The sequence below is a fragment of the Gimesia fumaroli genome, from assembly GCF_007754425.1.
GTDB lineage: Bacteria > Planctomycetota > Planctomycetia > Planctomycetales > Planctomycetaceae > Gimesia > Gimesia fumaroli.
The window spans coordinates 1872664-1986225 of the sequence record NZ_CP037452.1 but is presented as its reverse complement, the minus strand read 5'-3'; the positions used below and the strand labels follow the sequence as shown (position 1 = coordinate 1986225).

Below are 113562 nucleotides of genomic sequence, written 5' to 3'. Positions count from 1 at the left end.
TCTACAAAGCAAAATTTCTGGTACAAAAAAAACTGAAGGAGGAAATCCAACGACTTTCTTTTGATAGCGTTGTATTTCAAAGATAGGTTTATCTTGAGTCATTCATGGAAAAATGCATCTCGGAAAGTCTGTTAGTCCAGTATCTCGTCAATGAACTTGACGAAGAAGTAGGCGACCTTGTCAGAGATCATCTGAATCAATGTTCCCTCTGCCAGACAAAAGCAGAAACACTCTCGGATGATATTGAACTCAAAGAATGGCACGAATGCCACCAGCGACAACAAGGGAAAGATGATTTACAAACTTATCCCTTTAGCGAAGATCGATTAGACCGACTCTTCAATTCTACCGTCTCCTCGATCCAACAATCGAAGCCATTCTCTCCCCAAAGCCCCGCGTCTCACAACCAGAAAAACAACTCGTCGATTAACCAGAGTAACAGCGCGTCGTTCAATAGAAAGCTGCATCAAGACACACTCAGAGTGATTGGCAGCTATCATTTAATTAAAAAAATCGGCCAGGGAGGCATGGGGGTTGTCTACCAGGCAATTCATGCCCATTTAAAAAAACAAGTCGTCCTCAAACTATTGCTCAACAATGACTGGGAAAACTCAAACCAGTCCCTGCGATTCTATCGCGAAATGGAACTGGTCGGACAACTGGACCATCCGAATATTGTGAAGGCCACAGATGCAGGTGAGACAGACGACACCTGTTTTCTGGTCATGGAATATTTAGAAGGCCATGACCTGAAAAAAATCCTGAAAACAGAGCGATCACTCTCAATCACAGCGGCATGTTCAATCTTGCGACAAGCTGCCAACGGTTTTCAGTATATTCACAACAATAATTTGATCCATAGAGATATCAAACCGTCAAATCTGTTTTTGACGACCGAGGGTAAAATTAAAATTCTTGACCTGGGCCTGGCAGGGCTCAGTCACTCCGAAACGTCATTCAGCGATCTGACTGATAGCAATTGTATCATGGGTAGCGCCTACTATATGGCCCCCGAACAGGCAATGAGTGTTAAAACAATTGATCAACGTTCGGATATATATAGCCTGGGCTGCACGTTCTACCAACTGCTCACGGGGCGACTTCCGTTCAAAAGAAATACTCCTGTCGAAACGATCATTGCACACCGAGAAGACATCGCGCCGCGATTATCCGATTACCTGTCGGACGTTCCCGAGACACTGGAAGAACTATTCCAGTCAATGATCCAAAAAGATCCGAACGACAGAATTCAAACGATGGCCGAAGTCGTCAAAAAAGTGGACGACTTCATGGAACAGGAACAGGACTCACTTTTACATGAAGCTTCAGACACCAGCCTGACACATAGCCAGGAACTGATCCGGCTGTGCCAGAATACCGATTTATCCCCTCCCGTTGAGGCTTTGAGCCAGTACTCTAGTACTCTGTTTCAACCAACACATCGGTTTTGGAACAAAAAAAACATACTCCTGTTGATTATGGGAATTGCATTGTTGAATGCAGGACTGTTTTATTTCATCCGATTCGATCAAATCCCACCTCCTGTATCTAACATCCCCAAAATTTCACCGGAAGAGGCTCAGAACCAACGAGCAGCAGCCCTTTGGGCTTTAGAACATGAATGTGAACTCACTCTGCTCCTGGCAAATGGTGTAAAAGTCCAGGTTAACAATACGTCAGAAGGTTTACCCAAGGATGATTTTCAAATCATTACGCTTAAGCTTTACCACAATCAGCCTTTGGACGAAAACGCTCTGTCTCTCTTAAAGAATATTAAGAGCCTGAATGAACTTCGGTTAGATGACTGCGTACTTGGTGATAATGCACTTGCCCCCATCAAAGGTCTCACTTCACTGACTGTATTGGATATTCATCATACCAAGCTGACAGACAAAGGCTTATCCCATATCAGCGAGTTAAAAAATCTAAAAACGCTTTCTATTAAATTAAATCCCGATCTGACTGATACAGGACTGCAAGTTCTGAATCAACTGCCCCGCTTAGAAGATGTTGATCTGGCCAGACTGAATATCACAGACAAAGGTATTACGTTTATCCAGAACAATTCAAATTTGACCAAGCTGAATATATCAGAAACAAACGTCAGTGATGCCTCTGTACCTTATCTCATCGCACTTGAAGAACTAGAGTCTCTACGCATCAAGAAAACTGCGATTTCAGAAAAAGGTATCGAACAGATCAGGAACGCCTTTAAAGATCATGACCCCGTCCGACTTGATTAAGATCAGTATTTCAGCTCTATCTTTTCACTAGTATCGCCTACTTTTTTCTCATCCCAACTGCAAATCGACTCATCACTTTTACAAACCTCTGATGATTCTTATCTTGACCCCTTCGTCCCCTCCAGGATACTTCAGTTAAGTATTATTTATAGAACCAGCTGACCATTAAAAAGGGCCCCCAAATGGTAGGTAATGCACTCTGGCCGAAATCGGACAGAATCAATCAACAGAATCAGTCTCATGCGCAACCGAAAGTTCGTGAAGACAAAATCAGTATTGTGATCACCGCCAGAAATAACGCCTTATTCCTGGCAGAGTCCATTGAATCGGCTTTGAATCAAAGCCTGCCTTGTGAAGTCATCTATTCGGATGATTGCAGCTTTGATGATTCAATCACGATTGCTAACCGCTATCACGACGAGGGAGTCGTCACTCTCGAAACACCTTACCACATCGGAGTCTGCGAAGCGCGAAACCGCGGTGCTGCACAAGCAACAGGAAACTACCTCTTATTTTTAGATGGAGATGATATCCTCCCACCAGATTATGTCAAAGAACACTGGGATGCCATGACACCAACAACTCCTTTTGTTTATGGAGGCGCTGAAGCATTTGGAGATTTTACAACCCTCTGGGATGCTCCCGAATGGAAACAAGGTCAGCTCTGGTTGAGAAATTTCATAAATACTTCCGCCTTATGGAACCGACAGGCTTTTGAGACGGCTGGTCGCTGGCAAAACAAAATCAATACCATGTGGGACTGGGACCTGGCATTGCGAGGTGCAAGACTGGGTGCTCCCGCATTGAGTAAGGCAATCCTGAAATACCGACAGCATACAAGTTCCTGGTCTGCGAATATTCAAACCAAGTATGAAAAACGACAGGAAATCCTGCTACCACAAATGCGCCGCGCGTGTGCCAGACTCAGCGTAGGATCCATCATCAGTGGCAGGCTTGCCAGCTTTTTTCCAGAGTGGATGTCGGCGGTTGCCCAATCCGTCAATCTGATCAATTCGCAGGAACCGGTCGAACTGGTCCTGTTGGATAATTCCAGGAATGAGAATACCCTTTCACTCATGAGAGCTGAAACGAACCGATATCGGAATACTTTCGAAACGATCAGAATTATCCCCCATCCTGTTTCTTTCTCTTTTTCAAATGAAAAAGAACGCAGGGATCAGGTAGCAAAGTTTATGGCCCACTCCTGTAACCGCCTGAGTGTGGAAATGAGAGGAGACGTGCACTGGCTGATCGAAGACGATATCCTGCTCCCACTGGAAGCGGGAGCAAATCTGATGAATCAGCTGACTGATGGCTGGGTCCCCCCCAATGCCGTTAGCGGCTGCTATCGAAGCCGACATACGGAATCACAATTTGTGGGCGGACATTTTGACGACTATCACCTGGTCAACGCGTTTACTGAAATTGGCACAGAGGCCACACCCGTGGATTATTGCGGAACGGGTTGCCTGATGTTCTGGAGAGACCGAACGCCCCGCTATTGGGACAGCCATTATCAGCACGCGCCAGCACACGACTGGGAATGGTGTGCCCGAGTCAAACAATCAGAGGGTGAGATCCTGATGCTGCCCTCAGTCCATTGTGGCCACGTCAAAACACCCGAAGACATTCTCTATTGAGATCTGGCGCTCTTGAGATCTGAAAATGAACGGGCATAAAAAAAGAAAAGCACAGGCTCACATACACAATGATAGGAAGCAGGCACTAGTCCCCTAACGTTGCGTGCTCATTAAAAGCAAGTGAGCCCATGCATTTCCATGATTAGTTCATTCATGCTTATCACAGGTATGAATGACACCCTCTATATGCATATAGTGATGTGAAATGGGTTTCTTCCTGATTATTTTTTGAAATTCGATTATTTCTAACAAATAACGAAAAAATGATACACCCGACCACACATACACAATCATAACTAATAAACATAAAGAACCTGCTATCGACTGGATATGTTTATCTTTCTCTTGATTTTATTTTCCCCTAAGCCTCTATTTTATTTGAAGTTTGAAATTTCATCTAATCTCAGGCACGCCTCCCCCTCTATTCAGACTACTCCCCATTCCTGAAATTGATTTGTCAAGTTATTCCCACAAGCCAAAAGTGGTCATAAGAACACTTCCCCAAAATCAGTTCTGGCAAACTTCATTTCAATCTTGTCATTTCGTTTGACATTTTATTGTTAACAATATACAAAGGACAAATTACAACCAATAAAACAATAGTCGCAAGTACACCTCATGTCGGCACACAATCTCGACTCCATTCCTATTGATAACTATTAAAAAGCCGTATTCACTTCTTGATCACGAACTGTTTTTAGGAGTAATGAAATGAGACCGACAAATACCTCGAAGGGATTTACACTGATTGAACTATTGGTTGTTATCGCAATCATTGCCATTCTAATCGCCCTTTTGCTCCCGGCAGTTCAACAGGCACGCGAAGCAGCACGCAGAAGTACATGTAAAAATAACTTGAAGCAGCTGGGACTCGCTTTTCATAATTATCTGGAAACACATAAGGTACTGCCTCCGGGTTATATCCAAACAAGCCTGGCAGCCCGTAACGAAGCCACTTGGGTCTCATTAATACTCCCCTTTATTGATCAAGCGAATCTCTACAATACAGCAGACTTCAACGCCTGCTTTGGATGTACGAGCGTCGGCGGCACGAATTATGAGTTGATTTCAAACACGATTCCCATGCTGCAGTGTCCTACTGATCTGCCGGTTCCCTCGCTCCCCTACAATGTCTTCGCAAGAGGGAATTATGCTGCCAGCAATGGTATCGGTCCGCTCATCTCAGGTTATGGGCTGGATCCCAGTCCTCCCGCACGAGGTGCTGTTGGAGCCTTTGATCAGAATTCTGCCAGAAAAATGCGTGACTTCCGTGATGGCAGCAGCAATACCATCGTTGTTTCGGAACTGCGAAAAGTGGAAAATAGAATCGACTTTCGCGGTGTCTTACATTATCCCGAGGGTCCCTTTATCCACCATAACTTCACTCCGAATTCCAATGTTCCGGATCAATTGCGCACCGCTTTTTGTGACAGCAATGCCAAGCCGGCATGCACCGGAACATATACCGCACACAATAACCGTAATCTGCTTTATACCGCGCGAAGCCTGCACACAGGAGGCGTACACACTCTTCTGGGAGATGGCGCAGTTCGTTTTATCAGTGAAAATATCGATTTAACCACCTGGCAAAATCTAGGCATGCTGAATGACGGTAATGCCATCAGCGAATTTTGATTTCTCATGCAATACATTGCGTTTAATTTATCAATTGCTATAAGGGCGATGAAATGAATCATGTTCATCTCGCACTGGAAAAGATTCCAGTGAATCGATGCTTGCCGTTAATTCCGCTGCCTTTCAAACGGACTTGCTTAAAATTATTTTATTGCACAATCACGGTCTCACTTTTTACAGTCTCTTCATCCGGTTGTTCCCAATCTGCATCTGAGGGGCCGGAACGCGCGGCTGTGAGCGGGCATGTCAAATTCAAGGGTGCGCCTGTGGAAGTTGGTACGATCACTTTTGTACCAATCTCACCAAATGTGGGTCCTTCTACCGGTGCCAAAATTAGCGCAGGAACATATTCAATCCCCCAGGATACCGGACCGGTCATCGGTACGAACCGTGTTGAAATCACCGCTTATCAGAAAACCGGAAACAAAATTGAAGCGGGAACGCCTAACCCGCCGGGAACAATGGTTGATGAATTAAAGTCGATTATCCCCAAAGAATACAATCAAAAGAGCAAACTGACTGCTCAGATTGACAATGGAGAGAATAAAAACATCGACTTTGATCTTGGTGAATAGCAGGAATGGTTTTGTTAACCTTCCCGTACTTGATTATCATGGAACATTGTGCAAAAGCGAACAGTATCTCCGGTTTTAAGGAAATCAAATGAATGAGTCTCAGTTGGTCCGAGGTTTGGGCGAACAGATCGTTGAGCGTCTGAGAGAAGACATTTTCTCAGGAAGGATCGCCGAAGGGGAACGCTTACGTGAGATCGATCTGGCCGAACGGTTTGCCGTCAGTCGCGGCCCCATTCGTGAGGCAATCCAGCAGCTTGCCTGGGAGGGAATTGTTGAAACCGATCGTAACAAAGGCGCACTCGTCTCCTCCTCAGCCCCCAATGAAATCACCGAACTGATCATCCCCCTGCGGTGCACGATCGAAAAATACGCCGTCCGTCTTTTTTTTGATCATTTAACAGAAGACGACTTTCTTGTCTGGGAAACGATACTGGAGAAAATGAAACGCGCGTGTGAAGCAAAAGACTTCACGCTGATTTCAGAACACGATATCGCCTTTCATCGTGCTTTAGTCACTCGTTCTCAATCCCCTGACCTGCTGGCGATCTGGTCCTCCATTGTTTCTCGTGTAAGACGGCATTTTCGCGAATCACACCTCAAATATGCAAACCCGATTCAGATCTACGAAGAACACCTTCCGATACTCGACGCATTCAAAAACAAAAGCCTCCAAAAGGCATTGAAAACGCTCGAAGATCATATTGAATAAATCAGCTGAAATTCTGTTATGCAAACTCAAATGAATCATCTCAGGAAATTGATACTCCAGGCGCTGATCGTTTTCGGTATTCTTGCGAGCAGCTTCCAGTTTGTCCGGGCTGAAGTGAAATCGTCTGAACAAGCAGAACAGGAACATTTTTTCGAACAGCACGTGCGCCCGCTCCTGATCAAGCACTGCATTGAATGCCATGGTCCGAAAAAACAGTTTGCTGAATTGCGGCTGGATTCCCGCGCGCACATGCTCAAAGGAGGCGAGTCTGGCCCTGCGGTCAATGTCAATCACCCGGAAGCAAGCCTCTTAATCAGTGCGGTCCGCCGTGAGTCACTCGAAATGCCTCCCGAGCAACCGCTGAAAAAAGACGAAATCGAAATCCTCACAACATGGATCACCCAGGGAGCCGTCTGGCCTGACAAAGCAGTAATCGGCAAAGAGACAAAAACCGACTATGCGGAACACTGGGCGTTTCAACCCATCCGAAATCCCGACCGCCCCAAAGTCAAAGACATAACCTGGCCGCAAAACGAAATCGATGATTTCATTCTTTCACAACTGGAAGCGCAGCAGCTCAAACCCTCTCCCCCTGCCAAACCAGCCACACTCCTGCGGAGAATCACCTGGGATCTCACCGGACTGACTCCCTCTGCCGAACAGTCCTCAAATTTCACCAACAGTCAAAGTCCGCATTCAATCGAATCGGTGATTGAACAACAACTCGCCTCTCCCCATTATGGAGAGCGCTGGGGACGATACTGGCTCGATCTCGCGCGCTATGCAGACACGAAAGGCTACGTCTTTTTTGAGAAGCCGACGTTTCACAACGCGTTCACCTACCGAGATTATGTCATCCAGAGTTTCAATCAGGACAAACCCTTTGACCAGTTTATTCTGGAACAACTGGCCGCCGATGTACTCAAAGACCAGATACCGCATCAGTCTCAAGCAGCGTTAGGCTTCATCACTCTGGGACCACGATTCAAAAATGATACGCATGATATCATCTCTGACCGCATTGACGTTGTTACCCGCGGTTTGTTGGGTTTGACCGTTGGTTGCGCCCGCTGTCACGATCATAAGTATGATCCTGTTTCCATTGAAGATTATTACTCTCTGTATGGCGTCTTTCGAAATTCGCTGGAACCGATTCATCTCCCCTTTCGAAATTTGGAAAACCTCCCAGCGCCGCTCAAGGCACAGGCACAAAACATCAAACAGGCCGCGGCGAATCTGGAACAACTTTATCAACAGCAGTATGAAAGTGTATTACAGGGGACTTACGAGCGTTTAGCAGAATATCTGAGCGCTGCCCAATCGCACCGGAGTGGCCCGGACACCGTGAAATTTGATGTCATCGTGGATGGCGACGATCTCAATCCGGAAGTCTTATTGAAGTGGCAGGAATTTCTGGATCTCACTGAAAAAAATAACTCCCCGGTATTCAGTCTCTGGCATCAACTGGCCAAAATCCCCGACGCGCAATTTGCCAGCCAGGCACCTCTCCAAATTCAACAGGCCCTGCGAAATCGGAATAGTGATCGCGTGATTTCTCTCATCGCCTCTCAACTGCTAAAGAACAAGCTCGAACGTTTCCCAGATGTCATCCGGGGCTACGAAACACTGTTCAAGCAAATCGATCAGGAATGGAACAACCGGATCGTCGAAGCTACTAAACCAGGTCACTCCGCAAATCAGAAACCGTTTGCCCCGGAAAAACAGACTTATCTGCAAGCCTTTTATAGCCCCGACTCACCATTAGTCACACCACGACATGGTTTCACGATCCTGAAACTGTTTCCGGATCGCAAATTACAGAAAAAAGTTCAGGAGCTGAATGCTGCTCTAGACAAAGCCCGGGCAGGTGCTCCCGTCGAACTGGCACAGATGTTGTCCTTACAGGATGCGGAACAAATTATCGAACCACGAGTTTTCCGACGCGGAAACCCGGGAATGCCAGCACAGTCGATTCCCAGACGCTATCTGAGTTTTTTCGACCAGATTTCGAATCAACCCTTCACACAAGGCAGCGGTAGACTGGAACTGGCGCAAGCCATCGCTTCGCCCCAAAACCCACTGACTGCCCGCGTCATCGTGAATCGGGTCTGGCAGCATCACTTTGGCCAGGGAATCGTTTCGACCCCCAGCGACTTTGGTATTCAAGGCGCGCGGCCTTCTCACCCCGAACTTCTGGACCACCTGGCAAGCTGGTTCATGCAGCATGGCTGGTCGATCAAAAAACTCCATCGCTATATCATGTCGTCTGCGACCTATCAGCAGCAAAGTATTTCACATGTGACAGGAGAGAAAATCGATCCTGCGAACAAACTGCTCTGGAGAATGAATCGCCGCCGTCAGGACTTCGAAACCATGCGGGATACGCTACTCCAGGTCAGTCATCAGTTGGATTTAAAAATCGGCGGCAAATCGGTCAATGGAATCACCGCGGATTCCAACAAACGTAGAACCTTATATACATCCATCAATCGGCAAAACGTGCCCGGCCTGTTACGTACCTTCGATTTCCCTTCTCCCGATGTCAGCAGCGGCAGCCGCAATTCAACCTCGGTTCCGGGGCAGTCACTGTTCCTGATGAATCATCCGCTCGTCCTCAAAGCGGCCCAGATCCTGGGAGAAGAAGCGGAACAGGCTGCCAATCCGACAGCAGGAATTGAACAACTCTATCAGAAGATCTTACAACGCGAACCAACACAGGAAGAATTGAACGACATGCGGGCGTTTCTGGAAACCGATCAGGTTCCCCCAAAGCAAGCCCCCTTAGCGTCTCAATGGGAATATGGTTATGGCGCATATGATTTGAAAACGAACACATTATCCCATTTCAAAACAATTCCCTATTGGAACGGCAAACAATATCAAGGCAGTGATCGCCTGCCCGACCCGAAAATTGGCTGGGTCTTTTTAGATAAAACTGGTGGCCATCCGGGGAATGACATGAATCATGTCGCCGTCATTCGCTGGCGTGCCCCCGAAACGATGACTGTTTCCATCAAAGGCAGTTTCAAACACGAACTGCCGCAGGGAAATGGGGTACGGGGACGAGTCATGATTGCCGATCAACAGGCTCTGGGGCCCTGGACCATTCATCAAAAGTCAGTAGAGACGAATCTCGATCAAGTCAAACTAAAGAAAGATCAAACCATCGATTTCATTGTCGATATCGCAGACAATCTGGGGTTCGACTCATTTATCTGGTCACCCGAAATCAGAGTACAACCGGTTCAAACAGCAGCCACTTCCAAAACACAGAACGATCAACCGCCCGTGCGGCACTGGAACTATTCCCAGGATTTCAGAGAACCAGACAAGATCCGGATTACCCCCTGGCAAAGCCTGGCGCAGATTTTATTGCTCTCCAATGAATTTCAGTTTATCGATTAAGTCAGCAGGAAAACCATGCAACCTTTGACACAAAATCTCCCCCCCTGTACCCGGCGCGAAATGCTGACGCGATCCGGCATGGGAATGGGCATGCTCGCCTTAGCCGGTCTGACTGCGAAAGAAAATGCGCAGGCAGCCGGAAGCAGTACTCCCATCACCCGACACCATCCGGCTCAAGCCAAACAGGTCGTGCACCTGTTCATGAACGGCGGCCCCTCACACGTCGACACCTTTGATCCCAAACCGTTACTCAAAAAGTTTCATGGGAAGCCGCTCCCGAATCCGAATTTGCCCACAGAACGAAAAACCGCCGGCGCTCTGGGTTCTCCCTTTCAGTTTCATAAATATGGCGAATCCGGCATTGAAGTCAGCGAGCTGTTTCAAAAAACAGCCGCCCACATCGATGACATGTGTATCATCCGCTCGATGCATTCTGACATTCCCAATCATGAACCATCATTACTATTGATGAACTGCGGCGACAACGCCTTGCCCCGTCCCAGCTTCGGTTCCTGGGTGAATTATGGCCTGGGTAGCCTCAATGAAAATCTGCCCGGTTTCGTCGTCCTCTGCCCGAATGGTTTTCCCGTCGTCGGTCCCAAAAACTGGCGTTCCGCTTTTCTGCCCGGCTCCTTTCAGGGAACCCACCTGGACACAAAAGAAACCGACGTCTCACGGTTAATCGAAAACATCAACAACCCGCAATCGCCCGAGCGTCAACGAAGACAGTTGGATCTGTTACAAAAGATCAATCAGCGTCATTTAGCACAACGGGGACACGATTCCCTGCTCGAAGCGCGAATCCAGTCTTTTGAACTCGCCTACCGCATGCAGTTTGAAGCCTCGAATGTGCTTGATCTTTCCAAAGAACCAAAGCACATCCACGAAATGTACGGTGATGGGCTGCAAGGCCGCCAGCTCTTAATGACCCGCCGACTACTCGAACAGGGCGTCCGCTTTATTCAGGTCTGGCACAGTGGCGGACAGGAATGGGACAACCATAGCGGCATCGAAAAGAGTCTGAAGCGCCTGTGCGGACAATGGGATCAACCGATCGCCGCCTTTCTGACAGACCTGAAACAACGCGGTATGTTGGACTCAACATTGACTCTCTGGGGTGGCGAATTCGGCAGGACCCCCGTTGCGGAACTTCCTTCCATGGATGGACGCGATCACAACCATTATGGCTTCAGCATGTGGATGGCCGGCGGTGGTGTCAAAGGGGGCTACGTCCACGGCGCTACCGATGAAACCGGTTTCGCCGCTTCTGAAAACAAAGTCCACGTGCATGATCTCCATGCCACCATGCTGCATCTACTGGGCATCGACCATGAACGACTCACTTATCGCTATGCAGGTCGAGATTTTCGTTTAACCGATGTGCACGGACACGTTGTGAAAGAAATCATTGCTTAGTCAATTCATCATCAGAAAACACTTTTCATTCAAGGCACTCAACGTTTATGAAAATCGAGCAAATCACTTGTCAAATTTTGAGATCCGGTTCCGTCACGAATAAAACAGCCAGCTGCCAGGATTCCGTTCTGGTCCGCATTAAAACCGACAATGGACTGGAAGGCATCGGCGAAGCAGATTCCTCTCCCGAAGTCGTCAAAGCAATCATCGACGCCCCTTACAGTCACAATGTCGCCTGTGGCTTACGCGAACTGCTCATCGGCGAAAATCCGCTGGAAACAGAACGACTCTGGCAGAAAATGTATCGGCACACCATGTACTTTGGCAGAACTGGCGTCACCATCACTGCGATGGCGGCCATTGACATGGCGCTCTGGGATTTGAAAGGCAAACACTTCGGCGAGCCGATTCACCGTCTGCTGGGAGGCCAGCACCACAACGAATTCCAAGCGTATGCCTCGATTCTGTTCGGCAAAGATGGCCAGGAAACCTGCGATATCGCCCAGCGCTGGATTGAAAACGGATACACAGCGGTCAAATTCGGTTGGGAACCGATGGGCCAGTCAGAACAACTCGACCTGGAACTTGTCGCCGGTGCCCGCGAAGGAATGGGAGATGGTATATTACTGATTGACGCAGGCTGCGTCTGGGATGCCCGAACCGCATTACAGCGTGCCCACGCGTTTTCTGATTACAACATCGGCTGGCTCGAAGAGCCGCTCTTCCCCCACGATGTCGCCGGCTATGCCTGGCTCAAAGATCGCTCTCCCGTGCCGATCGCCGCCGGTGAAGAAGAGTGCGGCCGCGAATCGTTCCGCCCCTACTTTGATCAGAGAGCCCTCGACGTTTATCAAATCGACCTGGCCCGCAATGGTTTCACCGAAGCCTCTTACTTGAAGCAACGCGTCGCGGAAATCGGCGCCCGTCCCTGTAATCACTGCTACACCAGCCCGATCACCGTCGCCGCCAGTCTGCACTGGCTAGCCACCTGCAAAGACGCCTTCATCTTTGAAGACTGTGTCGAAGACGAACCGCTCCGGCACGAATTGACCTACGAAAAAGTCCAGGCGGAAAATGGCGTGATCCAAGTTCCCAATCGCCCCGGACTCGGAATCACGCTGAATGAAGAATTCATCGCGGCCCACGTTGTTTCAGAATCCAAATAAAGTCAACATCCGATTTCCCCCTTTTGAAATAGAATCAGCACGATGTCACAAACTCCCATTCGCACGAAGATCGATTTCGAGAAACCCGGAATTCAGTGGGGCACGCTGAATATTCCGTTTTCCTATAATCTGAGTGGCTGGTCGCAACTCCAGATTCCCATTTCCACCATCGCAAACGGCGAAGGCCCCACCGTGCTGCTGATGGCGGGCAATCACGGCGATGAATATCCCGGTCAAATCGCCATCATGAAACTCATGAAATCGCTCAACCTGGATGAGATTTCAGGACGCATTATTTTCATCCCCGCCATTAACATTCCTGCCGCCAAAGCAGCCACCCGTCTTTCTCCTCTGGATGGTAAGAACCTGAATCGTTGTTTCCCCGGAAACGCCGACGGCACCGTCACCGACATTATGGCGCATTACCTGACGCACGAAATTTTTCCACGCGTCGATGTCGTCATCGACCTGCATACCGGCGGTCGCGGCGTCTATTTTTATCCGTGCGCCCATATGCATCTGGTAGACGATCTCGAACAACGCCGCCGGATGGCGCAGGCCACTCAGGCTTATAATACCGATTTCTCATTCCTGTACGCCGACATCGCCGGCAAAGGTCTCCTGCCGGTCGAAGCAGAAAATATGGGAAAAACTGTCGTCACCACGGAAATGGGAGGCGGCGAAGTTACAAACGCTGCCGTCCATCGTCTCTCACAGGAGGGACTGCACAACGTATTGGTTCATCTGAAGGTACTGCAAGGAGAAGAACAGAGCCGTTCGGATTTAGGGCTGCCTCCCACTCGCTGGATCCAGGCACTCGATGCAGAAGATTACATTTTCGCGCCGGAGTCCGGGCTCTTCGAAAGTTTTGTGGATGTGGGAGCCGACGTTGCTTCGGGACAACCATTGGGAGCTCTCTACTTCCTCGAACGTCCCGATCGCGAACCCACGATCATTCAGGCTAACTCCGCCGGCATCGCGATTGCTCATCGCGGCCCCACGTTGACCAGCCAGGGAGATATTCTGTTCTGCCTGGCCCATGACGTGGAATCAGATATTCTGAAAACGTTTGCATAACCATGATAGGGATCTCTTATGAGTTGGCTAGACTGGTTAATCGTTTTCGTCCTGAATGGATCTGTCATCGCGTTCGGATTTTATCTGGCCCGCAGCACCAAATCCAGTAGTGACTGGTTTCTGGGGGGCCGCTCTCTTCCCTGGTGGGGTCTGGGACTTTCGATTTTTGCCACCAGTGTCGACAATGCCGACGCGGTCTCGTTAACCGGCTACGCGTATAACCACGGCATGCATATCATCACAGCCTTTACCCTGGCCAGTGTCTGCGGGGCCATCTTGGCTTCATTCATCGTCGTACCTGTCTTATATCGAGGTGGCTTTTATACCAACGCCGAATACCTGGAAACCCGCTTCGGAAAATCGATTCGAACGATCAGCGCACTGATTCAAATTCAATACCGGACCAGTATGCTGGGGCTGATGATCTGGTCCATCTATCTGATGCTGCAAGGAATCCTCGAATTTACACCAGTCCAATGCTGGGCTTTGATCGTCTTACTCGTCATCTTCACAGCCGCCTACACAACCTGGGGCGGCTTGACCTCGGTGGTCTGGACCGACGCCTTACAGAGCCTGATCATGATCGCCGGCGGCATTGCCATTTTCTGTGCCGTCTGGTCTGCCAGCGGAGGCTGGTCGGAAACCGTTCAAAAATTATCGGAGTCGACCGATGAACAGGGACAGCCGCTGATTAACTGGTTACACATCGGTCAGTTCCAGGATGCGAACTCCACGTCTCCCTATCTGATTGTCATCGGCTGGACCATCGTGGGTCTGGGTTATTACACCGTGAATCACACGCAAACCATGAGACTGATGGGCGCACGGTCTCTCTGGGATATGAAAATGGCAACGCTGTTCGGCTGCCTGCTGATTATGCCCATCATGATCGGAACCACGTTGATGGGCGTCATGGGCCGTGTGATCGTTCCCGAATTTACCGATCATTCCGCCGCCGACCAGTTGTTTCCCTATTACGCAAATCAGTTTCTGGCCCCCGGTTTTAAAGGACTGGTCGTTGCCGGAATTTTATCCGCCGCCATCAGTACCTTCGATTCCATCGGCTCCGCATTGTCGGCTCTGTTTACTCGCGATATTTACGCACGCTGGATATGTACCGATCAGACCGAAAAACATTACCTGAAAGTCACGCGCTGGGCCACCATCGGCATCCTGCTGATGGGCTTTCTCTATATCCCGTTCATCGTCCGCTATGACAACATGATCCAGGCATTTCGCACCCTGATTCCCATTTTCGTCACCCCCCTGTTTACGATTTATCTGTTAGGCGTCCTGACCAGAGTCCCGCGTGAAAGCGGCCTCGTCGGACTGATCGCCGGCTCCCTGTTCGGCCTGCTGGGGTTCATCGACCGCGAACTCTTCGATCTTGAATGGCTCAGCCCCATGCTGACCGAAAAATGGTATGCCTTCCCCTGCTCCATGATCGTCACAGCCACCGCCATGTTTGCAGCAGCAATAAAATGGGGCTGGCTGAAAAAAGAAGCTCTACCGGAAAAGAAACAGCCTGAAGTTTCGCCAAAGCACGACTGGCTCTCCGAAAGTCGACAGGAACTGCTTGAGATCAAGCTCTCTCCCTTTTCAAAACCAGTCCCACAATATCTAAATCCGAACTGGTACGCCATTTTATTAATCGCACTTTCATTCTGGATTATCTTTGGCTTCTTCTGGTAACAGACTTTCAAACCCGCATAGAATAAAATAGATATGATGAAACGAAATCAAATCTTTACTATCGTCTGTACGTTGATGATCCTCATCGAATACGGAGGCTTCGCCGCCGAACCATCGCTGGAAAAGACAGCCCCCCAAGATATCGAATTCATCGCAAACTGCGATCAGACAAAGCAGCGTTATGTCATGCTTCTGCCTGAAGCGTTTTCGGATCAGAAACCACACTCACTTTTAATCGCCCTGCACGGTCATGGCTCGGATCGCTGGCAATTCATTAAAAATCAGCGTGGTGAATGCAAGGCAGCCCGCGATATCGCTCAGAAATATCAGATGATTTATGTCTCGCCCGATTATCGCGCACGGACCTCGTGGATGGGTCCCCAGGCTGAAGCCGATCTGGTTCAAATCATCCACGATCTGAAATCGAAATATCAAATTACCAACATATTTTTGTGCGGCGGATCGATGGGCGGATCGTCCAGCCTGACCTTTGCGACGATTCACCCGGAACTCATCAATGGCGTCGCCGCCATGAATCCCACGGCCAATCATCTGGAATACGATCAGTTCCAACCAGCCATCCAGGCCTCCTTCGGCGGGACGAAGCAGGAAATTCCTCATGAATATAAAAAACGGAGTGCCGAGTATTGGCCTGAGAAATTGACCATGCCTGTCAGCATTGCGGTCGGCGGGCAGGACCGACTGGTTCCCCCTGACAGCGCCCGCCGTTTAAGTAAAGTGCTCAAACAGATCAACGGAACCGTGCTGCTGATCGACCGCCCCCGGCAAGGTCATGCGACGTCTTATGAGGATAGTATTTCTATCTTGGAATTTGTGATCCAGCGCGCATCGCCGAAGAAGAAATAACAAGCAAAAGGCTATTGTCCGATTTGCGTTTCGCTGCGCAGTAAATTGCCGCGATTCAACAACTCTTCCGTCGGCACCACCACTTTGGGTTGTAACTGGTAGGTAAACTCATGCCGATTCGTCACCTCGAACGGCAATAGATTATCAGAGACAAGGTCCAGCGGCATCACTTGATACCAGGGCGTCTTCACCTTTTGCATTACCGTCTGCGTTTCATAACCATCTTTGGTGAGTGTGATTTCACGAGTGCCATAGTAAGTGAAGTCGACAGAGGCTGGCGTATATCCGATCTCTTCTCCATCAACCTTGACCAGAGCGCCCGACGGAATCGAACGTATGGTCATTCTCCGATGCACACAGCCAAATTGAGTGCTGGATACCAACAGCAATAGCGCAACCAGCAGCCAACGTCTCTTAGAAACGGAGACACGCTCTGGGGCGGACAGGGCTAAATCGGAATTGTCAGGGGAAACAGAATCGGACATGGATGATTTGACAGGGACTGACGACGACAAAAAATGAACGTTCAGGCGCGAAAGCCTGATTCTAGAGCGGGGATTCTACTGAGCTTCCCTATTTATGCCAAGAGAAGTTTCATTTCGCGAGCCTCTGAAATTAAACCGTAATTCATTTCTATATAATAACTTACGCACATACACCCAAACAGGATAAATAAACAGGAACCTGCGAACCTGATCCCCCTGAAATGTTTCCTACTATCACCCAGCCCCTGAAAAAAGCAGTTTTACTGATTTTCGCAGATTATTTTGAAGACATAAGCGGGTAAGTGACTCGGTTATCTTGAATTTCTGCCGCGGGCGTGCGATAAAGTGCTCATCAATAGTAAGTTACCCATTTCTGAACCAGCAAATTCAGAGCGGTAACAAAATCGGGACGTGGCGCAGCCTGGTAGCGCGCTACACTGGGGGTGTAGAGGTCGCAGGTTCAAATCCTGTCGTCCCGACTGTTACAAGCCGTTTGAAAAATAACTTTTGAACGCTTGAAGAAACTAAAGGTGCGAGGGCTGATTGAAATTCTGATCAGCTCTCGTCGCCTCTTTTTCATTGACGCCATTTTTACGCTAGCGTATAACGGAGGAATGATCATGTCAACTATTCAGGATTTTTCGGACCTGAAAACAGTCAAGGAAGCCGCAGAGGAATTTGGAATTACCACTGCGAGAGTTCGTCAGATTTGCATCGATAATAATATCGGTAGCAAACGAGGACGGGACAGATTTCTTACGCCTGACGATATGGACAAGCTTCAAGAAATTCGCACGCAGCCAAAGAAGCCTCAGAATACGTTCACAGTAAGTGAGGCGGCAGAGAGGCTTGGTGTGAGTGATAGTCGTATTCGCCAGCTCTGTCTTGAGAATGGGATCGGAGAAATCAAAGGGCGAGATCGCTTTATCTCTGATAAAGGGATGGAAAAGCTGAAATCCATTCCACGAAAGATTGGCAGACCGAAAAAAGAAATTTGAAATAATTTCCACTTTTATGCTAACTTTCCATTTACCTTAGCGTATATTTTGCGTTAATGTTCTACGCAGTCAATGTGGCTGCGTGTGATTAACGATTGAAACCTCACGCAGTCTTCGCGCCGTGTGAGGTTTTTTTACGTACATGGGGAAGTGAATCATGGAGCAAGTTCTTCTTAGCGATATCACAAACTGCGAGTATGAATCCCTGAAACGTTTTCGTGGGCAAGTCCTGCACGACGTTACTGAGCCAGATGCCAGCAGGCCAGGTGATAACCCTGCCATTATCGAATTTAAGGACCCAGAGATAATTCTCACTCGCGAAGAGCAGCAGGCTTTTCTCAAATCTGTTATTCAGCATCGCGTCAAGGGTGACAATTATCATTCGTATGATGCTGCCGCTGACATGGTTCTGGATCGGATCGTGGATGTGTTCTGTCAACACTGCGGGGTTCAGGACTCAGGTGAAGACGATGGAGAGTCGACGTCTCAAAAGTATGCTAGCATCGGTCGTGAGGCAGGTTTCACTTCAGATAAACCAGAAGGGGGCGACAATGCCTAGGCTTCTGAAGTACATGACAGAGCCAGAGCTGAATGAGCATCTGAATTATCAGCTCCGATTCATCGAGCAGTGCCAGACGAAAGACACGATCGGTTCAATGCTGATCATCTTTCAGGACGATGGCATCACTCAGTATGGTGCGACTGTCGATCCTGAAACAGCACCGCAAGCGTTGCGGGAACTGGCTGATCGACTCGAAAAACGCCAGACGGTAAAGAGGTGATTGGATGGCCCAACTGGATCTCACAAAAGAAGAGGCACTGTCAATGAATATCCTCACCTGGGACGATGCCTCAATCGGTCGAGCAGTCAAGAAACTCGGCTTGGATTTCTATCAAGAAACCAACGGCAGGTCGGCGCTGATGTATTCAACGTGCGCAATCATGCTGATAGCTGAGGCCGTGAAACAAGGAGCATTCGCATCTGTTATCGACGTTGACCATTCTAATCGGCCAGTGAATCCCGGTAAGTGGCGAATCACGCTGGAAAGGATTGGTGACTGATGCCTGAAGTCGAGCAGAAAGAACTGCACGAAGTCATCTTCCAAACGCCATGGGGCGATCAGGTTCCCGCGTATGTCGTCGGTTATGACAAGCTTGAAAGACGTTGGAATATTTTAGTCCCCTCTTTCGATGGCGCTCAATTCGCAGTGGATGCCGACAAAATTCTGTCAGTGAAAGGCGGTGAGTGATGATGCAGGACGAAGTCAGAAAAGCAGTTCGCGATCTGAGAAAGCGGTTTGGGTTCAAGCAATATGAATTTGCTGCTGCCCTTGGAGTCTCGAACGTGCATCTCTGCAATGTCGAAAGGGGCTATACCAAACCATCGCTCGACCTGCTTGCAAAGATGCGGGAAGAGTTCAACGGAATCGATGTCTACGTTTACGCGTGGTGCCAGTCCGGTGATGTTGCAAAGCTGCCGAGCGGTGTTCAGAAAGCCGCAAAGCTTCTCACCGAAGGCTGGCAGAAACGCATTGATCAAATCTTGGAGGATGTAGCATGAGATTCAGTAGCGACCGTAGCAGCCTCACAATCATGTATAAGGACTTTCAAGAGCGGGATGTGCTGTTCAAGTACCTCAAGAGTCAGATGAACGGTACGGAACACTGGTCTGAGAACATCCGGCTTAAAAGAGTCACGTTGTCCTACCCTCACAACTATTCGGTGCGCTCGATTCAGGACGGCATCGAGATCATGAAACTCCGAGAACGAGTCGATCAGCTGGAGTTCATCGTCTGCGATATCTGGACCACGTTTTATGGTGAAGGGCTGGAAGTGGCCAACTATCACTTGAACGGCGATCTGGAACCGATGGATGAGTTCTTTCATTCGAGTGACTGGTCGATTGATGGTTTACGAATTGAGTCAGAAGAGACAGCTGTTGCCTGTGCCGAGCAGGTAGCGGGTTGCTTAACCCGTGACGGTGACGGATAAGTTGCTCGGCGATATCTGAAGTCGGGGAGGAAATCTGCAGCCTCCAATCTCAACTGGTTTTAACAGGAGGAGCGGGTGAAAGCCCCGTGATTTTTAAGAAGTGAATTAAATGCAAAACACACTCGTCGCAATCCTGTTAGTCGCTTTGATCTGTCTCGGTTTTTACTGCGCCAGATTGAAGGGGGAATTAGACGAGCTAAGACTGGATTTGTATCTCAACGGCTACATGGAAATCAAGTCAGATGAAAACGGAGTTATTATCAGTACCCGACTGAGATCTCCACATGAGTTCAAAAGCCGGACGAATCCAGTCCCGGGAGACTATCGTAAGAGTTTTGATTTTTACACAAACGGAGAAAACGATGATCACAAAAATGGTGGAAGAAAAACAGGAACGACAGAAGCTGACCGATCGTCAAAAGGCGGTTTACGAATTCGTCCGAAAAGAGATCTCGGAAAACCGGTTAGCCCCGACAGTCCGTAATATCGGAGATGCTTTGGGCATCAAATCACCGAACGGTGTGATGTGTCATCTCAAGGCATTGGAGCGCAAAGGCTGGATTACCCGAGGCGAGAACGCAGCCCGGTCAATCAAGCTGGTGCCGGAGAAGCGAACAGAGATCGTGCAGCTCACGCCTGGTCAATCGCTGAATGTGGGCGGCGTGATGGTCGGTGTTGTCGGAGTTGGTGAGGGGGAAGTCAATCTGGAAGTGGTCTTCCAGGACAATCAGGATTTCTCGATCGATGGGTGACTTCAATTTCATTGCCGCTGTGACAGGCGGCATCTTTTTTGTTTTATGGAAATACGGATTACTTTGCGAAAGGAATCGCCATGCTGGTATTAACTCGACGGACCAACGAATCAGTGACCATCACCGACAGGGAGACAGGTAAGCAACTTACTCTCAAAATGCTTGAATGTAAGAATGGTAGGAGTCGCATCGGATTTGACGGCCCACGAGACTTCCAGATCTCACGTGATCAAGTCGAAAACACAGAATCATTGGCAGAAATGCCGACAGGAGGTTAGACTATGGCTGTTTCTTCAACCGCCAAAAAAAGAGCGAAATCAAAAATGGGACGTGCCCGAAAAGAAATTGATGATTCCACCTACCAGGGGCGCTGTGCTATTCGCCTGCGTGAACTGGCAGACCGTAAAGGAATCACAGCTGACGAACTACAGCAGCGGTTGAATCAGGCAGGGCACAATGTATCACGCAACGCCGTCTATTCTTACTTGAGCGGCGATCGTGCAATCCCCCTTGACCTGGTACCAACGCTCGCTTCTATCTTCGGAATCTCTGTCCGAACCTTCTTTCCTGAGAAATAGTTAATTTCACATTTTGTGGATTATTTTACAGAATAGCGATTTACTTTTATTTCACGATTTGTAAAATATAACACAACAAACGAGGGCTGGCACCTAACGCCAATCAGACTGCCAGCCCTCTAACTCAAAAACACCTTTTAGAAAAAGGAGCTTTCAGTGATCAGTTTACCTGTAGAGCAATCGACCAGCAACTCACAAACCCTGTCTGACCAATTCAAGACAATCATTGATGGTTATAAGGATTATACGGTTGGCGTTCACAAACGGGCAGTCGCCCACTGCGAAGGTCGCCTTGCTAAATGCGATCCTGCTATTAAAGGGGTTGTGAATAGCGAGCTGAAAGACGCCAAACGTCAGCTATCAGTTGCACAGACCTTCGAGGTTCTGAAAGGTCTGAAACCAAATATCGTTCTTGCTTGCGAACTAAAACAGGACGTTGACTTCGTATCCCGCGAATTGGAGACAGCCCTTGTTGAATCTTCGATTGCTTCCCCTGTTGATGCTCCCTGCGGTTCCGTCAACTTCGATAAACCGGAAGTCACTCTGCCGGATGAAATTTCAATCGAAGTGATGGGCGATGCTCTTCCTGTTTCAGTCGATCTGATCGGGGCAACCCTCACACTGAATCGAATTGAAGACGGCAACGCCATCTACACCGTATCTATCGCTTAACCCGCACGGATTGCGGACTCAGTGCGCCCACGGATGGGTGCCTTTCTTGGAGAGTTACAATGAACCACACAGCAACCTATTCCCCTGAAGACAACAAACTCAGAATCTATCCAGGGGACCGACTTGATGACGAACTCGGCGAAGAGTATGCCGAATTCAAAAAGGCTGGTTACAGATGGGCGGCGAAGCAGGAATGTTTTGTTTGCCCGAGATGGACACCGAAGGCCGAAGACTGGGCGCTTCGCCTCGCTGGTGAAATCGAAGACGAAGACTATTCGCCACTTGAACGTTCTGCCGACCGGGCTGAGCGATTCGGGTGTTATCGCGACAAGCGACGAACTGAGGCTCACGACCACGCTGACACGTTCGAAGCCGGTCCCTCTGCCTTCGGTCATCAGAATCAGCAGCGGGCCGAACGACAGGCAGCACGTCTTGATAAACAGCGCGTGAAGGCAGTCTCCCAGTGGTCGAAGGCTGAATACTGGCAACGGCGTACTGCCGGCGTGATTTCACACGCTCTTTATAAAGCACGTCCTGAAGTTCGTCGGGGCCGGATTAAGAAGTTGGAGGCTGATCAACGGAAGCATCTCAAGGTTATCGAACTGCTTTCCAAGTGTCGTGAAAACTGGCAGAAAGTAGCCGGATGTGATGACCCTGAGAAAGCGTTGAAGTGGGCGATTGCTCTGGCTGGTAACGCCTCTGGCTGGCAAGAATTCGCACACCCTGAGACAGGGCGCAAGGCAACACTCTATTCATTATTGCAACCATACGAAGGCATTGATGATCGTCCCATCACAGGCCACGAAGCTGCTGCACTTTATCTTTCACTACCAGACGTTAATGAACCAGGCAGCAGCTGGTCGCGTTGGACTGCTCACTACGAACTGCGTATGAGTTATGAGAACGCGATGCTGGCCAATGAAGGCGGTCAGGCTGGTGAAGTCGAAATGGAACCGGGCGGCTGGATCTTCCCGGATAAGCGTCAAGGGAGACGGCTTCGCTATACAGAGGGCAATGGAGATTGGTATCAGATCGTGAAAGTCAATCGAAGCCCCGTCACAAAGAGAGTCACCAGCGTCGTGGTGTCGGCACGGTCAGACAACAATTATGACAACGATGGCAAGCCATTCGGTGAAGACAATCCGCGACCTGTTGCTGAGCAGCGAATCGATGTAACGCGGCTTGGTAAAGATTCCTATCGGGCTCCCACTGATCAAGAGCGTGAGGTGTTCAAACAGCAGCAGGCAGAGCGGAAGGCTAAAGCGAAAGCCAGCAAGCCAAAATCAGTCAAGCTGCTCAATCCGACTGATGAAGATGCTGAGCGCCTGCAGGGCATCTTGAACGACAAAGCCCGGAAGAAGTACGACAAAGCGCATCCGGAAGGGTCATATCAGGCTGGTAAATTTGAACCGGCTGAAGTCTGTCGGATGACCCAGGCTAAATACAGTGCAAGATCGCGGGGTGATTACTCGACAGCCGAGACCAGAACATTCCACAACTTCGGCGGCATCATCGCTCGCAAGTCGAGCAACATGTGGTCACAGCACGGTCAGGAATATGACGCTGCTCTCGGGCCTGCAGTCTGCAAGTTGCGCACAGCCGATTCTGGTGGTTATGCTGCATACACACCGCAACGAATCGTGATCCTAACTGACAAACCGCAGAAGCCGTTGCCGCTCGACTGGGACAACCTGGGCTGTGAGAAACCGCAGAACAGCGAAGCGCTGTCTGAGGTGACCGCATGAGCCACTCACGCCAAACCGGAAATCTTCGACTGAAGAGACTGCAGGAGCACACTGAGTTCAAAGGAGAGCAGCTTGCCTCTGAGTGCAGCCGCTTCCATCGGCTGGCCCAGGAAGACCAGGCACCGCGTGCCATCTCTTCTTTCAACCTGTTCCAGACACCGGAAGAGATCGCCGACATCATGGTGCAGGAGTTGGGTATGCGTCGTAGAGTTCTGGAGCCGTCTGCAGGGCTGGGAAGGCTTTACGTTCCCTATCGCGAAGCCAATCCAGAAACAGAAATCACGCTTGTTGAAATCTCTCCGGGCTGCTGCCGTGAACTGTATCTGCTCACAGAGAACGACAACAGTATCACCATCTTGCAGAGAGACTTTCTCGGCACTGTCGGAATGGTCTGTTACTTCGACGGCATTCTGATGAACCCGCCTTTCAAGCATGGTGCAGACATCAGGCACATTGAGTATGCACTGACAATGCTGGCTCCCGGTGGTCGTCTGGTCTCACTCTGTTACTGGGGCGTGAAACAAAAGAAACGTTTTGCCAATTGCGATGTTCGTTTCCTGCCCCCTGGCTCCTTCAAGAGTGAGGGAACGAACGCTGACGTCGCGATGGTTGTGATTGATAACTGAAATCAGAAAGAAATTCGAATGAGAGGCAAAACCGTAGTTGTGAAGTGTGAGCGATGCAAACACGAGTTTGTTGCTCGTGTTGCTGACCGCAATCGCGGATGGGCTCGGTTTTGTTCGAAGCGATGTAAGGCGATCAAGCAGACCTACAGAAGCAACTCATTCGTACCTAGGGAACAGAAAGGAGACGAGTCGTGAGCAAGATGACCATTCGAAAGAAACGGATTCATGGAAATACAGAATACGAACTTATTGTAAATAGCACCGTTGTAGACGGCCTCCCGTGGGATGAAATGCTTGGCAGGGTCGCTAGATGTTTTATCCGGGATTGGTTTGTCGGGTTGTCTGAAGACCGCTGTGTAAAGCGATCAGGCAGGGTTCTCGAATACGAACTGCACATCGAAGAGGTTGATGGGCACTACCTGATTACAAGAGGCGACTGTTTCATAAGTCACCTGACCTTCGATGAAATGCTTGGCTTCATTGCCAAGTACACGTTGATTGGAACCCAGATGTTTAGCGGGCTGCGGACCTACGAGGAGTGGTCAAAGCTTCCATACCGCGACCGTGAAATTGCAGGGCTGTTACCTGCACCTTCCTGTGTCGGAAAACTGTGTTGACCGAAAACTCATATGCCCAGTGTGCGACTGGGATAAGGACGGGCTCGAATAACCCAAGCAGGCTAAACCACTAAAAACATACCTCAAGCAAAAGGAGAAAGTAATGCCACTAAATTGCGTAACTATCACAGGTGCGGATGACAGAACCAACGTCCAAGACCTGATCGAACTGTCGAAAGAATTCCCGTTTGTTGAATGGGGGATTTTGATCGGAACAAGTACCGGCCAGCGGTTCCCGTCGTACAACTGGATTCATGAACTAGCAGAAGCGAAGGTTGAATCTGGTCTCAATATCAATTTAAGCCTTCACCTTTGTGGTGGACATTTAAGAGAAGTGACCAGCGGACGTTCATATCTGCATGACCATCTTGGTAATTCGATGTTTGTGTTTCAGCGTGTTCAGCTGAACTTTCACGGCGAAAAGCAGGGGCCAGACTGTTCTGAAAAAATCCTGAACGCGTTTTGTAAAATTGAACGCAACTGTTTTGGATGGGACCCGACAATCATCTTCCAGCTGGATGGAGTGAATTACTGGTTATATGAAGCTGCGGAACGTCGTTTTGCCGTCTGCGGGTTGTTTGATCGCTCACATGGCGCTGGTGTAGTGCCCAATGAATGGCCTAAGGCCAGAACTGATATCCAAACAGGGTGGGCTGGCGGCCTGGGGCCTGACAATCTCGCTGAAGAACTTCCGAAGATCGACAGCCAAGCGTTGTCAGCCATGAACTACTGGATCGACATGGAAACTCAGGTCCGGACGGATGAAGTCTTGGACCTCGAAAAAGTTAGTCAGTGTCTGAAGATCGCTGGCGAGTTCATGGCATTTACAAAGTAAGGAAGCAGACCATGCAGCAGAAGTCACTCCCATTTGTTGAAACCAAACGACGCCAGCTTGTCGGCTTACCGCTGTCTACGGATGCCAAAGTGTTGATGGTCGTGTTGGATGAAATCGCCGGATCGGATGACTTCTGCTGCCCTTCCCTGCCTGACCTGTCGCGTTTGATGGGCTGCTCAGAACACAAGGCCCGCAAGGCAATTCGCGAAGCAGAGAGTGCAGGATTTTTAGAAGTCGAAAAACTACCAGGCAAAGCCACCGCCTATCGGATCGAGTGGCCTGCCATAACCAATACGGAATGCGAGGAGTTTAATAATGTCAACCGCTACTTATGAACCTATCAAGGTCGCAGATCCAGATACACCCGAATGGGAAGCCGCGCGCATGACCGGCATCGGTGCCAGTGAATCTGCGGATGCCCTTGAGCTGTCACAATATGGTGGGCGGTACAAGCTGTTTCACCGCAAGATCGGCACCCTGCAGGAAGACTTCGAAAACGATGACATGTGGTACGGCAAAGAGGTTGAATACCTCACTGCTAAATATTGGGAAAGGAAAAACAATCGGAAGATTCTGCAGCACCCCTGCCCGATGTATCGGCATCCCGATTATCCGTTCATTCTGGCAACGCCCGATGCAAAACTCAGCCCCAAGGAAGGACTGGAGCTGAAGTCGATGCACTGGCGTCTGGCAAAAGAGATGGGCGAAGAGGGGACCGACTTCATCCCTGACAGCTACGTCATCCAGGGGCAGCAGCAGATGTTCGTCATGGGGTGGGAAGTCGTCAACTTCGCCATCCTCGTAGACCGCCGACTGTATCAATACAAGGTCCATCGAAACGAAACGCTGATCGAAGGTCTGGTTGCTGGCCTGTCGGAAATGTGGGAACGAATTCAGAACTTCGATGAGCCGGAACCGAATTGGGAAAACCCTTCCGTTGCTGACACCGTCAAACGGTTGTATCGCGACGTTGAAAAAGATTCGGTCATCGAACTCAGCAAGGAAGCCTGCAAAGCCTGGAACCGCTACGAACTGCTGGGCGATGACGAAAAACAGATTCAGGAAGAACGCAAGGCCCTGAAGGCGTTCGTGCTGAAAGAACTCGGCAATCGTTCTGCTGGCATCCTGGCCGGTGGCAAGAAGATGGTTCGCCGTAAAGAGATTCAGGGCTGTTCTTACACCGTGGAACGCAAGCCCCGCATCGACGCGCGGGCGGTCAAGGTTCCTGAGTAACAAACAACGTTAATTATATTTCTGAACTCAATTAAAAAGGAGAAGCAATCAAATGAATCAACTCGTCGTTAGCAAAGAAAAACTAAACGATCTAAAGCGATCACTCACTGCCGGTGCAGATAGCATGGCATTGATTTTGCCGAAGTCGATCACCCCAGAAACCATGATCCGTTTTGCATTAAATGCCGCGCAGAACAATCCCAAGCTTTTGTTATGCAGCGTTCAATCCATCGGGTTGGCTCTGATGAATTCTTCAGCCATTGGACTGGAGCCGAATGGATACGATGGTCACCTGGTGCCCTATGAAGACAAGAACAACAGTTGCTTCACATGTCAGTTTATCCCCGACTACAAAGGGTACACGAAACTGATGCACCAAAACCCAAAGCTGCAGAGCGTGTCTGCTGGTGCCGTGCGTGAAGGCGATCTGTTTGAGTTTGAGTTCGGAACTGATGCCTATCTCAGACACATACCACCATTAAAGGATGATCGCGGTGACCTGATCGCTGCCTGGGCAATGTACAAACTACAAGACGGTAGCTCAGATTTTGTAGTGCTGACGCAGGGCGAGGTTCTGAAGCACAAAAGGGCCAGTCCATCCAGTGGCGGCTACAAGTCTCCATGGAAGCTCTGGGAAGATCCGATGTGGGCAAAGACTGCGATTCGCATTCTTCGCAAGTTTGCGCCAATGGGCCCAGGTGTAGAGAAAGCATCGGCTTATGAGGATGCCATCGAAACAGGAACTCTCCCGACCGATCATGTCTACGATGCAGATCCTGATGGCCCACGACTTACCTTCGATGTTGAACCGCAACATCACAATGAATTCAGTCAACCCCAATCCCGATCTCAGGAACTCGCTGACAAGATGGGAGCCCAGAACGCTGCCCCCACAACAACGGCACCGCCTGAACCGACGCAGAGCAAAAAGCGATCTCGAAAACCACTGACTGAAAAGCAGTTGCACGGTGCCATTCAGTCGGCGGTTAACTCAGGTGATAGACAGCAGCTGACGGACTTCATCACTCGTCTGGATGAATCGCTCGATGCAAATCAGATCAACGAGGACATGTACAACATGTGGAAGGAACAGGCCAGCATCGCAATCGAGCAGCTGGTAGCCCCATAACGGGCGGTCGGTGCTGCATAACGGGCTCATACCCCAACCTATGGAGCACCCAGCGGTTCACGGTGGGCAAGGATGGCCAAGCATTCTGCCGGGGGTTCGATTCCCCCACGCCGCCTTTATTGAGTTTACGGAAATTCAAAGACCTTAGCAGACGGAACGATGCAGGATGCCAAAGCACAAGCCATCAGCAAGACAGAAACATCTCGACTTTGAAAAGCTCGAAGTCAATCGGATTCTCAAGATCGAACTGCTCGAAAAGCTGCAGGCCGATTATCGGATTAAGAATCTGTTGTTCGCCATCGATCGACACTTGAGGAACAACCGTGACTGCTGGCCATCTTATGCGGGACTGGCAGAGCAGATCGGTGCTTCAGTTCGATCAGTCGGCAGGCACATTCAAATGGCTTGTGAACAGGGCTGGCTGCTTCGTGAGAGCGGTGGTAAAGGCAAAAACAATCATTATCGAATCAACTGGTCAATGGTCTTTGATGCCGTTCCAATCACGACTCAGGACATGGCAGCTGCTCGTCTGAAAGCTGAGTCTGGGGTTGATGCCGATAAAGAGTTGGATCGAAAGCAGGAGCAACGGCGAGCTGCGAATCTGGAACGTCGCCAGTCACAAACGGAACGACCAAAACGACGGCAGCCTGTTGATGGGTTCCCCCGTGGTTACTGTCCTTCAGGTCTACCATTGGAAAAGAAAAAACCAGCCAACAAAATCACGCAGGATTTCGGTATCGCGAAAACAACGAAGCGAAAAGGCAAGCGTTGGAACTGCCACGTAGATCCGGAGATGCTCAGAAATCCGGAAGAGATTGATAGCTTGTTCAAGCGGGCTGTTGATCTTGGGTTTGCGAAGAACACGGACCCCGCCCGATTGATCGTCTGGTCAATCGCTGTCCATTGTCGGAGTGCTGACAACCCCGGCGCTTTGTTCCGGCACAAAATCGAAACCGGAGACATTCAGGTATCAATGCCGGAAGAAGACAAAGCGCTGAAAGAAATGGAGGAGCATGATAAGCAGTCCAACGTTTTCAACAAAATTCTTGATGAAGCATTTGAGGGGGTGACATGAAACCATTCCAAAGAAGAAAGCCGCCTGCTGTACGCAAGTGTGATCCGGGTTGCATCTGTAAGGATGCGGGATTCGTAGACGTACTGAATGAAGGTCAATTCAGAACCGCAAACGGGAACGCGTTGAGTGACAAAGTGGTGACAGTCCTCTGCAACGGTTCAAAGGGCGAGTGGATCAGACTGCACAACAAACAGAAGCTACCAATTTTCAACCCGGAGACGATGACTCTTCCGGGCCAGTCAAAACAAAAATCACTTTTTTAATTTTCAAATCGGAGAACAAAATGAGTAAAGCAGCAGAAAAGCCAACCTTTGAAGACGTGATCAAGGACGGCACCGACTTTGGCCAGTGGCTATACGAAGAGGCAAAAGGCTATTGGGGCATTGAGATCTCTCTTGCAGATGCTAATGACCTGAGTGACGAAGAAAAAGCCCACGTCTTCACCTGGGTTCAGGAAGCGATCTATGCGGATGAGTGCTTCCTGGAAGAGTTCCCGGAATTCGATTCAGTGGTTGATAGCTTGATCACTCCTGAGACACCGTCCGACTGCCCAGACGATAAAGATATGGAAGAGGCAATGCAGCTCGGTGTCCAGGCAGCCAACACCAAAGGCATGCAGTTCCGCGACAATAACTTTCGCGAGATGTTTGCTCAGGAGCGATACGTCGCATGGCGAACTGCATTCGTCCAAACACGAGACAAAGCCGCTGAGGAATTCATCGAACAGGGTGACCAGCAGGATGCTGAACCTGCTACTGAGGAAGTGAAGCCCGCAGAACCAGCCGCACCAGTAGAGCCATGTCTCACGCTGCTTCAAAAGCGGATGCTGGAAATCGACGCTGAGTTGATTGACCTGAACCCGAGAGTCCGAGAAGCCCAGAACCTCGTTGACTCATTAAAGGACGATCTCAAAGAAGCGAAAAGCGACCTTGACGGATTGCTGGAAGAGCAGGCTGACCTCTGCAACAAGCTCTCCGTGATCAGCGAAGGGGGAGCATATCAACCGAAGCTGCCTTTTAACGATGAACCTCACCCCGACGTTGAGGACGGTAAGAACCGACCACACGGCACCCCTGCCCTGGCTACGGTGGCGAATGAACTCAAAAAGCAAAAGCAGGAAGATCCTGCAAAGAAAGCTGCCGTCCATGATCTCGGGTTGACAGAGACCATGACTGACAAGCTGGTGGATTCTGGAATTCACTTTATCGCAGACCTCGAAGAACGAATTCGAAATGCCAACATTGGAAAATTCAAATGGCATGACGGAATCACCGGAGTTGCAAAAGGTGGTGCAACAAAGATTGAGGATGCACTCGAAGCATGGCGCAGAGAGAACCCAGTTCCCTGCGAAGACGAAGATGACGACGACGAACCTGTCGAGGTCGAAGCCGAAGCCACTGAAGAAGAACCTGACACCATCAAGATGCCGAATCAGGACCTTGAATGGTGGTGCTGCGAGTGTGACCACAAGTGGCCGCAGGATGGCGACAACGATCAGTGCCTGGAATGTGAGAACGAAACCGGCAACGAACTGCTCGGCTACTTCGACTGCCCTGATTCGAATGAACTAGGCGTAGTCGTTCGCAACTTCGAAGAGGTCAAGATCATCGACCAGGAAAAGATCAAGTGCCTTGTTCGTGTCTATGCAGACATAGATAGTGGCTGGATCTCCAGCATTGATATTCAGGACGAAGAAACGCCTTACATGTACTCGAACACATTGAGTATTGAAGGCCACGCGAGTTCTTCGCGCGACGCAGCGATCTTCAACCAATTGTCACGATTCATCGAAACCTGTGACGTCGCGGACAGCCTTGCCGGAACAGAGATCGACGAACACCTGAAAGGTATGGACAAGAGTCTCGACTGCGACTTCTTCAAGTGTGTGAACTGCGATTTGATGTATGCATTCGACAAAGACAATCCAGAGAAACCACACTGCCCTCACTGCGGAGCAGCTGAGCACACGGCCATCGAGTAACCCACAGGAAGCATCAGAGGTGCTGGCATGAAAATGAATATCTTAGTTTTGGTCAAAGGGGCAGAGCGGTTCTGCTTCGCCTACGACAATGCCAGCACCTCCGAACTGCAGCGCATTCTCAGACAGTACGCTGCAGATGAGAGTATGAACTTCACCTGGTCTGATGCGGCAATGCTTTCGCAAAGGGCCAGAAATATGAGCAAGCAGGACGACTGATAAGGGAAAGACGGATGAAACATGTTGTAGGTTTTTCGGGCGGTGTGGACAGCCAAGCGTGCTTGTGGTGGGTCCGACAAAAATTCGGCGATGAGAACGTTATCGCTGTAAATTCTGACGTTGGCGGACACGAACATTGGATGACAACTGAGTTCATCAGTGAATTCAGCAAAACGGTCTTCCCGATTGTACAAGTTACACCATTGATTCGAGATCTTGAAAATCGGGGAACAAAGCCAGGCATTACCCGAGATCGACGGCAAGAGTTTAATGAAGATGACGTAATGACATTCGATCGACTGGCTTACATTAAGCAACGTTTCCCATCTCGCAAGGCCCAATTCTGCACAGAACACCTGAAGCTAATTCCGCAAAAAAGATGGATGCGTGAAAACCTAGTCGACAAAGGGATTGAATTTGAACGATATGTCGGTTTGAGATGCGATGAATCGGATGCCAGAAAGAAAACACCTGATCGAAAATGGGATGAATACTTTGACTGCTGGGTGAACTATCCGATCCGCTGCTGGACGAAACAAGAGTGCTTTTCTGTTCTCAAAAAGTCGGGAGAAAAAGTTAACCCGCTTTATTCAATGGGTTTCAATCGAGTCGGCTGCGCTCCCTGTATCAATTCCAATAAAGCCGATATTCGCGAGTGGGCTGCCCGCTTCCCCGAAATGATCGACAAGGTCAGGCAGTATGAAGAAAACGTCGGGCGAACGTTCTTTGCACCATGTGTTCCAGGGATGGAAATCAACTGGATCGACGACGTCGTGAAGTGGTCTAAAACAGCCTACGGTGGAAAACAACCAATGCTGCCATTGGTTGAAGTGGAAGCGGCGGCCGGAATGTGTAGCAGTAGCTATGGGCTCTGTGAATAAACAATGACTGGTTAACAGCAGTTACCCACCCAACATCGGAATAATTTTTGGAATATTTGACACCACTTTAGAACAGGAGAATCAGACCAGTGCAACGAATGGAGTCAGTCAAGTTTAGCGTGCCAGGTGCCCCGGTAGCACAGCCTCGTCAGAAGTTCAAAAGAATGGGGGGCTTCATCAGCAACTACACGCCAGAAAAACACCCGGTCACCGACTACAAGAAAGCCATTCGGTTGTCAGCATTGGAAGCGTATCAGGGTAAACCAGATGGAGGGCCAATCGCCCTTGAAGTGGTCTTCGTCTTTCCTCGACAAAGCAATAAACGCTGGAAGACGAAGCCGATGCCCCGGTATCTCCATGTTCAGCGAAACGACGTTGACAACCTCCTGAAGGCAGTCATGGATGCATTGAATGAAAAGATCTGGGTTGATGACAAACAGGTCTGCAAAGTCACTGCAACGAAATGGAGAGCAGCTGGCGACGAGGAACCACACACTGAAATTACAATCAAACCAATCAACGTAGGGTAAAGGAGAATCGATGCCACAAACAAATCTTAAATTGACCACACGATATGAAATCGATTGTGCCCAAGGGAAGGCGGCGTTGGTTCTTGACAACGATGCTGTCTGGGGTCTGAGGTGGGAGCCATACGACAAAAGAGACCCCTACTGGAATGATGCGTTTCATCCTTTCATGAAGGACCAAACACACCAGCAGCAACTCCAGATATTCTGTGATCAGAGGTGTGTATGGATAGATGCGTCAGAAGCTAAGCAGATCGTCGCGATCTTCACTGAAGTTGCCTCAAAACACTTACAGCAGAAAGGAGAAACCAGTGCCAATTAAGTGCATTAAATGCGGTCGTGTAAAAACCGTAAAACAAATCAGCCAGAGAGAGTACCGCTGCTCTCACTGCGGGACCATCTTCGACGATGATCCAGACGAAGGCGGCACGCATGGGCACACGCCGGATTACCGGATCATGAAACAAGAAGAACGACGACAGCGACGTTTGGGAAGGCGGTACTGATTATGGTGGCAATCATGACACGTTCCGCACTCGAATTCTGGGGGCACAATCCAGAGCCAGATGTTGCTTATGTAATTATCAACCAACGTGAAAGAAATGTGGTCACTTGGGATGAGGTCAACGAAGAGAAACGTGAAACACAACGGAAGCATCTGGATGAAATCAGACATGCACCAGTGATGAGAATCAGCCGACTATGGGTTGGTTACAACCCGCATTTCTTTTTCGGAGGATGGTTTGCAGTGATCGAGAACGTGCATCACAGCGAGTGTGTCTGGGGGCGTACTCCTATTCTGATGGAACGAGTGATGGAATTATTCCCGATCACGTTCCGTTATGGAAATCTAAATGAGGATTTTCAAATGTGGTGTGAGGCATTTTCAAAAACATATCCACGTGGCCGTTACGGTGGCAGGCAGCGTGGATTTGCAATCGTGCGATGGGATGGATTTAGAGAGTTAGCTCTTAGAAAGGCAGCATCAAGGTGATCACGAAAACCAAAAGCAAAAAAGTAAAAGCGCGGCAGAAGTTCATTTGGTTTGTCAATCCGTTCGACATTGAACTGCCAGATGATGGGATCTTTGTTGACGGCTTTGCCGGCGGCGGCGGGGCCAGCACTGGAATTGCCAAGGCCATCGGTCGCAGTCCACACATTGCCATCAACCATGACCGCGATTCAATATCGATGCACATTGAGAACCATCCTGATTCCCGGCACTACTGTGAAGACATCTATCGGGTGGACCCTGAAGAGGTTTGCGAAGGAAAGCCTGTGAAAGGTGCCTGGTTCAGTCCTGACTGCACTCATCATTCGAAAGCCAGGGGCAGCAAGCCGAAGGAAAAGAAGATCCGGGCGCTGTCATGGGTTGTCTTACACTGGATGGCTCGCGTCCGACCAGCAGTAGTTTTCATGGAGAATGTGGAAGAGATCACAAAGTGGGGGCCGCTTGCCGAGAATGATACTGCAATCAAGGAGCGTGAGGGCGAACACTTCAACGCGTTCGTCGGTGCCATGCAGGATGGGTGTGATCCGGCTGCTGAGATCATCGAAGAGATGCAGGAAAACCTGGGAGAAGAAGACACAGCCGCATGTCTGGCTGGCCTGGGCTATCAAGTCGAATGGCGAGAGTTGGTCGCATCAGACTACGGGGCCCCGACGACTCGCAAGCGGTTGTTCCTCGTGGCTCGCTGTGACGGGAAGCCAATTGTCTGGCCATCGATCACGCATGCATCTCCTAAAGTTATTCGGAATGAGTTGCGGGAGAATCGGGTCTGTAACCTGAAGAAGTGGATTCCAGTAGCTGATGTAATCGACTGGACTCAGCCATGGCCGTCAATCTTTGATACCAGGGAGCAGATCATGGAGAAATACAACCTACCAGCTGTTCGTCCACTGGCTGAAAACACACAAAAGAGAATTGCGGAAGGAATACGCCGGTTTGTGATTGAGACGGACGAGCCGTTTATCATCAATGTGAATCACACCTCAGACCAGTTTCGCGGTCAGTCAATTTACGAGCCACTACCAACGGTCACTGGTAAGAACGGGTTTGCTGTCGTGGCACCTTACCTAACCAGCTATTACGGGCCAAAGAGCATCAATGGCCACCGAGGTCGATCTATCCTTGAACCAATGGCAACGCAAACTTCTGAGAACCGTCATGCCCTGGTTGCTCCCTCTTTAGTTCAAGTCGGATATGGCGAACGATCCGGCCAGCGTCCGCGTTGCTTGGATATTCAAAAGCCGCTCGGAACTGTTGTTGGATCTGGCAAGCATGCAGTGGTAGGTGCTTTTATCTCCCGAATGTACGGACAGGGTGTTGGAACAGCATGCACGTCCCCGCTGGGAACCACTACATCAGAAAACAAATCTGCCCTGGTCGCGGCATTTATTACCAAGCACTTCGGTGGCATGGTGGGTGTGCCGGCATCCCATCCATTTCCGACTATCACGGCGCGTGGCACGCAAAATATGCTGACCGCCGTGACGATGATTAAGAACAATCACGGCGGCAAGCAGGCATTCGACGTCAACGAACCACTGCGAACTGTGATGGCTCAAGGGCAGCATCACGCTGCTGTTGGATGCCATCTCAAAGAAGTCAGGGCCTTCATGTTCAAATACTATGGCAGCGGTGGTCAATGGAACGACCTTCGTGATCCGGCTCCGACCATCACGGCCAAAGACCGGTTGGCACTGGGGTTGGTGTCGATCAATCGTAGCCTGTGGCAAATTGATGACATCCTGATGCGGATGTTGACACCTCGCGAATTATTCAAAGCCCAGGGATTTCCTCCGGATTACAAAATCGATTATGGCTACGACGGGCGAAAGCTTTCCAAAGCAGCAAAGGTAGCACGGTGCGGAAATTCTGTATCGCCTCATCCGGCTGAGGCACTGGTAAGGGCGAACTTAACTTAAAGGGGAAAGATAGCAGGATGTTGAATCTAATCGCAACGGATTGTCTGCCATGGATGCAGAAGCAGAAGGACAACGCAGTCAACCTGACGTTCTTCTCTCCACCGTATGAAGACGCGCGGACCTATGGACTTGGGTTCAAACTGAAAGGAGAGGCCTGGGTTCTGGGTGTCTTGAATCACTGCGAGTATTACGGCGTTCCCTTCTTCTTCAAACAGTGGGGCGGCGTGAACAAGAAAGAAGCGGGCCGTGAACTTTGCGGGCAGATCTACGATGAATTCCCGGAATTCTCACAGGCACCATTACCAGACCACAAAACCCGTAAGCAACTGATGGAGATGTATTCATGAAAGAGCGAGGACTCATCTGCCACGGCAGATCAATCAACAACATCATCGACGGTCTGAAAACGCACACGCGGCGAGTTGCCAAAGGCTTCGAGGCCTACGACGAGATCGAGCATCTAATCGATCGTGAGACCGGGGAATACTTCTGGCGCTGCTGGACTGATGCTGGGCCATACAGGAAATACAAAGACGTCACCTGCCCGCACGGTCAACCTGGTGATCGGCTCTGGATTAGGGAGACGTGGCTAGAACTCGACAGCGACCACTATGTTCTTCCAGGAAAGCCAAAGCTGCTGATGGTGGATTGCATGAAGTATCCGATGCGAAACGGGATTTCATACCGTGCAGGCGTTGATGCAGAAGGTGACGAAATTCGTGAAGAGTATGGCTACAAATGGAAATCGCCTCTGTTTATGCCGAAATCCTACTCTCGACTGACACTCGAAATTAAAGATGTCCGGCTCGAACGCGTCTGCAACATCAGGCCAGCAGACGCCCGCAAAGAAGGCTACGAAGACATCAATGCATTCTTCGAGGGCTGGGACGAGATCAATGCGAAACGCGGCTATTCTGCCGAATCAAACCCGTTTGTGTGGGTGATTGAATTTGAAAGAATAAAGGATTGAAAGTAGTCACTTAAACCTAAACCTTATCTGTTTTAAAAGACTAATCTTTGTCTCTGTAAACATACTAAACATTAGGAAATTCTTCTTCCAACTTTCTTTTTAATAGGGCGCTAAATATGGGTCCTCGACACTTTATCTTGTCCACTAGTTCCAGTGCAACATCTGAGAGCCCATAATGCATGAATATTCGCATTGCAATACATGCTGCTCTTTCAATGACGAAATCAAAAGGCTCATCGATTTTAGGTTTATTCACGAGGTCAGTAGTAGCATATTCGCAAATAATGAGTGCTTCACTCAGATGACCAGTTTCTAAATAAAACCATGCCAATTGTAATCGAGCCAATGCGGAAGCATCGCTATTTTTACCATATCTTGCATTGAAGTCCTTAATAATACTGAAGAGAACATGTTCCGCATCTGACTCTTGACCAATAGCATGAAAAAATTGTGCAATTTCAGTGCGCTGATCCCACCAGACTAAAGGTTCATAATCACTTCGGCTGCATATCTCAAACGCATTTTTCAAGAGTTCTATCACGTATTCAGTTCTTCCGAAATCGGCTGAAGTTTCTGCTGTTGCCAAAAGATATTTAACATAGAGGCTCAATTCTATATCGGTAGTATCCTGTGAATCTATTATATACTCAGCATGAGGCAGGATATGCCCTCTTTCATCTAACGACAAACGATCCGATTCATCCTTTTCTGGAGATAGTGCTTCGGATACTAGACTCATTGCACATTTACCGAGGAAACTGGCCGATTCTCTTGTGATATCCCGCATTACCTCTTGTACTAACCGATGAATACTATAGCTCTCATATTGCCCTTGTATCGTGATCAAGGAATATTTCTGTAGGGGTTGCAGCACGTCAAAAACAGCAATTCGATCTTCGGATGGAATTGTGGCTATCAATTCACTATAATATTTAGAATATTCTTTTTTTTGAAACGCTCTTATTCCGTTAGATATTAAAAAGATAGGAATCTTGTGACTGCAAAAGTACGCAGACAATTCGAGAAGCTTGAATGAAGAAATTGACTCCTCCTTAACTTGCGAAAAATTGATAATCCATGTTGTGGCGACAGATGCGTTATATGAGCCTTGGGTTGGTATACCTCTCTCTAAGAGTTCTAGTTTTCGTTCTTGATAGTGCTCCAAATACCATGAGAAAGTGACATCAGTCGAATAGACAAATGCCCCAACCTGTTCGAATGCAAGAGGAAACCCCTCAAGTTCTTGGAAAAGTAGAGAAACAGCTTTAGATTCGCTCGATTTTGTGATCTTGCTGTCAGTTCTTGATTCCAAAAAAGTAAATGAATCTTTTTTTGACCAACCAGTTATTGCTATGGTGTCATTTATTCCCATAGAATCTAAGAGGTGTCTGCGTGTTGTTATAATAATGTGTCCTCGTGGTTCGTCTTTCAAGAATTCTGATACTATTGAAGGGTCGTCCAAGCTATCGAGAATTAGTAGATAGTCTGTTTGTTTATAAAGCCATTTTTTTGCAGCCAAAGCTAGTTTGTTCTCGTCATATGAGTGGCCAATCCCTAATCCAAGTCTTTGCGCAATTTGAATAAGTCCACGCTGAAAAGCTTGTCGACTTGTTGCACTAATCCAAAATAACGCTCTATATTCTTCTCTATTCCGATAACAGAATTCGATAGCAACCTGAGTTTTACCCATTCCTCCTAATCCAGAAAGTGCAACTACTGAACCACCCTTACTATCCATTGATAATCGCTTATGTATTTCAACTATAGTATTTTCACGGCCTGTGAAACATTTGTTTTTCGACCATGGAATAGAGAAAAGTTGTGATAGGGAGTCATTCCCACTTCGACAAGAATCTAATAGTCTATTGTATTGATCTTGATTTTTTTCGCGCCAATCAACATAAGCAAACTGTTTAAGTACATCCGTAATTGTGCAGTCATCGAGTCGTAGTGGTATAAACCGTCTTTCTTGGTTGGTGGGGTCTCTGAAGAGCGAGGTATGTCGTTCGAGCGCGACCCATTCGGAGTCGAAGGCAGCTTTGCTCATAAAGAGAATTAACATCCGCGATCTTTCCAACCCCTGTTCAATGGCAAGTGAGATTGAATCACCGGGTTTGATCACCCACTCATCCAACCACACTCGTAGCCCATCTTTCCTTAAACGCTCTGCTAACTCCCGCACTACTAATTTATCAGCACTGGCGTGGCTAAGAAAAACATCGAATTCAAAATGTTGTTCTGACAAATTTTAAGCCCATTTCTATCAAAGTATGACCGCCACATAATCTATGTATCTTCTCAATAGAATGAGGTGCATCTACAGAAGTAAGTTTGGCAGTCTGGGAAAATGTCAAATAAAAAGCTACAAATCACTTAGATTGGGAAGGAAATCTATCTAACTCATGACAGACCGACGCAATGAATTTTGAATTTTTAGTTTGTAGGAGATTGTTTGTCGCTTTAATAGCAATAAGCAATTTCTTTCTTTTCTGTACGCTTTTACTGTCTTCTTTTTCAACAAGAGCAGTATAGTCGCTGAAATTTGAATAAATTCTGTCCCATAATGTCTTTTTCTTCTTCATTTCAGCCTTAATACCATCGCGAATAGATTCAATGCTCTTACTTGCCATGGCGAATTTTTTATTTTCGATATTAGTTTTAACTAACCTTAAACTCGTGTTTAGTAAATCAAAAGCCAAGTTATTTTGTGTTGAATCTGAACTATGTTTTAATCGCTCAATAAGGTCATTTATATTCAAACGGATCAACTCAAACTCAACAAATATCTGCGGATCATCTTCTGTCCCTTGTAAGTTATTGATTTTTTTCGACAGCTCACTTAGGCGATTTACTAACGTCTGTCCTTCAAGATGATAATCATTAACAATCATCTCATAATCTGAAATGCGTTCGATAGCAGCTTCCAAAGCTACTTGACTAACTTTCTCTTTCAGCTTAGGAAAACTATCCTCTTGCAACTTTGGAAGCCTATCAATTGTTCTGATAGAATTAAGAACTTCGCTAGGGTATGTACGTGTAAGAGCTAATAAAAGATGCTCCTCACGGTTTTTAGTTAGAGCAGAAATTGCTAGTAGACGACTTTGACTATCTTCGATTCCAGCATAGAACATGGCAAGTCGGTCTTTATCTTGCTGGATCTTAAGTACTTCTCGCTGTTCATTGGTTTGATACCAGTCATATCCCACAACAACTATTGCAACAATTACCCCGATGAACAATTTGTCTACAATCAGAAGGATCAACTTTCCCTTAACACTGTCCCCATCGGTTTCTATCAGTTTATTCAAATCACCCATGTCATTCCTCTGCAAATCTAGTAGAAAAACCTTCAGAACAAGTGTATTTTTGACTATTAGCATAATTACAGCAATTGAATGAGTGTATTTTTAATCACTTTCTGTAAAAATTGGTGCCATGGCGTCTATTTCACTTTATCACATTCAAGGAGATGCTGAGATGCAATTGTCGAGAATGCTATTGATATTTGGCTGTTTACTTTTTGTATCCACTGCTCACTCAGAAGAAATTCGAGTGCTTGCCTGGAATGTTGAAAGCGGCGGAAATGACTCCGATGTTATCGCACAACAACTGGCTGATTTTGACGGATACGACCTGATTGGACTGTCAGAAGTTAGGAAAAAGAATGCAATCAAATATGTGGTCGGAGCAGCAGCGGGAGAGAATGCATTCTTCAAATACAAACGCGGAAAGACTGGTGGGGCTGATAGACTTCTACTCATTTGGAATTCGCATAAGTTCGAGAAAACCGCTGAACTCGAAATGCACGATTTGAAAATGGAAAATGGACGCGCCCCGTTAGCTGTCAGGTTAAAAAGTAAAGCAGATGGTAAGCAGTTTTGGTTTATGGTGAATCATCTTTACCGTGGAAATTCTGGAGATAATTACGGAAAAAGAAAGCGACAAGCAATAGGCCTCAGAAAGTGGATGAAGGAACAGAACGTTCCTACCATTGTCGTCGGTGATTTTAATTTTGACTACGATATTCCCAATGGACCTGGTAACCCTGCGTTCAAGGAAATGGTGAAAGGAAATAGCGTCAAATGGGTTCGACCTCGTACGCTTATCAAAACCAATGCAAACACGAATTATAATTCAGTATTAGATTTTGTGTTCGTAAACGGAAAAGCCAATGCGTGGAATCCGAAGTCTACGATCATTGTCCGAGAAGGTGACTTTGATGAACCCAAAAGTCCAACCTTAAGTGATCACAGGCCGGTCGATGCTGTTTTCGATACAGGTACCTCTTCGCCATTAGAGGCTATTGTAGAAACGCTTCCAAGATCTAGACTGACTGACTCAGTCCCATCATCAGAAAGCTCAGCTCAAACAGAAATACTTCAGCGAATTCGACGTCTAAAGAAAGAACTCCAAGAGTTAGAGCAGTTGGTTGAAAGTATGGGCAGGAATTGAAATTGGGCGGCTAGTAATTCCACGATAGATACGTTTAAAATTTTCTATGAGGGTAAAATGAGCGAAGATATTAAGCTACCGATGAGAATACCATGTATTGCGAATTTCACCGAAGATCAGGGAGGTGACCTAATTCCTCGTTATTACAAGGCTACTATAGTTTCATTTACGACTATAGAGAAAAAAATCGGGTTTGATGAAGACGACCCAAGAACTGAAACTGTTCCGGCTGCAATAACCATCTCTGAAACAGGGGGTATTGAAGTGCATGGTTTCGGAGATTTGTCAGCATTCCTTACGGTTGAGGCCATGGAAGAGAGAGCAGCAGAATTAAATTGCTGAGGAGTAATCAGATGAAACGTAACATGAATTTAATACGAGAAATATTAATTAACTTAGAAGCAGATAGTCTACCAGACGAAGATGAACCAATAGGCGAGTGGGACGGTGAAACAGCAGAGTATCACAAATACCTTGTTCTAGATGCAGAGCTGGCTGAAGGCTTTGAGACAAAGACAAGGGCAGGAAACTCAGTCCATTTGTCACGACTCACTAACAAAGGGCACGACTTCCTGGAAGCAGCACAGTCACCTACGATCTGGGGTAAAGCAATAGAGAAAACAAAGGAGATTGGTGGGGCAATTTCCGTTGATCTAATGGGAGATTTGCTGAAGAACATAACTAAAAATCAGCTGGGGATTTAAGCTTCCTCAGACAAGTGTTGTGGTTTCAGTGGTTGCATATCAGTTTTTTTGTTGTCAAGATTCGGCAGATAGTAAGAATTTAATAAAAGAGTGGATGCTACAGTCAAAGAAAAATCATGCGTCTTTATTCAACACCTCAATCTGCCAATAATTTAGAAGTCAGTTTGCTAGCGATCATAGAAACAATCGCTGCTGTCTCATTTTCACTTTGGCTTGCCATCAGTTATTTAGGAACATGGGATTACGTTCTAGTTGGTGCTTGCGTAGCACCGTTGCTTTTACTGAGAACTGAATCTTCTTGTAATCTTGCGTTACATACTTTCCTGAAATACGAAAGTTTGGCTATACTCAACTATTCTCAGAGTGTAGGGACCAAAAAAATACTTGCCTTTTTTTTGTATTTCTGCACACTTCTATTTGTTCCTCTTCTATGTCGCCTTTTCGCAATGATCATGGGAATTATTAAGCGCCCCATCGAAACAATTACTCGAATACCATGCAACTGGATACAAATTTGTGTGTGCACTGATCTATTTCACCCTCCAGAGTTAGTTCCTGGTATTCAACTCAATAAAAATAAAATATCCTTTGATATCTTAGATTTTGTAACGTATTGTAAATTCGTATTTGACATTTCTTTTAGAAGAGTAAAATATAATTTCGACCTTATTATTGATCCGAAAACTTCATTAATAAGAAGACTAATTTCATTGGTCATTATATTTCTTGAGCCATATTCTTTTTTTTGTTGGTTCCTCGTTACTCTTTTATTATTTTATTCTGGACCTATCATTTATCGCTTTTCCTTAAAATCCACTTCAATAGTTTGGGCCCCCTTACTTTGGATCATTCCAAAAGCAACTCCAAAAACAAAAATGATTACACGATTGAAAGTAATCAACAAAAGTAGTTGGGGACGATTAATCTCAGTTGTGTCTTCTGCTGTACTTGTTTTGTTCGTGTTTAAAATTTTGATATTCACAGGAATCAATGAACTCAACGAGCGGTTCTCAGACAGTTCCATTCTTTCAAAACTCTCGATGTTTATTGAGCCTCATTCTATTCCCATTTGGCAGGTTGCCAGTGCGGCGAACTCTTTACTAGCTCTGGGCTTGTTTTGGTATGCCAGTAGCAATCTAATACATATTGAAACGGGTGAAATAAAAGAGAGTGATGACAATTCAACAATAGACTACACATTGAGAACAGCATCTGTCATTCGAACGTCGCTAAGCTTATACACGATCAGCTGTCTGTTTTACATTGTTCTTTACAAAGTCTCACTGTTTGATATACCTCCTTTAGGGGACAAGTTCTTCCCCTGGCAGAGTTAGTCTCTGAACGAATAATGGAACTAAAATGAGCATTATCTCTGATGTAAAAGAAGTCACTGAGTTAATCAAAAAGATTGGCAATCAAGAACTGTACGAAAAAATTGTCAATCTTAGTGATGACATTTTTACATTGAGAGAAGAAAATCTCGCTCTCAAAGAGAAGCTGAAAGAATTAGAATCTGCTTTTGAAACAGACAATAAGCTTGTTAGGCATGGTAATTACTACTGTGTTGAGGGGCACGAAGATGCCCTAAATGACAGTATCTACTGCATGGCCTGCTGGGACCATGATAGAAAACTGGTTAATCTTATTCGGGAGTCAGGTTATGATGGCGTCACTATAAGCTGTAATATCTGCAACTCTCGAAAAGCTCAATAGCCCTCTCACATCAATGTGTGATGCAGTCCAGTTCAATCTCTCCGACTTTACAAACTCCCAGACTGAGCAGCTTCAAAACTTCACTACCAGTGATGGCCTGGTCACATTTCGCCATAAAGGCAAACCGCAGCTAATCCCATTTCTGTTCAGTCACAATCTGGAGCTCGTTCGCTGGGCCGGAACATATCCCCTTCCCTTGCTTGAAGACGGTGGCATGAGTCACCTCAGACCAAAACCTGTGTTCATCCCTGCCGAATTCGCCATAACAAATGGTGTCCGCTACAAAGTGGCACCGTCTCAAATCAAAGGCATCATTGTCAAAGATCGACAGGGATCTCTGATTTATATCCTCGTTCGACCATCATCCGATTATTTTCATGAGATGACAAAGTCTGAATGGGAACCCGTTTATAACGGCGAACACCTCTACCACAACGCCCTCTCTTAATCTCTCAGTCAAATCAGTATTGACATCGTTTGGTGCAGATCTAACCTCTCGCGCAATGTGACCGTGACGCCGCGATTGATGGAGTAGTGATGTTCGAATCTTTGACAGCCAGCGATTGGATCCAGATAGCTGTTCTGGTTGTAACCACGGTGGGACCGCTCGCCTGGTGGATGTTCAACATGGAACGCCACGCATCCAAAACGGCCACCTACATGGAGTTGATGTCGGCATCGATTCAAGAAGATCAGGCTGAAAACAAAGAAGCTCATGAGGTCATCCATCGTCGGATTGACACCACAAACCAAAAAGTGGATTCCTGCGCCAAAGAGACTGCAGAGCATGGGATTCACATCAATAATCTGTTGAGCGGTCGCTCATAAACTTTTTAAACGACGAGGTTTAGCGATGGATGAAAACAAAACAGCGAGTGGCCGTTGGGAATGGTTGAAGTCTGACACGGTCGAAATGATCACAAACATTGCGATTTACGGGGCAGCCGTTGGTGGCATCGCAATGCTTGAACAGGTTAAGGCCCTGAACATTGAAAACCAGATGGTTGCATCGTTCGTTGGCCTGGCTTGTGGCTACGCGATCGATGCCCTTCGTCGATGGAGCAAGGATAACAATGCAAACGTTTAAAAGCTGGCTACCAATCATCGCCGCCATACTCGGTTTTTTTCTGATCGGCAACGGCGGCTTTACTCTCAGCGATGCTTTGAATATGGACACATCCAACTTGAGCGTGCTCATTCAAGGCATTGTTAGTTTGCTCGGCGGTCTCGGTTTCAGTGGAGCTGGCATGTACTTCAAAGGAGCCGGCACCGATCCCAGTACTTACGATCAAGATGTAAAGTCCATCAAGCATCTGGCATCGACCTGCAAAGGGTGTGACGAAGCTGAAGAAGCCTTGGAAGTCATTCACAATCGCATCTTAAAAAGGCTTTACGGAGATGACACGTAAACTACTGCTGATAGCTGTGTTATTGCTTCCCGGCTGTTACGTCGGGCCGAGCAATCCAAGCGGGCCAACGCCTTCTCCGGACGTTCCTCAACCCTCAGTCTCCGATGACTGGGGGTTTAGTTCTACCCTGCCCGCTCAGTTCACAGGAAAGCGACAGCTAGCGGCCGATGTAGCTGCCGTCTGCAATGCGTTTGCTGACCGCGTGGAGTTCGACGGCAAGCAGGGTGAACCAAATATCGTCAGTTCAACAGATGTGGCCCTGGTCTTCGCGGAATGCATGTCGTTTGATCTGCTGGGCGGTGATCCGGCTTTAGGTCCATTCGCTGACACGATCAGCAATGCATTGAGCAAAGAACTGGAGCCGGACAACGAAGCGGTCGACCTCTCCAGCGATCAGCGTCGGCGAGTCGTGCAGATGTTTCAGGCAATGGCTCAAGCTTTGCGGGGTGGGAAATGATTCGGAAAGTGAACGGCATTGATATCCAGAAGCTCTGCGGGTGGAAACCAAACCCGCAAGGCGTGACGGCAGTTCTCAACGATCCGAGCAATCCCTTCCCCGACTTCACGAACGCGACATTCAGCCTGCAAAGGCAGTTCGCCGCCGACATGGAAGAAACTTTGCTCTACGAACCATTGCTCTGGGCTGATCCGGATTACCGACGCGGCGCACAGGCCATCGGTTCGTGCGTCGCATGGGGGGCAGAATTGGCCGCTACGCTCATTACGGCGAAGATGGCATACAAATCACGGTCGAAGAAACGATACGCTGAGGCTGCGACCGAAGCGATCTATGGCGGCTGTCGCGTAGAAACTAACGGCGGTCGACGTGGTGGTTACTCTGACGGTGCCTACGGTGCTGCTGCCGCTCAGTTTATGAAAGAGTGGGGAGTTGTTTATCGCAAAGACTATTCCGGTGAAACAGGAGTCTCGGAGCACGACCTGCGTCGCTATTCCGGCAGCAAAGAGAAAGAGTGGGGCAATTGGGGCTGCGGAGGTCGGAACGATAGCGGGAAGCTTGATCAAGTTGCCAAGGGGAATCCGGTCAAGCTGATCTCCAAGGTTAACAGCTTCGACGACGTAGCCGCGGCAATCGCGATTTCAAAATGCCCGGTGACCATTGCCTCGGATTATGGCTGTTCAATGCGTCGGGACCGAAATGGGTTCTGCAGTCGTTCAGGTTCGTGGTCTCACCAGATGTGCTTGATCGGTGTCCGGTTTGATAAACCTGGTGCTCTCTGTGCTCAGTCATGGGGTCCAAATGTTGCATCGGGACCGAAGTATCCCGCCTCAATGCCCGACAACATTGCGGGTTTCACCTGGTGGATTCCAGCGCGGGACGTGGACTGGATCTGCCGGTCTGGTGACTGCTGGGCGATTGGCGATTATGCCAACTGGCGACGTGATCGGACCGATTTCAAGAAAATTTTTAGCCGCTTCACGGTGGCGTAGAGGAGAACACAATGCGATCTTACTGGCAGAAAATCCATCCACTCGATCTGTTGATTACGATCTCACTGACGATCATTACTATCGTCACTCTAGTCGGCTGCTCCAGCGTCTCTGGTTACGAACCCGACACAACCACCATTAAAGCAGAGGTCGCTTCTCAGATCGCGTTTCACGAGCCACAGCCGGCGAATAACTCCAAGGTCCAGACTCGCTGTGATGAATGCAAAGGCACCAAACAGGTTCTATCAGGAGATGGCCACATGAAGGTGCCTTGCTCTTGTGGCGAGAATTGTAAATGCACGCGGTCAACTGAAGTAAAAACCGAAGCACCGAAACAAGCAGACCCACGGCCTGAAGTGCGGGTGTATTACGCGACAGACTTCTATTGCGGACCATGCGAACTGCTCAAGCAGACCACGCACCTGGCGCCATTCGTGCGATTTGTTGAGTACCCAGCTCCCGCATGGGTGGAAGCCTACCCGACCCTGCACTGGGTGGGAGACGATGGCGAAGAATATCAGCTGGCCAGCGGGGACATCGACGAATTCAAAGCGAAGTTCCGCATCAGAAACCCATCAATTAAACAGCCCGAGCCAGTTCAGGAAGGCCCGCAGGTTCAGTATTACGAGTCTTACGAATACCAGCCTACCCGACGAGGTAGACGGGCCAGGCGGTTCTTTTCTTCAGGATGTTCCAGCGGGAGATGCAGATGAACGGTCCAGAATTCGTCGATAAATTCGTAAACCTGTTGCGTGGCAATAAATTAGATGTTGGCGATAACTCAGTCAGAATGCCGTCTGGTAGTTCAATCAGCCTCAATCTGGAAGAGGTCAACGGCGATCTGAAAGCCACTTTCACAGGAACAAAGCCGATAGTCAATCACTACGGCGTGAACTTCGAAATCAACGGGTTGAAGCTATGTATCAAGGGCGTTCGTGTGGATGCCCGAATGATTCCAGACCGCTTTGATCCGTTCTATCCGTGGGAAGCATTGAATCTATCATGAGTCCAGATGCAGCACAAAATCTACGAATGCAGAAAGCAGCCGGCATCACATACGGGGATAGCGGAGACGTTTACTCTCGCAACACGATTCTGGCATATGCCCTGATGTCAGCTCGTAATCATCGAGACGTGACAAACAAACGTGAATTGAAACGGCTGGTCAAAGCTGATGTGCGGGAGCAATTGAGCCGGGACAACTATGGAATCATTGACTGGACGATGCTGCTCTGGTGGGTTCTCCCCAAGCTGATTGAGTGGTTCGTGACATGGTGGCTGGAAGACAACAACCAATAGTGCAATTACACCACTGAAATAAATTTCAATTACCAGTTCAATTACTGAAACGTAGAATCGGTCATTCACTGCACAACCATTGGGGGCAAGGATGGCGTATGGGCGTTAGGCAGAAACGGGAATACCTCGTAACTATTCAAAAGATAACGGGAGAGGTAACGACCGAGACAATTGCGATTGAGAATGAATATCTTGCTGGCAAACTGATTCTCAAAGCGAATCCCGGAAGCACGTTGATTCAGGTTATGTGTGTCCGCGTTTTTCAAACAGTCTGCCCCCTTTCTGGTGCATTGATTTTCCATGGTGACGAGACCCGAGTTAAGAACGGGAAGATCGTTGCTAGAAACGACATTTGAAAAGGGGATGCTGATATGGCTGATAACTGGAGAGGCAGACTATTCGAAGAGCATAGTGACCTTCATCGGAAGGTTGAAAGGCTGAAGAAATTCATTCTGTCTGAAAAATACGATTCGCTTCCGGAAATCGACCGTCAAGACCTGAAAGAGCAGCTCCAGCACATGGAGCAGTATCATTCTGTTCTGATGCGGAGAGTCTCAAGGCAGTGTAACAGTGCCTGACTTGAGTAGTGAATCAAATTGATCTTCATTCCCGACGCCCTTCTCAGACCCAGGGGGCTTGGGGGTTTTTTATTTTTGCAGGGGGGGCGAATCGATGAGCGGTGATTCCGATAAACTAAAAGAGCGTGTTGACCAGTTTGTATTTGAGAACGCGCCTGATGGGTTGTCTCTGCACCATGCACGCGGTCTTGCAGACGACATCTACAGCAGGATGCATCCTCTGAACTGGACAACGACGATCCCACCAGTTCCCTCAGAGCCAACTGACTTCCTCAAGCATACGACACCGGCACCTACTTTTTATCAACCACACGAAGGGCTGGACTCTCCGGGGCCAAAAGAAAAGAAGATGTGAGATGCGAAACGGACCGCCACCAAAGCCACCAAGCACAGGTCACGCTTCACCGCCGCCACCGCCTGGAGAGTTCTCTTCCGATCCGAAGCCGAAGCGTGAGGACGAGCCGGAAAGTTTTTGGTGGCTGCTTTTACTTTTGTTAGGGGGATGATGTGAAATCAGGATACGAGCTGACAGAACAGCAAAAGAAAGCCTTTTCCGAAGCTTTTGCTCGTGCTTCTGAGCAACTTCGGAAAACAGCACAGGCCATTTCTGAAGCGTTTGCTGAGGCAGCCCGTAAGATCAATCAGGCACAGCAGAAACAGGCGAAGGCCGCTTCCCGAAGACTTGCCATTGCTGAGCGGCAGAAGTTCCAGCGGTACCAGAACACAAAAGAACGCCGGCGTTTTCCGATCCCGCGCAGCCACCGGAAGAGGTGATGAATGAAACGGTTTTACTGCGGTCGTATGTTAAATGATTCAGAGCCACAGGGTGTAGTCCAGGTTGAACACTCATGGTTTAAAAGGAACAGGGAACGTGAACCAATTACAATGCCAGAGTCGATCCTGCGTCTCGCTCACGAGGAATATGCTGCACAAGGACACTCTCAATCTTTCGAGCGAATCCAAGAACGTGGCGGTTTCGGAGTCATGGAAGTTGCAGCCCTTCTCGCTGACCGAGTTCAGAGGCTTGAGGCATCGAACGATGATTTCAAACAGTGATCCCTACTTAATAAACGGTCAAAGCTTCGCCATCAAGATGCGTGACATCACCGCTGATGACCTGGTAGCTGACGCTATCCATCTCAAGGCGGCTATGGAGTCGCTGCGGCAGGCATCAATTGATAGCCTCGCACAGGAATTGGCGGACAGCGTTGATCGGTTTTTCAGCCTGGAAGACAGGCCGATCACGTTTATTGAGTTTCCTGAACCGGGGCCGATCCGATTCAGGGTATGTGCTTATCTAGGCCCTTTTATTTGAGGATGTCATGAATCACAGGCTGTTTATTATTCGACTACTGGAAATACTCTCGCGCGGCAAAGAGCGAATCTGTATCGGCGTGTCAGATGAATTTTCAGATGGAAAAATAGAACTGAGGCCATGTGAGGCAGCAGGCGGTGAGATCCACGGGCACTTCCAAGGACATAGTGACAGCACAGGAATGGGCTTCTATAAGCTGAACCCCGAAATGATCATTCACGGCAATGAGTGCCGCAAAGAGCTGTGCCTCGATACCGTTTATGCTGACTCTGAGAAAGTCTTTGTGGCGTCTGTTTACGACACTACGATTGAACTCAGTTATGATGATTTCGAGTACGACGAATCAATGGGGATCATTTCAAGGAAACCGCTATGACCCAAAGCACAAAAGAAAAGCTTGACTGGTTCATCAACGCCAACGCGAGCATCAACATATGCCGTGCTTTCGGAAGCTTGTATCTTGCTCGAATTCTTATGTGGTTGGGCGGATGGAGTAAATCGGACGTGCCGTTCTACATAGCCCTGCCCATTGTGATGTTGATGTTCGCGTCCCTTGTCTTCTTCCTGAAGGGGCTCGTCTGGTGGATTTACGACTGGTTCTGGCGTGACTATGCAATTGAGGAGTTTGCCAAGCTCGTCTGTTTGAGGATGCCTGATGATGAATCGCGAAATGACAGTAGGTCAGAAAACAATCGATCGCCTGCAGAACCTGACCGAGCAGCTTGAGAGCGGCCGTCCGCTGGAAGAGATTCTGATTCTGCGGGCCCATGCCGTTCACAGCCAGCACGATGAAGAGATGACGTTGAACGGTGTTCCCGGGGCTGAAGCACAGCGGGGTGTTATTAAAATCAGGAAGTCACGATAGGTGAATTATGAAACGACAATGCGAGCTGTGCGAAGGTGAGGGGCACGTCAAGAACCATTGGCGCAGCTGGTGGGAGATCTGGAAGCCGTCACGCAGTCGGTGCGTTCTCTGCCATGGAAAAGGCCACTACACCACGAAAGACGATGGTGGTTCGGCTGACGACAATGACATCGACTGGATTCAGGAAGCATGTGATTGGTGGAGCGAATTATCCTCAAATCACATGTTCGATTCCCTGGCCCAGCAGTCTCAGTACGAGGAGACTATCGGGCTTGAAGAACCAGCCACCTGCTATTGCTTCCTGGCGAACACAGAGAGCAGCAAATGCATCACCCTACTGAAACACAGATGCAACTGCAGGTATGCCAATCCAGAGGTGCGACCGTTTCAGCATTCGCCTGCGGATCGTAATGCCATTGTCATGTTGAGTGAGAAGCACGCACTTGACCATGGCGGCATTCCAGTTCCTGATGAGATCGTTGAGAAATTCAATGAGGCAGGAAGGCGCGGAGCAGCAGCTGGGCGGATATTAAAGAATGCTATGAAAGAAGTGACTGAGATGCAGGGAAAGAGGTTCCTGCAGATGCCGGGCTGCCCCTGGCCGAAGCCTGGCGACTTCAGGGCCGCTGTTGATGCAGGTCCTCAATGGCCCGACGAAGTCAAAGATCTTGCAAAAGACCTTGGCATCACGGATGAAGAGCTGGAAGCGCTTCGGTACCAGCTGCTTGCAGTCGATGTGAGGCAGGATTGCGAGAACCAGCTGGTGAACCCAAGCAAAGCAGCCGATGCGATGAAACGTGCAATGGAAAAGCTTGCAGGTAAGCCCCGTAAAGTCGTTAGCATCCCACCAGCAGATTGTTTCAATCTCCCCAAGAGGGACGTAGATAGCGGTCGCTGGATCTCAGACGAAACGCAACAACAGTATTGACAGCGTTCGGCAGTTCACTCTGATACCACGCAACGAGCGGGGCAGCTCGCGCCGCTAAACCCGAGCCGCCCCTACACGACGACATAGCTAGGATGCCGTCATGCATTACTCACGTTTGCCTAATTAGATTCATTAGATATTATTGGGGAATCAAGTTTTGGTATTTCAATTTTAGAAATTCTAATCCATTTCACACTTATACGATGTTTAAGCAGGCTAAATGCTTCAATTGCTTTTTTATCTTCAATTTCAATAGTTTCTCCGTTCGCTCCTCCAGTAATTCTCCATTGCTTTCCTGCAGGTACGTGCATGACCAGAGTAGCTTGCTTTGGTTGATTTGAAACACCACTAATGTAAGCGCTGGTATTTTTGGATGGATTCTTATCCTCAATGGAATTACGAGTAGAGCCTATTAACTGAAACTGTCCATCGTGGAATGTCATACCATCTACTTTTTTACTCAAGGTAAAATACACAAGCACTATCCCCTCAGTCTCCGCAGTTCTCCATTTCTGCAATTGAGGATAACTACCAGGTATTTCTTCAGCTGTGCTTAGAACGAGCTTTCCGTTTAATTGCTTTCCCAAAATTTTGCTAAAATATTTTAATTCTGTAATAGCCTGATCATTTTTTAATAGATTTGAAGGAAGGTCTTTTAAGCCACTTTCTTGAAGAGCTAGAAATTGTCCGAGGAGATCAGAATCTACATTATTGATTCCTTTATTTTTCTCGTAAATGACTCTGAGTTCTGCGATCTTCATTCTAAGATCATTCACCGCTTTTGAATTCAGTGCGTTTTTCTCTAATGTGTCAGCTAGGTTTTGGTCTACTCTTTGTCTCATCTCCTTTGTAGCTTCATCTTTACCTTCAAGTTTTGAGGTGATTTTCATTTGTTTCATAAGAGCTTTATCTTGTTCTTTATTTTCTAAATCTGCATTTTTTTGCGCATCTGTGATTGCTTGGTTGAGTTTGCCTTCAGTTATGATCAAGTTGTTTTTGTTAGTTGTGGCTAGATCATTCAATTTTCTGATTTCTTTTTGCATCGATGTAAAAGTATCCAACACGTATGTCGAAAACCCAGCGGCCATCACAATTATAGTAAGTACAATCGGTATGATTTTATCCCATTTTTTAGCAAAGAAATTACTGCAAGCTTGAAGAGTCTCATTCATAACTAAGTGTCCTCAATGAATAATGGAGCCACGGCGTACACATCCAACTGCACACAGCATACACACCTGTACAATGCATATCAATCAACATAACCTTGACATCATTCGGTCGCCTGCTTTCATCTCCCCGGAGGTGGAAAATGAGCTTAACAACAGGCACAAGGGATTTGCGAATGATTGAGCAGGTGATTACGCATCCACAGTGGGAAATGCCAGCCGGGCTGTATAAGGGCCTGCCCGCTTCAATGGCTGAGATCGTATTTAAGCAGGTAGAAGATCCTAAGACCCCGGGCAAGAAGGTCTACGCCTACAGTGCTCGCAAGCGTTCTATTGCAGCCCGAATCCTCACCCACATGCACCAGCAGAACATCAATGCGGCCCCTCCCGTTCAGGAGCATGACGTCCACGTATCCGGCGATCTGCACACCACGTTGGAGCAGATGGATCAAGCCAATCTGTCTGATGAACAATTAGAGAAGCTGGCAGCCGCTGCCCCGGTTCTCGATCGCCTTAAAGCAATGCAGTCGAACGATGATAACTGATGGTCACCGATGTTGTTTATTCCGAAGCCGATTATCAGGCAGCAGACGCGGCCCGCATCCTGCTGGCGACGCGTAAGGCCCGCGCTGGTGATCCGTTCGATTGGATTGAGTATCAGTGGGGCCGGATCTTCTATGCCAAGGACATCGTTGCCAATCCGTCCCTGCTCTCTGAAATCTACCAGATGCGGGAGCGGAAGCAGCGGTACCTGATTCTGGATGACTTCCAAGTGGACATGATTCGCTCCATCTTCGATCCATCCATCCGTGAGGTTTACGTCAAAGGAAATACCGGATGTGGTAAAGGTGGGGCTGCCGGCATCATCATCTGCACCTACTACTGCATTTATCCCGATGCTCGGATCGTGATTACCCGTGATTCGTACAAGAAGGCCGTGAACGTCATGTTTGCCGAGGTCGATTCATGGTGGCGTAAAATGCGCTATACGCCACCCTTCTATGAACTACAGGCTACTGGAGTCACAGATAAGAATAGTAAAAAGCACGAAGTTGTTATCAGTTCTCCTAAGACCGGAGAAGGATTTTCTGGATCACACTCTCCGCATGTGCTTTATGTGTTTGATGAGGCTACTGCCCCGGTTCTAAATGGGCGTTACTCTCTGGCAAACACACAATCTAAAAAGTTCCTGGCAATGGCGAATCCTCGCACCACATCAGGCAAGTTCCGCGCAGGTTTTGACTTGGCAGATGAAGACGAAAAGGATAAGTCACAAACACTAATTGGGCCATATGGCAGGCGACGACTGATTACGATCGGCGGTAATGACTGCTTGAATGTTAAAATGAAATGTCTGCAGGACTCGGTTTCTCCCAAAGGTGGCATCGAAATTGGTGGTCGTCGATACGAACCTGGCCAGCTGATAGATAATGCGGACATGGTGAAGGTAGAGCCAATCATCCCCGGGCAAACTACATACGACACATTCTTGGGGCACCTTGAAAATCCTGATCCGTTCTTTGTACGTACTTTTGCCCATGGTAAATTTCCAGACGAAGATCCTGACAAGCAGCTCATCTTCCGACGCTGGCTCAAGGAGCCTAATCGACTCTGGAAGAAGTGGCATAAAGTTCACAGAAAATTCAAAGAGAAAGCCATTCAAGGCAGACTGCTCTCCAGCCATGTGCCTAAGGTACTGAATTCTATGCTGCCCGTAGAAGCGTTCGGTCTCGATGTGGGAGCTTCAACCAATGGTGATGCCTCTGTGCTTACTGCAGGTGGTAAAAACGGCATCAGGGAGCAACTGGAAGATCATATTGATGATGCAGAGGGCCTGGCTGATTGGGTTGTTGATTCAGCACGGAAACACTACAGGATCGACCTCAAGAAGGGTAGCCATCCTGTTGGCGTCGACATGGACGGCATCGGCTGGGGAGTTGTCTCTATCCTCAAGAAGCGGGGCGTGAAAGTTGTTGAGGTGCGAGGCAATGCCACTCCTGAGGTTGATCCTAAACGGTATGCCAATCTGCGAGCGGAGAACTATGGCGAGTTGGCAAAGCGATTGAATGAAAAGGGACAATGGAAAGGATTGCCGTTTCTCATGCCGCCCAGTGATGCCCTGGAATTAGAGCTGACAGCACCGGAGAAGATTATGAGCTCAGACGGTTTCAAATTTGCTATTAGCCCAAAACGAAAGGTTACTAACAAGGAAAATCAACCAGAGTCAGTTCATGAAAAGATCGGCAGATCACCAGACCGAGCTGACTCAGCAGTTTACTTTTACCGAGCATTGCGATTCGTGGGTGTGTCCCTCGATTCGATTCTCGAAAACGAAGAATTCTTTTAAGGACTATGAGTTATGGAAGTTACATCATCAAACAGCCAGCTGGTCAAACACAACAAGGAGCTGCCTGAAGACAAGCGGAGTTCGCACGTTCTGCTGAAATTCGCGAAGCCAATCCGGTCATCGCAAACGAAAGAGTTCTTCCGGATCCACCTGACCCCTGAGATGCACACCAAGGGTGAAGAGGGTTTCCAAACCGAGATCCTTCAGGGTTCTCGATCGCAGAAAGGTGGCCTCTGCAAGAACTGCGGCCAGCAGATGGACCGACCCGCAGAGGCATGGTGTATCTGTCGCAATGATCGCTGCAAGAATGCCGGAAAGCGGGTTTATACCGGAAAGCCGCGCGGGGTGATTGGTGTGCTGATCTTCCCTGACTTCGTCTGTGATGTGGCCAGTGAGACCGAAACACTGGTGAACGGCAATCCGTTTGACGTCCTCAGGGGAAAAATGACGCTGCAACAGTTCTCTCAACTCCCCACCTACCAGGTCGAGAACAAGGTCGAATTCGTTAATCAGTGTTTACTTCAATTGGACCGTCGCTACCCTGATTCCGTTTTAGCCGGTGTGTACCGCGCAGCAGGGACTATTTGTGACATGAATCATTGGACTATGGAATGACGGAGAAACGGAAACAGCGTGAGGTCAAAGTAGAACGTGCTGTGCTGCGGAAGTTCAGGAGGCTGGAAGAGCAGAATGAACTTCTGCGGCAGCGGGTTCAGCACCAGGATGAATCAATCGCAGCACTGCGGGATGTCATTCAGACATTCCAGGCGAGGACAAATCTGGAGGGGGCGATTCATAAAACCGAACTGCAGGCGTTAATTAAGGCAGTCACTAATGAGCAATAGATTTCTGGATTCATTCAGTCCCCAGGTCAGCCAGAATGCGGGAGGCCCCGATCTGCCGACGATCATGTCCATGCCGTCGATGCGTTCGAATTTCAGTTCAATGCAAAAGGAACAGGAGCAGCTTGCCTCATACGAGTTGTGGAATTACATCGCGATCAATCGCATTGCCACAACGACTTCCAAGTCGTTCCCCATGTTCGGCGTACCAGTCAAGACCGAACCGGGCATGAAACTGCACCTGGACCTGAGGCAGAAAAAGCATATCAGGCAGAATTATAGTGGGGTGCTGCAGTCAGAAGCATATGATTTAAAGCCGATTCCAGACACAAACCCGTTGGTCAAGTTGTTTGAGACCTGCAATGAAATGGACTGGTGGGAAACACTGGCCTACGAAACGCACATGTTCTGGCAGCTGACGGGGTACTTTTACTGGTGGGTAATCCCCAACGGAATTGGCTTGCCGGCTTCCATCATCGTGATGCCCAACGATTGGATGCAACCGATGTTTAACCATGCCGGTTTTCTTGATCACTGGCTGGTGACACCAGAAGGTCAGGCGCGGCAGTTCAGGATTCCTGCTGATGAAATCAAAATCTGTGGATTCAAGAATCCTCATTCGAAGTATAAAGGTTTCTCCCCTACGGAAGCGGGAGCAATCTGGATTGACAACACGAAGTCGATTGAGAGAAGTCGCTGGCACTCGTTCAAGAATTCAATCAACCCGTCTGTCGTTCTCAATCTCGGTGATACCTACAACGCTCAGATCACTAAAGAAGAGATCCGGCGCATCAAAGAGCGTGTGATGTACCGCATATCCGGCGTGGAAAATACATCAGAGCCCTTCCTTGTCCCACCTGATATGAAGCTGGACAAACTACACTATGCCCCCAAAGAGCTGGATTTTTCAAATTCTTCCGACTCGGTGCGTGATGCTGTCTTTGCTCTACGCGGGGTTCCCAAGGCTCTGGCTGGGATCACTACAGACGTGAATCGCTCTGTGGTTGAGACCGCTTATCTGATCTTTTACGAAACGACCATCAATCCGCTGAACCGATTGCTGGCCGGTTTTATCACGCACAACATCGCTGTGAAGTTCGACCCTCGGATCGTTTGTTATTTTGAAGACTGTTCCCCAGAAGATTGGGAGCGACAACTCAAAGAGGACGAACTCGACTTCAAGATCGGGGCCCTGTCTCCCGACATGCAGTTGGTAAAACGCAATCGACAACCGCTCAACACCCCCGCATCGAAATCCACCTACATCGCGTCCAGCTTCACCCCGCTAGATGACGCACTGGCCATGGATGACCTGGATGACGAGGACGATCCACCAGAGCCGCCTGAGGAACCGGACGATGACGACAGCGACGAAGAATAGACTTGAGCCATTCTTCGCTCAGAAGTCGAAGAAAGACGCAGCGTACAAACGCCGGCGTCGGATTGGCAAAAGCTGGCGACGGACCTACGATCCGACTGAATCCCGGGTGCTGAAAAAACAGAAATCGTTTTGGAACGGCGTATCCAAAGGCGTCATGGCGCGCGTGAAGAAAATCGACAAAACGGGCTTTGCTGTCGATGACATCTTCAAACCGTCCGACTACAAAGCACCATTCAACCGCCTGATGATCCCTGAGTGGAATCGGATGATCTACCGCGGCGTTGAGTTCGAACAGCAGTGGTTTGATGCCCAGGAGATTGACCAGCGTTTTCTTGCTCAGATAGTTCAAGACGTCTCTCTGGAAGACGCTGCCCCCCCGCCATCGATTCGCGTTGACATGTCTCCGGAGCTGCAGCGCAAGGTCAAAAAGTTTCTGACGGACCGGGAAGTTGGCGTCTGGTCAAACGTTGGCGAGACCTCGAAAAAGAGCCTCAGGCGAGCGATCGAGAAAGGTAACAAAGCGGGCGATAGCATTGACGAAATGGCTAAGCGCATCCGAGGCGTTTTAAACAATCAGACAAAGTACACATCCCGCCGTATTGCCCGCACGGAAGTCACTGGGTCCATGAATTATGGTCAGCAGATCACCCGCACGGAAATTGGAATTGACAAGAAATGGTGGATTAGCACTATCGACCAGCTAACACGCGGAGTCAAACCCGGTGATCGGTTCAACCACATCGCAGCGGATGGCCAGATTGTGAAGAACAATGAAGCCTACACGGTCAGTGGTGAGAAGCTGATTCACCCGGGAGACAGCTCACTCGGAGCATCTGCAGGAAACATTATTCATTGCCGCTGCACGTCAGTGGCCTACTTTGACTGAGGAATGAAATCAATGGCTAAAAAGTCAACCAAAGGCCCGTTCAAGGTGAAATACCAGATCCTCGGACGAAAACCTGAAACCCGGAACGTCATCATTCCTGAACCGAAATCGGATCAGGCCGAACAGGATGAAGCGATTAAAAAAGTGTTGGCTGGTGAGTACAAAGTACCGGTGCCAGCTGTGAAGATCCTGCCACAGCCTACCCCCGCAAAGCCTATTGAATTCGAAGGGACGGACACTGCCGAGGGCGAAAACAAAAAGGGGCCAATGACGGTCGATAAAGTCCGTGCATTGAAAAGGCCGGAACTGATCGAATTTGCTGCGGTTAACGAATTCGACCTGGGTGAAGACCCTGCCACGCTCTCTGAAGAAGACTTGCGTGATATCGTCGCCATGATGTTCGAAGATCGCCAGAAAGGTCTTGAAGCCGAGAAGTAAACCGAATCTTCTGAAATTGCCAGATAGTTCACTGAAACACCCGATGGAGTTAAATCATGCCTGCTGCAACTGTTATTGAAGATGATTTGGATCAGGAAGCCGAATTCGTTTCGGATCTCGAATCGATCCAATCTGACATGATGTCTCATGCACCAGAGCTGGTGTCTCCATCGGGTCACTATTTTCAGAGAGACCAGGCAGCAGTCTGCCAGGCATCTGATGGCGGGGCAATGACCGCCGATTTTGTTATTGTCACTCGTCCCAACGAGCAGAACCGTCAGGGCAATATGTTGCAACTGACAAAAAACAAGTACGGCAACGGCATTGTGACTGACTACTACGAGCAGAATCCCGTCGTGCTCTACGATCACGGCTTCAGTGGCATCACGCTCCCGGTCGGGTTGAGTCGCAATCCCAACGGGAAACTGGCTCTCAAGATCCAGAAAACCAAGGCCGTTGCCACAGTCTACTTCTCCAAGCTGCCTCATGCAGAACCGATCTTTGCCTGTGTTGATGAAGGCACGCTGCGGATGGCCTCCATCGGCTTCAACGTCCTGAAAGCCATGCTGGGCAAGCAGCCGAATAAAGAGCAGTTGGCAGAAGGCGTCGAACTCTGGAACGGCTGGCGCGGTTACGACTTCGTAGAAACTGAGATGCTGGAGTGGTCGATCACACCGATTGGGGCAGACCGTGGTGCACTCAAGCAGGCTTTGGAACGCGGTAAGGTCCACGATGTCAAGCTGCCCCCGTTCATGATGCAATCGTTCAAGCAGGCGATCGGTGACGAAAGAGATGTCTGGTCTCCTGGCATGGATTTCATGCAGCTGAATATCGGTGGCGTGGTTGAAATGAAAGGTTCTCATGAACAGATCAGCCAGTTCCTCAAGTCGGATTCGGCTGAGATCCTGCAAAATATTGGCAAAGAATTCTCGGGCCAGCGACAAAAACCTGAAGAAAGTGTTGACTCGGATCGGGAAGAAGTTATCAAACCTGCAGAAACACAGTCTGGGAAGACTGAAGAACCACAGTTGATTCCCGTCGAATATTTAGGAAATCATGTGGTTCAACAGTTGAATCAGACAAAGCAACAGCAGCAACAGGTTGCAGACAGCCTCACACAATCGGTTATGAAATCAGTCAATGAGATGTTGGAGCCGATTCAAAAAGGTCAGCAGCAGTTGCAGCAACAACTTAAAGACATGACGGGTAAAGTGGGTTGAACGGTGATCAACGAGCAGAGAGACGCAAGCAGCTGATAACGGCACTTGCTGTGCTCATTGAAAAAACAGAAGACATTCCTTTCTGTTCTGCCAATCTGGAATTCAAAGTGAAAGATGGAAATATAGTTCACTTCGACACGTCAATAAAGCAATCGCACAAAGTTACATAACGCCGGTTAGGGAAGTTCGGCCATCCCGCTTGACTCATAATCAAGAGATCGCTGGTTCAAATCCAGCACCGGCCATTTAACTCGTTTTCGGGTATTGGAAGAACCAAACCTCGTATCACATTCATTTGTGGTGCGAGGTTTTTTTATTGCACTTACGGGAGTTTGATCATGACCTGGTTCCAACGAATGATGTTAGGTTTTTGCGTTCTGATGGACGAAGCCACAGACGGCACACAAGGCACAGGCGGTGGGACTGCAACCGCTGATCCTCCCCAGGGTGGAGGCGGGGGCACTCAGACACAGTCTCAGAATCAGCCTGCTAATACCGGGTTTACCGCTGATCAATTGCAGTCAGTGACCACAGCGATTACTCAGGCCGTTCAGGAACAGGTGCAAACACTGGCCGATAATCAGGCCAGATTGCAAGCTGAGGTCGAGCAGCTTTCCAAGCCGCGCACGAATGGCTCTCAAATGTTCGGAGCTCCCGGAATTCGCCAAGGTGAAGACCCAATGTCGTCTCGCGGATTCCAGACAGCCCGCGCCATGATGATGGTAAAGGGGGAACTGGAACCGGAGAATTGTAAGGTCGAAACAGACCTCAGCCAGAAGCTTGTTGACTTCTACTGCAAGCAGGGTTTTGCACGAGCAGCCCAAAATTCGGTGTTTATCCCAATGGCATCTTCTGAAATTGCCATGAATGACACTGGACTGGCGACTGAAGTCCGACAGTGCATGGCCGCTGGTGTGCAGGGTGCTGATATTGGAATGGCTGCTCACATGGCTCAGCAGATGGGATACGAGCGTGACCGCGTCAATCAATCATTGAGCGTTTACGATGACACTGCTGGTGGTATCTGGACCCGTTCCGATATCTCTACTGAGTTCCTGCCCTTGATTCGGAACATGGAAGTCATGAGCCGATTGGGAGCTCGCACGTTGACGCTGCCACCCAATGGTGCGTTTAACATGGGATCTCAGACCAGTTCCACTGTTGGTTACTGGGTGGGTGAAAAAGGCACGATCACCGGCAGCACCTTTGGTACTGGCCTCAAATCGATGCGGGCCAAAAAATGTGCGGCCCTGGTCACCTATCCGAATGAGTTCGTGCGGTTCGCTTCGGCGTCTGTTGAAGCATTCATCCGTGCCGATGTGGCCCTGACACTCGCACTGCTGATTGATGATGCTGCACTGCAAGGTGTGGGATCGGATCTCAAACCAAAGGGGATCATCAACTACAGTGGTATTCAGACTCATACTGCGGGGACTGTGGCAACAGACGGTAATACGTTCGAGCCAGAAGACCCGAATATGATGCTGGGCAAACTGGAAGACTCCAACTTCGACATCGACCGCCTGGGTCCGAAGTGGCTGATGCGTGGAACGATGTGGCGTAACATGCTCAATCGTCGAGCTGGCTCTGGCTATGCTGCTGATGACGGTAAGGGAGCATGGTTGTTCCAGGCAAATCGTGATGACATTTCCAAGGGTGCTCCATCCATGCTGAATGGCCATCAGGTCGTACGTTCGTCTCAAGTTTCAAACGAACGCACCAAGGGCTCTGGAACCGACCTGACGTACATCCTGTTGGGGATCTGGCAAAACCTGATCATCGGTCGGCATGGGGTTCTCGAGGTAGCAACTGCCGACCAGAACGGAAACAACTTCGAAACAGACCAGCGTTCCATTCGCTTCATTCAGCACGTGGATACATCGGTCACTTACGAAGAGTCATTCGTGATGTGTGACAGCATCAATATGGATCTGCCTGGCTATTAGTCCGCTGCGTGCTGAGTGTGAGACTGGGCCCCCTCAGCTTGCACTCAGCCCGGTGGCTTTCATGAAATCATTTTTTCTCTTTAGGAATAGAAACATGGCTCAATCACCTTTAATGGACATGCTGTCCAACGCCCTGCTGGGTAAGTCGATTCTCCCTGGCGTGTCCCTATCAGGAACGACTCCAGCCAACGGTTCATCGTTCGACTGCGATAACATGATTGGTTCTGTTCACGGTCTGTTTGCAGTCGGGGCTGCGACAGGATCGCCCACCAGTTTTACAGTCACTTGCAAGCTGCAGGAGTCCGATTCTGGATCTGGTGACTGGACAGACCTGGCAACACAGTCTGCACTCGTGCTGGATGCAGATGGCGAAGTCGGCATCATTCGCGGTGTGCGTGCCAAGCGCTATGTGCGAGCTGTCGCCACTCCAGCGTTTGTGGATGGTACCAGCCCGACTGCACCTGTCTCAGCTCAGATCTGTGGTCAGAAGCAAACCGTCAGCTAATCCGGGTTTCTGGTTTATTAATAGATTCGAGCCCGTAGTTAACGCTACGGGCTTCTTTTTGTTCTCGAGGTAGCAATGGCTTTGACGACACTGCCGAAAGTAAAGGTTCACCTGGGCATTTCCAATTCTGCTCAGGATGATCTGTTGAACCAGCTGATCACTGAGGTGGAATCGGTGATCCAGCACTTCACCAGTCGCAAGAGCTTTGATTCTGCTTCCAGGACCGAGTACCTGGACGGTAACGGTAAAGATGAGCTGTTCCTTGCCCATCGTCCCTTAACGAGCGTGACAGGCGTGTGGGTGGATCCAGACGGCTATTTCGGCAAGGGGACCGACGCCTTCCCATCTGATTCAGCATGGACTGAAGGGGGCGAGTTCGTTCCTCAGTCAGAAGAAGCCAACGAACAGAACGCGTCGATGCTGATTTCCCTGAATCGCATCTGGCCTGAAGGGCGCGGGAATATCAAGGTCACCTACACGGCAGGTTATGAGACCATCCCAGCAGACTTGGAACTGGCTGCCAACACGCTGGTGGCGTTGCTTCGCAAAGGACGGAAAGAGGGTGGGATGCTCGCCTCAGAGCGGCTTGATCAATACTCGTATCAGCTGCTTTCGCACCAGAATTCCAATCTGTACCCCGAAGCTGGCACCGTTCGTTCAATTCTCGCGAGGTACCACCAATGAGCTTTGAAGACCTGCTGGATTATGAATGCACGATTAGACGATCCACAGTCACAGACGATCATGGTGTGGAAACCAAGGGCTGGTCGGATTCCTCAACAGGTGTTGCCTGTGCGATTCAGGAACGCGCCGGATCCATTCAGTCATCCAAAGTCGGACAGTACCACGAATACACAGCAGTGGGCTACTTTCTGCCAGACGTCGATCTAAAACCACGTGGCGGTGATGACAAGTTTGATTTGATTGTGCTTACAGCCCCCTCTTCCATGTCTGGCTTTACCTACCAGGTGATTCACGTTGGTGATGAATCCGGGCGCGGGCATCATTTGAAAGCCTATTTGAAGCGGGTTCCTTCAGCATCATGATTACCTTAGGTCGTGAATTTGAGACTGATCTGAAAGAGCTGGAGACCCTGCTCTATCGCTGGAGTACCGAAGCAGAAACAGAACTCAAGCAGTCATTGCGCAAGATCGGTGCACGAACCCAGGCAGAGGCGGTAATGCGCGTGCCCGTTGAGACGTCCAATCTCAAGCAGAAAATTCTCTGGAACCTGTACCAGCAGGCGGGTGAGTGGTTTGTTGAGATCGGCACGAATGTGATCGATTATCCTGAGTTTCTGGAATTCGGCACTGAATACATTGCCAGCGGTCGGGTCAAACAACTGGGGACCTCGCCGTTGCTGACCGATCAGCAGGCGGTACATAACTGGCCTGCCAAGTCTGGCAATGCAACTGAACTGACCTCGGTGCGGATTGATACGAGCGGTGGGGCTAAAGGTCGATTGCGAAGTTCCAAAGGCAAGTTTCTCAAGGCCCGACCACAGGAACAGATGCCGTGGCTGCGTCCGGCGTTTAATAAGAATCGTGCCTGGGCAATTGCATTGCTTGATCAGGCTTTAGCTCCCCCTCGTTCAAGGCAAAGGAATATCGCATGACACGGCAATTCGAAGACTATCTGGCGAATTCACTCAGTCGCGGCTACCGGAATCACCGTCTGACATGCCGCGAAAATAATGGCCGAATCGAGTGTGAGGTCGGTCCGGAAGGAGAAAAGCCGGAATTAGCCTTTACAGCGTTTGGGTGCGTGGTACGAATTCGCCCAGAGGATACATCAGATGAGCCTGGATGAACCACAAAAAGCATTATGGACGGCACTGAAGGAAGACAGTGGCCTTACTGCCTTAATCGGTGAAAGCCGAGTCAGAAGAGGTTGGCCGAATTCAACACCAGTGTTTCCGTTTATTTCGCTCCAGTGGAACAGCAACACGTCAATACCGGGAGCGACCTATGTAGGCCGTCGCAGGATAAACCTGCAGATCAATATTTACTCGATCGACCCGCATTTGAATGAGCAAGTCGAAGGCTATCTGATCAATAACTATTCGATCCCATTGAAGAAGCCAGCAGGTATTGAGTCAACAAACTATCGCATTACAGAGATGCATCAGGTTGATGATTCACACGCGTTGGAATTCAAGATCGATACGGAAGACAACTTTATTCAACATCTGGCCAGTTCATGGAGACTGACAGTAAAGCCTAAATCTGAAGGGGTTTAATCATGGCAAGTGACGTAGACAATGTATTAGGTGGTCCTGGTTATGCAACTCTCGGAGGCACTGCCATCGGCCATAGTCAGGGCGGCATTACTGCGAAGTTCAGCCCCAAAACCAGACCAGTTACGGTGGATCAATATGGGTCCACTCCAATGAACCTGCGACACACTGGCGATGAATGCCGGATGACGATCCCATTCGCGGAGTGGTCGGCTGCCGCACTCGCCGAAGTCTATGCAGCCGGCAACGACCAGACTGCTGGATCCGGCGCGGCGTACATCGGCATTGGCCGCAGTGCCGGCTACATCTACACGGCTCAAGCTGCTGAAATCATTCCATTCTTAACTGCGGAAGCTGCCAAGAAAATCACATTCAACCGGACCGTCGCCATCGGCGAATTCGAGATCCCCTTCAACAACGAAGCGGATCGGATTTTCAATGTCGAATTCGAATGCCTTGGAGATGAGTCTGCTGACGATGGCGAGTTAATTGGCAACATCCAGTTTGCCGCCGCGTAATACCGGGCGCCGGGGGCCGTCGTGGTTGCCGACACCGCGGCGGTCTCTGCTCCTGTTCTCTCATATTGGAAGGATTTGTCATGTATCCCATAGTTGCACAAGAGCGTGCAGTCGCTCTTGTTGAAGAAGTTAAGAAATTTGTCGATGGCGAGTCAGAATTCGCTGTTGTTGAGCGATCGCACAGAGCGCTCTTGCGGTGCTGTGGTGGGAAGCTGGGAGATGATTCACGGCTTGCCTTTCGTGATCTGAAGCAGGCCGTTGATGAATGCAAAGACGTCAGTCAGTCAGCCAAGGTCTTCATCCAGGCACTGGCTCACGAGTTCGAATCATTGCACGGCGAACTGACAAAGCAGGCTGCTAAGCCAGCAGATCCACAGCCAAAAACGCAGCCAAAGAAATCAGAGAAACCCGACAGCAAGTAGGCTGCCGGGACTGTTCATTTAAAAACCTCAGAATAAAAAGCGGACTAACAATTATGAGCGAAGTTATCAAAGTTCCATTAAGCAACGGAACTGAACTGGAAATCGGAGAGATGAGCCTGCAGGGCTGGTTCCTGATTAAACGAGAGATCATGTCTCTGTTATCAGACGAAGCATCTCAGGGCATCCTCAGCGTGATTCTGGGAGAGATCCAGGGCAGTGACGACATCAAGCTGGACTATACCACATTGGCACCGGCAATCCCGCGTTTGATCGGCTTGTTCTTGCAAACGATCGACACGAACACGCTCTATCTGGCTGAAGAGTGTTGCGTCAAAAAGCCTGAATTCTCACTTGAGAAAATGGGATTGCGAGCCAGCGACGGATTGAAATTGCGTGCGGCGGTTATTGAAGCCAATGACTTCATGGAGTTTTTGAGATTGGAAAAAAACTCACTTATCGCGGCGATTCCAAAGGAGCACCGCGAATCAATCGAAGAGACCTTTTCTCAACTTGCTGGCACGTTCAATGGGAATCCGTCCTCGCCAGAGCCTACGGCTGGACCCCCAGCGTAATCCGGGGGCTGCGTGTTCGGGAATTTTACACTCACTTTGTCACTATCAAACGGGAAGAAGCAAACAGGATTAACTGGCAGTTTCAGGCAGCCGCTCATACGAAGTGGGAGCCTGACAACATTAAGTCGGTTTACTTAGACATCCAGAAGCAGGCCAATGTCGGCTTTGAAATGCAATCGGTTTATGAAACGGTCGATTATCAGGATCGTATCAACATGATTGGTTCCGCAATTCACGATCAGGGCCAGGAATGGATTGACTCACACTCGGGTGAAATCGCGTGGTTAAAAGAAAACGGCTTGACGCCACAGGAAGCAGAACAGCAGTTTACGGATTGGATCACTAATGCCAGGTCAAACATCGATCAATCTGAACGACGGCACGGCATCGGTGGACATCGCCGGACCTGATGCGACGACAGAACCTCGGTTGCTCCCCATGTGGGTGACAGGCCAATCTGCTGATCACACGCGATACGTCTACCAGAAGACTTCACGCAAGACCTGGCAATGGCGATTGGCCTTCCGTAGCCTCACGCTGGAAAACCGTAAAGAACTGGAAGACTTCTTCACCGATTCGGTCAAAGGTCCGACTAACACTTTCACATTGACTTACACGGATGGGACTGAATATGCGAATGTTCGCTTTATTGATACTGAGCTGCGCTGGTCTCGGGATGACTCCAACACATTTGGGATCACTCTCACCATTGAATCGACTCAGCAGCCGGAAGCGAACGGAACGACGACGACCACTACTACTACCACGACCACGACGACCACGGCACCTCCCACGACGACCGCACCTCCTACGACGACAGCGGCACCGACAACAACCACGACCACCACCACAACGACGACCACGACTGCTGCACCTACGACGACCACAGCAGCCCCTACGACAACAACGGCAGCGCCAACCACCACAACGTCTGCTCCCACGACCACGACTTCCGAACCGACCACCACGACAGCGGAACCAACTACTACGACTGCTGAGCCGACTACGACAACTGCAGAACCAACAACCACGACCAGTGCGCCAACGACTACGACAGGAGTACCGACCACGACCACGTCGAGTCCGACGACCACAACATCAAGTCCCACGACGACTACGACTACGACGACCACCACCACAACCCAACCGCCTGAGCCAACAACAACGACCAGTGAGCCCACGACAACAACTGCGGAGCCGACGACTACGACAGCTGCGCCAACCACGACAACGGCTGCCGGTACGACGACCACCGCAGGTCCGACCACAACTGCAGGAGGTACCACGACGACGGCCGTCCCGACAACCACGACAACTGGTGTCCCGACCACGACCACCACAACTGGGGCCCCAACCACAACAGCAGCTCCAGATCCGAACTGTGCTTGTAATCCTGCACCGCCTGACACCTTGTACGTTGAGTTTCAGTCTGAGGGCAAGAAGCTAATGGTGATGACAAGAGCATCATCCTCAGTCCCTTGGACGACCGGTGCTGTGGATGGTGATGGTGATGCATTCAGCTTTCAGTGTATTGATGGCGAATGGTGGCTGACATGGACCAATATTGAAAACACGTCGAGCAATCCAGCAGCCTCTACATCATGTACTGGACTGCTCGGTCAGTTCTCATATCCATTCCCTGCTGAGTTGATTTACGTAACCGATTACGATCCTACTGCTTAAAGAATTCCAGTATGAGTTCCACAATCCACGCACTTAGAGCAATCGTCAGTACGAAGACGGCTGGCTTTGTGCGCGGAATGAAGGCGGCAATCTCTGCGACTCGTCAGCTACGTCAGCAGTGGGTGTCTGCCGCCAAAGACACGGCTTCTGCAGGGGCCAGAATCGTCATGGTGATTGGTGCCATTGGCCTGATCTCTGCGACCACATTCGGTAAATTCGAACAGACGATGACCCGCGTTGGGGCAGTGACTCGCACATTGGGAACCCGCGATTTCAAAACTCTTGAAGATGCGGCTCGTGATGCTGGCCGAACCACGGTATTCACGGCAACGCAGTCTGCAGAGGCAATGGAGAAGCTGGGACTGGCTGGCCTGAAGGTGAATGAAATCACCACGGCATTAAAGCCAACACTGCAACTTGCTTCTGCTGCTCAGCTTTCGATCGCGCAGGCCGCAGACATTAGTGCGAAGACAATGCGTGCCTATGGCGCGGAAGCGAAAGACCTGACGCATATCAACGACGTTTTGGCCGCAACATTCACCAGCTCCAATACTGATTTAACGCAGCTTGCGGAAGCGTTGAAGATGGTAGGGCCGGTTGCTAACTCTGTGAACGTGAATCTCAGAGATACAGTTTCCATTTTAGGCATCATGGGTGATGCAGGCTTTCAGGCTTCGCTCGCAGGTACTGCACTGCGAAACGCATTCATTCATATCGCTAACCCGTCTGCAAAAGCCAATAAGCTTTTGAAAGACATGAATATCAATACAGCTGGCCCACTGATTGATACTCTGAGTCAATTGGAAATGGCATTGCGAAGCGTTGCTAACCCGCAAGAAAGGCTGGCAATTGTTTCGGAAATATTTGGCGTTCGTGCTGGGCCGGCAATGATTGCGGTGTTGGACCGTGGAACGGATGCAGTACGGGAATTCGCTAAAGGGATAAATGAAGCAGCTGGATTGACAGCTAAAATGGAAGAGGCCAATCTAAGCACGCAGGTTGGCCAAATCGAATTGCTGAAGTCATCCATTTCGGACCTGGTCATTGAGATAGGTGAGCATCAGAGCGACGCTCTTGTAGGTGCAACAAACGAATTTAAAAAATACCTGGAAGAGCATAAGCCGGGAATTGTAGAGAAGGTTTCGAACGCAACCATCGCCTTGGTTAACGGTTTGAAGAATCTTGTTCAATGGCTCAATGAGGCATCGCCTGGCTTGAAAGAAGCCTGGGATATGATGGCTGGCTTCATGGGGCCGATACGGGATTTTATTGCAGCACACCCCGGAATCCTGGCTACCATGCTGGCGCTGAAAGCAGTCAGTGCATTGGGAGTTACTCAGGCAATCACAAGTCTGGGAACTGCTCTTGCAGGTTCAGTATCTGGTCTCGCCGCGTTCATATCATGGGTAAGAGCAGCAAGTGTATCGACAAAGTTATTTTCTGCCTCGATAGTCACACTTCAAACGGTTCTTGGAATCGGAGTTGTCGTTGCTCTGGCTATGGCCTTGAAAAAAGTAGCTTCATGGGCTCAAAAGAACTTTGGTGTTTTCAATCCGTTAATTGCAATTTACCGTGAATTCATGTCCGTCGTTTGTGATGTCAGTGGCATCATTAGGCGCGAACTCGGACCGGTTTTTTCAGATATCAGCAACATAGTCAGTAACGAATTGATGCCAGTTCTAAAAGAGATCTGGGTCGAAACAAAAAACGAGTTGCTACCTGCATTTGCTGATATGGCCCGCACTCTCGCAAAAGCTTTATTCCCGGAATTCAAGAAGTTTGCACAGATCATCAGGGATGAAGTCATCCCGATGGTTCGCACCATGATACCAAGCTTCAAGAACATCTTGAAAGCGATAGGTGATCTGGTCGTTGCCGGATTCAAAGTTGCAACACCGGTAATGCGAGAGTTGGTAAAATTCGGATTCTGGGCATTGCACGGTGCCATTGTTGCAGTTACTGAGGTTGTAGGATTTGCAGTTGACGCTCTCGCTGGTATGGCAAATCTGATTGATTCCACATTGACACCTGTGCTAAAAGCGCTCGGTATTGAAATGGATAAAAATCAGGAGAAACTAGAAAAGGAAATCAAGACGCTCAAGGAGCGTAATGATCTCGAAAAAGATCGCACCAAGGCAGTGAAAGACGCCGTCGAGGATGCAAAGAAGATTGCTGATGCTGCAATAAACATGGGGACTGGAGAAGACCCAAAGAAACAGTTAATAGCTTTATTAAATGCGCGACAGAGGATTGAGCAGATTGCTGCCGAAGCACATGACGCATTTAAGAAAGGGTTGATAGAAGAAGAGGATCTTAATCGAGTCAAAGAATTGGAAGGAACACTTAGCCAGGTAGCCAAAAGGTTTTTTGAAGCCAAGGCGACTTTCGATCAATCACGATCCTTGCAGGACAACGCGCCGTTTACCCCAGTCGATCAGGCGGCGGAAGGGCAGTCAGCAATTCAGGCTGAAGTTGATCCAAATGAAATTGCAAACATCCTACGCGATTCCAGGCGGGATGCCAAAGACAGGGAACTCCCGGGCTTCTCAAAAGTCAGGGACTTCATTGACCTCGGCCCCACACAGGAACAGTTCAATCAGTTCCTCGGCACCATTGAGGGTATGACGCCACAGATCCGGCAGGACATCTCAGAGCTATACGATTACATTCTCCAGGACGGAGAGTTTACTGCGAGTGAGATGGACTATCTTGCAACCAGAACGGCCAGCCGACTTCAACGGCAAAGCCAGTTTGAAGACGAACGTGAACGCAAACAGGAAGTCTACAAGCAGTCATTACAGCAACTCGGGACGATGATGCAGGGACTGAAAGGTAAGATCCCCAATCGCGTTCTCGAATCTCTGGCCGGTTCGTTCAACTCGCTACGTGAACAATTCCGCGATGGTAAGATCGGCATCGACGAATACAAGTCTGGTGTATCAGCCCTGACGAAAGAGACACAGAAAGCAGCCGATGCTGCCAAAGCTGCCGCAGCTGCAGAAGAACGCAAGCGGTTGATTCAGGGTAAGTTCTCCGCAAAGGATTTCAAAACGGCGTTAGAAGACCGGATCATTGCCTTCAGGCAACAGCAGTTCTCCAGCGCGGTAGAGCGTTCCTTCAATGCCATGTTTGGCTTCAATCAGCAGATGGGACTGGCCACAGAAGGCTTCGGCCAACTTCGCAGCGGTCTGGATGGATTCGGTGATAAGCTGGGTTCTGCCTTTGGTGGTGTCTCACAGGTCTCTGACCAGGCCATCCAGACACTTCGCTCGTTCTTCAGTTCAACACAAGGTCAGGCTGCCAACCTGCGGAACCAGATCACTCAACTTGAGCAGAACATGACGCTCGTTGATACCTATTCGGCACGCAAGCGAATTCAGGACATGATTGACAATCTGCTCAATCAACTGGACGCCGTCACCCAGGCACCACCTCCAACGTTCTCGGGAGTTACAGGCAACAACTTCTTTAAAGACCCGGGCCTGCAGTCAGTTAATACGCAAAACAACCGGAACGAAATCAATCTGCCGAATGTGACCCGTATTTCTCAGATCGAAGTGGACGAGCTGTACGACAGGCTTGATCAGGTGGCTCAGCGCCGTGGAGGTCGATTCAGTGGCTAGAACTTTAACGAGCGCAACGACCACAGAAAAAAACAAAGTCACCGGTGCGTTTCCGCGCAAAATATTGGAGATCCAATTCGGCGGTGCAACCGGTAACAAATACTACGCCGAAGAACTGCTGCACGGTCCGGTTCCCTGTGAAGGGAGAATCGTCAACTGGGGGCAGCTCTCTCTGTCTGCCGAACCCGGTAAGGTCGGCGGCTTCGATCAGCTCACGATTACTCTGGAAGATTCAGACCGGACCATGCGATCGCTGTTTGAATCATTCCCGGGCGTGCAAAACAAACTGGCTTACGTCTACCTCTGGTTTGAAGGGACTGATTGGGATACTGACAAAATCGTTCTGTTCGCCGGCGTGCTGTCCACTCCGCTCAACTGGAATGACCGCGACGTCAACTGGTCGATCAGCATGAAGGGCCTGCAGGAATACTTCGACAAATCGATTGGTCGGCTGATCAAACAGGAAGACTTCAACGACGTCAACTGCTCAGAATGCGATGGCAAGACCATCCCCATTGTTTACGGAAATCCCTGTAAACGAGTGCCGGCATGTGTGATTGACAGACCTGGTGAAGGTTATCTATCCAGTCCATTTGGCCAACATGACACGATCATGACGATTCATGATGAAGCCAACAAACTTTTTTTCACAACAGGCTCATCCATACAACTTGTCGTTGGCTACCCCAACAATTTCGAACTTGTGACTGGAAGTTTCTCGGGCCCCACTTCCATGATATTTAATGTCACGAGCAGAGGTAGCATTCTTGCCAGTGGTAATGTCTCTGGAATCTACGCAGAGGGCGGGCAGCGTTACATCATGATCAATCAGTCTGCTCTGAGTGATCCTAATTTTAATCTGAGAGGGTATCCACTTTGGCTAAACAATGGGGCTGGCTGGTACGAAACGACGATCACACTCTGGAGCTTCCAAGGTAGCCAGGTAGCCATTGTTCAAGAGCCTCCTGATTTCACTGCTGATACCTCGACGCAGTTTAAGATCGGTTCTGTTGCCCAGTTCAAATACAACTGGATGCCTGGTACTCCAGTCTATGAACTTGGGACCTACAAATATCTGTTGAATTACTTGCCTTCAAAAGAGGTTGTGTTGGTTGAAGCAAAAGGCTCGTCGGGTTCGGCTGGTGGTGGGCAGACTAAAGACGTGTTCCTCAGCTACAGTGATAGTTCCTATTCAGTGAGCCTGAACGACAAAACACACAATGAAGCACTGGGGCGGGCTTCTGATGCAGATGGTGTCACTACTCTGACCCTAAACAGCACACCTGCAGTTTACGGATTTCCGAACGAAACCATCTACGCCACCATCAAAGGGATCATGAATGATTCAGACGACGTGATTGAAGATCCGGCAGATGTGCTTCAACACATGCTGACAAACCCGTACCTGGGCAATATCAGTTCGGGGTTCATCGACTCAGATTCCTTCACGGCAGCTGCCGCTAGCATCGTCACGAAAATGGCATTCGCCATTCAGGAAGAAAAGAAACTGAATGAACTGGTCAGTAACTTGGCGCAGCAGGCGAACTGTCTCCTCTTCTGGGATCAGGGCAAGGCCACTCTGAAATATATTGAAACAAATTTCACAGGCCATCAGCTCGCACTCACGCCGTCGAATGTCAAAATGGATTCTATCAAGGTCGAGATGGTTCCTGACAAAGACATGCCGACAGAAATGATTGCCAAGTTCAGACAGGCAATTCCCAGTCCGGAACAAAGGCTGTCGCGAACCAGTGACGAAGCTGTTGCCAACTTTAAAGAGAAGCGTGAGGAGCTGGATCTCTGGGCTTTTCAGCTCCCGACTTCCGTTGCTTATGCAACTGAAAACTGGCTGGCTTACAAACTGCTGATCAATCGCATGATCAACGTCAGTACGTTCCTGAATGGGCTGCACCTGCAGCCGGGGGATGTGGTGCTCCTGAATTATGCTGACGGCAACGGCGGGCTTGTCTTCGACGGGGTCTACGGGCGAATCAGAACGGTCCGTCACATCTCAGGAAGCCTGCAGCAGGGAGCGATGGAAGAGATTCAGCTTCTGATTGAATCGAACCTGTGGGACTTCACAATCAATACGTCTTCACCAGATGACCAGACTTGCGCGAGATCAATCGGAGTTGCGGTCGATGGTGGAAGAGGCATTGTGTCCTGGCCTGAAGCAGGAGTATCACCGACCACGACTGGCGAACCAACCACGACTGGCGCGCCAACAACAACGACAGCATCAGGAACAACACCAGAAGGAGGAACAACCACAACAGGTGCTCCTTGGCCCTGCCCTGATAATCTTATTGGACCATCAGTTGATTTAGATCTCACGAATTACGCCACAGGCGATTGTGTCTCAGCGATCACACAGTCCGTCATGGCAAAGGTTCACACGATCCCCAGAACCGGCACAAATCAGTATCACGTTCAATACTTTGAAGGGGGATCGCCGTGGTCCGGTGACTATGGTTGGCGTGGTGAGATATTCGTGACGCTTTATTGTAATCCTGGGCAAAACGACAGCACGAACATGAATGTCTATATCAGATACCGCGGAGAAGAAGAGGGGCATCCAAACGGGGTATCGCAAAACGTTACGTTTCTGTTGCAAGGCATTGTTCCAACGGCAGATAGCTATGACATTCCATACAACAATGGCAGCGCGTGTTTCACCTTCCCTGACCATGTAACGGTTACGCCAAACAGCGAATAAAAAAAGGACTGAGATGAAAAAACTGACGATAGGCATGGCAGTCTATGATGATGCACCTGGTGTGTGGTTTACGATCCAAGACATCAGGGATGACTACCCGGAGCTGATGGACCAAATTGAGTTCATCGTGGTCGATAATAATCCTGAATCAAAACACGGCAAAGCAACTAAGGACTGGGTTGAGAGGTGGGTTAGCAACGGACGCTATATACCGTTTGAGAAGGGGGGGACTGCTGCCCCTCGGAACCATATTTTCGAAGTCGCCACGGCTCCCTCTGTGCTTTGCCTCGACTCACATGTATTGCTCGGTGATAATGCCCTGCCCCGCCTTCTCAGCTGGTACGAGCAGTTCCCAGACGCCCTTGACCTCTTCCATGGTCCGATGATCTACGACGGGCTCGACGGCAACATGGCAACGCACATGAATGAAGAATGGCGTGACGGGATGTTCGGCACGTGGGGCTTTGACCCGCGCGGCAGCAATCCCGATTTTCTTCCGTTCGATATCCGCATGCACGGACTCGGTCTGTTCTCGTGCCGAAAAGATGCCTGGCTCGGATTCAATCCGAAGTTCGAGCGGTTCGGCGGTGAGGAAGGATACATCCACGAGAAATACCGCACGCATGGACGCAAAACAATGTGCCTGCCCTTCCTGCGCTGGAACCACTGCTTTCTCAGGCCAGAAGGTCCCAAGTACCCGATCTGCAACAGCTACAAGCTCAGGAACTATCTGATCGGCTGGAAAGAACTAGGCATGAATTTGAATGACCCGATCAATCATTTTCGTTCAATCGGGATGCACGACGCGGAAATCAAACGCATCATCGAAAGCACTGGTATCAAACACGAACTACCACCTAAAGAACAGGCAGCATGAAAACCCTTTGTCAATGTAAAGCAGCGGGGCTTTGTCCGCGTCACCTGAAAGAGAAGACGCCGGCAGAAGTTAGGCAATGCCAGTCTGACTGGCACCATTATCACTATTGCGAGCGGAAGACCGACAACCTGCAGCCAGGGCACATCACTACAGGAAAGCGAGATCCTGTTACCTGTGACGTCATCATTCCATATCACCCCGCAACATTCGAATGGGTAGAAGAATCCGTCAATTCGATCCTGAACCAGAACTGTGCCAGGCCGATTATCCATCTGATCGCAGATGGCTTCCCAACCTCAGAGGATGCCCTGCGGTTTAAGTTCAACGACGCGCCAAACGTGCGAAAGTGGCGAAACAAAACGGCCGTTGGTCCATTCATTTCCACCATGCGAATTTTCGACCATCTGGAAACCGACATCATGTTGGTTCAGGACTCGGATGATATCGCCATGCCCGACCGTTGCTGGTATACGGTGGCGTGCCTGGAACAGACCGGTCGTGAGATCTTCGGCGCGTCAGTCCAGCAGTTCATTGACCACAAGTGGTCTTGCCCTCTGGTCGAACGAATCTACCACAAATCTCCAACACTGACATCTGGCAACATCAACGAAGCAAACCCAGGTGGGAACGTGGTTCATCCGACTATGGGTATCAGGAAGTCAACTTTTGAAAAGCTGAACGGCTATACAGAGGCTTTGACTGCGGCAGACACGCATTTGATTCGGCGGGCCCATGAAATGGGCTGCTCGTTTTTTATATCTCCCGATGTCGTTGCACTCAGGCGATTGCACTCAAAGAGTCTGTCGCACGGAAAACGCATAGGCTTCGGTTCCAGCGAGTTGAAAGCGATTCACGTGACGTTCGAGACGCATTACCGGCAGATCGCCGCAGGAGCGAAGCCTGAAGGCTTTGGAGCGTTAAATCAACATCGTAACTCTGATCAGATCGAAAGGGTGAAATGACACTACCTAAACTCGTTTGCCTCTGCTGTACTTACCTCAGACCGCAGCTACTCGCCAGCATGATCCGCGACTTTGAACAGTTCGATTACCCAGAGGACAAAAAGGAACTGCTCATCTATGACGACGTCGGGCAGTACCCCAGCGAGCCATCTGGCCCGGGCTGGTCAATCATCTCGGTCAAAAACAAGCACGCGTCCCTGGGCGAAAAACGAAACGCCCTGGCCTCGATCGCTCCTGCCGATGCAGACGGCTACGTAGTCATGGATGACGATGACGGTTATTGTGCGTGGACTCTCAGGGCTCACGCGGATGCGCTGCAGAACGCCGGCGTTTCCATGCCGTCACGAATTCTTTCTGAGCACAGGCAGAGCCGGCAGATTCTGCTCGAGCGGGGGAAAGGAGTCTTTCACGGTGCCTGGGCTTTCACTCCTGAAGCATTCAAGAAAGCGGGCGGCTACTCTCACAAAGACACCGGAGAAGACCGCGACTTGCACAGGGGGTTCGTGCGTGCTGGTCTCGATATTGCTGATTCGTGCGAGAACTGGCCCCCGTATTACATCTACAGATGGCACCACACAGGCAGCTACCACATTTCGGGCTTGTCACAAAACGGGAGAGAACTATTAAAAGACGACTGGAAGAAATGCCCGGTTGTCGAAGTTCTTCCGGATCCGGAAGAACGGAACTGGACCTCAGCCGTTTCTGAGTATTTCAGAATTGAAGGCAACGTCTCCGAACACTGGATCCAAAATAAAGCGGACTTACTCAAGAGGACTGAACCTTAATGCTTTTTAGCTGCTACTTCACTGGCTTTCCCGATCCACAGGGGAAAGGCCAGATGCTGGCCGATGACGATTCTAAAGTCGAACCTCTGATTTCAGATTGCGAACGGCTTGGAGTGGAGTTGATCATCTTTCATGACCTGCTTTCCAATCCGTTTTGCGAAAAATGGTCGAGCGATCTGGTTCAGTTCGTGCGGGTTCCCGTCTCCCCGACCTATTCCATTTGCGACTATCGCCACTTCTGCATTCTCGACTGGCTGAATCATCACCAGTACGAAACGGTCTGGTACTGCGACCTGTTCGACGTGCGAATGAATCGCAGGCCGGAGGTGATGCTGGAACTGTTCCCCGAACACGATCTGTTTTTAGGCATCGAACGCATCGAGTGGAAGAACAACCTCGCGACTCCAGACGGTCGGTGGATGGTCAACAAATTCAAACAGGCCTATGGAGACGTACCGCCTGAGAGTCTGAATCAGACGATCCTGGCAAGCGGTCACTGGGGCGGTAAATACGAGGCCGCAAAGGAATTTGCTATCAAGCTCTGCGGAGAATTTAACCTGATCAGGGCGGGCAGAAAGAATCTGAACATGGCTGTCTACAACCAGGTTGCCTACAGGGACTTCCGTTTCTGGGCTGAAGGTTACCCGTTCAATTCTGAGTTCCGAAAGTTCGACTACTCAGCAAACGTTGTCTTTGTTCACAAGTAAAAGGAAAAGCGGACTATGGCTTTTTATGATGCAGTTTCTCAAGTTTGGAATGAGAAAAAGGATTTATCGAAGGGGGCAATCGGTAAGGAAGTGTGGAACGCGATTGCTCTGCACATCCAGCCGAATTCAAAAACGCTGGAGTTCGGTTGTGGCCTGAGCACCCTGCTCTTTGATTATGCTGGCCACCGGCACACGGCAATCGATAACAGCCGGCAGTACATCGATCTGGTAAAGTCTCATTCACCATCCGAAGACACTACGATTATTTTTTCCGACCTGAATAGTTTAGGTTTCTATGACACCATACCGCAGGGGCCATTCCACTGCATCCTAATTGATGGCCCCGCGGGCGAGGGAAACCGAAATGGCGTTCTGGATATAATTATCAGGCTTGTCATAAAAGGAACGGTGATTGTCGTTGATGACACGAACCGCGCGAAGGACAAGGATCTGTCAGAAGCGATTCAGCAGCTGTTCAATGCAGAACGCGTGATCGAAGGTGAGACGTCGCATGATCGGAAGTTTGATCTGATCATTGTTTAGCAGCTACAGTTCCCAATGCAATTCAACCGCGCGCTTCGCGAGTATCAAAGCAACGCGCCGTCCCTGCTCTTCAGTCGGCGGCTCATCAGCTGTGAGAACATCGTAAACCCCGGTTGACTCTGGAACCGGTAAGCATTCTGCAGCGACCTGACAAAGCCGCTTATAGTATTTGCAATCGTTGCCCCATTCACACACGGCAATCAGCCCGAGAATGTATTGATAGACTTCCCAGTTTGGCGCTGCAGTAATCACGGCGATCCCCACAAAAGGAACCAGGTGCCCCATACAAGTTACTAATTTCTTTCAACACGAAAGGAATTCAGAGGCACCCGGCCCCAATTCAATTATACCAGCGTTTCAACAGGCTGTGCCAGCTTTTTAATGCACAGATCATTAACGCTCTTGTAGCCGCCCAGTTCAGCTTCACTCGTCAGCTGCTCTTTCAGCGACTCCGGAAGGCGAACAAGTATCTTGGCCTCTTTGGAATCGTTCTGTCGCTGTTCAATGTCCTTCGCCAGCTTATCGATCTTCCGATACTCAATCGTATTGAAAAAGGCTTCCCGTTCCTCCTGAGTCTTGAACAGCTTGCCGAGTTTCCCATGGATTCCAAACAGCGCGTTGTGAAAGCTGTACCAGTCGCTGATTGACGGTGCGAGTTCCTGCGCGAATTTCAGCAGTTCTTTTGCTTTGGTGCTCATAATAAATGCCGCCTATGTAATAAATACCGAGATAGAGGGGAGGGCTTTCGCCCTCCCGTTGGGATTAACAATCGAGAATGTCGATCTGACATTCTGTCACCTTGAAGTACATGGCCTCTTGTCCGAGCTGCTTGCCGATCTGAGTAATCAGAGACTTTGCTTCGTCGATCTGATCTTCAGAAACAGCGATGGTGACCATGACGTTTCTGTCATCGTAAATCACGCCGTCTTTTGGGTCTTGCCAGTACCCCATTCCTTGTGAACCAACTGAGCAACCACCGAATTTGATGGTCAGGTCTCGGATGATTCCCTTGATAATGTGAGACTCAACAGGAGTCTTGTCGTTGTAATCGAGAGGCAGGTAAGTGCTGATTTCTTTCATGTCGTTCCTTTCAGTGAAGAGTGTTAGTAACTTGTATGTGTATTATAATATCGGCATGATATCAGATTGTAAATATCAATAAATGATATCACTTAAAAATATCAGAAAAAAGTTTTCGCAAGCCGTGTCCTACGTATACAAATAAGTGCAAACGCGTCTCAACACCAAAGTGTATTCCCCCGTTCAGTTAGGACACAATGACCTGAAGTAAGGACATATTGACCCGAACTAAGGACACAATGACCTACTAATCATTCATTAATCAGGCATTAATACAGACATCATGATGGGATGATGTTTAGAGAAATGTCTTTTGCTTGCAATCGCAGGCTGTCCGATTTACGCTGGTGTCTGACGTGTACATCATTCACCACTGGAGAAACGGACCATGATCGAATTTCAATGTCCTCATTGTGAGCACCGTATCAAAGCCCAGATAAACGCTGCCGGGATTCGGAGCAAGTGCCCGCGATGTAAAGCGAATTTGACGGTGCCAATGCCAGACCAGGTTGAACCGCTACGGCATGATCTACTGCTGGAGCCTGAGGACTTTCTTGAAGAAGAACCTGTAAACAAGAGGATTATTGATTCACGGATCAAAGACGCTGCCAAGACGGGGGTGGAAAAGGTGGGCAGGATCGCAAAGCTGACCCTGATCATCGGGGGTGGCGGGTTCGCGTTTCTCATTCTGGTGGCAGTGTTGATGAATCTGGCTAATCCCGATGCGGCACTGAAGTCCAGGTCGGAGAGGCTGGAAAAGGAGATTGAGGAACTGAGGGGTAGAAATAAAGAACTGGAACAGAAGGTGGCCCTGACGCCTAAGGTTGCGAGTGGTGCGCCCGTTCAGGATGAAAAGAAGCAGGCAGTCACTAGAAAGAGAAAATCTCCAAGAACCGGCGATATCACAATGATTAGCGGTGGGTCTGGTTATCTTGCAGTAGATTCTAAATCACACAGCAGGATGATGAAGCTGGCAATTGCGAAGGATGATATAGGCCTATCACAAATGGTTTTACAGGGGAAGATAATTGCTACCCCGATTGGTACAAAGGTAAGAATGATCGATCCTGGGTTCCTGACTTGTGGCGTCAGAATCATCGACGGACCGCATTCAGGAAAATACTGTATTGTACCTGTAGAATTCGTGTCGGGCGTCTTTAATTAATCAGCTTCCTTGAATCATATTCTCCCCCAGTCCCAGGATATGCTCGCGCATCTGTGTGGGAAGCTTCTCAAACATTTGGTGCCAACGCTGCCTGTCATTAACTTCTTTATTGCGTTCCTCTTCTGTCAGAAAAGGACTGGGAATCCTGAGTTTGTGAACCCCTTTAAACAGCAGTCCGTGCGTAGTCATATAATTGCCTGTTGCTTTTGACCAGCCTTTGATAGCACCGCCCTGGATGACGGCCCCGCAATTCTCCCGGGCCGATTCCCATTCGTTGCAGGAAAGCACGCGGATGTTTTTCGGCGTGAAATACTCGATTCCTGCAGCATTGCAGATCCGGCGCATTTCCCGATAGATTCTTTTCGGAGAGACCGTGAAAAGCCTTCCTGCAGCCTGAGGTTTGACCATACGCCACAACCAGACTGGCATTGGGTAAACGTGCGTCTTTTTGGTCTTACTGGCCTTGTACTTGATTCTGTGCTCGTTGCAGTGCTTTCTCTCGATCGCTTTCAGGTCATCGCGCCTGAGACCAGTGAGGTATGCGAATCCGACATATCGATTCCAGTATTCTGGATCCAGTGGCCACTTTGCAACGTGAGTGTGTTCCAGGAATCTCGCTAGATCATCGAACGGTACTGGATCGGGAGTAGGAGGCTCCTCTTCGAGCGGCACACCGAAGTCAGGAACATCTTTAATCAATCCGGCTTTCTGGCAGGAAACAAGCACATAGTAGATCGTTTTCAGATTCGGAACGATCGTGTTAATCGATAGATTATCATCAATCAGTTTCTTCCGGAAACTCAGAATCATGTCGGTGTTAATTCTGCGAACATCAGGGTCATCTGTAAATTTCTCCCAGCGGTTGCAGTCGTAGACATACCTGTTGTAGGTGCTTTCCCTGACAATACGGGGTGGGCAAAAGTTCTCATCAAGAGCAACCCTTAGTGAAACAACTCTCTCAATCATCTGGCAGCAATCGCAATTCTGTGCGACTCCATCCGCTGCCTGTAATCCGTAGATGCCTGCTTTACAGATTTCCAGTCATTCAAGTAGAACACCGAACAGTGATAAGCGGAACGGTAATAATTCTTTATGACAAATTTATAGAATCTGAAAAATTGACATTGAGGGCTGTAACAAATCTGCGGATTGAGGATGTAAACACTTTAATTGTTAGGGTTTACATTAGTTACCTAATCGGGCGCTACACTGGGGGTGTAGAGGTCGCAGGTTCAAATCCTGTCGTCCCGACTCTTTCAAAAAGCTTAAATTTCGTTAAACGTTGTGAAGACAACTGTTGACGGGATTTAAGCTTTTTCTTTATCCCCTGCTCAACCGTAGTGATTTCGAAAAACTCACAAAGTCACTCAACGACACTTTCATTCTTGTCACTAAAGAAGCCGCTAATATTCTCGGCTGAACTGCTACGTGAGCTACATAACAAACAAATTCACCAAAACATCCAAAGGAAATCACAATGCAGAAGCAAAAACTGGGAAAGAGTAACCTGGAGGTATCCGCACTGGGGCTGGGCTGCATGGGCCTGAGCTTCGGATACGGTGAACCTGTGGAAGAGCAAGCAGGAATCTCTTTGATCAGAACCGCCGTCGATCTGGGCATAAACTTTTTTGATACAGCCGAGGTCTATGGAGCGTTTACGAACGAAGAACTGGTTGGTAAAGCGTTAGCTCCCGTCCGTGATCAGGTTGTGATTGCCACCAAGTTTGGGTTCGCCATTGATGAGCAAGGCGTACAGACGGGCCTCGACAGCCGGCCGGAACATATCAAAGATGTCGTCGAAGCGTCATTGAAGCGGCTGCAGACTGACCACATCGATCTGCTCTATCAGCATCGTGTTGACCCCAATGTGCCAATCGAAGATGTCGCAGGAACAGTCAAAGAACTGATTCAGGCAGGCAAAGTGAAACACTTTGGCCTCTCTGAGGCGGGGGTAGACGTCATCCGCCGGGCCCACACCGTACAACCCGTTACCGCTCTGCAGAGTGAATATTCACTCTGGTGGAGAGAGCCGGAAGGCGTAATTTTCCCGACACTTGAAGAGCTAGGGATCGGCTTTGTTCCCTTCAGCCCCTTAGGGAAGGGATTTTTGACCGGTAAGATTGATGAATCCACCACGTTCGACAGTAGTGACTTCCGCAATAAAGTCCCACGATTCGCGCCGGAAAATCGGAAAGCAAACCTGGCTTTGATTGCGCTGCTTGATCGGATCGCCACGCGTAACAATGCAACAATGGCTCAAATCGCACTGGCCTGGATATTGGCCCAAAAGCCCTGGATTGTTCCCATTCCGGGAACGACCAAAGTCCATCGCCTCGAAGAGAACATCGCGTCAGCTGAGATTACGCTCTCCGAATCCGATCTCGCTGAAATCGAAAATGCCGCCGCGCAAATCAATGTAAAAGGAGATCGCTATCCTGAGGCCGCGATGAAAATGATCAATCGCTAATCGAGAACAAGGGTAACGCCCAGAAAAAATCTGAACAGCGTCATGTCATCCCAACTCCATTCCAGACAGCGTTTCACGAGGTTTTGTGGAACGCTGTTTTTCATTAACGCCGATCCAGTTTTTCCATTTCAAGTTGCCAACGCCAAACAGGGCGACTACAATCAATCTATCATTCGTACGAACTTAATAATATCATCCATCCGACGTGTGATCACGAATTCGAAGTAACAAATATTATGGTTGAATCAGGAAGCCCCTCATGCTGAATCGATTTGTTCTCACTGTTACCCTGGCGATTCTATTCCAGACGAGTTCAATCTGCTCCGCTCAGAATCAGTCCGGCCAGGCTTTGACTCCTGATGCCCCCTATCATGCGGAAAAGCAGGAACCAATTAATCACAGTGTGGAATTTGCCATCGTCGTCACTCCACTTTACCATTGCAAAGTCTTGAAAGTCTGGGTCCCGGTCCCACAAACCGATTTTGCCCAAGAGATTCAAGAGAGCCAGTTCAGCACGTTTCCCACTGATGTGAAACCGCAAATCAATCGTGAACCCGTTTACGGAAATCGATTTGCTTACTTTGAATTTCACGATCCACAGGGGGCTCAGATCATTACCCACCGTTTTACAGCCAAAGTCTGGAATCTGGACTGGCAGTTAAATCCGAAATCCGTTGAAACAGTGGAAACATGGCCCGATTCATTTGCGTCTTACCTTCAACCGCAATCGCTGAATCAGGAACAAAAGTTTCAACAAGTGATCCAACAAATCGCCACTGGTTCGAAGAATGCCAGCATACCTCTCATGAATGCAATCAACTGGATCGACCAGAATCTGGCCTACGATCACATCAATGCTTCACTGAAAGCAGACGCCAATCATGCATTCACACAGCGACAAGGGCATTGCAGTGATTACCATGGACTGTGCGCGACGATGGGTCGCGCGCTTGGCTATCCGACGCGTGTGACATATGGCCTGGCGCTGTATCCGAAAAATTCCCCCTCTCACTGCAAGATGGAAGCCTTTTTACCGCCGTATGGTTGGGTCAGTTTCGATCTCTCGGAGACACAGAAACTTGTCAAAAAGATTCAAATTTCGAAAACACTCTCTGATGCAGAAAAAGCGGCTCTGAGAGTCGCCGCCCGTAAACGGATGCAAGCAGGCTTTCGCGAAAACAGTTGGCTCCTGCTGACCCGAGGAACTGATTACGATCTGGTGCCGAAAGCTTCGAAGCCGGTGCGCGTCGTGCGGACCGCCTATATCGAAGCGGATGGAGAAATTCTGCCCGATCCTGATCCGGCGAACTTGAACAAACGAGAGTTCTCCTGGATGACCTCACATCGCTACACCGCAGACAAGCCCTTCAAAAAACCGTTCAAAGATCTCTCGACTCTGGCTGCTGATTGAATTTCCGAAATGGCAACAGCTGCCACAAACGATGTTCGCGGAGAAAAAGCGCCAGCCAGACCAATACACCGATGATGATTTGCACGAAAAATGGATCGCCGACACGCCAGTGAGTGCAGATCGCGCCGCCTAGATATCCGGTCAACAAGATTGCGCCCAGCACTGAAGTCCAGGGAAGCAGGTAAATGACCAGACAGGTCAACTCCAGAATGGCCAGGGGGAGTACCATCGAATCAGGCAATCCCATATGTGCCATTCCTTCAGCTAATTCCGGCCCCCCTTTGAATTTCATGATTGCACTCATCCCAAAGACAAATGCAACCAGAGCTGAAATGATCCGGCCACTCCAGACCGCAAGGCGACCTGATTTTTGAACTGGTTTTGTGTCTGTCTGATTCATTCGACGATCCTTTTAAGTATTTCTTAAACGTTCGGTTTCTGCTTGAATCCGTTGTTCCTGTTCCTGCAGTTCTGGTGTCATCGCCTCGCCGAAATCTTCCGCTTCGAAAACGCGACGTATTTCGATTTCCGACTCTTCAGGCATCGGATTCGGACAACGTTTCACCCATTCAATGGCTTCTTCCATTGAATCGACCTGCCATAACCAGTAACCAGCGATGAGTTCTTTCGTTTCGGTGAAGGGTCCATCAATAACCGTTCTTGCTGTTCCGGAAAAACGAATACGATACCCGGCGGAACTCGGCTGTAAACCATCGCCCGCCAGCATGATTCCCGCTTTGAAGAGTTCTTCATTGAAATTGCCCATCTCTGTCAGCAACTGCTCACTGGGCATTTCTCCTGCCTCGGAACTTTTTGTTGCTTTTACGATTACCATCACTTTCATTATATTGACCTCTCTTGTTTTATTAGAAATGTCTGCCCCGACTCGGAACTTCGATCCGATCAGATTGTAGCCATCAGCGCATTACAATTGAGAGAACGCATTAATTTTGTGGTACCGGAGTATCCGTGATTTCTTCAATGGGCCGAATTTCTACAGTGCCCTTCTTCGCCGGAGGCAATTGACCGGCGATGGCAATCGCTTCGTCAAGATTCTCGACATCGATGATATAGTATCCCCCCAGTTGCTCAGTTGTCTCTGCAAACGGACCATCGGTAATCATCCGCTTCCCTTCTCGGACACGCACACTGGTCGCCATGGAAACGGGATGTAACGGCGAGGCAGTCAAAAACTGACCTTTCTCGTTCAATTCATGGCAGACTTCAGTCGATTTCGCCATACAGGCTGCACGTTCCTCTTCGGTCCAGTCACTTTCGGTACTGTAAATCAGCAGCATATATTTCATAAAGTTCTCCTTGTTCTCAGTTCTAATTCTAAATGCATCCCCTCATGATCACTCTGAGCCACTAGTTATTCTGACTGCATCTTTTCGTCGCGGGCTTTTATCAGCGCGTTGATTTCTTCATCAGCGGGTCTGATTTCGAAAGGTCCGACCTTCACGCCGGGGTGCTTTGACATCAGTGCGATGGCGTGATTCAAATCACGTGCTTCCAGAATCAGGATACCGCCGATCTGCTCTTTCGTTTCAGTAAATGGTCCCTCAGTCACATCCACCTGGCCACTCTGCATTCTCAACGTGACCGCCTGGCTCGCATGCTGCAGCGCTTCGCCGCCCACAAAATGACCGCCGCGTCGCAACTCGTCGTCATAGGCCATGCACTCTTCCATCATCTGTGCCATCTCTGTTTCCGATTTTTCGGCAAAGAGGGTATCGTTATAGTATCCCAGACAAATGAATTTCATCGTCTAATCCTCGTTTAAAAATGTTTGATTTCTTTATATTTACAAATCTCGACCTGTCTATTTGCCGTGATAAGCCTGCTGCAGACCTTGGATATCCAGTTTGGTCATCTGCATCAACGCCTGCATGACTCGGCCCGATTTTTCTTGATCCTGCATTAACTCCGGTAAAATTGTAGGTACGATCTGCCATGAGAGACCGAATTTGTCTTTGAGCCAGCCACACTGGCCTGGTGCTCCTCCCTCTGTCAGCCGTTTCCACAATTCATCAATTTCGTCCTGTGTGTCACAATTCACAGCAAACGAAATGGCTTCGTTAAACTGGAACATCGGACCGCCATTCAGTGCAATAAACGTCTGCCCTTCCAGTTCAAACGAGGCGACCATTACAGACCCCGCAGGGGCGGGGGCCCCTTCACCATAACGCGTGACGTTCAGTTTCTTTGAGTTTTTGAAGATCGATGTGTAGTGATTGATGGCTTCTTCCGCATTGTCATTAAACCAGAGGAAGGGAGCAATTTTTGGTGGATCAGACATACATACTCCTTATTTGTTGTTTTGCCGTATATACAAAAGGAATCATTTTCAGATTCTGCTTTACGTGTTTTCGAACATCGCCTGCATCCCTGATTGGATTTCATCCATGTTGAGATCGCGTACGTGCGTGGCAACGGCCCAGCGATGACCAAAGGGATCTTCCACCTGACCGTAGCGATCGCCCCAGAACATATCCGTGGCTGGCATCAGCAGTGTGACCCCCGCTGCTACCGCCTGCTCGATCATCGCATCAGCATCCTCGACCTGTAGATGTAGCGTTACCGGTGAGCCCTGTAACGTTTTGGGGCCCCGGGAACCACAGTTTTCATTTTCTTCAGTCAACATAATTTGCGAATCACCGATCTGCAGGCAGGCATACATCAACTTTCCATCCGGGCCGGGCAGTCGCATCTGTTCAATGGCACCGAATGCATTTTTGTAAAATTCAATAGCCTCATTTGCCCCGACACAGATCAAATGAGGCGTCAGTGTATGCATTCCGTCGGGGATCGGTTTTTCAGCAGGCTTTCCTAAAGACGTATTCATTGGTGTCTCCCAGATTCAACAGGATATCAATCGCCGGTTCTCCTTACATTGGAGAGTTAAAAAACGGCGGTTTACCAGTTAGTCGAATCGAACGACCGTAGATCGACACCGATGACAATTATTTTCAAAAAAATCACTCGCTATCAGATAAGCCGGCGTTAACGTGTTCTTGTAAACGAAGTTCGAGAAATCGACGTTCGGCTGTCTGGTTTGTCAATCCGATCGCCCTTTCATAAGCATCACGCGCTTCTGCCCTGCGTCCCAGTCGCCGAAAGAAATCCGCCCGGGCGGCATGTGCCAGATGGTATTCCGTCAGCTCGCCGCGGGTCAAAATGGCATCTACCAGGTCTAAGCCGATGGCGGCGCCATCACGCATCGCGACTGCGACCGCGCGGTTCAACTCAATAATCGGAGAGGAGTTAATTTGAAACAGGAGATCGTACCAGGAGACAATCTTTGACCAGTCGGTCTGCTCAGAAGAGTTCACTCGCGCGTGCTCCGAAGCGATCGCAGCTTGCACCGTATAACCGCCCACTTCCCCGGTTGCGATTGCCCGTTCAACCAGAGAAATCCCTTCTCTGATCTTTGCCTGATCCCAGAGCCTTCGATCCTGATCTTCGAGTAAAATCAGCTCTCCCATCGAGGTCGCCCGGGCTTCCCGTCGTGATTCCTGCAGTAACATCAGGGCCAACAGGCCCAGAGCTTCCGCATCGGGTAACAGTTCGACCAGCAAGCGCCCGAGCCGAATCGCCTCTTCTGAGAGATCCTGCCGTGTGAGCGAGTCACCTGAAGAGGCTGAGTACCCTTCGTTGAACACCAGATAAATCACGGTCAGCACTGCATCCAGTCGTTCCGGCAAATCGGCGCGTGTCGGTATGACATACGGGATGCCTGCTTCCCGTATTTTCGCTTTGCCGCGTACGATCCGTTGTGCCATCGTGGAGGGAGAGGTCAAAAAGGCGCTGGCAATTTCCTCCGTCGTTAATCCGCAAACTTCGCGCAAAGTCAAGGGAACCTGGATCTGCGCCGCAATCGCCGGGTGACAGCAGGTAAAAATCAATCGCAAACGGTCGTCTTCGACTTCCGTATCCGACTTCTCAGCATTTGCTTCCGCGATTCCCTCCAGCCGGGTGGTCAGTTCCTCTTGAGAACGATCATATCGAGTACGACGGCGAATCGTATCAATCGCCTTAAAGCGACCGGCCGAGACCAACCAGGAAACGGGATTATCGGGAATTCCATCCCGCTGCCATTGTTCCACTGCAGCTGTAAAGGCTTCATGCAGTGCCTCTTCGGCCAGATCGAAATCCCCCAGTAATCGTACCAGCGAAGCAAACACACGCCTCGATTCCAGACGATAGATCTCGTCCACCTGCTGAGATACTGATTCCGAAATCCGTTCGCTCATCTGCTGTTCCGTTTTGATCCCTTGATGAATGAAGAACCTATCTTAGAAAAACGATCATCGACGTCCAGAGCGATCAAGTGCCAACCGGTTTAAGGAAGCATGCTGCAGTGATCGCCAACATCGGCGTTCATTCCGTGATCTTGCTCAATATGGGATGGTTATTGCGGATATGATAAGACAGGGCTTTGCGAGCAGAACGCCAATCTTTTTTGATCAATGCATTGAGGATTGATTGATGCTGACGTACCGTTTCGATGGCAGTCTCCCGGTCCTGGTCTTCCCAGTCAAACAGAATATCGTAATACCGGCCCTGGTGCTGAAAAAAGTCTTGAATGTAGTAATTCCCTGCTTTCTCGATGATATATTCATGCAACGAATTATCGATTAAGACACTCTCGGTCTTCTTTTTGGGAATCACATTACCAGCGAGAATTCTCTGTAGATCTTCTTGAACAAGATGTGACTTCGCCAGTTCGAGTGCTTTCAATTCCAGCAGTTCGCGCACTTCCAGAAACGCCTGCATATCTTCCTGGCGAAACGGCCTGAGTCTCCAACCCCGGCGGGGAATATGATCCAGAATTCCGGTCCCCGCCAGACGGTTTAAAATAATTCGCAGCGAAGAGCGGCTGATGTTGTATTTCCGAGCCGTTACTTCTTCACGAATATCAATCGGCTCTCCCTGTAAACTCAATTTCACAAAATCATTGGTAATTACTTCGAACATGTCGACAGGAGGTTCTGGCAGAACAGACTTCTTCCCGCGTTTTAACGGTTTGATCTGCTCCGTATTTAAAACCAGCCTGCGATTGGCTCCTTTTTGCAGTAGTCCTTCTTCGACCAGTTCTGCCAGTGCCGTCCTGACGGGTGAAAAACTGACCTCATAATGCTCTGACAGTGATTCCAATGTCAGCTGCGCAGGTAAATCCTCCCCATTCCGCAAGCGGACTTCCAAATCATTCTTGATATAATTTTTGAGCGACATCGTTTGAAGTTTAGACTTAAAAGCAGACAGGCATCAATCGTTTGTAAAATCAGAAACCAGGGCCGTGGAATGAATGCAGATCCCGCCAGCCTCTCTTTCAGTTTACAGTTCAATCCAAGTGCTTAAAAGTCACGATCTTCGGAAAAGCGGAAAACCCCTGTTTCCTTAGTCAAAAACAAGCCCCTTATTCACCCAGGGAACAAGGGGCTTGAGAGTCTTCTCGATTTTGGACTTCTGTCAGTTATACTCCTAACTCCTCCCAGGGGCCGGTAATCGCAAAGGTCATGCCGGGGTCTTGAATGTTCACGAACAGCCATTTGCCATCCGGACTGAAACAGGCGCCCGCCCATTCGCCACCACTGAAATCACCTTCCAGATTGTGATGCTGTCCTTTTTTCAGTTGAATGTTATTGATGGCGACCGTTTTCAAAGTTCCTTTGCGACTCAATGCATGCAGACGCAACGGTTTCAAGTCGGCGTCTTCACACAAAATCAAACCACCTCGTGGACTGACGGTCAAATTATCCGGGCTGTCCAGAATCTCATGGCTGGGAGACTGAAACACAAGCTGCAGCGTCTGATCTTTGGGTGAGAATGACCATACCTGTCCCAGGCCCGCCTCTCCTCCATTGGTGCAGTTAAAATAAACCAGCCCGTCACCATACCAGCAGCCTTCCAGGCGACCAAAGGTGGTCGCCCCCTTCTCTTTACCTTGAGAATAAACGCCGAGACCGTCCTCTTTGCCGGGTGTGTTTCGACGCTCCGGATCTTCGATATCGACCCATTCCGCTTCATAACGTACGCCCCGTTTTGCTCCGGTTCTCAAATCTGACTGGCCTTTGACTTTTAACATCTGCAAGCCGCCCCCTTTGGTGAGCACTTCAAGCTCATTCGGCAGGAAGCGGTAGAAGCCTGCTGTGTCCCGGTCTTCTGTTTCATAAATGATGCCATCACGTGGATCAATGGCGAGTGCTTCGTGCACAAATCGCCCTAATGCCTTCAGCGGCTCTAAGGAAGCGGTCCCTTCGGCGGGCACTTCAAAAACCCAGCCATGATGTTTTTCATGCTGATATTGAACGTCGCGAAAACTTTCATTCGGGCCAATCACTGTTTCTTCACAAGATAACCAGGTTCCCCAGGGAGTCGGTCCGCCAGCACAGTTTTGTACGGTTCCCGCTAAACTGGTCCAGCTTTTCAACCATTTTCCTGTTTTGACATTGAATTGAAGATTCGCACAGCCCCCGCCCGCTTTCTGGTCAAAGGTGATCGCTTCCGGACCGAAACTTTGGGAACCACGAATTTCGTGATTTCTGCAGATTGTGATTACATCCCCTGTCTGGGAAATCACTGCCATGCCATCGTGGCCTTCAGGCGTAATCACTCCATCCGACATTCTGTCTCCCACCCAGCCAAATGACTGATAACGGAAACCTTCAGGCAGCCGCAATAACGGCAACCCTGTCGTCTCATCCTGAACAGGCCGAAGTTCGGAATGATCTTTCGTGATCCCGTTGGCAGACGCCATCGTTAGAAAGCGGGAAAAAACCGTTCCCACTGCCGGGGCCGTAATGGCAGTCTTTAAGAAATGACGTCGCGAAGAAGAGGTGCGCACGATTTGCTCTACCTTATAAACAGTGAGTTCAACATCCAGTTTTCACTCATTGAAACAAATCAACGGCTGGATCTATTTTGGGATAATACAGCCATTTGTTAATTTTTGATGAACGTTCAGTTAAGAACTCTAAATAGCAAATTCTTATTTCACTGTTCACTGGTTCGGATGCTAGAAAACAGCACTTAATCATAGATCCGAGAACACGACACGTGAACCAATAGCCATGAATCCCAAACCGTAGATAACAGCGCAGCACTGCAGTCTTCTATCTAAAACCAAGACGAAATCAAAATCGCTGATCAAGTCGTGAATAAGAGAGCAGACGTTCCTCGAACCTCAGTCTCAACAATCAAGGAGACGTAGCGAGAAGTCGAGCTTTAAGCATACAGCAGCAACTCTGCTTCAGCGTGCTCTGCCGGGAAAAGAAAAGCCGGACTGTTTGATCTGCGAAGATTTTTCGGTTGGTTCTTTGAGCCCCGAACTCCCTTTCATGGCGCCGCCTACTCCCAGTATTTCAGGGTGACGGGCGATTTTATCACTGAAGATGCGAATATCACGTGCGATTGGTTCCAGGTTATTCAACAGCACGGTCAGCGAACTAGCCGATCGATTCATATTGCGATACAACTCGGGATCAGACATGAATTTTTTGAGAGAACCATCACCTGAATTCAACGCGCGGGTAAACGAATTCATCTCAGCCATAATCGCATCGAGTCGGGATAGGCTCCGATCCAGTTTGACGATCATCGACTGGCTGTGTTTGGCCAATGGATCGGTGACCTGTGACAGATTATCCAGGTTTTCCCCCGCCTTCTTGACCGCCACTTCCACCGAAGCGATCGTACGGTGCGTACTTTCGATCATGGCCGGCATCGCGGCCATCGTACGCTTTAAATTTTCCTGTTGCTTCGGATCGGCAACGAGTTGATTCACACTCCCCATCATCAGATTCATTTTTCGCATCGCCAGAGAAAATTCCTCTAAGGAAGTCGCCGCACGCTCGATCACGACATCCAGGTTCCCCTCTTTAGTCTCCATCAGCCGATTCATGTTCCCAGCCAGTTTTTCCCATTCTTTACTGGTCGAAGTGAACGCTTCCAGTGTTGTAGAGACCTGCTTCTCCATCCGGAAAACAACTTCCATTGGATCACTCGAGGCCTGTCCGATCAGACGTTCTCCCGGCTTGATAAAGTCAGTACTCTTGCCAGGAGTGATCACAATTTTTGAATCGCCCATAATCGAACTGACAATCTGTGGGCTGGCGTCTTTTCGCAAATGCTGAGTTTCACTGATGGCCACCAGCAACATCACCCCCGGCTTGGAATCACTGGTGATAATCTTACTCACCTCGCCAATCCGAATCCCGTGCCGCACAACTGGCGTCCCACGATGTACTCCGGAGATGGATTCAAATCGCATCGCAATCGTGTATTTCTTTTTCCATAAGGTCTCTAACTGACCAAACTGGAAAATCATTGCGGCTCCCGTAATCATCGCGGAAATCACAAACAGCCCTACTCGAAATTGTATCTGGCGATCCGTCATAATTGCCTCAATCTCGATCCCATCCTTGAGATCAAACCTTCTGATTCGTTTTAAATTGATTGATGAATACGATTCCTGAACAGTGACCGCTCAGGCAGCCTCTGCCATTTCCCGAATCCGGTCTCCGGCTTCGCCATAGACAAACTGATGCACGCGCGGCGAAGAACACGCAAACGCTTCGTCTGCTGTCCCTTCGAAGACGATTTGCTCCTCTCCCGAATTCAGACGCGCCAGTGGATACAGCATAATAATCCGATCGGCGACTTTTTTCACAGTACTCATATCATGAGTCACGACGATGCTGGTTACCGGGCGACTGGCACGTGTCTGCAGAATCAGCTCGTTAATCACATCCGTCATCACAGGGTCAAGACCCGTTGTCGGTTCATCATACAGCATGACTTCAGGCGTCATTGCCAGAGCGCGCGCCAAGCCTACACGTTTTTTCATACCACCGGAAAGTTGTGCCGGCTTCTTCTGACTGATTGTTTCAGACAGGCCGACTTCTCTTAATCGTTCGACCACAATCTGATCAATCTCTGCTTTTTTCAGTTTGGTATTCTGAGTTAAACCAAAGGCAACATTTTCGTAGACAGAAAGGCTGTCAAATAGTGCCGCCCCTTGAAACAGATATCCGATCCGCAACCGATCCCGGTGCAATTCACGCGGGCTGCGATCCGAAATCGAACGATCATTCCACAATACATCGCCTTGAGTTGGTTGCAATAAATTCATGATCAATTTCATGGTTACACTTTTTCCGCAACCACTTTCCCCGATCACAACCAGTGTTTCTCCGCGACGCACCCCAAATGAAACATCGCGCAAAACCTGCTGCGTGCCAAACTGACGCGATACATTGCGCAGTTCAATCACATAGCCGTCTTTTGATGTTTTATCATCCATAACAATATTTTCTTTTGGTTCAGTTTAATTAACGCTGTGTTATCTGAGTACGCCCGGATAGATCGTCTGCATGAAGTGGTAGAAATTAACAATTCCAACTCCCAGCAGGAAATCCAGAATCATGATCATGATGAAAGAATACACAAATGCTTCTGTCGCCGCTTTACCGACCCCTTCAGCGCCGGCACCACAATGGAACCCCCGGTGACAGGAGATCAACGAAATGGCAGCACCAAAGAAGAAGCTCTTGAAAATCCCGCCCATCACATCATATGCGTACACAAATTGTATTGAATAATGCCAGTAGTAAAATGAATCGACGCCTAAGATCTGGGTGCTGAAAAACCAGCCTCCCAATATTCCCACCGCGTCCGCAATGATTGTGAGTAGTGGGATCAATAAACAACAGGCCAGAAATCGCGGCACGACCAGGTAATGGACCGGATCTGCCCCAAGCGCACGCAAGGCATCGATCTGCTCGGTCACGCGCATCGTTCCCAGCTCGGCCGACATCGAAGTTCCGACACGTCCCGCCAGCATAATCGCCGCCAGAACCGGTCCCAGTTCTTCCACCAGCGAGATGGAGATCACCGCACCGATTTGATTTTCCAGGTGCATCAGCTTGAACTGATCATAGGACTGCACAGACAGTACCATGCCGATAAAACCGCCCGTAATCAGGATGACAGGGATACTTTGAATCCCGATGTGGTACATACACCACCAGAGATTGCTGCGGGGAGGCAGGCGCGTCACCATCCAACCCAGCATTTCCCAGCCAAAGAGAAACAGGTCACCCATGAGACAAATTGTATTGATCACTCCGCGACCCAACCCGTGAATGATGGTATCTCGAGGGTACGAAGGTGAAACTGATGACATTAATTGTTTCCAGTTCAGACTTTACTATTCAAATGGTAGAAACTTCCGAGGCGGAAGGTTAATAGATTTTCTGATTTGAATCGAGACCATTTCCCCAGAGACAGGCAAAAAACAGCCTCCATTGATATTCCAGTCCAAAACTGACATTTTTTGAGCTGACTCTTTTCGAAACCGGTCCCCTCCTGATAAAATACATCAAGATAAGTTGAATTGATAATTTAGGATTTATCTCTATTGTCCATATTGATTTAATGCACGTCACTCTTCAGGGTAGTCGAGAGAAAACATGATAAAAGATGATGTTCCTTCAGCTTTGACATCGATACCGAAGAACACCAGCGAAAGTAAGGATAGGTAAAATGAGAATTTTTTCAGTAGCGCTATTTACCGTAATTTCACTCTCAATCATTCCCGTAGTTTCGGCAGAAGATAAGAAAGCAGACCCGGCGACGGAACAGGCCAAATCAAAGATTCGAGCCGCAGGTGGATCGGTTCTGGAATTGGCACAAAATGATGACCGTCTGGAAATTGCCTTCCATCTCTCGGACCAGAAAGTTAACGATGACACTCTCAAAACGTTGGCCGGCCTGCCCAAAGTAGCCAACCTCAATTTGCGAGGAACCGAAGTCACTTCTGCTGGCCTAGCCCATCTGAAACACCTCAAAGATCTGACACATCTGCACCTTGAAAAAACGAAAGTCAACGATGCCGGTCTCAAACACCTGCAGTCCCTCCCCAACCTGGAATATTTGAACCTCTATGGAACAGAAATCACAGATGCCGGATTACCCCAGCTCGGCTCATTAAAAAAACTGAAACGACTCTATGTCTGGCAAACCAAGGTCACTCGCCCCGCGGGACTGGCCTTACAAAAACAAATTACCGGCCTGGAGATCGTTGGTCTTCCCGAAGAACCCAAACCGGTAGCAGCAGCAAAACCCGAACCCGCCAAACCAGCTGAGAAAAAGCCGGCCCCTAAGAAAGAGAAAAAACCTGCTCCCAAACCCGCAAAAAAGAAGACTGAAAAGAAAGCGGAAAAGAAACCAGAAGAAAAGAAGCCTGCCCCAAAACCAGCGGCAAAGAAAGAAGACGCTAAAAAGAAAGAAAAATAAGTTCCTGCAACAACGGAAATCAATATCCCGCAGGGCTGTTTCAGCCCTGCTTTTTTTATGCGCCGGCTGGGCCTTTGAACCAAACATCCGTCAACCAGAGTAACAATTCCCCACGTAATCAGACATGCTTTCTCTGCACAAATCGGTTATCCCGAGTTGGTCCCCTCCATTCTACCGGATTCTTGATCCTAAACGCTTCAGAAACTGTTACAATAAAAAACGCGAATCCAGGCTACCAAGCCTCGGCGAAGTTGAATTCACAAAGAGCCACCTCAAATGCCTCGCGCTGATCTTAGAAGATCTGCTTCAGATAAGACAGGAGTTGGTCGTGGCAATTTTAAGGAGTGGGCCCCCTTGGAAATTACCTATCAGCAGGAAATCATCGCTCCGATTGATGTGGTTTTCAGCTTTCTCAACGATGACGAAAAAATGAAGCTCTGGATGGAAGGTCTGGAATCAACCGAATATCCTAACGGCGAGAATGCGGAGAACCCGGTGGGCACAGAGTTTATCCAAATAATTCGAGAGGGTGGTCTCACACAGCAGTATACTGGGATGGTTACGGAATACGAACCTCCCACTTTGCTCGCAGTCAAACTGCAAAGTAATGCATTTCAGATCAATGTAACCTATGAATTAACCGACCTGGGCCGTAAAACGCAGCTCGATTACCATTGTGAGCTGGTCTTCGCTTCGCTGTTTCATCGGATTGTCGGTTTTTTATTCTGTGGACTGACAAAGCGAATCTTAAATACGCAAATGAAAAAACTGAGCCTGCTCGCAGAGCAGGAATCAGTTCGGCGGCCTCCCCCGGCAGAATGAACAGCAGCCACGCGCGAAGAAGAGCAGTGGTTTGAACTACTTCTTCTTTTTCCCTTTTTCCTTCGCCAGTTCAGCCGGCGTCTTGGGCCCAAGACTATAGAGACGCGCCGTTTTGTCGTAGCAGGCCACGCACATCCGCAGACCATCTGGATGGAAAGTCAAGTCGTAAGGCACACTCTTCACTTTCTGTGCTGTATAAGGTTTCTCTTCCCCCAGTTTCCAGAACCAGATCATACCAGAAGAATTTCCCCCCGCAGCGGCGATGAAATCATTCTCGGGATGAAACCGAACTCCCCAGCAGGTGCCTTTGATATTATCGCTCGGCGTCATTACTGCCAGACGCTTGCCGGTTTCCCAGTCAAACAGAATCACTGTCGGAACACCAATGCCTGCAAACGCATTTGAAACTTCTCCAATGCTGGAAATCGCAAAGTATTTCCCGTCCCGACTGATATCCATCCCCCGTATGCCACCAATATGCGCGTGAAACGTTTTGTCGTATTTGTAGATCGCACTCCCGTCAAAGTCCCGCACCAGTTCCCCAGTATTGACATCCCACTGCTTGAGGTTTCCTCGCAGGTCACCGGAAATCAGATATCGACCACCGGGATGGAACATCACGTTATAAACCTGATGCTCATGCCCTGCGAGAGTCCGAATCAGCCTGGCCGTTTTTACCGACCAGATTTTGACCAGCCGATCATTGCCGGCAGTCGCCACCAACGTGCCATCTGGACTAAGTGAAACTCCGCGTACAAAACCTTTGTGTGCATCAATCAAATGCTTTGGCGTTGGTTGATCGGAAGCCAGATCCCACCAGGCAAGTTTACCTTCATAGGCCCCTGTGATCAGTAACGGTTTGGAATCATCTATATCAAAGCGGCGAACCCAACTCTTATGACCTGACAGCGGTGTGTTCTCGGCACTGACCAGATCCCACCGCTGGAAGTCAGAACCTTGAGCACCAGCCAGCAAATAGTTTCCGCTTGCATCAATTTTACAGGAATATAGGGGGCGTGAATTCTGAAACGTGGCAATTTCGCGAATTAACTTTGGATCAGCAATCGGCGGTTTCGCCTGATACAACTTAGCAATCTCAGAAAATTGCGACTCTTTCGCTTTCAAACCTGCCAACTGTTTTTCCTGTTCGGCAGCCTGTTTCTTCAACTCTCCCTGTTGTTTTTGCTTTTCCTTCATTGCCTGTTCGAATGATTTGACTTGCTTCTCGCTCTGTGCGATTTGTTTTCTCAGTTGATCGATATCGGGGACCGGTTTAGCGGCAATCAGAGGTCCTTTCGATTTCTTTTCCCTCGCTTTGTTCTCATTGAACTTCTTAAGTGCCTGTTGAGATTGCTTCAGGGTATCAGAATCAACCTTAATCTTTTGCTTTGTCTCTTGAATCCTTTTCTGTATCCCTTTGATCTCTTCATCAGCGCGTTGCAATTTTTGTATTGCTTCATCTAAGGCTTTGTTTTTTATTGCAGTCTGCTTTGCTGCCTTGTGTGCATCCAGTTGTGCAAATTTGAGTGCCGCTGGCAAAGGGGTTGGCCCATGAATCAAAATCGGCTTCACGGCAAGGACTGGTTCTTCGACGGGCTCCGTTTTCGCGCCCGGTTTTGTGGCTGCGACGGGCTGCAGTGTTGTAGCAATCGTTATCAATACAACCAAACAGACTTTCCAGGATTTCATTGGTTCAAAACCACTCACGCCAGAATCTCCTTGATCGGCTCTGTTTGGGGGTCCGCCTTCGCAATTGGCTGGCCGTTGGGATAAAACTCTTCTGTCGAATCGAGCCCCACAGCCTGATAGTACGTATGGAACAGATGACCGCCGTTGACTTCACGATCAATTACCTTTGTGCCTGTTTCATTGGTCTTTCCGGAAACAGCGCCCCCTTTGATACCTGTGCCCCCCAGGGCTACCGACCAGGCCGTTCCCCAGTGATCGCGGCCCACGCGTTGATTGATCCGAGGCGTCCGCCCAAATTCGCACATGCAGATAATTAATGTATGCTCTAATAAACCACGGTCGTATAAATCAGAAATGAATGTCGCAAACGGCTTGTCGAACTCTCCCAACTGCTCGATATGAAAGTTGAAGTTTTCTGAATGCGTATCGTAGTTAGTATGTCCGACTTTGACGAATGTCACTCCCTTTTCAATCAGCTGCCGGGCCATTAAACAGTGACGACCAAAATCATGCTTGCCATAACGTTCGACATCTTTGTCAGAAAAGTGACTGAAGTCAAAAATATCACGCCGCGCCATCAATGCTGCCGCCTGATCGAACGATTCATTATAAACTTCCGTATGTGCAGTTCTTCGCTTCTGCTCAAAACGCTGACTGAATTTATGGCGCAGGCTTCTGCGAAGCTTGTCCCGATCAGCTGTCATCGAAGAATGCAGCCCCAGATTGCTGGGCGCTTTTCCATTCGACAGTACCAGCGGTGCATGCCGAGGTCCTAAAAATGTCGACTCGGCAGAAGAACCTCCGACCCCCACTGAAATGTAACCCGGCAAAGGGCTGTTCGGCGGTGACAGGTGGTGTGAGAACGTTGACCCCAGATAAGGATACGCAAAACCGGGCTGTTTCTTCCGTCCGGTCTGCATGATGTAGGCACCTTTGCCATGATCGTTCTCTTTGGTATTGATGCCCCGCACCAGTGCCAGGTGATGCATCTGCTGCGCGGTATAAGGCAGCAACTCACTGATCTGAACTCCTGGCGCTGAAGTTGAAATCGCCTGAAACGGCCCGCCCGTTTCGACTCCCGGTTTGGGATCCCAGGTTTCTAACTGGCTGACTCCGCCGGAAAGCCAGAACACCACAACCTGCTTTTGCTGTGACGCCAGTTTTTTCGCAGCGTCGACCTGAGTCATACCGCCAAAGCCGAGCATACTCAATGCGCCTGCCGCCGTGCCTCCTAAAAAAGCACGACGTGTCAACGATTCATGGGATCCACAAGCATATTTACAACGCATTGTCTCACCTTCCCTGCATTTCAATAAAGTGTCTGACGACGATAAAAACTGAATTCGCATACAATGATGCTTAGTGATTAAAACGAAACTCCGAAGACATCACTAACGCCCAGATCAAATCACTCACCAAATCAGAGCGTTCTTTGCCGGTTTTCCCAGCCAATAGGCTGACGATTTCTTTCGTCTCTGCCTGATCCGGATGCCGGTTTAAAACACTCAGATATAATTCTTCCGCCGCTTTTTCTGGCTGTTCAACGGGAACCTTCAACACCCGACCAGCCGTATTGCCGGCCCGCGCAGAAAGAATTCCCTGGATGGCTTGATTATTGGAGAGATACAAAATCTGGTCCGCGGTAGCCTCAAACCCTTCCACAGGCTTGCCGGGTAAACCACCGAACAAAGAAACAAACTGACGCTCATAGCCCACAAGTTTTTTCCGTAAGCTCTCTTCGGTCAACTTTTTCTTTAAACTATTACGATAGACGGCTGCCTGCCCCGTGGCTTCTAGAACCGCCCAGGCAAATTGCTCCGGGGTGAGCGGCTTCAAAATCGCATGAGTAAACTTCGAATCATCCAGTTCCTCGGCGTCTTTGCTGTTGAATAAGTCGTTAGCACTGGAACGCTGGTATGTCTCACTCAAAACGAGTTCCCGCAGGTACCATTTCAGATCAAATTGATGAGCCATCATCTGATCCGTCAAAGTGTCCAGCAGTTCCGGATGCGAAGGGGGATTCTCAGAGTGATCGGCGTCAAGCGGATGCACGATGCCCCGCCCCATCACCATCGCCCAGAGACGATTCGACATCGTGCGGGCAAATCGGCGATTCTCAGGCGAAGTAATCGCGGCTCCCAATTGTTCCCGCCGACTGTATTTCGGAACTGGTCTGACATCTTTCGCCGGCTTGACTTTGTATTCTTCCCCCTTCTTGAAGGCGGGCTCCGGAACTTTACTTCCATTAAACACCACCGGCAAGGTTGTCTCGGGACCTTTTGAAGTTTTGTCACGCACTTCAAACACCGACTCAAACTTGACTTCGCCTTCCGCCTTCTCGGCAAAAACCGTCTGCTTTTTCTTTTTGTCCTTAAATACAAAGCTCCGTACCAGAAATGCAGAAATGCCGTAGTAATGATCCTGCTTCCAGTCGTTCACATCGGGATGATCATGACATTGAGCACACGTTAAGTCGGCTCCCAGAAAGATCCGACTGATGTCACGCGTTAACTCATTCACATCACCATCACGTGCCAGGTAAAAACGGGCGGCTGCCAGATCCTCTTTTTTCGAACCATCGGCGGAAAGAATCTCTCGCACCATCTGATCCAATGGCTTATTTTCAGCCACAGACTGACGCAAAAACTCTTCCCATGCGCCGACATCGATGTACTTCTTTCTCAGACGCTCCATCAATGTCACATCCAACTGCTGCGAAATATGCCGGGCATATTCCGGCGATCCCAACAACTGGTCCACCAGGATTGTTCGCTTCTCAGGACGTTTCTCTGTTAAGAAAGCACGCGTCTGTTCAATGGATGGAATCCGGCCTGTCAGATCAAGGGTAACTCGCCGCAAAAATTCACTGTCACTGCAACGAACAGACGACAGCTTTTGGTAGTCTTTGTGTCCCTGCTGAATCTGCTGATCAATGATCCGATGCAATGGTTTCGCGGCAGGCAACACTGGCTTTTTCGCGACCAGGGGGGGTTCAGGGATTGTGGCCGCTACGGCAGGCTGAGACTGCGCAAATAAAGCGTGAGACAGGAAAACGACCAGAAGCAAAACGTAAACACGCATGTTTGTCCAAAACATGGGTCTCCTCTCTTCCGTTCTCTTCAATTTAATTCAGACAGTAAGGCTATCTGAGGCGGGATGTATCGAACTTCAAGACCATACGGTACTCAGTTTGAAGACAATACACATAGGTGGATCTTTATCTATCGTCTATTTTGCAGGCGTTACTTCAGTCAGTCAAGTTCAAACCGTAGTTCTTGCTTAGGTTTACGAAAACCACACAAGCTGCAGAATCGACGATTTTTTTCGCAGAATAGTAATTTTGACTGAAGTCGCAATCAGATGACGATTACTTTGAGACAGGCTTAAGCTCGTAACAGGCGGCCTCTTCACTATTTCGAACGAATAATTTCCCACGCACCAACGCCGGATGATTCCAGGTTTGCCCCTCAATCGCCTGGAATTCAGCAACCTGCTCATATTGTTCAGGATCAGCTTTCACCAGTTCGATATGCCCATCTTCTGCCAGAATCAGCAGATGAGAACCGACCAATAGAATTTGACCATATCCATAACGGCCCCGTTTCCAGTTCCGCTTTCCAGTTTCCAGATTCAGGCAGGTCAGCACACCTTCATCCAGACCAAACACAAATCCATCCCGCTGCACGGCAGAGTTAAATTTGAGCTTCATGCTTTGGCTCTTCCAGCCCTGCGTCACTTTTGCGTCTGAATTTTCAGAAGGATTGATCCTGAGCCGGGTGGAACCTTTTCCATATCCGGTTCCCAGAAAGAGACTGCGATCATCGACCACAATTGCTTGCGCCGCATTGATGCCTGCTTGATTTGTCCAAGGGAAAAACCAGAGCGAGGTTCCGTCCTGGGGAGCGAAACTTTCCAGTCCCTTGGAATGAAAAACCAGCACCTGCGACGTTTCATTTAACACAACGAACTGAGGTGAACTGTAACTTGACTTCCTGGTCCCTCCTGACCAGACCTTCTCACCAGACAATCGGTCAAACGCAATCAGTGATTGATTCTCCGCCTTGGATTCACTTTTCTGAATTCCCTGATTGACAATTACCAGATCCTCCCAGATCAGCGGCGACCCCGCCATCCCCCATTCGAGATTTTTTAGCCCCCCTTCCTTCAACAAGTCATGCGACCAGACCCGTTCTCCCGTTCCTGCATTCAGGCAGTTGAGAATCCCGGTCCCCCCCATCGTAAAAAGTAAACCATCTTGGAACGTGGGTGTCGCCCGTGGTCCTACACCTCCCAGCGTTTCCGAGAAACGCACCGGGTCCGCATGAGTCCAGATCTGCTCACCGGACAACACATCATAACAAACAACAGTCTCCTGTTCGCCACGTTGTTCCTGGGTAAACGCACGGTCGCCGATCACGCAAAAAGAACCCCAGCCAGCACCAACGGGATGTTTCCAGAGTAATTCAGGTGGATTCTGTTTCCAGTCAGTGCGAATCGTTTGATCCCGAACCACGCCGTCCCGTTCTGCACCTCGAAAAGCAGGCCAGTCATCAGGAGAAACTTCTAAAGTCTGTTCGGTAAGCTCAACGTTCGCTGCGGGCGCGCTGTTTTCGATCTGTTCAAAATATTGTTCGGCGCGCTGCTCAGACGTTGGTAAAAAACGAAAGCGAAAACGGGGCACCATATCGCCTTCAAAACTTTCGACACGGAACAATGCGAAGAACAGCCCGAAAAGCAGTACCGTTCCCAACAAGCCTTTGAACCGCATTTTCCAGGCGACGCCGGAAATCAGCATCCACCAGATCAACATCCCAATGAGAAGATAAAGGGTTCCAGAATAGACTGAGAACACCTGATACGTTCGGTCCGGGGCTAATTGAAACCACCGATAAATTATGGCAGCGATGCCCAACAGTAGAATCCCCAGCCCCCACTTCCACCTCAGCTTCCGCACTGGGGGAGATACGGAGCCATCAAGCTCGGGAAGTTCCTGGTGCTCCGGTTCGCTGACATTCATAACTCTGTTCCGACTTAGTTCTTAAACAATCCCACATAGGACTTCACCAGGGTGGAAGCCGGTTTCAGATCCGATTCCACGACTTGAGCCAGCGGAGCATAGACAGTCTTTACCGAATTTGAAAACGGCCCGAACTTCATCTTTCCTTCGATCCAGACCAGAGGTCCTGCCATCACAAAGTACAGCAGCAAAAACGCAGTGAAACACATCAAACCGACACCTGCCTTTTGCACAAAGGTCGGTTGTTCCGTATCTGTCTTTAACATCGAATTGGAATCAATGGAAGCTGTCATTTTTCCGTACCTTTCGCTCAAACAACAGGCTGTTAGCTTTACCTTCGAAGTCAGTGCTCCGTTTCAAATTTCTTCCTGAATTGAAAAATACGACACTGAGCGATCATTTTTTGCGAAAGGCTGGCAATTGCTGGCCCGTTTCACGATCAAATTCATCAGGCCGACGCATGCGAGGCAGACGATCATGCGTCTCCTCTTGCCACTGATCGAGGACGACCCGCAATTCCTGCTGCACTTTTTGAAACTCTTTCTGACCTGCGAGATTATGTAACTCATGTGGATCAGCCTCTAGATCATACAGTTCTTCTGCAGGCCGCGGCGCGAGGAAACAACCCTGCTGATCTCCATTGAGTTTCCTGGCATCGCGTAACTGACGCATTTTGACATACGTTTCACTGCGGACCGCATCAGCCGGTGGTGTGCCGGGAAGATCAGGATAAAAATTGCGAATGTATTTGAATCGAGACGAACGAACCGCACGTCCAAAATCTTCAAAATCATGCCAGTTATGTTCGGCGAATATATGAAGTCGCGTTGTCGCAGCCGGAGTTTGCAGGATCGGCTTAAAACTCTTCCCCTGAAATGTCTCGGCTATAGGCAGCCCCGCCAACTCCAGGATCGTTGGTGCCAAATCAACCGAACTGATCAAAGAATCAGAAACCGTTCCCCCTTTTACCTGCGCAGGCCAGGTCACAATCCAGGGGGTTCTGACGCCACTGTCATACACGGTGGTTTTACAGCGGGGGAAAGGGCGCCCGTTATCACTTAAAAACACAATCACGGTGTTCGACGCGACATCCTGTTTTTTTAACTCCTCACGGACGCGCCCGACCACGCCATCCAGTCTGGTAATTTCATCGTAATACAGCGCCAGATCATCTCTGACCTCTGGAGTATCCGGCAGATACGGAGGCACGATGACATCTTCATTTGTATGCGGACGTTCGATAATATTTCGTTGATACGGACGATGCGGATCCGTAAATGCAAACCACATGAAGAAAGGTTTGTCTTTCGGTCTTTGTTTGAGAGTCGAGACCCATTCATTGAGTTTTGTGGTCACGTGATCAAACTTGCTTTTCGTCGGCGTACCCAGATGCCACTTGCCAGCAGATGCAGTGTAGTACCCTGCGTCCTTTAACTGTTCCACAAACGTGACCTGACTCTCAGGCAATGGAAGATGCAGCTGATGAGCGCCAGTACTATGAGGGTAGCGACCGGTGATGATACTCGCACGGCTCGGACTGCAGGAACTGCATGTCAAATACGCATGATTGAATTTCATGCCGTCCACTGCCAGTTGATTCAGATGGGGAGTCTGAATTTTAGGATGACCATAAGCACCACAATCATCCCACGCCATATCATCGGCGATGAAAACGATAAAATTCGGTTTCCCCTCAGTCGGCTTTTGCCCAAATACTGCTTCACCGCAAAAATTCAAAACCAATAGTGCCGCAACCACGGATAAAAACGGAATCAATCGCATAGTTCTCTCTTCACTCACTTCTGACTTTTCAGGTTCAGGGTAAAAAACGCGTCCGTTCCTCTAGTGTCGGCATCCGACAGGTTTCGTGTTTGCCAAACAGCCGATAACGTGAGCCCGCCACCATGCGGTAACCAAAATTCCTGATCGGCAATGGAATCAGCCACAACAGCCATCCACAAATATTCCAGGGAAATCCCAGGAGCCACAGAACTCGTACAATCGCTGCCGAGCGTCGATAAATCCGCCCCTCTTCAGCTGTGCGAAATATCACCGTGTCAATATTCTGAATGTCCTGTTCACTCAATAACCTGGCCGCTGTCTCGCCCTGCAAGGGTGAATACAAAAGCCGCCCTTTTTGATCCCGCGCAATCGCAAAATCCACACTACTATTACATAAACCACACACACCATCAAAAAACAGAACAGGTTGGTCCACTACCGCCCCCGATTCGCGATTTACTTCCTGTGCTTCTATTTGAGTAACAGAATTGGGAGCCACTTCGTTTCGGCTTTCCTGAACTGTCTGGTCAACGGCCGTTGATTTCATCATCTGGTTTCGTACCGCAGCCTCGAAAAACGTAAAAAGGACCTGGACAAATTCGTAAAACGCCCATGTCACCTAATATTATACGTAACAAGCATTTATCTCCAGTCGTTTTTTCATGCTTTGAACGGAATCCTGCGAAAACCTGCTGCAAAGTTCGGATCGTGATCGCACTGGATCAACTGATCAGAATTCTTTCTGTCGTTTGCTGATAAAAACGCTAGAATAGAAATGACGTACTAACCCAAACCACCTCAGAAAGGTGCTGTTTTTCATATTCTTCCACAAGAGTCACCCATGTCTACATGCCCCCCGCATTCTGATTCGCAATCGCGCTGGAATCAGGGAGTTGGTATGTCGACACTATTTCACCTGATCCTCATCGGCAGTTTAGCTATCGTTGTGGATCATCAGGTGGATCGTGATTCCACATCTGCCACGAATGTTATTCAAACGCGCTGGTCTGCACCCTCAAAAGACATTGAGCCCGTTGTGCTGGAAGTAACCGCAGTGACGCAGAAAAAGGAAAGCGCGTCCAGCGCACCCGTACTTTCGAAATTGCCGCCGGTACTCGACTTGAATTCTGCCCCTGATACCAAATCGCTTTCTTCGTTTCTGGACGGCCCTCTTCCCCAGACAACGCAGCATGAAGAATCGCTCACGACCAAATATGCGGCTGACATTGTGGGAGCCTTATTGACCTCATCCGCTATTGGAACTGCCAATTCCGGCTCGGGAAACGGATCGGGAAATGGTGAATTTTTTGGCCTGAATCCCAAAAGCAAACGCATTGTCTTCGTCGTTGACTCTTCCAAAAGTATGAATTTCCCCCATGAAAGCGTGGGAAAAACCAGACTCGGACGTGTCAAGCTGGAACTTGCCAAATCCATTTACTCTATGGATGAGCATCAGGAGTTCTTCGTCATCTTCTTCAGCGATTTCGCCATTCCGATGCCGGCCAGAAACCTCCAGCCAGCAACACCCGAAGCAAAGAAAAAGTTCCTCTCCTGGGTCGCTAAGGTCCCAGGTGTTGGAACGACGGAACCTCTGGAAGCCCTGCTGATCGCACTTCGTCTTCAGCCCGACACGATTTATTTTCTGACGGACGGACAATTCAACGCTTCCATCGTCAAAGCGTTCAACAAAGTAGCTACACAGACCAAAGGCAATCGAAACGTGATCGTCAACGGTATCTGCTTAGGAAATCGGGAAGGCGAATCACTCATTCGAGAGCTGGCGGAGCAGAATTCAGGCAGCTACACCTTTATTCCCTGATCCCACCTCGCACGAGAACATCACAAACATACACCTCAAAATATTCTCTCGCAGTATCTTACGCTCTGTCAGAATCTAAGTCTTTACAGATAAATACTTTTTGACATATTATGCCCTTAATTCGATCTTCACATTTTTCTCGTGATATTTTCGAGCATTCTTCGCCTTCTTTGAAGGCAGCAGTTTGATTGCTTCGCTTTCAATTACTTTTCCGAATGTCGCCCAGAATACAATCTCTGATGCAATCTGAGATCATCTAACCGGGGCGTAATATCGATATCTGGATCTCAACAAATAATGACTTCAACGAACTCCGCCGAAACAGCGCCTCGGAAACTCGGTGAGCCCAAAGGAACTTTAAATTCACCTTCCTTTCTGGCACTGCTGGCAACCCAGTTTCTGGGCGCCATGAATGATAATATGTTTCGCTGGTTCATTATTCCCATCGGTAAACCGATCATCGGCGATGCCGAAGCGCTTTCATTAGGTTTAGCCTGCTTTACGTTGCCTTATCTCCTGTTGGCAAGTGTCGCTGGTTATCTGGCAGATCGCTTCAGTAAGCGCACCGTGATTATCTCCTGCAAGGTGTCTGAGATTATCATCATGACTTTAGGGATCCTCGCCATACAGATCGGGAATATCTATCTGCTCTTTTTTATCGTAGCCTTAATGGGTTGTCAGAGTGCACTCTTCGGCCCTGCCAAGTTCGGTAGTATTCCAGAGATGCTGCGTGATAACCGGCTCTCAAAGGGGAATGGCGTCATGGGCCTGATCACCGTGGTCTCTTCGGCTCTGGGCTTTATTGCCGGTAACTATTTATACCACGTCACACAACCGAATCTAGAAGCCCCCGGATCACTCACTGATATCGGGATTGCTGCACTCACGCTCGTCGGTGTAGCCATTGTGGGTACTCTCGTCAGCCTGAAAATTCGCAAGCTCCCCCCTGCTGCTCCCGACCGAGGCTTTCCATTCAATCCTGCCAAAGAGACCTGGCACCAGCTGCAACTACTCCGCAGCAGTACGCCTCTACTTAGAACTGCACTGGGGGTTGCCTTTTTCTGGATGCTGGCTTCGCTCGCACAAATTAACGTCGATACATACGGAATTCATGAACTGGGTCTCTCACAAAAAGATATCGGCCCCTTACTGGGAATTCTGGTTTTTGGTGTCGCCTTGGGAAGCATGCTCGCCGGTATCTGGTCTGCAGGACGCATTGAACTGGGAATCGTCCCCTTAGGAGCAGCCGGAATCGTCATCACATCCATACTCCTGTTTTTCACAGGCAGCAGCGTAATCCCGGGGCAGGAATCCAGCTCGCAGACCTATTACCTGCTATCACTACTCTGGCTGTTTCTGCTGGGTGTGAGTTCCGGATTATTCGATATCCCGCTGGAAACATTCCTCCAGCACCGTAGCGATGTAGAAACACGTGGCAGTATTCTCGCAGCAGCGAACTTTCTCGCATTCGCGTTCATCCTGTTTGCTTCATTTGCCTTTTGGGTGATGCAGGATACTTTGAAGATGTCTGCCAGCCAGATTTTCATGGTCATTGGACTACTTACAGTTCCGGTCGGCATTTATATCTTCAAACTGCTTCCGAACGCCACCATCCGATTTATGGTCTGGCTTGTGAGTTGTACCATCTATAAACTCAGAGTCAAAGGACTGAGGAATCTGCCCAAAAAAGGAGGCGCACTTCTCGTAGCGAATCATGTTTCCTGGCTGGATGGAATCTTTCTGATTCTCACTTCAACGCGGCCGGTCCGCATGATCGCCTATTCGACTTATGTGCAAGGCCCCTGGATTTCATGGCTGACAAAACTGTATAAGACAATCCCCATTAATGTAGAAGATGGGCCGAAAGCTTTAATGCGTTCCATTAAAGATGCCCGCTCTGCAATTGAAAATGGCGAATTAGTCTGTATCTTTGCTGAAGGCAAATTGACTCGTTCCGGTTATCTACAACCGTTTCAGTCGGGTTTAATGAAAATCATCAAAGGAACTGGCGCTCCCGTCATTCCCGTCTACATCGATGAATTATGGGGGAGCATTTTTAGTTTTCATGGCGGAAAGTTTTTCTGGAAAAAACCCCGGCGCTGGCCTTACCCGGTTTCCATTCGTTTTGGAAAACCCATCTTGCACCCGGAAAATGAAAAACATGTCCAGAAGGTTGTTCAAAACCTGGGGATCGAAGCGGCCAATTTTCGAAAGACGTATCAAATGATTCCACCAAGATTGTTTCTCAGAAAATGTAAAAACCGACGATTCCAGCAAAAAGTTGCCGACTCAACGGGCGTTGAAATTACAGGCGGCAAGCTGTTGACCGGCGCGCTGTTAATGAGACGGTTACTCAACAAACACGTTTTAAAACAAGACGAAAAAATGATCGGCGTACTCCTGCCACCTTCGGTGGGAGGGTCTGTCATCAATGCCAGCCTCGCGATCTCCGGGCGAGTTCCGATCAACCTGAACTACACTCTTTCTGACGGCGATATAAACTATTGCATCAAGGAAGCAGGCATCAAAACCGTTTTGACCAGCCAGAAATTCCTGGAAAAAAAACCGATTGAAATGGACGCCAATGTCGTACTTCTTGACGATTTAAAACCGAAAGCTTCAGCCTTCGATAAACTGATCTGCGCTTTTATGGCGTATATTGTCCCTGCGTGGATCCTCGAACGACTCATCGGCTTAAGGCATGTTGGCTCCGACGAGCTAAGCACCATCATCTTTACATCCGGTTCGACAGGCCGTCCTAAAGGCGTCATGCTCACACACCATAATATTGTTTCCAATATCAATTCCGCCGACGATTTACTACACCTCTCTCCCCAAGACTGCATTCTCGGAATCCTGCCGTTTTTCCATTCCTTCGGCTATACGATTTCCCTCTGGATGCCGTTCATCCGAAATATGGGAGTCTGCTATCACTTTAATCCTACCGACGCGCGCACGGTTGGAAAAATGGTCGAGAAGTACAAAGTCACGCTTTTCGCATCGACCCCAACCTTCTTAAGACATTACCTGAAACGCTGCACCCCTGAGCAATTCAAGACGCTGGAGATCGTCATCACCGGCGCAGAAAAACTTCCGCAGAGCCTGGCGAAAGAGTTCCATGATAAATTCGGCATCTTTCCTACCGAAGGTTATGGCACAACCGAACTCTCACCGGTTGCTGCGGTCAATATTCCCCCCAGTCGACAACTTGACCCGAACGAAGTCAGTTCAAAACCAGGTACCGTTGGCCGGGCAATTCCCTGCGTCATGGCGAAAACCGTTGATCCCGATACCATGCAGGACCTGCCTGACGGGCAGGAAGGGCTTCTTTTTATCAAAGGCCCGAACGTCATGAAAGGCTACTTAAATAACGCAGAGAAAACAGCAGAAGTCATTTTTGATGGCTGGTACAACACCGGAGACTTTGCCACAATCGATGAAGAGGGATTTATCACCATTACTGGCAGACAAACCCGCTTCTCAAAAATTGGCGGGGAAATGGTGCCTCATGTTCGAATCGAAGAGCTGATCGCCAATATTGTCAGTGACCCAGATGAAGACGAGCCTGAAGTTCAAGTTGCCGTGACCGCCGTTCCCGATCCTAAAAAAGGAGAACGATTAATCGTTCTCCATAAGCCACTGAATATCTCCATCGAAACAATTCTGAAAGAAATCGCCAACCAGGAGATTCCCAATCTCTGGATTCCCAGCAGCGACAGTTTTCTGGAAGTGGAAACGATCCCGCTTCTGGGAACAGGGAAACTGGACTTGGCGAAAATCAAACAACTCGCCGCTGATGCGTATTCTACAGAACTCAGTAGTTAACCTAAACGATAATCATGTCTGAAGTTATCGAAATATAAAATCCACATCACTTATAAGGATTTACACGAAATCCTGTAAAAAAACGGTTAGATTTTCAGGTTCCATTGGTCCATTAGTGTATAGAACGGGCCATTGTGTGGTGTAAGCCACAATGACTTCAACCGTTTACGTGAAAGTGATGAGGAAGCAGGCATGATAAACCAAACTGTCAAACTGACGGAACGACAAACAGCAATCTATCAATTTCTGAAAGATAAGATTATCAATCGCGGCTATGGCCCGACGGTCAGAGAAATTGGCGACGCATTCGATATTCGATCCCCCAACGGCGTTATGGGACATCTAAAAGCACTGGAACGGAAGGGACTCATCAAACGACAGTCTCATATCTCCCGATCCATTCAACTGTGTGATAATTCACAAAAACCGGCCAATATTACAATAGCCGGCACCTTAAAAGCAGGCGCTCCTCTGGATCACCCGCCACAAGGTCAAACACAAGTTGATTTCAGTCCTCTGTTCGACACGTCTGACAATTTCTGTCTGAAGGTCAAAGGCACATCGATGATTGATGCCCAGATCCAGGACGGTGATTATGTCGTGGTCCAAAAACAGGACACCTGCCAGCAGGGTGAAATCGTCGTCGCGCTGGTTGAACAGCAGGAAGCCACGTTAAAACGCTTCTTTCAGGAAGGAGATCGCGTTCGATTAGAACCCGCCAACTCAGCAATGGCTCCCATCTATTCGAACGATGTCCAGATTCTCGGCGTCGTAAAAGGGGTCATCCGAAAATTCATTTGACTCTTTGTTCGACTTAACCCTGATCTGCCAGCGCCGCCATTTGTGTGCGTGCCAGAGTAATCAGCATTAGATCCGGCAGGGACGTTACACCAGCCTGACGCAACATGTTTACCACTTGCGATGCAGTATAATGCGCGTGAGTACAAACGTGTAATAAAACATCACGGCGGCTGGTTTGATGTACGCGTCCCTTGCCCGAGCTACTGCTGCGCTTTCTGATGACTTCATCCAGCTTCTCTTCCGTCAACCGCTCCAGATAATTCATCCAGCGTTGCTCCAATGCCACCCATTTCAGTTTCAAGTCGGACACTGTTTGAATGGCTCCCTCAGCTTTTTGATTTCCCGGAATCTCTCCCTCCAAATCACCGGGCACTCGGGGATTCTCATCCCCCCGCAGTGCTTCCAGCCAGACATATTCTGCCCCATATAAATGCAGCAAAGAGTGCCAGATTGATCCTTGTCCGATTGCAAACTCTTGAACACACTGTTCTTCAGAAAGCATTTGAACAGACTCCAGTAACGCCTGATTCACCCAGCGACGATGTTCATGTAATCGTGAAATTAACCTGACTGACAAAGCAATGCCTCCTGATATGATCTAAGTGGAGAAGATTTCCTCTTTTTTAGTTGAAGAGAACCCCGAATTATCCCTCTTCTCTGCTATTGAGAGCCAATTTCAGGTACCAGGGTTCGCCAGTCAGAATTCTCATTCTTCCACATGCAACTCTGTTTCAAACCTCTAGTTAAGCACGATTCAACATACCGGGCGTTTTTTAACCGTTTTTTTCATTTAGATTGTTTCTCAGCACTTGAATTGCCGAAACTATTTTCTATCCTTACCCTTACATTCAGGTAATTTTACCGCACTCTGGGGGATTAGCTCAGTTGGGAGAGCGTTTGGCTGGCAGCCAAAAGGTCACCGGTTCGAGCCCGGTATCCTCCACTTTAAGCTTACTGTTGCATTCAACAGTAAGCTTTTTTTGTAGCTCGACAGCTTCCCCTCCTGAAGCCGCCTGAGAACTCCTCATTTAAAACAAAAACAGCCAGCATTGATTACCAATGCTGGCTGGAAAAGATTCTTCAGTTCAGGAGCAATGAGCCTCACACAGTTTCTCATTCACTACTCTTGCCTTGGATCAGCCGCCTGAGGAATGATGATCTCCTTGCCCAGTTCACATTTAGGGCAGTCGACTTCCGATTCTTCAATAATTTCTTCCTGCACTTCTCCTGGCCGGCAAATCTGACATGGTTCTTCGACTGTTTCAGTTTCCAACAGTATATCTTCTGAGTAACTGCCGCCTCGCTGCACGTAGTCGCATCCATTGTACCCCAGAACCGCACCACCACGGGGATATGTGTAGTACGCAGAACCAGCATAAAACGATTTGAATTTCCCAAAATAGCTGCGCGAATAATAACCTGTATAAGCATAGCTTTGGTTCAGAGACGAAATCGCTCCCGCCACATCAGAAAACTCACTCACGACAGCCGACTGCACATAGCTTAACCCGACAATCATCGCCAGGACTGCTACCGTCAGAATAATCACCAGCTCCGCGGAAATAACGAAACCATCTTCGTCGTTCCAAAACTGATTTGCGAAATGACTCATTTGAAGCTCCTTTGTGTATTTTGATTAACAGCACTTTTGAAATTTAGGGGATCGTTTTTACGGCGTCTCATTTCTCAGACAGTGGCATCACACTGCAACTCGATTTCTGTTTTGACGCCGCTACTTTTACAAAATCAGGTACAGTGCCCTGCCAATATTTTGATTTCTATTTTGAAATTGCCGATTGGCTAAAGCGGGAGAGGAAAGTTTCTCAGGCTTTCCTTTTCTGGTTTTCAAGGCGGAACTCATTGCCTCACTCACCATAAAAATCAGGGTTAAGTAACCAGAAGTTCTCTCCGCTTCAGTCAATCAGTCATCGGTGGTCTCTCAGGTCACCGACTTGTGTAACGGTCTCTCAGGTCGCCACACACTCTCTCTATGCGTTTCACTTCTTATTAGCCTTCATTCAAGTGGCAGAAGTGGTTCATTCAGATTTCGTTACAACCGTTAGATCCCGACTTTTCAGTAACTTCGGAATAACTGGTTTGACTGGTATAACTCGCAAGACATGTGCCACTCGTAGAATCTCTACAACAATCAACACCACGATATTCGTCATAAGCCTCAGACATGTAATAACTTATAAAATCACTACAACACTAACTTTTTTCGAGCACGGATTTTCATAAGTCGCTAAACCCAGGAAATGTTCAAATCTCTTTACAAGGAATTTAACGCTTTTGATAAGAATCCCTGTCGTATCGATTATGACGATTGTAAAGGGAACGGAGCCCCGGAGCGGGATGATTTGATTGAGCAGGCATCCGAGCGCTACCATTTTAAGAAGCAGAGATTTAGTCAGATCTCTACTGTGATGCCCTTGCGAGGGGACTGAGGAGGGTATGAGACTTCAGCCATTCAACGCGCATAAAAAAAGCCCTCTGGAACGTCAGTTTCAGAGGGCTGTGGTTTTTACTTGTCCGCGGCTGTGAGACACAGGCTGCTAGTTGAGCAGCGGGTTGTCTCCGCCGGTGATGGCGCTGAAGAAGTCGTCGATATCGGATGCGTCTGCATCGTCG

Annotated in this window: 125 protein-coding genes and 4 tRNA genes (1 of these 129 only partly in view); 100 read left to right on the top strand and 29 right to left on the bottom strand. The window is 49.0% G+C overall.

What is annotated here, in order from left to right; translation table 11 throughout:
• The 12 genes from Enr17x_RS07790 to Enr17x_RS07735 all read left to right on the top strand — a co-directional run.
• Positions 1-86, top strand: partial view of a sigma-70 family RNA polymerase sigma factor gene (locus Enr17x_RS07790; protein ID WP_145307517.1) — the final stretch only. It extends 529 nt beyond the left edge of the window; 86 of the gene's 615 nt are visible here — the last part of the coding sequence; its start codon lies off the left edge, out of view; it ends in the stop codon at positions 84-86.
• Positions 87-104: 18 nt separating this feature from the next.
• Complete coding sequence (locus tag Enr17x_RS07785; protein WP_145307515.1) at positions 105-2243, top strand: serine/threonine-protein kinase; 2139 nt, start codon at positions 105-107, stop codon at positions 2241-2243.
• 182 nt (positions 2244-2425) lie between these two features.
• Positions 2426-3883, top strand: a complete 1458-nt coding sequence (locus tag Enr17x_RS07780) for a glycosyltransferase family 2 protein (protein ID WP_145307513.1) — start codon at positions 2426-2428, stop codon at positions 3881-3883.
• A 711-nt stretch (positions 3884-4594) separates the two neighbouring features.
• Entirely contained in the window at positions 4595-5518 is a 924-nt protein-coding gene (locus Enr17x_RS07775) for a DUF1559 domain-containing protein (RefSeq protein WP_145307511.1), read from the top strand.
• A 53-nt stretch (positions 5519-5571) separates the two neighbouring features.
• Positions 5572-6093, top strand: coding sequence for a hypothetical protein (locus Enr17x_RS07770; RefSeq protein WP_145307509.1), 522 nt, complete (start codon positions 5572-5574; stop codon positions 6091-6093).
• Between the two features lie 88 nt (positions 6094-6181).
• Positions 6182-6802: a GntR family transcriptional regulator gene (locus Enr17x_RS07765; protein WP_145307506.1), complete on the top strand. Its 621-nt coding sequence runs from the start codon at positions 6182-6184 to the stop codon at positions 6800-6802.
• A gap of 30 nt (positions 6803-6832) precedes the next feature.
• On the top strand, positions 6833-10207 hold the full coding sequence (locus tag Enr17x_RS07760; protein WP_198001015.1) for a PSD1 and planctomycete cytochrome C domain-containing protein: 3375 nt from the start codon (positions 6833-6835) through the stop codon (positions 10205-10207).
• Between the two features lie 15 nt (positions 10208-10222).
• Positions 10223-11623: a DUF1501 domain-containing protein gene (locus Enr17x_RS07755; protein ID WP_145307502.1), complete on the top strand. Its 1401-nt coding sequence runs from the start codon at positions 10223-10225 to the stop codon at positions 11621-11623.
• 47 nt (positions 11624-11670) lie between these two features.
• Positions 11671-12789, top strand: coding sequence for a mandelate racemase/muconate lactonizing enzyme family protein (locus tag Enr17x_RS07750; protein WP_145307500.1), 1119 nt, complete (start codon positions 11671-11673; stop codon positions 12787-12789).
• Positions 12790-12831: 42 nt separating this feature from the next.
• Complete coding sequence (locus tag Enr17x_RS07745; RefSeq protein WP_145307498.1) at positions 12832-13866, top strand: succinylglutamate desuccinylase/aspartoacylase family protein; 1035 nt, start codon at positions 12832-12834, stop codon at positions 13864-13866.
• An 18-nt stretch (positions 13867-13884) separates the two neighbouring features.
• Positions 13885-15558, top strand: a complete 1674-nt coding sequence (locus Enr17x_RS07740) for a sodium:solute symporter family transporter (protein ID WP_145307496.1) — start codon at positions 13885-13887, stop codon at positions 15556-15558.
• 33 nt (positions 15559-15591) lie between these two features.
• Positions 15592-16425 carry an alpha/beta hydrolase family protein gene (locus Enr17x_RS07735; RefSeq protein WP_145307495.1) on the top strand — a complete coding sequence of 278 codons (834 nt, stop codon included), beginning with the start codon at positions 15592-15594 and terminating at the stop codon, positions 16423-16425.
• 11 nt (positions 16426-16436) lie between these two features.
• On the opposite strand, the gene Enr17x_RS07730 is transcribed toward Enr17x_RS07735, so the two are convergent.
• Positions 16437-16910, bottom strand: a complete 474-nt coding sequence (locus Enr17x_RS07730) for a PEGA domain-containing protein (protein WP_145307493.1) — start codon at positions 16908-16910, stop codon at positions 16437-16439.
• Between the two features lie 405 nt (positions 16911-17315).
• Here Enr17x_RS07730 and Enr17x_RS07725 point away from each other — a divergent pair.
• The 29 genes from Enr17x_RS07725 to Enr17x_RS07580 all read left to right on the top strand — a co-directional run bounded on the left by Enr17x_RS07725 (position 17316) and on the right by Enr17x_RS07580 (position 36665).
• Positions 17316-17389, top strand: a tRNA-Pro gene (locus Enr17x_RS07725).
• A gap of 51 nt (positions 17390-17440) precedes the next feature.
• Entirely contained in the window at positions 17441-17908 is a 468-nt protein-coding gene (locus Enr17x_RS07720) for a hypothetical protein (protein ID WP_145307491.1), read from the top strand.
• Between the two features lie 157 nt (positions 17909-18065).
• Complete coding sequence (locus Enr17x_RS07715) at positions 18066-18467, top strand: hypothetical protein (RefSeq protein ID WP_145307489.1); 402 nt, start codon at positions 18066-18068, stop codon at positions 18465-18467.
• Positions 18460-18690 (top strand): hypothetical protein, encoded by a 231-nt coding sequence (locus Enr17x_RS07710; protein ID WP_145307487.1) that lies wholly within the window; start codon positions 18460-18462, stop codon positions 18688-18690. The genes Enr17x_RS07715 and Enr17x_RS07710 overlap by 8 nt, the downstream gene beginning before the upstream one ends.
• 4 nt (positions 18691-18694) lie before the next feature.
• A complete protein-coding gene (locus Enr17x_RS07705) occupies positions 18695-18970 on the top strand; it encodes a hypothetical protein (RefSeq protein WP_145307485.1) in 276 nt (91 codons plus the stop codon).
• Entirely contained in the window at positions 18970-19158 is a 189-nt protein-coding gene (locus tag Enr17x_RS07700; RefSeq protein WP_145307483.1) for a hypothetical protein, read from the top strand. The genes Enr17x_RS07705 and Enr17x_RS07700 overlap by 1 nt, the downstream gene beginning before the upstream one ends.
• The gene (locus Enr17x_RS07695; RefSeq protein WP_145307482.1) at positions 19158-19469 is read left to right on the top strand and encodes a helix-turn-helix transcriptional regulator; all 312 of its coding nucleotides are present in this window, start codon (positions 19158-19160) and stop codon (positions 19467-19469) included. Before Enr17x_RS07700 ends, Enr17x_RS07695 begins: the two co-directional genes overlap by 1 nt.
• Positions 19466-19900: a hypothetical protein gene (locus Enr17x_RS07690; RefSeq protein ID WP_145307480.1), complete on the top strand. Its 435-nt coding sequence runs from the start codon at positions 19466-19468 to the stop codon at positions 19898-19900. Before Enr17x_RS07695 ends, Enr17x_RS07690 begins: the two co-directional genes overlap by 4 nt.
• Positions 19901-20262: 362 nt before the next feature.
• Positions 20263-20652, top strand: a complete 390-nt coding sequence (locus Enr17x_RS07685) for a LexA family protein (protein ID WP_198001014.1) — start codon at positions 20263-20265, stop codon at positions 20650-20652.
• Between the two features lie 80 nt (positions 20653-20732).
• Positions 20733-20930: a carbon storage regulator gene (locus tag Enr17x_RS07680; RefSeq protein ID WP_145307476.1), complete on the top strand. Its 198-nt coding sequence runs from the start codon at positions 20733-20735 to the stop codon at positions 20928-20930.
• A gap of 3 nt (positions 20931-20933) precedes the next feature.
• A complete protein-coding gene (locus Enr17x_RS07675) occupies positions 20934-21230 on the top strand; it encodes a helix-turn-helix domain-containing protein (RefSeq protein WP_145307475.1) in 297 nt (98 codons plus the stop codon).
• A gap of 156 nt (positions 21231-21386) precedes the next feature.
• Positions 21387-21902: a hypothetical protein gene (locus tag Enr17x_RS07670; protein ID WP_145307473.1), complete on the top strand. Its 516-nt coding sequence runs from the start codon at positions 21387-21389 to the stop codon at positions 21900-21902.
• A gap of 59 nt (positions 21903-21961) precedes the next feature.
• Positions 21962-23647 (top strand): DUF3560 domain-containing protein, encoded by a 1686-nt coding sequence (locus Enr17x_RS07665; RefSeq protein WP_145307471.1) that lies wholly within the window; start codon positions 21962-21964, stop codon positions 23645-23647.
• A complete protein-coding gene (locus Enr17x_RS07660; RefSeq protein WP_145307469.1) occupies positions 23644-24273 on the top strand; it encodes a class I SAM-dependent methyltransferase in 630 nt (209 codons plus the stop codon). Before Enr17x_RS07665 ends, Enr17x_RS07660 begins: the two co-directional genes overlap by 4 nt.
• 191 nt (positions 24274-24464) lie before the next feature.
• Positions 24465-24890, top strand: coding sequence for a hypothetical protein (locus Enr17x_RS07655; protein ID WP_145307467.1), 426 nt, complete (start codon positions 24465-24467; stop codon positions 24888-24890).
• Positions 24891-24993: 103 nt separating this feature from the next.
• Complete coding sequence (locus Enr17x_RS07650; RefSeq protein ID WP_145307465.1) at positions 24994-25725, top strand: hypothetical protein; 732 nt, start codon at positions 24994-24996, stop codon at positions 25723-25725.
• A gap of 11 nt (positions 25726-25736) precedes the next feature.
• Positions 25737-26060, top strand: a complete 324-nt coding sequence (locus Enr17x_RS07645; RefSeq protein WP_145307463.1) for a helix-turn-helix domain-containing protein — start codon at positions 25737-25739, stop codon at positions 26058-26060.
• Positions 26041-26958, top strand: a complete 918-nt coding sequence (locus Enr17x_RS07640) for a YqaJ viral recombinase family protein (protein ID WP_145307461.1) — start codon at positions 26041-26043, stop codon at positions 26956-26958. Before Enr17x_RS07645 ends, Enr17x_RS07640 begins: the two co-directional genes overlap by 20 nt.
• Positions 26959-27010: 52 nt before the next feature.
• Positions 27011-28087: a recombinase RecT gene (locus Enr17x_RS07635; RefSeq protein WP_145307459.1), complete on the top strand. Its 1077-nt coding sequence runs from the start codon at positions 27011-27013 to the stop codon at positions 28085-28087.
• 166 nt (positions 28088-28253) lie between these two features.
• Positions 28254-29162, top strand: coding sequence for a helix-turn-helix domain-containing protein (locus tag Enr17x_RS07630; RefSeq protein ID WP_145307458.1), 909 nt, complete (start codon positions 28254-28256; stop codon positions 29160-29162).
• 283 nt (positions 29163-29445) lie between these two features.
• Positions 29446-31143 (top strand): hypothetical protein, encoded by a 1698-nt coding sequence (locus Enr17x_RS07625; RefSeq protein ID WP_145307456.1) that lies wholly within the window; start codon positions 29446-29448, stop codon positions 31141-31143.
• 33 nt (positions 31144-31176) lie between these two features.
• A complete protein-coding gene (locus Enr17x_RS07620) occupies positions 31177-31359 on the top strand; it encodes a hypothetical protein (RefSeq protein WP_145307454.1) in 183 nt (60 codons plus the stop codon).
• 14 nt (positions 31360-31373) lie between these two features.
• Complete coding sequence (locus tag Enr17x_RS07615) at positions 31374-32240, top strand: phosphoadenosine phosphosulfate reductase domain-containing protein (protein WP_145307452.1); 867 nt, start codon at positions 31374-31376, stop codon at positions 32238-32240.
• Between the two features lie 98 nt (positions 32241-32338).
• On the top strand, positions 32339-32770 hold the full coding sequence (locus tag Enr17x_RS07610) for a RusA family crossover junction endodeoxyribonuclease (RefSeq protein WP_232101069.1): 432 nt from the start codon (positions 32339-32341) through the stop codon (positions 32768-32770).
• 308 nt (positions 32771-33078) lie between these two features.
• Complete coding sequence (locus Enr17x_RS07600) at positions 33079-33273, top strand: hypothetical protein (protein WP_145307446.1); 195 nt, start codon at positions 33079-33081, stop codon at positions 33271-33273.
• 14 nt (positions 33274-33287) lie between these two features.
• On the top strand, positions 33288-33761 hold the full coding sequence (locus Enr17x_RS07595) for a hypothetical protein (protein ID WP_145307444.1): 474 nt from the start codon (positions 33288-33290) through the stop codon (positions 33759-33761).
• Positions 33758-35695 carry a DNA cytosine methyltransferase gene (locus Enr17x_RS07590; protein WP_198001013.1) on the top strand — a complete coding sequence of 646 codons (1938 nt, stop codon included), beginning with the start codon at positions 33758-33760 and terminating at the stop codon, positions 35693-35695. The genes Enr17x_RS07595 and Enr17x_RS07590 overlap by 4 nt, the downstream gene beginning before the upstream one ends.
• 17 nt (positions 35696-35712) lie before the next feature.
• Positions 35713-36042 (top strand): DUF5131 family protein, encoded by a 330-nt coding sequence (locus Enr17x_RS07585; protein ID WP_145307442.1) that lies wholly within the window; start codon positions 35713-35715, stop codon positions 36040-36042.
• Positions 36039-36665 carry a PD-(D/E)XK nuclease family protein gene (locus Enr17x_RS07580; RefSeq protein ID WP_145307440.1) on the top strand — a complete coding sequence of 209 codons (627 nt, stop codon included), beginning with the start codon at positions 36039-36041 and terminating at the stop codon, positions 36663-36665. The genes Enr17x_RS07585 and Enr17x_RS07580 overlap by 4 nt, the downstream gene beginning before the upstream one ends.
• 64 nt (positions 36666-36729) lie before the next feature.
• Here Enr17x_RS07580 and Enr17x_RS07575 read toward each other — a convergent pair whose 3' ends face one another.
• Together Enr17x_RS07575 and Enr17x_RS07570 are read right to left on the bottom strand one after the other, a co-directional pair.
• Positions 36730-38910: a tetratricopeptide repeat protein gene (locus Enr17x_RS07575; protein WP_145307438.1), complete on the bottom strand. Its 2181-nt coding sequence runs from the start codon at positions 38908-38910 to the stop codon at positions 36730-36732.
• A gap of 124 nt (positions 38911-39034) precedes the next feature.
• Positions 39035-39982 carry a hypothetical protein gene (locus Enr17x_RS07570; RefSeq protein WP_145307436.1) on the bottom strand — a complete coding sequence of 316 codons (948 nt, stop codon included), beginning with the start codon at positions 39980-39982 and terminating at the stop codon, positions 39035-39037.
• 118 nt (positions 39983-40100) lie between these two features.
• On the opposite strand from Enr17x_RS07570, the gene Enr17x_RS07565 reads away from it, so the two are divergent.
• From Enr17x_RS07565 to Enr17x_RS07465, 21 genes are all read left to right on the top strand, one after another.
• The gene (locus Enr17x_RS07565; protein ID WP_145307434.1) at positions 40101-41117 is read left to right on the top strand and encodes an endonuclease/exonuclease/phosphatase family protein; all 1017 of its coding nucleotides are present in this window, start codon (positions 40101-40103) and stop codon (positions 41115-41117) included.
• Positions 41118-41174: 57 nt separating this feature from the next.
• Positions 41175-41459, top strand: a complete 285-nt coding sequence (locus tag Enr17x_RS07560; protein ID WP_145307432.1) for a hypothetical protein — start codon at positions 41175-41177, stop codon at positions 41457-41459.
• Positions 41460-41470: 11 nt separating this feature from the next.
• On the top strand, positions 41471-41821 hold the full coding sequence (locus Enr17x_RS07555) for a DUF2513 domain-containing protein (RefSeq protein ID WP_145307431.1): 351 nt from the start codon (positions 41471-41473) through the stop codon (positions 41819-41821).
• Between the two features lie 116 nt (positions 41822-41937).
• Positions 41938-43155 carry a hypothetical protein gene (locus tag Enr17x_RS07550; RefSeq protein WP_145307429.1) on the top strand — a complete coding sequence of 406 codons (1218 nt, stop codon included), beginning with the start codon at positions 41938-41940 and terminating at the stop codon, positions 43153-43155.
• 25 nt (positions 43156-43180) lie between these two features.
• Complete coding sequence (locus Enr17x_RS07545; protein ID WP_145307427.1) at positions 43181-43534, top strand: hypothetical protein; 354 nt, start codon at positions 43181-43183, stop codon at positions 43532-43534.
• Positions 43535-43547: 13 nt separating this feature from the next.
• Positions 43548-43982 (top strand): hypothetical protein, encoded by a 435-nt coding sequence (locus Enr17x_RS07540; RefSeq protein WP_145307425.1) that lies wholly within the window; start codon positions 43548-43550, stop codon positions 43980-43982.
• Positions 43983-44071: 89 nt separating this feature from the next.
• Entirely contained in the window at positions 44072-44362 is a 291-nt protein-coding gene (locus tag Enr17x_RS07535) for a hypothetical protein (RefSeq protein ID WP_145307423.1), read from the top strand.
• Between the two features lie 25 nt (positions 44363-44387).
• On the top strand, positions 44388-44621 hold the full coding sequence (locus tag Enr17x_RS07530; protein WP_145307421.1) for a hypothetical protein: 234 nt from the start codon (positions 44388-44390) through the stop codon (positions 44619-44621).
• A complete protein-coding gene (locus Enr17x_RS07525; protein ID WP_145307419.1) occupies positions 44608-44943 on the top strand; it encodes a hypothetical protein in 336 nt (111 codons plus the stop codon). Before Enr17x_RS07530 ends, Enr17x_RS07525 begins: the two co-directional genes overlap by 14 nt.
• The gene (locus Enr17x_RS07520) at positions 44933-45400 is read left to right on the top strand and encodes a hypothetical protein (protein WP_145307417.1); all 468 of its coding nucleotides are present in this window, start codon (positions 44933-44935) and stop codon (positions 45398-45400) included. Before Enr17x_RS07525 ends, Enr17x_RS07520 begins: the two co-directional genes overlap by 11 nt.
• Positions 45397-46392 carry a hypothetical protein gene (locus Enr17x_RS07515; protein ID WP_145307416.1) on the top strand — a complete coding sequence of 332 codons (996 nt, stop codon included), beginning with the start codon at positions 45397-45399 and terminating at the stop codon, positions 46390-46392. Before Enr17x_RS07520 ends, Enr17x_RS07515 begins: the two co-directional genes overlap by 4 nt.
• An 11-nt stretch (positions 46393-46403) precedes the next feature.
• Positions 46404-47105, top strand: a complete 702-nt coding sequence (locus Enr17x_RS07510; RefSeq protein WP_145307414.1) for a hypothetical protein — start codon at positions 46404-46406, stop codon at positions 47103-47105.
• On the top strand, positions 47102-47398 hold the full coding sequence (locus Enr17x_RS07505; RefSeq protein ID WP_145307412.1) for a hypothetical protein: 297 nt from the start codon (positions 47102-47104) through the stop codon (positions 47396-47398). Before Enr17x_RS07510 ends, Enr17x_RS07505 begins: the two co-directional genes overlap by 4 nt.
• The gene (locus Enr17x_RS07500; protein ID WP_145307410.1) at positions 47395-47691 is read left to right on the top strand and encodes a hypothetical protein; all 297 of its coding nucleotides are present in this window, start codon (positions 47395-47397) and stop codon (positions 47689-47691) included. Before Enr17x_RS07505 ends, Enr17x_RS07500 begins: the two co-directional genes overlap by 4 nt.
• A 371-nt stretch (positions 47692-48062) precedes the next feature.
• Complete coding sequence (locus tag Enr17x_RS30340; RefSeq protein WP_390622526.1) at positions 48063-48269, top strand: crAss001_48 related protein; 207 nt, start codon at positions 48063-48065, stop codon at positions 48267-48269.
• Positions 48270-48363: 94 nt separating this feature from the next.
• Positions 48364-48624, top strand: coding sequence for a hypothetical protein (locus Enr17x_RS07495; RefSeq protein WP_145307408.1), 261 nt, complete (start codon positions 48364-48366; stop codon positions 48622-48624).
• 152 nt (positions 48625-48776) lie between these two features.
• Positions 48777-49043 carry a hypothetical protein gene (locus Enr17x_RS07490; protein WP_145307406.1) on the top strand — a complete coding sequence of 89 codons (267 nt, stop codon included), beginning with the start codon at positions 48777-48779 and terminating at the stop codon, positions 49041-49043.
• A gap of 97 nt (positions 49044-49140) precedes the next feature.
• The gene (locus Enr17x_RS07485; protein WP_145307404.1) at positions 49141-49584 is read left to right on the top strand and encodes a hypothetical protein; all 444 of its coding nucleotides are present in this window, start codon (positions 49141-49143) and stop codon (positions 49582-49584) included.
• Positions 49585-49591: 7 nt separating this feature from the next.
• Positions 49592-49960, top strand: coding sequence for a hypothetical protein (locus tag Enr17x_RS07480; protein WP_145307402.1), 369 nt, complete (start codon positions 49592-49594; stop codon positions 49958-49960).
• A 279-nt stretch (positions 49961-50239) separates the two neighbouring features.
• Positions 50240-50449: a hypothetical protein gene (locus Enr17x_RS07470; RefSeq protein WP_198001012.1), complete on the top strand. Its 210-nt coding sequence runs from the start codon at positions 50240-50242 to the stop codon at positions 50447-50449.
• A gap of 7 nt (positions 50450-50456) precedes the next feature.
• Positions 50457-51377 (top strand): hypothetical protein, encoded by a 921-nt coding sequence (locus Enr17x_RS07465; RefSeq protein ID WP_145307396.1) that lies wholly within the window; start codon positions 50457-50459, stop codon positions 51375-51377.
• A gap of 119 nt (positions 51378-51496) precedes the next feature.
• Here Enr17x_RS07465 and Enr17x_RS07460 read toward each other — a convergent pair whose 3' ends face one another.
• Complete coding sequence (locus tag Enr17x_RS07460) at positions 51497-52549, bottom strand: hypothetical protein (protein WP_145307394.1); 1053 nt, start codon at positions 52547-52549, stop codon at positions 51497-51499.
• Positions 52550-52689: 140 nt separating this feature from the next.
• On the opposite strand from Enr17x_RS07460, the gene Enr17x_RS07455 reads away from it, so the two are divergent.
• From Enr17x_RS07455 to Enr17x_RS07315, 28 genes are all read left to right on the top strand, one after another.
• Positions 52690-53091, top strand: coding sequence for a hypothetical protein (locus Enr17x_RS07455; protein ID WP_145307392.1), 402 nt, complete (start codon positions 52690-52692; stop codon positions 53089-53091).
• Positions 53091-54893: a hypothetical protein gene (locus Enr17x_RS07450; protein WP_145307390.1), complete on the top strand. Its 1803-nt coding sequence runs from the start codon at positions 53091-53093 to the stop codon at positions 54891-54893. The genes Enr17x_RS07455 and Enr17x_RS07450 overlap by 1 nt, the downstream gene beginning before the upstream one ends.
• 12 nt (positions 54894-54905) lie before the next feature.
• The gene (locus Enr17x_RS07445; RefSeq protein WP_145307388.1) at positions 54906-55508 is read left to right on the top strand and encodes a hypothetical protein; all 603 of its coding nucleotides are present in this window, start codon (positions 54906-54908) and stop codon (positions 55506-55508) included.
• A complete protein-coding gene (locus Enr17x_RS07440) occupies positions 55505-55738 on the top strand; it encodes a hypothetical protein (RefSeq protein WP_145307386.1) in 234 nt (77 codons plus the stop codon). The genes Enr17x_RS07445 and Enr17x_RS07440 overlap by 4 nt, the downstream gene beginning before the upstream one ends.
• Complete coding sequence (locus Enr17x_RS07435; protein WP_145307384.1) at positions 55728-57116, top strand: phage portal protein; 1389 nt, start codon at positions 55728-55730, stop codon at positions 57114-57116. The genes Enr17x_RS07440 and Enr17x_RS07435 overlap by 11 nt, the downstream gene beginning before the upstream one ends.
• Positions 57094-58002: a structural protein gene (locus Enr17x_RS07430; RefSeq protein WP_198001011.1), complete on the top strand. Its 909-nt coding sequence runs from the start codon at positions 57094-57096 to the stop codon at positions 58000-58002. The genes Enr17x_RS07435 and Enr17x_RS07430 overlap by 23 nt, the downstream gene beginning before the upstream one ends.
• A 12-nt stretch (positions 58003-58014) precedes the next feature.
• The gene (locus Enr17x_RS07425; RefSeq protein ID WP_145307380.1) at positions 58015-58440 is read left to right on the top strand and encodes a hypothetical protein; all 426 of its coding nucleotides are present in this window, start codon (positions 58015-58017) and stop codon (positions 58438-58440) included.
• Between the two features lie 56 nt (positions 58441-58496).
• Positions 58497-59660 carry a hypothetical protein gene (locus Enr17x_RS07420; RefSeq protein ID WP_145307378.1) on the top strand — a complete coding sequence of 388 codons (1164 nt, stop codon included), beginning with the start codon at positions 58497-58499 and terminating at the stop codon, positions 59658-59660.
• A gap of 170 nt (positions 59661-59830) precedes the next feature.
• Positions 59831-59905, top strand: a tRNA-Met gene (locus Enr17x_RS07415).
• 93 nt (positions 59906-59998) lie between these two features.
• Positions 59999-61606, top strand: coding sequence for a phage major capsid protein (locus Enr17x_RS07410; RefSeq protein WP_145307376.1), 1608 nt, complete (start codon positions 59999-60001; stop codon positions 61604-61606).
• Between the two features lie 94 nt (positions 61607-61700).
• Complete coding sequence (locus Enr17x_RS07405; RefSeq protein ID WP_145307374.1) at positions 61701-62111, top strand: hypothetical protein; 411 nt, start codon at positions 61701-61703, stop codon at positions 62109-62111.
• A gap of 75 nt (positions 62112-62186) precedes the next feature.
• Positions 62187-62795 carry a phage head-tail connector protein gene (locus tag Enr17x_RS07400; RefSeq protein WP_145307372.1) on the top strand — a complete coding sequence of 203 codons (609 nt, stop codon included), beginning with the start codon at positions 62187-62189 and terminating at the stop codon, positions 62793-62795.
• Complete coding sequence (locus Enr17x_RS07395) at positions 62792-63157, top strand: hypothetical protein (RefSeq protein WP_145307370.1); 366 nt, start codon at positions 62792-62794, stop codon at positions 63155-63157. The genes Enr17x_RS07400 and Enr17x_RS07395 overlap by 4 nt, the downstream gene beginning before the upstream one ends.
• On the top strand, positions 63154-63726 hold the full coding sequence (locus Enr17x_RS07390; protein ID WP_145307368.1) for an HK97 gp10 family phage protein: 573 nt from the start codon (positions 63154-63156) through the stop codon (positions 63724-63726). The genes Enr17x_RS07395 and Enr17x_RS07390 overlap by 4 nt, the downstream gene beginning before the upstream one ends.
• Positions 63723-63920: a hypothetical protein gene (locus Enr17x_RS07385; RefSeq protein WP_145307366.1), complete on the top strand. Its 198-nt coding sequence runs from the start codon at positions 63723-63725 to the stop codon at positions 63918-63920. Before Enr17x_RS07390 ends, Enr17x_RS07385 begins: the two co-directional genes overlap by 4 nt.
• Positions 63907-64350 (top strand): hypothetical protein, encoded by a 444-nt coding sequence (locus Enr17x_RS07380; protein WP_145307364.1) that lies wholly within the window; start codon positions 63907-63909, stop codon positions 64348-64350. Before Enr17x_RS07385 ends, Enr17x_RS07380 begins: the two co-directional genes overlap by 14 nt.
• A gap of 2 nt (positions 64351-64352) precedes the next feature.
• Positions 64353-64865 (top strand): hypothetical protein, encoded by a 513-nt coding sequence (locus Enr17x_RS07375; protein ID WP_145307362.1) that lies wholly within the window; start codon positions 64353-64355, stop codon positions 64863-64865.
• Positions 64866-64945: 80 nt separating this feature from the next.
• Complete coding sequence (locus Enr17x_RS07370; protein WP_145307361.1) at positions 64946-65287, top strand: hypothetical protein; 342 nt, start codon at positions 64946-64948, stop codon at positions 65285-65287.
• Positions 65288-65340: 53 nt separating this feature from the next.
• Positions 65341-65859, top strand: coding sequence for a hypothetical protein (locus Enr17x_RS07365; RefSeq protein WP_145307360.1), 519 nt, complete (start codon positions 65341-65343; stop codon positions 65857-65859).
• A 170-nt stretch (positions 65860-66029) separates the two neighbouring features.
• On the top strand, positions 66030-66269 hold the full coding sequence (locus Enr17x_RS07360; RefSeq protein WP_145307358.1) for a hypothetical protein: 240 nt from the start codon (positions 66030-66032) through the stop codon (positions 66267-66269).
• Positions 66205-67542 carry a hypothetical protein gene (locus Enr17x_RS29490; RefSeq protein WP_198001010.1) on the top strand — a complete coding sequence of 446 codons (1338 nt, stop codon included), beginning with the start codon at positions 66205-66207 and terminating at the stop codon, positions 67540-67542. The genes Enr17x_RS07360 and Enr17x_RS29490 overlap by 65 nt, the downstream gene beginning before the upstream one ends.
• An 11-nt stretch (positions 67543-67553) precedes the next feature.
• Complete coding sequence (locus tag Enr17x_RS07345) at positions 67554-71165, top strand: phage tail tape measure protein (RefSeq protein ID WP_145307354.1); 3612 nt, start codon at positions 67554-67556, stop codon at positions 71163-71165.
• On the top strand, positions 71158-73881 hold the full coding sequence (locus Enr17x_RS07340) for a phage tail protein (protein ID WP_145307352.1): 2724 nt from the start codon (positions 71158-71160) through the stop codon (positions 73879-73881). The genes Enr17x_RS07345 and Enr17x_RS07340 overlap by 8 nt, the downstream gene beginning before the upstream one ends.
• Positions 73882-73894: 13 nt before the next feature.
• A complete protein-coding gene (locus tag Enr17x_RS07335) occupies positions 73895-74758 on the top strand; it encodes a glycosyltransferase (RefSeq protein ID WP_145307350.1) in 864 nt (287 codons plus the stop codon).
• Complete coding sequence (locus Enr17x_RS07330; protein ID WP_145307348.1) at positions 74755-75720, top strand: glycosyltransferase; 966 nt, start codon at positions 74755-74757, stop codon at positions 75718-75720. The genes Enr17x_RS07335 and Enr17x_RS07330 overlap by 4 nt, the downstream gene beginning before the upstream one ends.
• Positions 75717-76505, top strand: coding sequence for a glycosyltransferase (locus tag Enr17x_RS07325; RefSeq protein ID WP_145307346.1), 789 nt, complete (start codon positions 75717-75719; stop codon positions 76503-76505). The genes Enr17x_RS07330 and Enr17x_RS07325 overlap by 4 nt, the downstream gene beginning before the upstream one ends.
• On the top strand, positions 76505-77212 hold the full coding sequence (locus tag Enr17x_RS07320) for a hypothetical protein (protein WP_145307344.1): 708 nt from the start codon (positions 76505-76507) through the stop codon (positions 77210-77212). The genes Enr17x_RS07325 and Enr17x_RS07320 overlap by 1 nt, the downstream gene beginning before the upstream one ends.
• Before the next feature lie 15 nt (positions 77213-77227).
• Positions 77228-77755 carry a methyltransferase domain-containing protein gene (locus tag Enr17x_RS07315; protein WP_145307342.1) on the top strand — a complete coding sequence of 176 codons (528 nt, stop codon included), beginning with the start codon at positions 77228-77230 and terminating at the stop codon, positions 77753-77755.
• A 3-nt stretch (positions 77756-77758) separates the two neighbouring features.
• On the opposite strand, the gene Enr17x_RS07310 is transcribed toward Enr17x_RS07315, so the two are convergent.
• The 3 genes from Enr17x_RS07310 to Enr17x_RS07300 all read right to left on the bottom strand — a co-directional run bounded on the left by Enr17x_RS07310 (position 77759) and on the right by Enr17x_RS07300 (position 78835).
• A complete protein-coding gene (locus tag Enr17x_RS07310; protein ID WP_145307340.1) occupies positions 77759-78040 on the bottom strand; it encodes a hypothetical protein in 282 nt (93 codons plus the stop codon).
• A gap of 59 nt (positions 78041-78099) precedes the next feature.
• Positions 78100-78453, bottom strand: a complete 354-nt coding sequence (locus tag Enr17x_RS07305) for a hypothetical protein (protein ID WP_145307338.1) — start codon at positions 78451-78453, stop codon at positions 78100-78102.
• Between the two features lie 64 nt (positions 78454-78517).
• Positions 78518-78835: a hypothetical protein gene (locus Enr17x_RS07300; protein ID WP_145307336.1), complete on the bottom strand. Its 318-nt coding sequence runs from the start codon at positions 78833-78835 to the stop codon at positions 78518-78520.
• A gap of 388 nt (positions 78836-79223) precedes the next feature.
• Here Enr17x_RS07300 and Enr17x_RS07295 point away from each other — a divergent pair, with 388 nt between their 5' ends.
• Positions 79224-80000, top strand: coding sequence for a zinc ribbon domain-containing protein (locus Enr17x_RS07295; RefSeq protein WP_145307334.1), 777 nt, complete (start codon positions 79224-79226; stop codon positions 79998-80000).
• Here the strand turns inward: Enr17x_RS07295 and Enr17x_RS07290 are convergent, their stop codons facing one another.
• A complete protein-coding gene (locus tag Enr17x_RS07290) occupies positions 80001-80810 on the bottom strand; it encodes a site-specific integrase (protein ID WP_145307332.1) in 810 nt (269 codons plus the stop codon).
• Between the two features lie 341 nt (positions 80811-81151).
• Here Enr17x_RS07290 and Enr17x_RS29485 point away from each other — a divergent pair.
• The 3 genes from Enr17x_RS29485 (at position 81152) to Enr17x_RS07280 (ending at position 83878) form a co-directional block, all read left to right on the top strand.
• Positions 81152-81250: transfer RNA gene (locus tag Enr17x_RS29485), tRNA-OTHER, on the top strand.
• 227 nt (positions 81251-81477) lie between these two features.
• On the top strand, positions 81478-82467 hold the full coding sequence (locus Enr17x_RS07285) for an aldo/keto reductase (RefSeq protein WP_145307330.1): 990 nt from the start codon (positions 81478-81480) through the stop codon (positions 82465-82467).
• 259 nt (positions 82468-82726) lie between these two features.
• Entirely contained in the window at positions 82727-83878 is a 1152-nt protein-coding gene (locus tag Enr17x_RS07280) for a transglutaminase-like domain-containing protein (RefSeq protein ID WP_145307328.1), read from the top strand.
• Here Enr17x_RS07280 and Enr17x_RS07275 read toward each other — a convergent pair.
• The 12 genes from Enr17x_RS07275 to Enr17x_RS07220 form a co-directional block, all read right to left on the bottom strand.
• A complete protein-coding gene (locus Enr17x_RS07275) occupies positions 83847-84278 on the bottom strand; it encodes a DoxX family protein (protein WP_145307326.1) in 432 nt (143 codons plus the stop codon). The genes Enr17x_RS07280 and Enr17x_RS07275 overlap by 32 nt on opposite strands.
• Before the next feature lie 12 nt (positions 84279-84290).
• Complete coding sequence (locus Enr17x_RS07270; protein WP_145307324.1) at positions 84291-84722, bottom strand: YciI family protein; 432 nt, start codon at positions 84720-84722, stop codon at positions 84291-84293.
• 100 nt (positions 84723-84822) lie between these two features.
• A complete protein-coding gene (locus Enr17x_RS07265) occupies positions 84823-85185 on the bottom strand; it encodes a YciI family protein (RefSeq protein WP_145307322.1) in 363 nt (120 codons plus the stop codon).
• Between the two features lie 65 nt (positions 85186-85250).
• Complete coding sequence (locus Enr17x_RS07260) at positions 85251-85643, bottom strand: YciI family protein (protein ID WP_145307320.1); 393 nt, start codon at positions 85641-85643, stop codon at positions 85251-85253.
• 57 nt (positions 85644-85700) lie between these two features.
• Positions 85701-86177: a VOC family protein gene (locus Enr17x_RS07255; protein WP_145307318.1), complete on the bottom strand. Its 477-nt coding sequence runs from the start codon at positions 86175-86177 to the stop codon at positions 85701-85703.
• 60 nt (positions 86178-86237) lie between these two features.
• Positions 86238-86723: a VOC family protein gene (locus tag Enr17x_RS07250; RefSeq protein ID WP_145307316.1), complete on the bottom strand. Its 486-nt coding sequence runs from the start codon at positions 86721-86723 to the stop codon at positions 86238-86240.
• A 133-nt stretch (positions 86724-86856) separates the two neighbouring features.
• Positions 86857-88131, bottom strand: coding sequence for an RNA polymerase sigma factor (locus Enr17x_RS07245; RefSeq protein WP_145307314.1), 1275 nt, complete (start codon positions 88129-88131; stop codon positions 86857-86859).
• Between the two features lie 127 nt (positions 88132-88258).
• Positions 88259-89113 (bottom strand): GntR family transcriptional regulator, encoded by an 855-nt coding sequence (locus tag Enr17x_RS07240; RefSeq protein WP_145307312.1) that lies wholly within the window; start codon positions 89111-89113, stop codon positions 88259-88261.
• Positions 89114-89354: 241 nt separating this feature from the next.
• On the bottom strand, positions 89355-90725 hold the full coding sequence (locus tag Enr17x_RS07235; protein WP_145307310.1) for an alkaline phosphatase PhoX: 1371 nt from the start codon (positions 90723-90725) through the stop codon (positions 89355-89357).
• A gap of 405 nt (positions 90726-91130) precedes the next feature.
• A complete protein-coding gene (locus Enr17x_RS07230) occupies positions 91131-92276 on the bottom strand; it encodes an MlaD family protein (protein ID WP_145307308.1) in 1146 nt (381 codons plus the stop codon).
• A 90-nt stretch (positions 92277-92366) separates the two neighbouring features.
• The gene (locus Enr17x_RS07225; RefSeq protein ID WP_145307306.1) at positions 92367-93182 is read right to left on the bottom strand and encodes an ABC transporter ATP-binding protein; all 816 of its coding nucleotides are present in this window, start codon (positions 93180-93182) and stop codon (positions 92367-92369) included.
• 39 nt (positions 93183-93221) lie between these two features.
• Complete coding sequence (locus tag Enr17x_RS07220; protein ID WP_145307304.1) at positions 93222-94064, bottom strand: MlaE family ABC transporter permease; 843 nt, start codon at positions 94062-94064, stop codon at positions 93222-93224.
• Positions 94065-94423: 359 nt separating this feature from the next.
• Between Enr17x_RS07220 and Enr17x_RS07215 the strand changes: the two genes are divergently transcribed.
• Both Enr17x_RS07215 and Enr17x_RS07210 read left to right on the top strand, forming a co-directional pair.
• Positions 94424-95176 (top strand): leucine-rich repeat domain-containing protein, encoded by a 753-nt coding sequence (locus tag Enr17x_RS07215; protein WP_198001009.1) that lies wholly within the window; start codon positions 94424-94426, stop codon positions 95174-95176.
• Positions 95177-95452: 276 nt separating this feature from the next.
• A complete protein-coding gene (locus tag Enr17x_RS07210) occupies positions 95453-95998 on the top strand; it encodes an SRPBCC family protein (protein WP_145307302.1) in 546 nt (181 codons plus the stop codon).
• Between the two features lie 36 nt (positions 95999-96034).
• On the opposite strand, the gene Enr17x_RS07205 is transcribed toward Enr17x_RS07210, so the two are convergent.
• The 7 genes from Enr17x_RS07205 to Enr17x_RS07175 all read right to left on the bottom strand — a co-directional run bounded on the left by Enr17x_RS07205 (position 96035) and on the right by Enr17x_RS07175 (position 105036).
• The gene (locus Enr17x_RS07205) at positions 96035-97705 is read right to left on the bottom strand and encodes a WD40 repeat domain-containing protein (protein WP_145307300.1); all 1671 of its coding nucleotides are present in this window, start codon (positions 97703-97705) and stop codon (positions 96035-96037) included.
• Complete coding sequence (locus Enr17x_RS07200; RefSeq protein WP_145307298.1) at positions 97702-98976, bottom strand: DUF1501 domain-containing protein; 1275 nt, start codon at positions 98974-98976, stop codon at positions 97702-97704. Before Enr17x_RS07200 ends, Enr17x_RS07205 begins: the two co-directional genes overlap by 4 nt.
• A gap of 70 nt (positions 98977-99046) precedes the next feature.
• Entirely contained in the window at positions 99047-100783 is a 1737-nt protein-coding gene (locus Enr17x_RS07195) for a DUF1549 domain-containing protein (protein ID WP_145307296.1), read from the bottom strand.
• A gap of 271 nt (positions 100784-101054) precedes the next feature.
• Positions 101055-102704: an outer membrane protein assembly factor BamB family protein gene (locus Enr17x_RS07190; protein ID WP_145307294.1), complete on the bottom strand. Its 1650-nt coding sequence runs from the start codon at positions 102702-102704 to the stop codon at positions 101055-101057.
• Positions 102705-102718: 14 nt separating this feature from the next.
• Entirely contained in the window at positions 102719-102997 is a 279-nt protein-coding gene (locus Enr17x_RS07185; protein WP_145307292.1) for a hypothetical protein, read from the bottom strand.
• A 103-nt stretch (positions 102998-103100) separates the two neighbouring features.
• On the bottom strand, positions 103101-104486 hold the full coding sequence (locus tag Enr17x_RS07180; RefSeq protein ID WP_145307291.1) for a sulfatase family protein: 1386 nt from the start codon (positions 104484-104486) through the stop codon (positions 103101-103103).
• A gap of 34 nt (positions 104487-104520) precedes the next feature.
• A complete protein-coding gene (locus tag Enr17x_RS07175) occupies positions 104521-105036 on the bottom strand; it encodes a thiol-disulfide oxidoreductase DCC family protein (protein WP_232100983.1) in 516 nt (171 codons plus the stop codon).
• Positions 105037-105327: 291 nt separating this feature from the next.
• Here Enr17x_RS07175 and Enr17x_RS07170 point away from each other — a divergent pair, with 291 nt between their 5' ends.
• From Enr17x_RS07170 to lexA, 3 genes are all read left to right on the top strand, one after another.
• Positions 105328-106305: a vWA domain-containing protein gene (locus Enr17x_RS07170; RefSeq protein WP_145307289.1), complete on the top strand. Its 978-nt coding sequence runs from the start codon at positions 105328-105330 to the stop codon at positions 106303-106305.
• A 297-nt stretch (positions 106306-106602) separates the two neighbouring features.
• Positions 106603-110130, top strand: coding sequence for an acyl-[ACP]--phospholipid O-acyltransferase (locus Enr17x_RS07165; protein ID WP_145307287.1), 3528 nt, complete (start codon positions 106603-106605; stop codon positions 110128-110130).
• Positions 110131-110322: 192 nt separating this feature from the next.
• Positions 110323-110931, top strand: a complete 609-nt coding sequence (gene lexA / locus Enr17x_RS07160) for a transcriptional repressor LexA (RefSeq protein WP_145307285.1) — start codon at positions 110323-110325, stop codon at positions 110929-110931.
• A gap of 13 nt (positions 110932-110944) precedes the next feature.
• Here lexA and Enr17x_RS07155 read toward each other — a convergent pair whose 3' ends face one another.
• The gene (locus Enr17x_RS07155; RefSeq protein WP_145307284.1) at positions 110945-111508 is read right to left on the bottom strand and encodes a DinB family protein; all 564 of its coding nucleotides are present in this window, start codon (positions 111506-111508) and stop codon (positions 110945-110947) included.
• Between the two features lie 293 nt (positions 111509-111801).
• On the opposite strand from Enr17x_RS07155, the gene Enr17x_RS07150 reads away from it, so the two are divergent.
• Positions 111802-111874: transfer RNA gene (locus Enr17x_RS07150), tRNA-Ala, on the top strand.
• Positions 111875-112051: 177 nt separating this feature from the next.
• Here the strand turns inward: Enr17x_RS07150 and Enr17x_RS07145 are convergent.
• Entirely contained in the window at positions 112052-112543 is a 492-nt protein-coding gene (locus tag Enr17x_RS07145) for a Flp family type IVb pilin (RefSeq protein WP_145307282.1), read from the bottom strand.
• Between the last annotated feature and the right edge of the window lie 1019 nt (positions 112544-113562).

What these genes read in the sequence shown, in the direction of transcription:
- Enr17x_RS07785 (WP_145307515.1), top strand. Translation starts at nt 105, where the DNA reads ATGGAAAAATGCATCTCGGAAAGTCTGTTAGTCCAGTATCTCGTCAAT.
- Enr17x_RS07780 (WP_145307513.1), top strand. Translation starts at nt 2,426, where the DNA reads ATGGTAGGTAATGCACTCTGGCCGAAATCGGACAGAATCAATCAACAG.
- Enr17x_RS07775 (WP_145307511.1), top strand. Translation starts at nt 4,595, where the DNA reads ATGAGACCGACAAATACCTCGAAGGGATTTACACTGATTGAACTATTG.
- Enr17x_RS07770 (WP_145307509.1), top strand. Translation starts at nt 5,572, where the DNA reads ATGAATCATGTTCATCTCGCACTGGAAAAGATTCCAGTGAATCGATGC.
- Enr17x_RS07765 (WP_145307506.1), top strand. Translation starts at nt 6,182, where the DNA reads ATGAATGAGTCTCAGTTGGTCCGAGGTTTGGGCGAACAGATCGTTGAG.
- Enr17x_RS07760 (WP_198001015.1), top strand. Translation starts at nt 6,833, where the DNA reads ATGAATCATCTCAGGAAATTGATACTCCAGGCGCTGATCGTTTTCGGT.
- Enr17x_RS07755 (WP_145307502.1), top strand. Translation starts at nt 10,223, where the DNA reads ATGCAACCTTTGACACAAAATCTCCCCCCCTGTACCCGGCGCGAAATG.
- Enr17x_RS07750 (WP_145307500.1), top strand. Translation starts at nt 11,671, where the DNA reads ATGAAAATCGAGCAAATCACTTGTCAAATTTTGAGATCCGGTTCCGTC.
- Enr17x_RS07745 (WP_145307498.1), top strand. Translation starts at nt 12,832, where the DNA reads ATGTCACAAACTCCCATTCGCACGAAGATCGATTTCGAGAAACCCGGA.
- Enr17x_RS07740 (WP_145307496.1), top strand. Translation starts at nt 13,885, where the DNA reads ATGAGTTGGCTAGACTGGTTAATCGTTTTCGTCCTGAATGGATCTGTC.
- Enr17x_RS07735 (WP_145307495.1), top strand. Translation starts at nt 15,592, where the DNA reads ATGATGAAACGAAATCAAATCTTTACTATCGTCTGTACGTTGATGATC.
- Enr17x_RS07730 (WP_145307493.1), bottom strand. Translation starts at nt 16,910, where the DNA reads ATGTCCGATTCTGTTTCCCCTGACAATTCCGATTTAGCCCTGTCCGCC.
- Enr17x_RS07715 (WP_145307489.1), top strand. Translation starts at nt 18,066, where the DNA reads ATGGAGCAAGTTCTTCTTAGCGATATCACAAACTGCGAGTATGAATCC.
- Enr17x_RS07710 (WP_145307487.1), top strand. Translation starts at nt 18,460, where the DNA reads ATGCCTAGGCTTCTGAAGTACATGACAGAGCCAGAGCTGAATGAGCAT.
- Enr17x_RS07705 (WP_145307485.1), top strand. Translation starts at nt 18,695, where the DNA reads ATGGCCCAACTGGATCTCACAAAAGAAGAGGCACTGTCAATGAATATC.
- Enr17x_RS07700 (WP_145307483.1), top strand. Translation starts at nt 18,970, where the DNA reads ATGCCTGAAGTCGAGCAGAAAGAACTGCACGAAGTCATCTTCCAAACG.
- Enr17x_RS07695 (WP_145307482.1), top strand. Translation starts at nt 19,158, where the DNA reads ATGATGCAGGACGAAGTCAGAAAAGCAGTTCGCGATCTGAGAAAGCGG.
- Enr17x_RS07690 (WP_145307480.1), top strand. Translation starts at nt 19,466, where the DNA reads ATGAGATTCAGTAGCGACCGTAGCAGCCTCACAATCATGTATAAGGAC.
- Enr17x_RS07685 (WP_198001014.1), top strand. Translation starts at nt 20,263, where the DNA reads ATGATCACAAAAATGGTGGAAGAAAAACAGGAACGACAGAAGCTGACC.
- Enr17x_RS07680 (WP_145307476.1), top strand. Translation starts at nt 20,733, where the DNA reads ATGCTGGTATTAACTCGACGGACCAACGAATCAGTGACCATCACCGAC.
- Enr17x_RS07675 (WP_145307475.1), top strand. Translation starts at nt 20,934, where the DNA reads ATGGCTGTTTCTTCAACCGCCAAAAAAAGAGCGAAATCAAAAATGGGA.
- Enr17x_RS07665 (WP_145307471.1), top strand. Translation starts at nt 21,962, where the DNA reads ATGAACCACACAGCAACCTATTCCCCTGAAGACAACAAACTCAGAATC.
- Enr17x_RS07660 (WP_145307469.1), top strand. Translation starts at nt 23,644, where the DNA reads ATGAGCCACTCACGCCAAACCGGAAATCTTCGACTGAAGAGACTGCAG.
- Enr17x_RS07650 (WP_145307465.1), top strand. Translation starts at nt 24,994, where the DNA reads ATGCCACTAAATTGCGTAACTATCACAGGTGCGGATGACAGAACCAAC.
- Enr17x_RS07645 (WP_145307463.1), top strand. Translation starts at nt 25,737, where the DNA reads ATGCAGCAGAAGTCACTCCCATTTGTTGAAACCAAACGACGCCAGCTT.
- Enr17x_RS07640 (WP_145307461.1), top strand. Translation starts at nt 26,041, where the DNA reads ATGTCAACCGCTACTTATGAACCTATCAAGGTCGCAGATCCAGATACA.
- Enr17x_RS07635 (WP_145307459.1), top strand. Translation starts at nt 27,011, where the DNA reads ATGAATCAACTCGTCGTTAGCAAAGAAAAACTAAACGATCTAAAGCGA.
- Enr17x_RS07630 (WP_145307458.1), top strand. Translation starts at nt 28,254, where the DNA reads ATGCCAAAGCACAAGCCATCAGCAAGACAGAAACATCTCGACTTTGAA.
- Enr17x_RS07625 (WP_145307456.1), top strand. Translation starts at nt 29,446, where the DNA reads ATGAGTAAAGCAGCAGAAAAGCCAACCTTTGAAGACGTGATCAAGGAC.
- Enr17x_RS07620 (WP_145307454.1), top strand. Translation starts at nt 31,177, where the DNA reads ATGAATATCTTAGTTTTGGTCAAAGGGGCAGAGCGGTTCTGCTTCGCC.
- Enr17x_RS07615 (WP_145307452.1), top strand. Translation starts at nt 31,374, where the DNA reads ATGAAACATGTTGTAGGTTTTTCGGGCGGTGTGGACAGCCAAGCGTGC.
- Enr17x_RS07610 (WP_232101069.1), top strand. Translation starts at nt 32,339, where the DNA reads ATGGAGTCAGTCAAGTTTAGCGTGCCAGGTGCCCCGGTAGCACAGCCT.
- Enr17x_RS07595 (WP_145307444.1), top strand. Translation starts at nt 33,288, where the DNA reads ATGACACGTTCCGCACTCGAATTCTGGGGGCACAATCCAGAGCCAGAT.
- Enr17x_RS07585 (WP_145307442.1), top strand. Translation starts at nt 35,713, where the DNA reads ATGTTGAATCTAATCGCAACGGATTGTCTGCCATGGATGCAGAAGCAG.
- Enr17x_RS07580 (WP_145307440.1), top strand. Translation starts at nt 36,039, where the DNA reads ATGAAAGAGCGAGGACTCATCTGCCACGGCAGATCAATCAACAACATC.
- Enr17x_RS07570 (WP_145307436.1), bottom strand. Translation starts at nt 39,982, where the DNA reads ATGGGTGATTTGAATAAACTGATAGAAACCGATGGGGACAGTGTTAAG.
- Enr17x_RS07565 (WP_145307434.1), top strand. Translation starts at nt 40,101, where the DNA reads ATGGCGTCTATTTCACTTTATCACATTCAAGGAGATGCTGAGATGCAA.
- Enr17x_RS07560 (WP_145307432.1), top strand. Translation starts at nt 41,175, where the DNA reads ATGAGCGAAGATATTAAGCTACCGATGAGAATACCATGTATTGCGAAT.
- Enr17x_RS07555 (WP_145307431.1), top strand. Translation starts at nt 41,471, where the DNA reads ATGAAACGTAACATGAATTTAATACGAGAAATATTAATTAACTTAGAA.
- Enr17x_RS07550 (WP_145307429.1), top strand. Translation starts at nt 41,938, where the DNA reads ATGCGTCTTTATTCAACACCTCAATCTGCCAATAATTTAGAAGTCAGT.
- Enr17x_RS07545 (WP_145307427.1), top strand. Translation starts at nt 43,181, where the DNA reads ATGAGCATTATCTCTGATGTAAAAGAAGTCACTGAGTTAATCAAAAAG.
- Enr17x_RS07540 (WP_145307425.1), top strand. Translation starts at nt 43,548, where the DNA reads ATGTGTGATGCAGTCCAGTTCAATCTCTCCGACTTTACAAACTCCCAG.
- Enr17x_RS07535 (WP_145307423.1), top strand. Translation starts at nt 44,072, where the DNA reads ATGTTCGAATCTTTGACAGCCAGCGATTGGATCCAGATAGCTGTTCTG.
- Enr17x_RS07530 (WP_145307421.1), top strand. Translation starts at nt 44,388, where the DNA reads ATGGATGAAAACAAAACAGCGAGTGGCCGTTGGGAATGGTTGAAGTCT.
- Enr17x_RS07525 (WP_145307419.1), top strand. Translation starts at nt 44,608, where the DNA reads ATGCAAACGTTTAAAAGCTGGCTACCAATCATCGCCGCCATACTCGGT.
- Enr17x_RS07520 (WP_145307417.1), top strand. Translation starts at nt 44,933, where the DNA reads ATGACACGTAAACTACTGCTGATAGCTGTGTTATTGCTTCCCGGCTGT.
- Enr17x_RS07515 (WP_145307416.1), top strand. Translation starts at nt 45,397, where the DNA reads ATGATTCGGAAAGTGAACGGCATTGATATCCAGAAGCTCTGCGGGTGG.
- Enr17x_RS07510 (WP_145307414.1), top strand. Translation starts at nt 46,404, where the DNA reads ATGCGATCTTACTGGCAGAAAATCCATCCACTCGATCTGTTGATTACG.
- Enr17x_RS07505 (WP_145307412.1), top strand. Translation starts at nt 47,102, where the DNA reads ATGAACGGTCCAGAATTCGTCGATAAATTCGTAAACCTGTTGCGTGGC.
- Enr17x_RS07500 (WP_145307410.1), top strand. Translation starts at nt 47,395, where the DNA reads ATGAGTCCAGATGCAGCACAAAATCTACGAATGCAGAAAGCAGCCGGC.
- Enr17x_RS30340 (WP_390622526.1), top strand. Translation starts at nt 48,063, where the DNA reads ATGGCTGATAACTGGAGAGGCAGACTATTCGAAGAGCATAGTGACCTT.
- Enr17x_RS07495 (WP_145307408.1), top strand. Translation starts at nt 48,364, where the DNA reads ATGAGCGGTGATTCCGATAAACTAAAAGAGCGTGTTGACCAGTTTGTA.
- Enr17x_RS07480 (WP_145307402.1), top strand. Translation starts at nt 49,592, where the DNA reads ATGAATCACAGGCTGTTTATTATTCGACTACTGGAAATACTCTCGCGC.
- Enr17x_RS07470 (WP_198001012.1), top strand. Translation starts at nt 50,240, where the DNA reads ATGATGAATCGCGAAATGACAGTAGGTCAGAAAACAATCGATCGCCTG.
- Enr17x_RS07465 (WP_145307396.1), top strand. Translation starts at nt 50,457, where the DNA reads ATGAAACGACAATGCGAGCTGTGCGAAGGTGAGGGGCACGTCAAGAAC.
- Enr17x_RS07460 (WP_145307394.1), bottom strand. Translation starts at nt 52,549, where the DNA reads ATGAATGAGACTCTTCAAGCTTGCAGTAATTTCTTTGCTAAAAAATGG.
- Enr17x_RS07455 (WP_145307392.1), top strand. Translation starts at nt 52,690, where the DNA reads ATGAGCTTAACAACAGGCACAAGGGATTTGCGAATGATTGAGCAGGTG.
- Enr17x_RS07450 (WP_145307390.1), top strand. Translation starts at nt 53,091, where the DNA reads ATGGTCACCGATGTTGTTTATTCCGAAGCCGATTATCAGGCAGCAGAC.
- Enr17x_RS07445 (WP_145307388.1), top strand. Translation starts at nt 54,906, where the DNA reads ATGGAAGTTACATCATCAAACAGCCAGCTGGTCAAACACAACAAGGAG.
- Enr17x_RS07440 (WP_145307386.1), top strand. Translation starts at nt 55,505, where the DNA reads ATGACGGAGAAACGGAAACAGCGTGAGGTCAAAGTAGAACGTGCTGTG.
- Enr17x_RS07435 (WP_145307384.1), top strand. Translation starts at nt 55,728, where the DNA reads ATGAGCAATAGATTTCTGGATTCATTCAGTCCCCAGGTCAGCCAGAAT.
- Enr17x_RS07430 (WP_198001011.1), top strand. Translation starts at nt 57,094, where the DNA reads ATGACGACAGCGACGAAGAATAGACTTGAGCCATTCTTCGCTCAGAAG.
- Enr17x_RS07425 (WP_145307380.1), top strand. Translation starts at nt 58,015, where the DNA reads ATGGCTAAAAAGTCAACCAAAGGCCCGTTCAAGGTGAAATACCAGATC.
- Enr17x_RS07420 (WP_145307378.1), top strand. Translation starts at nt 58,497, where the DNA reads ATGCCTGCTGCAACTGTTATTGAAGATGATTTGGATCAGGAAGCCGAA.
- Enr17x_RS07410 (WP_145307376.1), top strand. Translation starts at nt 59,999, where the DNA reads ATGACCTGGTTCCAACGAATGATGTTAGGTTTTTGCGTTCTGATGGAC.
- Enr17x_RS07405 (WP_145307374.1), top strand. Translation starts at nt 61,701, where the DNA reads ATGGCTCAATCACCTTTAATGGACATGCTGTCCAACGCCCTGCTGGGT.
- Enr17x_RS07400 (WP_145307372.1), top strand. Translation starts at nt 62,187, where the DNA reads ATGGCTTTGACGACACTGCCGAAAGTAAAGGTTCACCTGGGCATTTCC.
- Enr17x_RS07395 (WP_145307370.1), top strand. Translation starts at nt 62,792, where the DNA reads ATGAGCTTTGAAGACCTGCTGGATTATGAATGCACGATTAGACGATCC.
- Enr17x_RS07390 (WP_145307368.1), top strand. Translation starts at nt 63,154, where the DNA reads ATGATTACCTTAGGTCGTGAATTTGAGACTGATCTGAAAGAGCTGGAG.
- Enr17x_RS07385 (WP_145307366.1), top strand. Translation starts at nt 63,723, where the DNA reads ATGACACGGCAATTCGAAGACTATCTGGCGAATTCACTCAGTCGCGGC.
- Enr17x_RS07380 (WP_145307364.1), top strand. Translation starts at nt 63,907, where the DNA reads ATGAGCCTGGATGAACCACAAAAAGCATTATGGACGGCACTGAAGGAA.
- Enr17x_RS07375 (WP_145307362.1), top strand. Translation starts at nt 64,353, where the DNA reads ATGGCAAGTGACGTAGACAATGTATTAGGTGGTCCTGGTTATGCAACT.
- Enr17x_RS07370 (WP_145307361.1), top strand. Translation starts at nt 64,946, where the DNA reads ATGTATCCCATAGTTGCACAAGAGCGTGCAGTCGCTCTTGTTGAAGAA.
- Enr17x_RS07365 (WP_145307360.1), top strand. Translation starts at nt 65,341, where the DNA reads ATGAGCGAAGTTATCAAAGTTCCATTAAGCAACGGAACTGAACTGGAA.
- Enr17x_RS07360 (WP_145307358.1), top strand. Translation starts at nt 66,030, where the DNA reads ATGCAATCGGTTTATGAAACGGTCGATTATCAGGATCGTATCAACATG.
- Enr17x_RS29490 (WP_198001010.1), top strand. Translation starts at nt 66,205, where the DNA reads ATGCCAGGTCAAACATCGATCAATCTGAACGACGGCACGGCATCGGTG.
- Enr17x_RS07345 (WP_145307354.1), top strand. Translation starts at nt 67,554, where the DNA reads ATGAGTTCCACAATCCACGCACTTAGAGCAATCGTCAGTACGAAGACG.
- Enr17x_RS07335 (WP_145307350.1), top strand. Translation starts at nt 73,895, where the DNA reads ATGAAAAAACTGACGATAGGCATGGCAGTCTATGATGATGCACCTGGT.
- Enr17x_RS07330 (WP_145307348.1), top strand. Translation starts at nt 74,755, where the DNA reads ATGAAAACCCTTTGTCAATGTAAAGCAGCGGGGCTTTGTCCGCGTCAC.
- Enr17x_RS07325 (WP_145307346.1), top strand. Translation starts at nt 75,717, where the DNA reads ATGACACTACCTAAACTCGTTTGCCTCTGCTGTACTTACCTCAGACCG.
- Enr17x_RS07320 (WP_145307344.1), top strand. Translation starts at nt 76,505, where the DNA reads ATGCTTTTTAGCTGCTACTTCACTGGCTTTCCCGATCCACAGGGGAAA.
- Enr17x_RS07315 (WP_145307342.1), top strand. Translation starts at nt 77,228, where the DNA reads ATGGCTTTTTATGATGCAGTTTCTCAAGTTTGGAATGAGAAAAAGGAT.
- Enr17x_RS07310 (WP_145307340.1), bottom strand. Translation starts at nt 78,040, where the DNA reads ATGGGGCACCTGGTTCCTTTTGTGGGGATCGCCGTGATTACTGCAGCG.
- Enr17x_RS07305 (WP_145307338.1), bottom strand. Translation starts at nt 78,453, where the DNA reads ATGAGCACCAAAGCAAAAGAACTGCTGAAATTCGCGCAGGAACTCGCA.
- Enr17x_RS07300 (WP_145307336.1), bottom strand. Translation starts at nt 78,835, where the DNA reads ATGAAAGAAATCAGCACTTACCTGCCTCTCGATTACAACGACAAGACT.
- Enr17x_RS07295 (WP_145307334.1), top strand. Translation starts at nt 79,224, where the DNA reads ATGATCGAATTTCAATGTCCTCATTGTGAGCACCGTATCAAAGCCCAG.
- Enr17x_RS07290 (WP_145307332.1), bottom strand. Translation starts at nt 80,810, where the DNA reads ATGATTCTGAGTTTCCGGAAGAAACTGATTGATGATAATCTATCGATT.
- Enr17x_RS07285 (WP_145307330.1), top strand. Translation starts at nt 81,478, where the DNA reads ATGCAGAAGCAAAAACTGGGAAAGAGTAACCTGGAGGTATCCGCACTG.
- Enr17x_RS07280 (WP_145307328.1), top strand. Translation starts at nt 82,727, where the DNA reads ATGCTGAATCGATTTGTTCTCACTGTTACCCTGGCGATTCTATTCCAG.
- Enr17x_RS07275 (WP_145307326.1), bottom strand. Translation starts at nt 84,278, where the DNA reads ATGAATCAGACAGACACAAAACCAGTTCAAAAATCAGGTCGCCTTGCG.
- Enr17x_RS07270 (WP_145307324.1), bottom strand. Translation starts at nt 84,722, where the DNA reads ATGAAAGTGATGGTAATCGTAAAAGCAACAAAAAGTTCCGAGGCAGGA.
- Enr17x_RS07265 (WP_145307322.1), bottom strand. Translation starts at nt 85,185, where the DNA reads ATGAAATATATGCTGCTGATTTACAGTACCGAAAGTGACTGGACCGAA.
- Enr17x_RS07260 (WP_145307320.1), bottom strand. Translation starts at nt 85,643, where the DNA reads ATGAAATTCATTTGTCTGGGATACTATAACGATACCCTCTTTGCCGAA.
- Enr17x_RS07255 (WP_145307318.1), bottom strand. Translation starts at nt 86,177, where the DNA reads ATGTCTGATCCACCAAAAATTGCTCCCTTCCTCTGGTTTAATGACAAT.
- Enr17x_RS07250 (WP_145307316.1), bottom strand. Translation starts at nt 86,723, where the DNA reads ATGAATACGTCTTTAGGAAAGCCTGCTGAAAAACCGATCCCCGACGGA.
- Enr17x_RS07245 (WP_145307314.1), bottom strand. Translation starts at nt 88,131, where the DNA reads ATGAGCGAACGGATTTCGGAATCAGTATCTCAGCAGGTGGACGAGATC.
- Enr17x_RS07240 (WP_145307312.1), bottom strand. Translation starts at nt 89,113, where the DNA reads ATGTCGCTCAAAAATTATATCAAGAATGATTTGGAAGTCCGCTTGCGG.
- Enr17x_RS07230 (WP_145307308.1), bottom strand. Translation starts at nt 92,276, where the DNA reads ATGACGGATCGCCAGATACAATTTCGAGTAGGGCTGTTTGTGATTTCC.
- Enr17x_RS07225 (WP_145307306.1), bottom strand. Translation starts at nt 93,182, where the DNA reads ATGGATGATAAAACATCAAAAGACGGCTATGTGATTGAACTGCGCAAT.
- Enr17x_RS07220 (WP_145307304.1), bottom strand. Translation starts at nt 94,064, where the DNA reads ATGTCATCAGTTTCACCTTCGTACCCTCGAGATACCATCATTCACGGG.
- Enr17x_RS07215 (WP_198001009.1), top strand. Translation starts at nt 94,424, where the DNA reads ATGAGAATTTTTTCAGTAGCGCTATTTACCGTAATTTCACTCTCAATC.
- Enr17x_RS07210 (WP_145307302.1), top strand. Translation starts at nt 95,453, where the DNA reads ATGCCTCGCGCTGATCTTAGAAGATCTGCTTCAGATAAGACAGGAGTT.
- Enr17x_RS07200 (WP_145307298.1), bottom strand. Translation starts at nt 98,976, where the DNA reads ATGCGTTGTAAATATGCTTGTGGATCCCATGAATCGTTGACACGTCGT.
- Enr17x_RS07195 (WP_145307296.1), bottom strand. Translation starts at nt 100,783, where the DNA reads ATGTTTTGGACAAACATGCGTGTTTACGTTTTGCTTCTGGTCGTTTTC.
- Enr17x_RS07190 (WP_145307294.1), bottom strand. Translation starts at nt 102,704, where the DNA reads ATGAATGTCAGCGAACCGGAGCACCAGGAACTTCCCGAGCTTGATGGC.
- Enr17x_RS07185 (WP_145307292.1), bottom strand. Translation starts at nt 102,997, where the DNA reads ATGACAGCTTCCATTGATTCCAATTCGATGTTAAAGACAGATACGGAA.
- Enr17x_RS07180 (WP_145307291.1), bottom strand. Translation starts at nt 104,486, where the DNA reads ATGCGATTGATTCCGTTTTTATCCGTGGTTGCGGCACTATTGGTTTTG.
- Enr17x_RS07175 (WP_232100983.1), bottom strand. Translation starts at nt 105,036, where the DNA reads ATGATGAAATCAACGGCCGTTGACCAGACAGTTCAGGAAAGCCGAAAC.
- Enr17x_RS07170 (WP_145307289.1), top strand. Translation starts at nt 105,328, where the DNA reads ATGTCTACATGCCCCCCGCATTCTGATTCGCAATCGCGCTGGAATCAG.
- Enr17x_RS07165 (WP_145307287.1), top strand. Translation starts at nt 106,603, where the DNA reads ATGACTTCAACGAACTCCGCCGAAACAGCGCCTCGGAAACTCGGTGAG.
- lexA (WP_145307285.1), top strand. Translation starts at nt 110,323, where the DNA reads ATGATAAACCAAACTGTCAAACTGACGGAACGACAAACAGCAATCTAT.
- Enr17x_RS07145 (WP_145307282.1), bottom strand. Translation starts at nt 112,543, where the DNA reads ATGAGTCATTTCGCAAATCAGTTTTGGAACGACGAAGATGGTTTCGTT.